The organism is Pseudomonas sp. C8002 (assembly GCF_013385765.1).
Classification (GTDB): Bacteria; Pseudomonadota; Gammaproteobacteria; order Pseudomonadales; family Pseudomonadaceae; genus Aquipseudomonas.
In genome coordinates this window covers 250,611-365,234 of sequence record NZ_JACAPJ010000005.1, presented here as the reverse complement: position 1 = coordinate 365,234, position 114,624 = coordinate 250,611, and the positions used below count along the sequence as shown (strand labels likewise).

Below are 114,624 nucleotides of genomic sequence, written 5' to 3'. Positions count from 1 at the left end.
CAAGCGTTAGATGGCCATCCGTCTACAGCTAATTTAGCAGGTTTTGCTACACGCTCGGAGCTTGATCACTACCTCCGCGAAGCCTTGCATTTGCCATACCCTAAACGACCGACGAAGGATATCGGCCCAACTGGCGGCATCGAAGTTATCATCGGCATAGACGCTTGTATAATTGCGATTCTCACGAGCATCGAACAAGCAATAGAGCTAGAACCGACACGCGCAAACCCAGAAGGCATATATTGGGCCGCCTTTTCTGGAGCTATACGTCGATGGATTTATTCATCTGAAAACCCCGATCCATATCTTCAAGAAGTATACGCAGAAGGTTTAAAAGATCGTGATATGGCATTGGTGAAGGATGCTGTATATGCGTAATGTTGTTCCAAGGACAATCGTGCTTGCTCCTTTACCAGAACATTTACGCGTCAAGACAAATGTACATGTTGACGGATTTGTTTCTCCTTGGTTTTCTTGTGAGCATGAAGGCGTCTTGTATTTCAAATTTGGAAAAAAGATTTTCGATATTGATTTGAACATCCCTGTTGGCAACGGCACACTTCTAACTGAAAAATCCAACCATGAGTTGCTTGAGCTAGTTAAACAATGGATACATGAACAACACTTCCCGCGCTCCATTCGAATAAGAAAAATGAAGTTGACCAATGCGAAAAAACGGCTTTGGAGCGTACTTCGGTTGATTGACAAGCTATTTTTGAACGCAAAAACTCTTCGTTTATATGAATACGGGTTCGGACTCGTAACTCCGGGGACTATCAATAGCTACATGAATGAGTTCCTCAAATGTAATAGCTCACACGAGTCTATTTACTCTTGGTCTCAAACCCTGAGCGTATTTATGCTCGATAAAATCAAGGAAGAACAACTCTATGACTTTGAAAATTTCGTCCAAAAAAATCCGATATTTCTAGAGCCCATTCCAGGCGCACAAATGCGTTACTTTCCATTAGATGACCAAGAGATTTTTCGTGCCCGGGTGTGGCTCTACCATAACAATTTTTATCAAATCAAAGAAGGAGAGAGTTGGCCAGGGCACATCAAGACCGCAGCCTTAGTGAAAGAGCTTTATCCACACTGCATTATGGCCGGCCACATGCGCCCACTTCCTTATGAGTTGGAAATACAATCGGTATACGGACATCGTCGTGAGCTGCCGTATATACCTGTTCGTCAGGATAACTCTAGCGCGACTGCATTAAGATATAATGAAGTCCGGAGAGGTTTTATGTCTCAGCGGTTTCTTTCTGAGAGCAAGCTCAAGATCCCCAACCTAAGTTTAGACACCCTCGCAAATAACGACCATACAACACTTCTTGCCCAAGTAGGAAGTTATGTCACTCTACCACACACGATGACCATTGATCTATTACGGAAAAGCATCTTATTTTATGAAGCGCATTCCGACTCCATATTAAATTACTTTTCCATGTTGATTTCAGGTGCTGCTACGGAGGGTCTCACTCCCAATGCATATTTCTTAAAAGAAACAGCCGCCAATATCAATGCGCCAATTTCTTTTACAGCCTGGGACTTATGCGCTTCAGCAAAAAAAACTTTCACCCCTGGCGCCGCAGCGCAATCATTAGAGCGTATGCGTAATCTCGAAGGCGCTTTGCAGACATACTATTTATTGTTAGGCTGCATTCAGTATGCAGTAGGGTTTTTTACCGCTCGCCGGCAGTCCGAGCTATTAAACATCAAGTTTAAGAATTTAAATGGTCAAGATAATTGCATTACGACTCTAGTAATGAAAACAGGCATTGGTGAAGCCAGGCTCACTCATGACATCCCTGTCATACCCCTAGTTACACGCATGCTTTCCAGGCTAGAGCGTTTTCATCAAGAATGCGGTTTATCTCCTGAACAAATTAAGAACTCCAATTGCTTTGGAAGATTCTCTTTAAAGCGTAAACCGGGAATCAACAAGCCAGATCCCAAAAAATACAATTGCCACCTGGATATTCTTTGTGATTATTTTCAGACTGACACCTACAATGAAAGACGTTACTACGTAAGGCAACATCAATTGAGAAGAGCGTTTGCAGTAAGTTTCTTTTACTTGAATACGCGCGGCAACCTTTCCGTGCTTAGCTACTACTTTGGACACATGGATTTCAAACAAATTTATCGGTATCTGACGACGGTAGTAGGTAATAAAGAAATGATTGACATCAAATCTGCGTATCTAGCCGAAGAAACTATTACCCAAGGCGCAGCCGTCCAAGACCTCTTGAATAAACTCGGCGTGTTCCCCCCCACTACTGTACTCAAGGTCATCGAGCGACAGCGCCTGGAGAGCTACTATAAATCGCTGATACGAAATGAAAAAATAAAAATTGATACCACTTTTCTCTCAATTGAAGATCGCGATGAGATGCTGATATCAATAACCGTAAGTGAGAGCCAGCATGGCAAATGATAGAAATCTCGATAGAAATATTGCTTCGGCTAGAAATCTGTTAAGGCTACTAATAGACATCCAGGCTGCTCCTTCTGAATACAACTCAGACAATCGACTTCTTGAAACATTGAATACTCAAATTAACTTGGGAAAGCTCAATATACCCGAACGCTCAATTTATTTAAGCTCAATGAGCACTCTAAAGCGGGTTTCAGACAAGCATCTGGAAGGAGGCTTTGCTGAGCTCGACAAGCAGAGAAAGCGTGCGTATGCCGATTTGAGACGATCTCTTCAATCCAGTAATGTTGGAAAAAACAGCAAAGAAGGCCGCAGAATAGACAACCGGGATCGAAAACTTGAGGTATTGATCCTGCGGCAAAATCTTTTTGTAAGGGACGCCGTGATTTTTAGACTCGCTCATCTTCTAGCAACCTGTGCAAAGCAACTTGAGTCATCTACAGGCACTGATTACTTCATGAAAGCAAGAGCCCAAGAACTATATAGACTCGGGTTTAAGGGGTCGAATATTGATGAAAGATAATCCACTCTCCCTCGGCTTGTTGGTTAGAGCTGGGGATGACTTCGGAGTCCCGATTGCAGCCGAAGCAGGATGTAATCCGGTGTTCAGAAAATGTGGTGGCCTAGCCTTGATTTCATGGCCGGACTATTCTGCGTGCTTCGAAGCTAACTGCTGGATTGACGAGTTAAGAGCTGAGGGTCTGGATCCCGTGACCAGTGTTCAGTATGGTTACCAGATTACGTGGGTTCTAAGATATGCGCATGACAACCTCCTGTCATTGCATAATTTCAACGAATATCATTTCGTTAAATTTATGAAAGAACTCAAACAAGAAAGTCGAGCGGCGAGCGACCGTTCACGTTCACCTAAACAGAATGGAGTTATAGGTAGAAAAACCTTAGACTTCCTCGAATTCATAGGGAAACTTTATAATATATTGGACTTAGTAGCCCCGCAGGGGAGGATCCAAGCAGTAAAGAAAATAGTCCAAATACAAACCCCATCCGGCAGACGATTTGTTGAGACATGGTTCCACAGTGAGGTACCTATTGTTAAAAGCACGGTATCTAGCAAGAACAAACTGCTTAGTAGTAACCAGGTTAAAACTATCAAGCATGCGATACGAACGAGCAATTCCGGGGAATATATACGCAGCCGTCAACGAACGGTGTTTTTGGTTCTTGAAGAGACAGGCGCAAGGCGTGAAGAGGCGGCCCCAATTCTAGTGAGTGCCGTTTGGGAAGCAAAAAATATGTTATCTCCGAGTATTCTGCTCAGAACTTCAAAGAGAGGAGGAATATCTACGCGCCTTGTTGAAATAAGCCCTGCTCTTCTCACATTACTAGAGGATTATATAAAATTTGACCTTATGCCTTTTCTAGATTCGAAGAACATGAAGGTCATCGGTAGCACCCCCCTTTTTGCCAGCGCCAAAACTGGAAAAGCAATCCAGCCAAACACCATTACCGCTGAGTTTTCACGATTTAAAAAACTTACTGGCCTTGAGGGAGCTGTCAGCCCGCACATGCTCCGCCATGGATCGGTTACTCAGGACAGGATTGACTACTTCGAAGAGCATCCTAACGAAAAAGCCATAGCTCGCATAATTGGGCTGAAAGGTGTGCCTGAATTTGCACTCCGTTCGATGGAAAAACATGGTCATTCTTCCATCCATTCACAAGTGCCCTATAACCATTTTGAAAAACTCATTAATCTCAAGACGAGCATAGGTGGACTAGATTCTAGGGCGACGTCCGCACTCCGCGCAAATCTGGAAACCATACGCGACATCGCGAATAAGGGGAGCGCAATAAAAAATGACGCTATGAGACTTAAAAAGCTGCTTGATGAAACTTTAGCAATTCTGACGCCGAGCGATGATTAATCGACCTGGGATTTAGGAGATATTCGCGCCAGTTCCCTTACCCAAGTTATCTAGTTTCAGCGTTCAGCTGGAGGTATTTGTGAGTTTTCTCAGAAAACTATTGTTGTTGCTTTTTCGAGACAAAAGAACCGCACGGGAAAAAGCGCAAGAGCAGGACTTTATCTTAGCAGTGAATAGTCTCAAGACTCTTAAGATGACCGACCGGGGCGGCATGTCTATCGATCCCGAAGAGCTTCGAGAGCAGATCATTTCCTCCCGTGAGCAGCTTAAACATCTTGTCCACAAACCAGTAGCGCCTAACACGTCTTTCAAAATGGCGGAGGACGTCCAGGTAGAACAGGAAACGAGTCCCGCCGTTGAGGATGCAATGAGTGCCATGGACTGTATCGAGGTGGTGGCGTGGCGTCGGTTTCAGACCGGCGCTGTTGTGCGCTATGTGTGCCTCCAGTCTACGCGTACCGGTTGTTACGCTGTGGCGACGGCTAGTCTCTTCTCCGGTGGTCAGGAGAGCCTCCCAGGTTGGGTTGACGGCAGTACCAACAGGCAAATTGCGAATGCCCTACAATTCGGTGAGTTCCAGTGGTACGCGATTGTGGGCGAGGCTATGGATGCATGGGACGCAGAGCTCTGATGGCTTCACCGAGATTTCACTGACACCAAGGCCCCCAAGTTGGCGGGTTATACGCGATATCGATGGACGTACTGAGCTCGTACTGCATGTGTTCGAAGACTCTGTCGAGACGTGGATGAGCTTTCGACTCTCGCAGGGCGTTCACTAGCTCCAATAGCTCCCGCCCTTGAGCCACCGGCATTTGGATATCGCAATACACGGTGTCATCGCCGTCTCGTTCCACGTCTCTTCTCCGTCTGCATCAATCCAGCTTGGGCTTACTGCAGGCAGCTCTGTGTGCCTCAAGGTGTTGCATCTCTCTTTCCCAGCAAGCCAGAAATTTATCCCAGTTCGTGGCGTAGGGCCCGTCAGGAACTCTGGTTGATCCGATGCTCGCTTGCAGAAAACGTTCTCGCCAGGGCTGCGGGATAGTCTGCTCCAAGATGATGTCGATGCCGGAGGGGTGATGCTGCACCGGGACACAATCCCGAACCTGGTTGAGCTCAAGCGCCTTGTCAGAATGAGGGGAGTCTTTTCTCTCTAGAAGTTCAAGGTCAGCAAGGATGGATAAGGCATCGAACGCCTTCGAATCGCCTGGAGATATGTTCGCAAGCATCCACAAAGCCTTTCGTCTCTTGGCTTCCAGCTCGCGGAGTTCATCGTCGGGCATGTGAGTTACCTCTTGTTGGCGTTGATGGCATGCCGCCTGCGGCGTCAGGCTGCCGTGAATCGAGCCCCGACAAGGCGTGTCTCGCCCCTGCGGGCTCGCATCCCTCACGCCTGCGCGCTCCGCTTGCTTGGTGTCTGAGGCTCTGGGAAGCATAGATCGCAACGCATCCTACCCTCATGATTCGGAGCTCGGCATCGCTATTCGAAGCGTTCTGTTATCGTTCTAAAAGTAATCTAGTCGCTCTTATTCATCAGCCTTCTGGGAAGCCGGGAATGGACACAACTCGACGCGTACCAGGCAGAGCCTACCAAACGGTTCGCGATCCTGAGCGTCTGCTCATTGAAGAGCGCGCCGAAGCTCTATCTGCTGCAGGCAACCCGCTGCCAGATGATGATCCGGCTAAGTACGCTGAGCGAAGGCTGAAAGAAGCCAGAGCGGCACGACGACTTTCGTGTTCAGATATTTGTCTTTCGTCCTGTGGGTCACAAGGTACTGACAACCAGGAAGTTAAGAGCTACCGCCCCTCATTTTGATCATCAAGGAAGAAAATGAAATACTCATTGCTTGAAGGCGCTCGTGTAGAGGCCACTCCAAAAGCACGTGGTGTTTGCAGTTTTTGTGGTTCCCAGACCGTCGCTAAATGCGGGAACCATGTCGTCTGGCATTGGGCTCATAAACGTCTGGACAATTGCGATCCGTGGTGGGAAACGGAAACGGCATGGCATCGCGATTGGAAGAATATGTTCCCAACCGAGTGGCAGGAAGTTGTGTTGCAAGCGTCCTCAGGGGAGCGACATATAGCAGATGTCCGAACGCCTTCAGGGATGGTCATTGAGTTTCAGAGATCGACGATACATCCTGAAGAGGTCATCGCGAGGCAAAACTACTATCAAAATATGATCTGGGTGATCGATGGCACGCGAACTGAGTTCGACAGGTACAACTTCAGAATGGGTTTGTCAAAAGTGTCGGAGAATGGACTGGCTTCATTTAGCTGGCATTCCCGCAGCAAGCTTTTTGCTCGCTGGTGGGTTTCCAAACCCGTGTTCATCGACTTCGGCCCCGAATTTGGTATATGGCGCGTCTTAAGATTCGATCCGACTCAAAAACGTGGAGTGGTGGCTTACACACCCAAGGAAAAGCTGGTCGAATGGATCACCAACGGCACCACCGATTTTAGCTTCAACGGAGGCCCGGCCTCTGATACATCCGGTACGACGGATCAATAAAAACCGACCAAGTGTCTAGCCGGCATCTCTGTCCTTCGGGCTCCTTGCTGTTCTAGCTCGCAGATCAAACACCTTGAGACTACTTAGGGGCGGGACGCTCATAAGGTGCTCTCAGGGTATGCCTATACCCGCAAGACACTTGCTGATTCATCACTGAGCTATGCTGGGTCGTAAAAAAGGAGTCCATGTAAATGCCCAGTGAATACTCACTGTCAGACGTTCTGGAAAGGATGTACCAGAATCAGCTCGCTCTCGAAGCTGCGCTCATGGAGCTGACGCTCCAGGTGGAAGCCCAGGGGCATGCGGAAGTAGGCGACAACGTCCGTGGTGCGCTTTACACAATTGGGGAGAACGCTGGCCACATAAAGCAGGGGCTGGCCCGTCTCAGAAAGCTTCCATGAGGCAGCCACTGGTCGATTTTGATCTCAAGCGAGTCAGGTGATCAGGACGTCACGGGTACGCCCAATGGCCTCTTTTGGGCCAGCTGGGGTCACCTACGATCTATGAAGCAGCCAAACCAAGTGAATACTTGTTCTACTTAAATGCCGAACTACCCAAATATGATCGGGTTATTTAGGTGAGCTCTTGATCCATTTAAATGCCAAGAATCGTGGAAATTCCCATTTCTTTGGGTATAAAGACTGAACCTTGTTATTAGGGATCGGTTCGGACATGCTAGCCAATTGAAATCCATATTTGGCGAACGTCACTATATATCGCTCAATTGGCCGATGGATGTGCGTGGTTTTAAACTCGGAATCAGATAAAGATATCTTGAAGGGAGCCTTAATCATCAGCTCTTTGCTATAAGAAAACCACGACTCTTTTTCATACCCCCAATATCTTGGCCAAAAGCACGGATGAGGAATGGTAGCTACAAATTCATCGCCTTTTTGTGCCACCCTTGAGAGGGTTTGAGCAAATTTGTCGAGCTGCGGATCTGCCGATAACATCATGGCTGCTAGAAAAACATTTTTCTCGGTTCGTGACTTTAGATGAGTTTCGCAGTCTTCAAAGTCAGAGTTGATGAATTCAATGTTTGAAAAAAATGACAGTATAGATTTCGCAATGTTAATGCTCTGCAACGATGGTTCGACACACACGACTTTTTTAAACCTTGCGGCTAAGCGGCCCGTAAGCTCACCAGTCCCAGAACCGATGTCGACCAAGGTTGCCTCATCATCCTGACCAACAAGTGACTCAACCAATGGAGCCATGACATGAGTAAATGTGATATCTAATCCGTTGAAGATTTGCTGATGCCGTTCTGAGGCAAGGCAGTCCCACTCATTGGCCAATTCTTGGGAGGATATGCTGTCAACGTACGAAAACCGTGAGCTCATAATTGGTTTTCACCTTTTTTTTGAGAAATATTTTTAGCTATTTGCACAAGCTCGTAGGCCAGTTGAAATGAGGGGTGTGCGCCAGAGCTGAACTCCTCAACTACCTGCTTATCTGCTTGCGCTCTTCCAATGGCAACTTTACTGCCGTCCCTACCATAGAATGCGATAGTAAAGCGGGCGCTTGGGTCACTGAGTAACTCCCGGCCATACACATAAATCTGAGCCCCTTTCGTTTCCAGCTCTCTCGAAAAATCAGTATGGTTTGGGAGACAAATTATCAGCTCACCGTTTTCCGCTTTTTCACGCAGCAAGTTCTGTGACTTATCACCTTTTGCCCAACTCATGTCACGAGTCCAAATTGCTACTCGTCCTCCATAGGCTATCCAATGAAGCATGTAGTTGCGAATAGAATCAGGGTCGGATTGTTTAAATACTCTTTTTCCTTCTGCTACATATATCTCATAAGACACTAAAAACATGTACAGAAAAACCAAAACCACCCCGACTATCGATATGACCGACGCTGAGGCCGGGGTTAATTTTTCCACATCCACAAGGGGGTAGACAGTTGCAAGTAACGCAACCATGCTCAGAAAAATAAGAACCAACTTAACAGTTAACGCTAGTACGTTGCGGGAGTGTTTCGGGCGAGGCCATTGCGCTTTTTTTCTAAACATCCTTGTCACCTCAAAGCAAATCCGCTGGAGAAAATTCTTCGTACGTAGCCATTTTGGGCAGTGCGCTGATTTTACAGCATTGATTTTCATAACATCCTGCCCTGTGTTGGTCGCAGCGAGTTTACCGCTTTTTTCTGCACCTGCGATGCTGCGTAGTGCGTCACTGGGGATGAGAGCGGAGGCCTATTCTTCAAGGTAAGAAGCTGGTCGCCCCTAAAAGGGATCAGATTTTCTGATTCTGCATAAAATGCATGACCAAACCAGAAATTAAGAAATCGAATCAGGCAATCCGACCGACGCTCAGCGCTAGAATGACGCCATCACGCAGGCTCGCTGGTTTCTCAGATGCTACGGCCATCTAGGCAATAGACATGCAAACTGAAAAACCTTAGCTTGCTGAAACAAGGGATCAATGGAGCGAAAACGGGATGAATGACTCTTTTTCCAAGCGCAACGGATTTCATCGCACCCAAGAGCGTGAAATCACCATCAGGGAGGATGCGCCTGAGGAGCTGCGTGGGTATTTGGTTCAACTGGCCTACGAGTGCGGATTCAAGCCCTCAGGTCTGCGGGCTATTCTTTGTAAAGCCCTAAAAAAACAGCCTGATTCGAACAACTGGAGCGAATTTCCCAACGTTGACTGGGAGGTGAACAATCTTCTCCAGGAATGTAAGTGGTACAAAGTTTATGACGTGATCGAGCGCATCCAAGCCGATTTGGGTCAGTACAACTACAACCCTGATACTTACGAACATTTTCACACTGAGTTAAATGACTATTTCGTAGAAAATGGCATTGGTTGGAAGCTTGTAGATGGCCTTGTCGAAATTCGCGGCCCGGAATCATTTGAAGTCATCGTAAAGAATGCTCGGGAGACCGAGCGCGCATTCGGCCACGTGACAGCTGGGAAGGAGTTGCACGAAGCAATTGGAGATCTCTCCCGTCGCCCCTCTCCTGATCCAACAGGTGCCATCCAACATGCTATGGCATCATTAGAGTGTGTTGCCCGAGAAATCACTGGTGATGTCAAAGCGAATCTGGGTGACATTCTCAAACGACACAACACCATCATTCCTCCCCCACTGGATCAGGCTGTAGCAAAAGCTTGGGGCTACGCATCTGAAAATGGTCGGCACATACGCGAAGGGCGAGAACCTTCATTCAATGAGGCTGAGTTGATAGTTGGCCTATGTGCCTCTCTCGGTAATTACCTTATTAAAAGTACGCAGGCGGACGAGCCAAATTGAGCACAGGATGGTGATTTCCATCCCTGCTAATGGGCGCGACCATCACTGCAACAATGGTGGAGTGAAATGGTGCTGCCCCTGTGAAATACGTAGAAAATCTCGCAGGCTCGCACGCCCATTACCGTGCTGAAACGTCGCGATCACGTAGCGTGAGTTCTCTGTGGTAAGTACCCAAAATCGACCCTCGCGCTCCGCCTTAATCACGTCAGAAGTCCGGATCAGATGACCATCACCAAACCGCCCATATTGGTCTTTACGGTTGTGACCAAACACGACGCCTAATCCGGCACGAGCCTTTATGGATACTCTGCAGAGATAGGCTGTTATCGGTTTGTCGAAGCCTTGCGCTTGTGCTTTTAGGATTCGTTCGAGATCGAAATCCGTATGTCGTTTTCCATGAAAATTCACATCCAGAGTGTTCAACATAATTGCGCTCCTTTCGCAGCCCGTATGGCGTTACTAGGAAATCCACACGGAAACATCTGCGCTGATATCGTGTGGGATTCTTGGTAAATCTCAGGCTGTACGAATCATGTTCGCGTGATAGATCGGACGAAGGTTGCTCAGTGCATCAGTGTTGAAGCCAGGTTGGTGAGAACTGTGATACTTGGAGCCGTTCTCCACATCTAGAAGGCACACAACACACTCGTTTTGGTCTTCGCCAAGCGTCACCTTGGTCAGTGCTTCCATGCGCCATCCTGCGGAGCCATTCATATATGCCGGCGTGACCACCTGAACGTCGGTGATGATCGTCTCCTCGTCTTGTGCAATCAGCACCTGCTGTAGTCGAGGTTCACTGTCGATCATTAGAACCACTTCTGTGGTTTGGCCCTTGTGCTGAGCCTGGACGGTGACGTGATACCAGTGATTTCGAAGAACTTTGGATACCTGATGCCATTGGTACTGGCCTTCACCAAACATCCCCGGCATGCCAAGCATATCGGCGTCGTGTGTTCTAAACATTGTATTTCCTGAGCCTCAAAGGGCTCCGTTACGAAGCGCATGTTAGAAGAAGGAAAATACTTCCTTCAGGCTGGCAGGCTGTTCATGGCCAGGGCCGATCAAGACATAGACAGTGTTCCTCGTTTCGAACACGACCCCGTCGTGGAAACCGGTGCACATGCTTGAACGAACCCAATCCCCCCTCTCGAAACGACCTTGGCTATCCTCGACCACGTTGTGAGCAAAAACGATCATTGGGAGCTGGCCCACTGCATGCAGTTTGGCGAGTTCGTCGGGAGTTACTTCGATTCGAAATATTGTCCAGTCTCTGACTAGGCAGTAGGGCTTTCTAGGAAATTGTTCGACTGATAAAGCTCGTGCCTCGGAAGTACCTAACAAGCCCTCAAGGGGCGTTCTCGGCCCTTTCATAAAGTCGGGCTCTTGGACGCTAGCCATAGGATTTACCTCAATTAATAACCCGGAAATTGACAATTCAACCCCGCTTGTTGGCGCTCGCCCCTCGCAAAGAGTCTCTCCGCACGGCAGCTGCGTTGGCTTGGAGGCGTCAATCGAATCGCGGGAAGCCAGCCTGAAAGCGCTGATCGCACCATAATACGGATGATAGTCCGTGTTATGGTTCTCCGCAATATGGCCTTATCCTCGATTTACTTGGGGAAATGTAATGGAGGCCGCAGAAGCCCTGGCTGTAGTAGTACGAGCATTGCGAAGAAGAAAGGGTTTTACGCAGGAAAACCTGATCACGATTGACCGTTCCTACTGGGGCCGGATAGAGCGTGGAGAGGTGAACATCACGATTGATGTGCTCATTCGTCTTGCAGCGCTGCTGGAGGTGGAGCCGGCCTCGCTGATTCTCATGGCGACGTGTCTACAGTCCGATGAGCCGTTTAGGGAGGGGCTAAAGCGTCTGAATAAGCAGCTAAATAGGATTTCGAAGGACAGGATTGATCAGGAGATGGAGTCATTAGCACAAGCAGGAAAGCTGCCGCCTGGTCGACCTGTCCGATCCGATGCGGCGCAAAAGGCGGCGGAGGCTAATCGCCTGAATAGTGAGGGCGTTCCGGTCGCTGAGATCGCGGAAGCGCTGGGACTGTCGAAGACCACTGTTCGCAGATATCTTAAAACAACCACATCCGAGCAAACTGATTCCGAATGATTTTTCAACGACAAGCTCCCGGCTAGAAATGTCACAGGAAGGACTGCTTTGGAGAATTGCATAGGAACACCTTGGCCCAACGGATCTTCATCAGGTTATAGGCGCGACATGGGCGGATGTCCGGTTGACCGTTAGTAAAACAGTATCTATTCCGTTCATGCTGAGCCTTTAGCGGATAGACGATTCGACAAAGGAGGTCGGTAATGCGAGAAAGCGGCGAATTGGAAAAGGGGCGGCTTGAGCTGTTACGTAATGATCTGGCCAAAAGATTAGTAGGATTTTCTAGCGACGCTCCTACCATTGATATCTACGAACTGAGCAGCTCGCGATTGCATCGTGAGGATTTTCCAGTGCCGGAAATGCTCTTGCTTATGCTGCGAAATTTTCTGGGTTGGAAATGGTATGGGCCTCGCGAGAAGGTTCGCTGGACAGTCTATGGCACATTCAGTGGAGAGCCAATCGCCATTGAGCTCGGCAAATTCGGCCTTAACTTGCTCAGCTCGCTAGCCCTGAATAAGAGTAGAAAGCGTATCGAGGGGCAGCTCAAAAGCGCTGTAAACATTGTCGAGAAATTCCTCAAACCGGTGCTCGAACGGCAGGTTTCTTCAGGCAATGTGACTATCGGCAATCACCTCAATGAATTCGTGTCACGTTATGAGTTTTTCCGAGGCCAAGCAGAAAAAGCGTTTCGACGTGCCAAGCGTAAAGCTAAGGAAAAGCTCAAGGAAGGGCACGAATTTCCTCAAGGCTTCATTTCTACGCTTATGAATAGCTACAACCGGAGCATAAAGGCGCAGCAGGAAGGCTTTTATCACTCGGTTGCCATGGTTGATGCATATTTCAGCGCCTTAGAGCATAGATTGAATTTGCTCCGTGCCTTTACCGGCGTTCCTTTGCCTGAGGATGGTTTCAAAGCCTTCATGTCTAAGACTTGGAATGAGAAGCTCGACGAGCTTTTAGGAGCAAATCCATCGCCTAAAGCACGGAAAACGCTTCAGGGAATGCGAGATATCAAGGAACGTATTCGTAATCCATTCGCCCACGGTGGTTACGAAAATGATAAAGGGGCGTTGCATGTGCATATACCGAGCATCGGAACCGTTCCTGGGAATATGACAAAATTTGGCAAAAGTGCCCGGTTCTCTTTGATCCCTATAGGGGCCAATGATCACGAGTTAAATTGCGCCATCTTCGATGATGTAGACAAGTTGCTATCCATGGGGCATCTCGCCGGCGCCTACCGGCTGATGGAGGCTGGCATTGACCCTTCGTTCGACGAAGAATCGTTGCAGTCTTACAAGGAGGCAACCTCGGGCGGGGAGGAAGCGTTGGAGAGGTTTATCGACCACTGGAGTCATCTGTGGGAGCTTCACACCAACATGGACTACTAGCGCCTGGAGGGACAGACACTCGTTACTATCAGACTCCCAATGGCTGCGTCGGTCTCTAAAAGGGCAGGTCTTCATCTCGTATCCCTTCAGGCTCCTCTGGAGTTTGTGGTGTCAGCGCTTGATAGATACTTTCAAGGCGAATCTGTAACTCATCAAAGGTGACCACAAGCACATCCTTGAGCCCATTTCGATATTGCTCAAAAGCTTCCTGCTTATCCTCTTCTTCCGGAGTGCGGCCAATTATGATGATGGCCGCAACTGCATGTGCGTGAACACGCTCTTTGAAGCCACGCGCTAGGCTATCTATCTCGCGCTGTACGTTGCTTCGCTGACTGACGATCTGGGCGACCGATCCACTCAGTTCGAAGGACGGGATATAGGTTTGCCGGTACTGTCTCCCCAATAGATCATGCTGGGGATGTTTGATCTCGATCAACGCAAGGTTGCCGGTAGCCTTGGCTGCCATTAGGAAGTCGGAATACTGCCCACCCCGACCACTAAAATTCTTACCGCCTACGTAGGGTTGGTCGGCAACTTTCTTAACGGGGTATCCAAAGGCCATGTCGAGAATAAATGGGTTTCCGCTGAGGAAGCTCTGCCATTTCGGCTCCGCAACGTTGCTTTCCATCATTTTTTTATAGACGTCAATGAGCTGGCCAAGGGTGACCAGTTCAATCTCCGCCTTCAGGTTGTAGAGAGTGTGTGGTGCGGATTTCGCCAGGGTAGGGACGCTCTGTTGCGCCAGCTTGACTGCCTGCTGCTGATCATTAGATGAAAGAGTAGGCGTCGCCGACCCCAATGAAACTAAGCTAGCAAGCAGATCCGGAGGTAGCTTTCGTGCCTTGGCTGGGTACAGCTCCGGCGCTGCCTGATACAGCAAGCTGGTGTAACAGACGAGTTTTTTGTCCGCTGCAGTCTCTCGCTGATGTCGCTGCGTCAATCGATCCAAGCTCTTCTTCAGACGGTCAAGAAGATCAACTCCAATGTAGAACTCGTTGCCCTTAACCTTTGCAGCGTTGCTACCAGTACCGCCGTGCAGGATGAGCGTGTCCACTCCCTCCAACGGACTCAGCGCGTTTACTAGGTATCGGTATTCGTAATGAAAACCTAGGCCGTATCGCCAATCCTTTGATAACCCAGCTGGTATACCGCTAAGCAGCTCATCGACTTCGTACTCATCGGTCGGATGTGTATAAGGTTGGTAAACGGGTCTGGTAATGATGATCGAAGTGATGGCTTCGTACTTGGGCTGAGCGTATTCAGGATGTTCAGACCGAGCATTGATGGGATAAAGAGTCAGATACTCCGGAGCCACCTCCAAAATCAGATGCCAACCAGGCGCATCATCTAACAGAGCGACATCGCTGTAGTAGACACGAGACGTCCCATAGATCTCGTCGCTAATCGACTCATACTCCTCTCCTAATTCGACGGCCTTAAGCTCCTCCTCGGTCAGCACCACTGCGTCACTAAGATCAATACGAAGGAAAGGCCCTCCGTCGGTGCGCTGCTGCATGGCGTATTGAGAGGGGCGCATAGAAGGCATTGGCGATCATCCTTGGTCGTAGGGCATCTTTATAGATCGATTTGGAACTAGGGATGTAATTCCACGATAGGCGACTAGCCATACCCATCTAAAAGGGGATTGGGTCGTCGAATAGTACAGATGCTTTTCTCGGCACTTGCGGAACGATCAAGGGCGACACCACGAAGAGATTGACGATGTCCTCTCTATCCATGAAGAGGATCTGACTCCGCTTGGATTGATCGAGCTTGCCACCGATCCAGTTTCTAGCAGCCTTGGTGATTTCTCCACCCGCGACGATGAAAGCGTGATCGACCAAGACGCGTTTGCTGAGCTCTGAATCAAAGATTTCGTGGCCCAACATCATCAGCACCTGGTTATGGATCTCGGCGACGTTGGCTTGTCCTCCCTTCGTCACTCCGGAGGAATCTAGTTTTCCCTTCTTCACTTGGATGCCAAAGTAGATGACGTGCTGGGTGGGAAGCGTGAACTTCATCCAGATGTCTTTCCCATACTCCAAGGCTTTGTCTTTGTGCCCTGCAGATGTGATCCGAGCGAATCCTAACTGCCTGAACAGAGGAAGCAGGACATGCTCAATCAGATCGTCCTCTGAGCACTGATCAAGGTACAAGATCAGCTGATTTTTCTTCTCAATTTCTGCGGCAGAAAGAGGACGGTGGGGGCTCGCGGATTCATTTCCTATTGCGCCGGTGCGGCAGTGACGCAGATAGCACTGGTCGTCATCTGCAAAGAATGCCTCAAAGCCCTCGCGCTTGATCGCTCCGTTTATTGCCATGAGCGCGTTCAAGCGGGGCGGCTTCTCGTTGAAGGCATCTTCATTATCCATGAGAAGGCGAATCACACGGAGCATTGCATCTGGTGGCATCAACGGATTTGAGCTTGGAAAATCCAGGATTTTTTGAAGGACATCCGCAACCCAGAATCGGCGCGTTGAGCCGTCATGGACGAAATCTGTGTCGGCGTCCCTGAAGAACCGAGTCAAGTTGGGGCCGGTGAGGTAGCGGAAATAGCCTTCTGTGTTGTCCCCGCAGATTAGCTCCGCGACTTGCTCTGTCGTGCGCGCTTTCCATTTCATGCTTCGCCCCACTCTTCAGCCCAATCCAAATGGTTGATCCGTGCTCTGATCAGGATAACCCGTTCCCTCGGTACATTGGCGCAAACATGCCGGCAATAATCCTGGCGTCGAGCAAGGCGTGGTGAGGCAGTTCCTTACCCTCGCTAGTCGGAGTAAGTGTCGTTGCGTCAGTAGGAAAGTTACGAACGATTCTGGGCCATCGCCCGCCGTCATAGACTAGATCGCAAAAAAGCTCCCAGTCGTACTGGGGAGCATCAGTGACGATCTCGACCTCCTTTTTGAACGACGTCAGAAACCTGAGCAGCGACATCCTGGCTTCAACAATGGGCAATGCGTAGCTCCCACCCCACAGCTGCGGAAGCACGATTTCCTTAACGAAATCACTGCAGTCTTCTTCTTGCCAAGCATCGAGCAATTCCACGTAGAATTCGCGCCCATCCTCAGCCACCAATGCGAGTGATATCAGCTTCGCAGCCGCCGAGAGCTGGGAAAACTCGCAATCAAGAAAGAGCCTCACTTGTTAGAACTCCGTAATGACTAGGGCTCGCCTGGATATGGCGCAGGAAGGTCAGCTATGGGAAATGGCCCTCGAGCATCTTGGCTCAGACGGACTCCTCCAAGCGGTCATAGAAATGTGGAGCCGCGCCGCCCCTCCACCCAGACCATTGGTTGAACACCTGTCCAACAATGAGGTGAGTCAGGACGTCTTGAGCATACTGAAAATTGCCCAGCAGCGGGTAGGTGCCATCGTGCCAGGTCGAACGCCTGATGCAGGCACAGTCACGCTGTACGCTCGTCACGCTAGCAACTTAGTTGATGGGCTCATTACACTGCTGCCAAAGGCGCAGCTTTCGCGAGCCTTGCGAGGCTCTTGTATTGAAATCGAATTGGGGATTTGACGTCTCCGCAGGCTCCCCGAACACCGGTCAGCAACAATCCTATTAGAACTTGCCCAGCGAAATGCGTCCCTTTGAGATGTTCTATGAGCTCTGATTTAACTGAAGAAGAAATGCGTCATGCCCTTTTCGGCACACCTCAGCCAGAGGAGCAAGTTTCTACGTCGCTAGTGCCGGAGCCCGTGGAAGAAGTTGTGCTCGCCAAACCGCTGGTCGCTCCAGCAGCGAAGAAGAAAGTGGCAAAAGCATTTACGCCTAGGCTGAAGGTCACGCTTCGGGTTGGAAACGAATTCGAGGGGAAGATGCATGAGTTTATCCACGAGGCCGACACGTTGAGCTCGTTGCTTGCTGAGCAGGAGGCTGTGAAGGCTGCTAGGAAAAAGTACAAGTATGTGGAAGTGGTATCGGTTAAATCGATGTAGACGCGCCAACTAATCTGGTTGGGCGAAGGGTCGACCCCTGCCTGGATCATTGATCAACCATCTTGCCTGGCCGAAGGGGCCTTCAGATCGCTCGCGTGTAACTGCTCTTGATGCCATTGGCGCTGATGCTATAGGATCAGAACAGGAGATGGCATTCCTCCTTTAACCGCCTTCGTGCTGATGATGCCTACGTGAACCCTGGACAGGGTGCGTAGGTGTGCCTCCCTGTCCTCCAATTTAGGACAGGATATGATCTTACCCTTCGAGTCTCGATTTCTTCTCTGCACCTGCCCTCCGCCTGTTATTCCATTCAGGTCTGATGAGGTGGGCTCGCCATGCTGAAGTCATTAATCGTCATCGCTGTTGGCGCTTCACTTGGAGCTTGGTTGCGTTGGCTCTTGGGGATGAAGCTGAATGCTCTGTTCCCAACGATTCCTCCAGGTACTGTGGTCGCGAACATGGTTGGGGGTTACATCATCGGCTTGGCCATCGCCTTCTTGGCCGCATCTCCGACCCTAAGCCCAGAGTGGCGTCTCCTGATCATCACGGGCTTCTGTGGTGGGCTTACCACCTTTTCCACATTTTCAGCCGAAACGGTTGCCTTGATTCAGGAAGGCAGACTGCTCTGGGCGCTCGGCTCAATTTCGTTGCACGTCGTAGGTTCGTTAGCGATGACTGCTGCCGGGCTTCTGTCCTACCAAATGATTGGTACTCGCTGAGGAGATCGAAATGAAAGGCTTTATGGTCGTTTTCTTTACTCAACAAAACCGTCGCTATCAGGGAAAGATGCTAGGCGAATGGATCGTCGACGTGGCTAAAGAAATGGGTTTGCGAGGCGCCACGCTCTGCACTGGAATCGAAGGGTTTGGGCACACCGGAAAACTGCATTCATCGCACTTTTTTGAGCTGGCGGATCAACCCACGGAGATTCGCTTGGCAATCACGGAAGATGAGGCAGAACGGTTGTTCACACGACTGGACTCCGAGGAGATATCGGTGTTTTTCACTAAGACGCCAATCGAGATGGGCACCCTTGGAAAAACGCCTTCCAGCGCAGCCCCCTCCACAACTTCGGAGCTATGAACATGAGCTACGCGGACATCCCAGCTGGCAAAGCCATCCCCGATGACTTTTTCACCGTTATCGAGATTCCTGCAAACCACACTCCGATCAAGTACGAAGTGGACAAGCCAAGTGGGCAGATCTTCGTTGACCGCTTCCTCAGCACACCGATGTTCTATCCGGCCAACTACGGGTTTATCCCGAACACGCTGAGCGACGATGGTGATCCGCTGGACGTCCTGGTGGTTTGCCCTTATCCCGTCTCACCTGGCGTTGTCATCCGCAGTCGCCCGGTGGGTGTGATGTACATGACGGACGAAGCTGGTGCGGATGCCAAGGTGATCGCAGTGCCTCATGAAAAACTCAGCTCAATGTACAGCGATGTAAAGGAGTGCTCAGACCTCCCTGCGTTACTCCTCGCACAGATCCAGCATTTTTTCGAAAACTACAAGGCACTGGAGCCGGGTAAGTGGGTGAAGATGGGGCGTTGGGGGAGCGCGGATGAAGCGCGGGAAGAAATTCGCAAGTCGGTAGCAGCGTATATCCCCAAATAGGCTTACTCCAGATTGAAATGCCACAGTCGGAGGATCGCGCTGAGGTGCGGGCATTTATGGTGGGTTTCAGTTGCTTCAATCATCAAATATCCGGGGAACCACACGCCTGTAAGGAATGATCAATGTTCGCTCGCCTATTGAGGATATGCGCTTGGAGCGTGCTCCTGAGTTTCGTGAGCGAGCCTCTGCCGGGGAACAGGCTGGAGGCTGATTAGGGCTTGGTGTAAATCGTTACAGGCTATGTGCCCTGCCGCGTTGGTAAACCTCGGATGTTAAAATAATCGCTTTGGATCAAAGCGTAAGGACACTGATGACTCACAGCAGAACTCCCGCAGAAACCCCTAGAGCAGCCGCGATCCTGGCTCGCTTCCTATCGTCGGAATCCGCTGGCGGTCTCGTACTGATGGGCGCAGCACTCGCGGCCTTAATTGTGGCTAACTCGCCTCTCTCGCAAGGTTATTTTGCCGCCTTGCACAGTGTCTGGCTGGGCATGTCTGTGGAGCATTGGGTCAATGATGGCCTGATGGCTATCTTCTTCCTGATGGTCGGCCTTGAGATCAAAAGGGAGGTTCTGGCAGGCGGGCTATCCACTTGGGGCCAGCGTGCCTTGCCGGGATTTGGTGCTATAGGCGGCATGGTGGTGCCTGCGCTGATCTACATCGCAATCAACTGGGGGAATTCTGAGACCTTGAAGGGGTGGGCTATCCCTGCCGCTACCGACATCGCGTTCGCCCTGGGCGTCTTGTCGCTCCTAGGTAAGCGAGTCCCTACGTCGCTGAAGGTCTTCCTCGCCGCCTTGGCGATCATTGACGACCTGGGTGCTGTAGTCATCATCGCCTTTTTCTACACCACCGGTCTTTCCATGCCGATGTTGCTGGCATCGCTCGTAACCCTGGTCATTCTGATCGCAATGAATCGATTGGGCGTCAGACGATTATTCCCTTATTTGCTGGTCGGCGGTGTGCTGTGGTTCTTCGTGCTGCAGTCGGGAGTGCATGCCACCCTTGCGGGTGTCGCTGTAGCTCTGTGCGTCCCAATGGGCAAGCCTGAAGAGGAAGCCCGGTCTCCACTGCTATTCCTGGAGGAAAAGCTGCACATGTGGGTTGCGTTCGCTGTGGTGCCGATTTTCGGCTTCGCCAATGCGGGCGTTTCACTGGCAGGTATTTCCATGGAGAACCTAGTCGATCCGGTTCCTCTGGGTGTTGCGCTGGGCTTGTTGGTGGGCAAGCAGATTGGCATCTTCCTATTGGCTGCTCTTGCCATTCGTATGGGCCTGGCCAAACTACCAGAAGGCAGCAATTGGGCACAGCTTTACGGCGTTGCGCTCCTGTGTGGCATCGGCTTCACCATGAGCCTGTTCATTGGCAACTTGGCGTTTGCTGGATCAGCTCACCTGATTGACGAGGTAAAAGTCGGCGTGTTGATCGGTTCGACCTTGGCTGCAATCGGTGGAGTCCTGATTTTGCGTCGCAGCGCTGCGCCTGCCGTTGCCACAGCCACTCTATCGAGGTGATTAGAAAATGAGCTGACAGCAGAATTTCTCTCCATCAGAATTTCTGCTGTAGGAGCACCGTCTAACGAAGTGCCATCATTTTGTCGTTAGGATCACGATACAGTGTGCGACGGCATATCGAAGCCGAGATATGCCGGTGAGGGAGGCCGTCGTATTTGGTGTTCTATAGCAGTCATGTGGGGAGTAACGAATCTTGTCAGCCGAGGGACGTTCAAAGGGTGTTACGACTGAGTCCCCATGGATGGTATTTCTGGTATTCCTGCGCCTAGGTCTCACTTCTTTCGGAGGCCCGATTGCACATCTAGCTTACTTTCGCGAAGAATTCGTTGCCCGACGCCAATGGCTGAGCGAGCGCAGTTATGGGGATTTGATTGCCCTGTGCCAATTCTTGCCGGGGCCCGCCAGTAGCCAGGTTGGCATAGGTATAGGACTTTCTCGTGCCGGATTTCCAGGAGCAGTCGCTGCGTGGGCAGGTTTCACATTGCCTTCGGCAATAATCTTGGTTTTATTCGCTCAGGGTATGTCCGCGTGGGGAGGCGCGTTTCCGAGCGGTCTTTTGCACGGTCTTAAAATTGTCGCGGTGGCTGTCGTTGCTCAAGCCGTCTGGGGAATGGGCCGTAGTCTTTGCACTGATGCCCCTCGAATAACCGTCGCCGTGTTTGCGGCTTATGCTGCAATGCTTTGGCCACATGCTTGGGGGCAGATCGGCGTGATTTTCTTCGGTGCCGTCATAGGACTAATGCTCTTCAAAACCGATCAAAGCCAGACTACTGAGTCTTTGCCGATACCGGTGAGCAGGAAAGTCGGTGTGGTGTCGTTGCTGCTGTTCTTCGGCCTGTTAGCTGGCCTGCCATTGCTGGTTCAGTTGTGGCCCTCACAAGCGTTAGCTGTGGTAAACGCCTTTTTCCGCGCCGGGTCATTAGTTTTCGGAGGTGGGCATGTTGTGCTGCCGTTGCTTCAGTCGGCGACCGTGCCGAACGGATGGGTAGCCAATGACACGTTTCTTGCCGGATATGGCTTAGCACAGGCCGTACCAGGCCCACTTTTTACCTTCGCAGCATTTCTTGGCGCGTCCATGAATGCCCAACCTTCTGGTTGGCTCGGGGCTACCGCGTGCGTCGTTGCAATTTTTGCTCCTTCGTTCTTGCTCGTAATCGGCGTGTTGCCATTTTGGGAGCAACTGCGGAAAAGCTTACGCACCCAAGCCGCACTTTCAGGCGTAAACGCAGCAGTTGTAGGCCTTCTCCTGGCAGCCTTGTATAACCCAGTCTGGACGAGCGCCATATTGATTCCTACAGATTTTGGCTTGGCGCTGATAGCGCTTGTGGCTTTGATGTTCTGGAAGGTTCCTACATGGTTGGTCGTCCTGGCGGGAGGTCTTATCGGATGGTTACTCAGCATTTTATTTTGAGGTCGGCTAAGCGATGCCGTCAGGACGGGTCGCTTAGCGCACGCTTACAGTGTTCTGCGTTGTTGATGCAGCCGATGAATTTGATGAGCCGAAGGTGCAGAACTGAGAACATGCATTGCGACCTGAATTTTAGATTTCACACAGCTCGTTTTTTTCAAATGGGCTAATGGCGAAACTGATCCGGGAAAGGTAATTTTCAAACTTTTATTCAGGGACGACTCACATGCCTGTCAGAATTCGAGCTGCAGTGGTTACAGATGCACAGGCAATCCAGCGCATTTATGCTCCCATAGTTTCGAACACGGCGATCTCATTCGAAGAGACCCCGCCAAGCGGTGAGGAGATTGCTCAGCGGATAGCGACGACACTTCAGACGTATCCCTACCTAGTGGCCGAAGAAGGTGGGGAGATCGAGGGCTACGCCTATGCCAGCCAGCACCGCGCACGTCCAGCCTACCGGTGGGCGGTGGACGTGACGGTGTACGTAGCTGAATCGGCTCGCCGTCAGGGCGTTGGCCGTGAGCTCTATGAGACTTTGCTTCCGATCCTTGAAAAACAGTGCTTTCGTGCAGCTTACGCCGGAATTGCTCAGCCCAATGAAGGCAGTGTGGGTCTGCACGAGTCGCTGGGATTCGTCCACATCGGTACATATCCGGAGGTTGGCTTCAAGCTTGGGAAATGGCACGACGTCGGCTACTGGCGGCTCGGACTGTGCCAGGCAACTCCGCCACTGGAGCCTATTCTCTTCCCCGATCTTGAAGTCGTATAAACAGTAGGCGCACTCGATTTGCTTCGCGAGCCATCAGGCTTCGCTTGTGAGATAGCTTTGGACTTGGTTGACTACATCTCGAGCGGAGCGGGTCACTCCGATCAATGTAGCGGAGGCTAGCCCCGTCCAATCGCCGTAGCCCACCAGCCACAGATTAGGTGAAGCAACACTCCGGTTTTCATTCACGGCGACTTTACCGTCATCGTCAACGATACCCAGGTTGCCCAGGTGGTCGAGCGCTGGAGAAAACCCAGTGCACCAGATGACGACATCCACCGCTGTTTCGTCTCCTGATGACCAAACAACGCCTGTTGAAGTGAAGTGCGTGAATGGCCGTACTGCGCTCAATACACCGCGTTCACGAGCGTCCTTCACCGATGGCACCATTACGATGTCGCCCAGCCCCCCAGCGGGTTGTTCAGGCTCCACACCTTCCTGTTGCGCCTTCAATCGAGCAGTAGCTCGTTCGAACAGGACGCGCCCATCAACCTCATCAGGTAGAAACTTTGGAGCCTTTTGAGTTACCCAGATTGCCTGAGCCACTTTAGAAACCTCGGCGTAAATCTGGGCTCCCGAGTTGCCACCACCCACGACAAGGACGGTTTTCCCCTCAAACTCATTCGGCCCAACGTAATGAGCGGAATGAAGCTGCTGCCGTACGAACAACTCCTGTCCGGCATAGCTAGGGGTAAATGGGCGGCTCCAGGTGCCTGTTGCACTGATAACCGCCTTGGCATCCCAGTTTCTATCCCCGGAGACAACCCGTAATCCTTCTTCGATTTTTTCGACACGGGTCACCCTGGTGGATCGGATGATGGGGAAGTCATATCGACGCTCGTACAGAGTCAGATAGTCGATAACATCATCACGGTGAGGCGTTTCTTCTGATACGGCAGGCATCGGCCAGCCCGCAATCGAGCTCCATGCCGATGGAGAGAAGAGTCGCAGCGAGTCCCAGCCATGCCGCCAGGCTCCTCCTGGTGCCGACTCCGCATCGAGCAGCACGTAAGACAAGCCTGACCGCTTCAAAAAATAGGCGACTGTCAGCGCTGATTGACCACCGCCAATGACCACAACATCAAGTTTCGAATTCTGACTCACCAGCATCCTCCAGGCTCAATCGCGGCACCTCACCGTTGTCGTATCAGACTCTGCGACCGTGCTCATCAATGACGACTTGTCCGTCTTCTTTGACGAAGCTGCCGCGCTGCTCCTGCGGTAGAAGGTCGAGGACTGCCTCTGACGGACGACACAAGCGTGTACCCAAGGGCGTCACGACGATGGGGCGATTGATGAGGATAGGGTGAGCCATCATGGCATCGATGAGCTGTTCGTTAGTCAGCGATGCATCGCCCAATCCCAGCTCTTCGTACGGAGTGCCTTTGATACGCAAAAGAGCCCGCACTCCGATACCCATATCCTCTATGAGTCTGACAAGTGTGGTGCGATCAGGCGGGTTCTTCAGGTACTCGATAACCGTCGGTTCTTCCCCGCTGTTACGGATCAACTCCAAGGTGTTGCGAGAGGTGCCGCATTCGGGGTTGTGGTAGATCGTGATCTGGCTCATATCGCTTCCTCGTACTGACGTTAGATGGAGCGCTGGTTGACGCGTTTGGAAAGCTCTTCGGCGGACTCTTTACGCTCGGAGTACCGATCAACCAAATAATCCTGGCGATCCCGCAACAGCAGGGTGAACTTCATCAGCTCTTCCATCACGTCCACGAGACGGTCGTAGTACGAGGACGGCTTCATACGACCTGCCTCGTCGAACTCGGTAAATGCCTTGGCAACCGAAGATTGGTTTGGGATGGTGAACATCCGCATCCATCGGCCCAGTACGCGCAGCTGATTAACCACGTTGAAAGATTGCGAGCCACCGCAGACCTGCATCACTGCAAGGGTCTTTCCTTGCGTAGGTCGTACAGCACCTATCGCCAGCGGAACCCAGTCAATTTGGGCTTTGAATACTGCACTCATGGAGCCGTGACGCTCAGGGGAGCACCACACCTGCCCCTCAGACCATTGCATCAGCTCGCGCAGCTCAGCGACCTTGGGATGTGTATCGGCAGCGTCATCCGGAAGCGGCAGACCCGATGGGTCAAAGATCTTGGTTTCAGCGCCAAACTCATTCAGCAGGCGTGCCGCCTCTTGCGTGACTAACCGGCTGAATGAGCGCTCTCGCGTTGATCCATACAGCAGAAGAATGCGAGGTTTATGGAGCGAAGGCGTGCGAGGCGACAGTTGCTCCAGCGACGGAATGTCGATCAGGTCGGCGTGTACGTTCGGCAATGTGTCTTGCATAAAAACTCCTACGGCGGCGCCAGGTTGGACACCGCCTCGGTTGATCTTTAAAGCGAACCGATGCGATCCAGTTCAGCTTTCAACTGTTCAGCGCTGATGATCTTCAGTGGCAGCGCAAGAAATGCGCTCACGCGCTCGTGAATTTTGGCCAGTGTGGCTTCAAACGCTGCGGTGATCTCGGCTTCCGACCCGCTAGCCTCAGACGGGTCGGCCAGCCCCCAATGCGCTTTCAAAGCGGGCCCGAAGAAGATTGGGCATGCCTCACCCGCAGCCCGGTCACAGACAGTGATCACGATGTCTGGAGGCGAGCCTTCAAAAGCATCCGAAGCCTTGCTGCTCAAGCCCGCCGTGGAGATACTCGCCGCCTCCAGCGTTTGCAATGCCCGTTGATTCACCCGGCCACTGGGAAAGCTTCCTGAGCTGACGGCTTCTACACCCTCGGGCGCCAAGTGGTTGAAAAGCGCCTCGGACAGAATGCTGCGGCAGCTGTTGTGGGTGCACATGAACAAGACTTTCATCAGAAGATTCCTTGATTCAGAAACTGAGGCGCAGTGCCAGGGCGGACAATGTGGCGACGAGGATGGGCACGGTCAGCACGATCCCGGTCTTGAAGTAATAACCCCAACTGATCGTTATGTTTTTCCGGGCGAGCACGTGCAGCCACAACAGAGTTGCCAAGCTCCCAATTGGGGTGATCTTCGGGCCCAAATCGCAGCCGATGATGTTGGCGTAAACCATCGCTTGCTGGACTACACCATCGACTTCAGCGGCATGAATGGATAAGGCGCCTACCAGAACGGTGGGCATGTTGTTCATGATCGAAGACAGCAACGCTGTTAGCAGCCCTGTACCAAGGGACGCGCCCCAAACGCCATAACCGGCGAACACGTTCAGGAACTGCGCGATGTGGTCGGTCAGGCCGGCGTTCTTCAGGCCATAAACAACCAGGTACATACCCAAAGAAAAAATCACCACCTGCCATGGCGCCTCTTTGAGCACCTTGCCTGTGTTGATGGCGTGGCCACGAGCCGCGATGACGTAAAGAATGAATGCACAGACCGCTGCAATGGCGCTGATTGGCACCCCTAATGGCTCAATGACAAAGAAGCCGATCAGCAGTAGTGCCAGCACCCACCAACCGGCTACAAAAGTGGCCCGGTCGTGGATCGCCTCGTCCGGATTGTCCAGTTGGTTGAGGTCATAGGTCTTTGGTAGATCTTTGCGGAAAAACCACAGCAGCATGGCTAATGTCGCCGCCACGCTGACGATGTTTACCGGCACCATGATCGAAGCATATTCGTTGAAGCCGATATCGAAGTAGTCGGCAGAAACGATGTTTACCAGGTTGGAAACCACCAGCGGTAAGCTCGCCGTATCAGCGATAAAACCGGCTGCCATGACGAATGCCAACGTAGCCGCAGGAGAAAAACGCAACGCCAGCAACATCGCGATCACAATGGGTGTGAGGATCAATGCTGCTCCGTCATTGGCGAACAGGGCCGACACCGCTGCGCCCAACAGGACGATAAATGCGAACAGCTTGCGCGTGCTCCCGCCTCCCCATCGGGCCACATGCAGCGCAGCCCACTTGAAAAAACCTGCCTCATCAAGCAGCAGACTAATGATGATGACCGCGATGAAAGTCCCAGTGGCATTCCAGACAATGCGCCAAACCTCTGGTATGTCGGCAAGGGTAACGACACCTGCCAGCAACGCCACGATGGCACCGAACATCGCACTCCAGCCAACCCCAAGCCCCTTGGGTTGCCAGATGACAAGGACGATGGTGGCGATAAAGATCAATACGGCAATCAGCATTTCATTAATCCGGTTAGGCGTGACTCAGCTACACACGGTTTGGTTGATCGGACGGTCGTTCATGCCGCAGAGGCGCTTAGCCTCGGTTTCCAGCCATTGCTGATTGGCGTCTACCACTTCCTTCAAAACTGCAGTCACCCACGCGGGTAAATCAGGATTCAGGCGGTAATACACCCACTGGCCTTGGCGACGATCCAAAAGCAAACCGGCAGAGCGCAGCAGGGCCAGATGACGAGAAATCTTAGGCTGACTCAGGTCGAGTGCTGCCGTTAGCTCGCATACACACAGCTCACCTTCACTCACGACAAGCAGCGAAATTTTTGCTCGGGTGTCATCCGCCAGGCACTTGAATAAGGTGGTGGGGTTCATGGGTTCTGTCATAGATCCTCCAGGTGTTTGGTCTTGACCAAAACGAAGAGCTTGATGCGCTCGTGGATGTCGTGGAGCGTATGGCGAAATGCGCCAGGATCATCGCTAGTTACTGGGTCAGGAAAATCCCAGGCAATGACTTCACCTGCACTGGGCATTGGTAGGCACTCGCTTGCGGATTTATCACAAAGAGTGATTACGTAATCGAATCGATCAGCTTGAAACTCGCTGAGGGACTTGCTGCGCAGGCCCGTTGCATCGACTCCAACTGCCTCCAATGCCTGAGTGGTGCGCGGATCAACCTCAGACGGTTCAGATCCTGCACTGAAGGCCTCGAAGCGCGGGTCGGTGTGCCGCAGCAAAGCCTCTGCAAGCAGGGAGCGGGCTGAGTTGGCAACGCACACGAAAAGCACTTTGATAGCAGGGCTCATGGTGGAACTCGATGCATACGGAAAATCGAATATACGCTTTGGCGAATATCCGGTAAAGCGAATATGATGGCTGCTGTTTCGGCATGTGCCCTAACGTTCCATGCGTGTCGGCATAACGGAGATGAGAGGATGGAGGTGGATATGATGATCCAGGCAACGGAAATAGCCGGAGGGCAGTCGCAGCGCTTTCGCGATGCGCTGAAATTTGCTGACCTTCCAGCAGACGATATTGATCTTCCAGGCCGAACCTTTTTTGAGTTCACACAGGATAGTGAGACGGTCGCATGGGGAGGTTTCGAAACGCATGGTACGGACGGGTTGCTGCGTTCCCTGGTCGTAGTCTCGACATACAGATCGAAAGGGGTCGGTGTCACGGTGCTTAAGATCATTGAAGCGAAAGCCGCCGAGCAGGGAATCGCTCGATTTCATTTGCTGACAACAACTGCTTCAGGCTTTTTTGAACAACAGGGCTATGCAGTAAATCAACGAGATTCTGCGCCGCCTCTGATTTCTCAGACGGAGCAGTTCAGGGGGCTTTGCCCTGGATCGGCTTGCTACATGTGCAAGGCCTTATCTGCGAATGCACGAAAGTAGCTGATCACCTTGATGATGGCTTTTAGCCTCGATGCCAGCTAGATTTGGAGCTTTCTACGATCAAGGAAGGATATGAAAAAGCTCATCGCAGTAATGGGGATCTGTGTCGCACTAGGCGGTTGCGCTACGTCCCACTACACCGCAGGACGAGACTTTCCGTCAGCCAGTGTAGCGAGCATCACCAAAGGCAAAACCACCACTTCAGAACTGAAGTCGCTATTTGGCGAGCCCTACGCCAAGAGCGCCGTCAGCGAGACTGACGAGAAGTGGATCTACACCTACACCAACGGCTCAGCCCATGCTCAAAGCTACGTGGTCACTATGAAGGTGACGACTACGGGCACTCAGAAAACGCTCGACGTCTTGATCCGAAATGACGTGGTCATCAACTACACGTTCAGCGAAGGCCCCGCTCCAGGCAGTACCACTGCGACGAACTAAGTTCGCCACCTTGCCATTGGGCGCCCCACCGCGCTCAGTACGTTGTTGATGGAGCAAGCTCATGGACAGAACATATGCCTTCGTGGATGAGTCCGGGAATTCCGACCTAGATACGTCGAAAGCTGGAAGCTCGGACTTCTTCATCGTGTGCTCCATTCTAGTGGCAGAGAAAGACCTGGAGGCTGCTTATGCCCAAGCTGAAGCGCTCCGCAAGCGGCATTTTCAAACAGGCGAGATCAAATCTAGCAATCTGAAGCCCAAGGATTCAGATCGCCGCGCCCGGATCCTAAACGAGCTAGCCGAGCTGCCATTCAAGCTCTATTTCACCGTCGTTGATAAGTCCCGAATTCACAAAGACGGCGGCCTCCGTATCAAGACCTCGTTCATAAAATACGTGAACGGGTTGCTCTATGAACGCTTGTTCCGCGCATACCCTGACCTCCAGATGATCGTTGACGAGCATGGTGGCCAGGAATTTCAGGAGAGCCTCAAAAGCTACGTTGCAGAACGATTCGTGGACGACCTATTTGGCGATAAGGATGCCTTCCAGACGATGGCCAGTAAGGACAACGTTTTGGTTCAGGTTGCAGATTTCTTCGCTGGCTCAGTCGCTCAGATCTACGAAGAGAAAGCTTCGGAAGAAGCTGTTCTTGCCTACAAGAAAATCCTCCGCAGCCTGACTCTTGGAATGCTTGAGTGGCCATCCAAGTACCAGTCTCTTCTGCCGCCGCCGACGGATGAATCTGGGTATGCAGACTACCAGGTACACCAAGAAGCTCTCCGCCAGGCCGACCGCTTTAGCGAGCGCGTTGGTAAGCACCCCGATGAAGATGAGCGACTGCAGCTAAGCATCTTGAGGTTCTTGAGATTCCAGAGCGAATTCGTCACCAAGGATTACGTGCTGACTACGGAGATCATGGCCCATCTAAAAGATAGCGGACTGGGAGAGGTCAACGGCCAGAGAGTCCGCTCCAGTGGCATTGCCAAACTCCGCGATGCGGACGTCATCATCACAAGTGCGGCGAAGGGTTACAAAATCCCCCAGACACGTGCGGACATCAACGACTTCCTAGAGCGGGCATCCGGCATCGTCGTCCCTCTTCTCGACCGCGTTAAAAAAGCGCGCGATGTGTATCGGCTGAGCAGTCGAGGAGAATATGACATCGTCACTGCCAACCTTGCTGAGCTAGCCAAGCTGCTCGCTGCGCTCGAGGCTTTTGCAGATGACTGAACTCAGTCATGGCAACGAACCTCAGCAGGCTGCACTGATCCAGGATGAAATCCTAGAGATCTGAAAGAAGCCAAGGTGCTCGCGCGTAGATTCTATCGCCTGACCGGCAAGCCGCTGGGCGTGACAGGCGAGGTCGCAGAGTACGAAGCTGCTACTAGACTCGGCATGTTACTACATCCTGCAAGGCAGGCAGGTTACGACGCTACAGAGACGCTGGAAGATGGCATCGCGAGAATCCAGATCAAGGGCCGCTGTATCCTGAACCCGCTAAAGATTACGGGCCGTATGGGCGCAATTGATCTCACCACGGCAGACGATCTCTTTGCCGATGCTGAAAGGCAGGGAATGGCCCCGACCAGAACCATGAGGTTCGACTTGATTCTGACCCCTGCTCAATTAAGCCAGTCTAGACACGCCGAAGCTTCGACATGATGACTATGGCCCGCGCATCACTATCTGAGATAAGGCTTTATTATCATATGACTGCTCGGGCTACACCCGGCCACACGGGAAACGGCAGCTCATTCACTTTCTTGTCCTCAACCAAAAATGCCAAGCTGTAGCGAGCACGGGTGATTGCAACGTAGAGCTTGTTCCGGGACTCTCCGGTCTTATCCTTATCAAACGCCTTGCCGTCTCCCGCCAAAAACTTAAGATGGTTTTCCGCAGGGATCACAAGCACACGGTCAAACCCTAGTCCTTTGCAAGAACCGAAATTATAACAAACGAGGTTTGGCGGCAGGTAACCGGCACCCGTTCGGGCGTTCCACCGAAGCACGCTCGGGTGAAATGCGGATATGTAGTCATCAACTTGAGATTGCCTGACAACGAAGCTGCCGAGGTGATCAGACATCTCGGCTGGAACGTCTTTCACTGCAGAGATTGTTTTCTCGTAAACCCCAGGATTGATCGTATCGGATAGATCGCAAATTTCTTGGATACATCGCTGATTGGTGGGCATGGTCTTTTCCACGAAACCCAGCTGACCAACGAAATAATCGATCTTTTCTTGAGACGTCAACGGTGCCTTGTGCCCAAATGTCGTGCTGTAGATCGTCTGCCGGAAATCGCCTACACACCAGATCCCATCAGGCATTATCTTATTGAGCGACTTGATAACCTCATAGTCCCAGCCGACCAGATCCTGCACCTCATCGAAATAAACCTTTTGATAAATACTAGATAGCCGAGTGGCGGGTGCATTTTTGGATCGTTTTCCTACGAGAGCGACCAGTTTAGCGAGGTAGCCTGAATAAGCCATAGTCTTACAAGGAGTCAAATAATGCAGGGGGTTGACCGCCCCTCCAGTGAGTTTTTCGGCTCTCCCTTTGATGTATACAGGCCTCCCCTTTACGAAAACACCTGGGAGGTGATGGGGGTTATTTTCAGTGAAGAAATGGGCAGCAATTCGACTTGGGAAAACCACGCTCTGGTAAGGCCGGATCATGTCTTCCAAGTAGAATGAAAACAGCCCTTTTACGACGAAATCCTCACTGTTTTTCCCGTCGTTGAGTTCAACAAAACGCGCTCGTAATTCTGCTTGATTATTGGTGGTGTAGGTGACGACGAGAACCCGCCCACCAGCCTTAACGATGTCCACGGCATCGCTGATAATCTTATGCGTCTTACCCGAACCTGCCCCCGCTATCCATAGCTCATTCGCCAAAATCGAGCACCTCATCCAAAAATACTGGATATTTGAAATCAAGGTCGCCATCAAACAATCGGATAGCTGAGTCTACCTTGCGTGTTCCCTTTCCATTGCCCTTCACACTTCTGAACCACTCGATCAAAAACTCTCTTCGGTCATCCAAGGAAGCCTCGGCCCCATAAAGTTTATATGTCTGAGCCGATAGAATTTCCTTCGCGAAAGCAGCTAGAGACGCCTGATCAACTGAATTTGCATATATCATCGCCGGTTCTAGTGAGAACTCCAGGTCGTTTTTTGACGAGAAGATTTTTACGTTTGCATAGTCCTTGTACTCCGCCTGAGCAGGCACGACGTTCTGGAAGTAGTCCTTGTCGTTGTCTCTAAGTACGTGAATGCGAGTACCAATCTCCTTTCCAACCTCGATAAAGGTTTTGAAGCCCACACCTCTTACAACAATAATGTCGATCCCATCTTTCTCCGGAAGATGGTGATATTTACGCAGGTAGATTTTTTTCAGCACAAGCTCGTCAGAAGGCCCCTCAACCAAGATGACTTTTCTAGACAGTGCTACCCGCAGCGTGTCGTATCCAGGTAGACGCTTCAGCGTCTTTACAACATCAGGATCTAGAGTATGTAGCCTCTTGTAGCCAGACTGCACAAGGCAGATTTTGTCGATACTTAACTTATTCAGCACGTAGGAGCTGTGCGTAGTGAGGAACAGCTGCTTGGAACGACGCTGAGTTTCAATATAGTGCACAAGTTTGTTCAGGTTGGTATGTGACAGATGATTTTCCGGTTCCTCCATCATCACCAAATCAATGTCATGGGCTTTGTTCTGGATAGCGAGTTTGATCTGCACATTGCTCTGCTCACCCTTTCCAATAAAGTGAAAGGGAACATCATTTACCTCAAGCTGCAGGCCGGTTTGGATGGATCCCACGGGTAAGGTACTGGCAGCTATAGACAGCTTGCTATCAGTTATCAGATGGCCTGCATCAAGATTTGCATTAACCGCCATCACCTCGCCTGAGGTGTTGAATACTTGAAGGTTCTCGCGATAATTGAGCGTCAGCTTAACAAGCTCCTCCTTTTCTAGAGCTGTATTGAGGATATTGGAAATGTACTGATTCTTGCCTAACGTGGGGTGAATTCGAGTCGGGTCGATGTAAAGCGCCTTGAATTTTTTAGCAATTGGCTTTATGGGATTCCATCCAAAATCTAGCCATTCGACCTTGTAAAATTCAACGGGAATGCTTGTGAAAGACGGCTTGGCTTGTCGGCGAAGTTCATAGACTTCGGCAAGTGCAGGATCGAAACAAGCCTGCACCAAAACACCCTGAGCATCGGCTTGGTGGCTGTTATTCGAACCTCGGTACTCTGGCACCCCCTCAATGTAGGCCTCAATGATTAGCTTGGGCAGATGCTGGGCGCTTAGATCGGTATCCAAAAACTGCGTGACTGCTTCTTGGTTAAATAGATCAGGAGAAAACTCGCCACTGAAGGGGCGACCACGGTGACTAAAGTTAAGCACGATCTCAAGCGCTTCGAGAATCGTACTTTTGCCGGCATTGTTGTCGCCAACAAAAATATTCACGTCATCGTTGAATTCGAGATGATCGTCCCGGAATTTTTTGAAATTGATGAGTTTGATCGACTTAACATGCACCCTAAATCCCTCAAGATAACTATCCATAATGGCGCTTCGCCCAAGCAAGCAGACGGTACATCGCGAGGTTGATACTGTCCATATCAAGTATTTGAAGGCAAAAGATGGCGAGACAGGAGCTTAGGGGCATCGAATAAAGGGATATGTCAGAGACAGAGGTGGCACAGATGGATTTGTCCAGGCGCACTCCCTATCGGATAGAGCCTTGTCTTTCTAAAGGTGAAAAAAAGCCAGCCGGCAAAGGCTATGTCCACTCGGTGAGATTTGGCGGGGGATCACCTAACACTTCAAATGAACGACTTGGCGGGAATTAAGCAAAATACCGGAGTTTGATCGCAAAGTCCTGGAGGTGCTGCGTGAGCCGCTGGAGTCCGGGCATATCGTGATTTCCCGCGCTCGCGACCGGGTGCGTTTCCCGGCGCGCTTTCAGTTGGTGGCGGCAATGAACCCCTGCCCTTGCGGCTATGTGGGCGAGCCCAGTGGGCGCTGTCGCTGCACGCCGGAGCAGATTCAGCGCTATCGCAACAAACTCTCGGGGCCGCTGCTGGACCGGATCGACCTGCACGTGACCGTCGCCCGGGAAAGCACCGCGCTGAACCCGGGCATACAGTCCGGTGATGACACCGCCAGCGCCTCCGTCCTCGTCGCCGATGCCCGGGACCGCCAACAACGGCGCCAGGGCTGCGCCAATGCGTTTCTCGACCTGCCGGGGCTACGCCAGCACTGCAAACTGGAAAAGGCTGATGAAGGCTGGCTGGAAAGCGCATGCGAACGGCTGACGCTGTCGTTGCGGGCGGCCCATCGCCTGCTCAAGGTCGCCCGCACCCTGGCCGACCTGGAACAGGTGGAAGCCATCGCCCGCCATCATCTGGCGGAGGCCTTGCAGTACCGCCCTGCTAGCGCGTCCTAGGCAACGCCAGGAGCAGCCCCGCCACTTCCATCACCTCATCCATCACCGCTTCAGCTGACTCAACGGAGGGTTTGAGCAACAAGTCATCGGCATAGCCCATCGCTACGGCAAAGAGTTGTCGCGCAGCGCGCTTGGGCGACTCACAGCGGAACACTTTGGCCGCCACACCTTGCTCGATGATCTCGGCGAGCATGGCTTGCCATTGGGCGTTGATCACCAGGTAGGCCTGGGCCAATGGCTCGTCATGCATGGCTTCGTCCCAGGCATCCAGCCATAGCGCCCAACCGGCGTCTGCCGTGGAGGGCAGGCAGTCACGCAGGAACCCTTCGAGGGCTTCCAATGGCGGCAGATCCACCAGCGGCGCCCTCACCTCGTCCAGTTGCTCGTTGGCGAACCGCACGAACGCTTCGCGGCGCAGTTCTTTCCAGTCGCTGAAGTAGTGATAGACGTGGCTGCGGGACAGCCCGGCATGCTCCGCCAGGTCGCGGGTGGAAACATCGGCAAACCCTTTGCTGCGAAACAGCTCCAGGGCGGCGGCGATGATCTGGTCTTTACGGTCGATACGCGACATGAGGCTTTTCCTTCAGGCACCGGCAGATCGACGGCGCTTGCTTTTTGAGCGGTCGCTCAAGGATACTTGAGCAGTCGCTCAATAATAGCGTTTATCTCACTCTCGGTGCACCCCATGTCATCCGTAACACCCCAGATCCTGATCGAAGAAAGCAAAAAGATCGGGCAACAATCCGCCAGCCAAACCCTCAAGGCGATCGCCAAGGCCTATCCCGGCAAGTTGTTCTGCACCTTGTCGCTGGTGGCCCTGGAGAACGCATTGCTGCTGGCCTACCCACTGTTTGCGGGGTTCGCGGTGGACTCGATCATCCGCGGCGATGCCGGCAGCGCGCTGTTCTACGCCGCCGTGGTGCTGGCGTTCTGGGTGGTCGGGGCGGCGCGACGGGCGCTGGATACGCGCACCTTCACCCGTATCTACGCGGACCTTGCGGTGCCGGTGATTCTCAACCAGCGCCTGCAAAACCACAGCACCTCACGGGCGGCTGCGCGGGTGGTGTTGGCGCGGGACTTTGTGGATTTCTTCGAAAAACACGTGCCGATCATCGCGACGGCGCTGGTTTCCATCGTCGGTGCGGCAGTGATGCTGTTGGTGATCGAGCCGTGGATCGGCCTGGCGTGCCTGACCGCGCTGGTGCTGTGCACAACCTTGTTGCCACGTTTCGCCCGGCGCAATCAGGAACTGCATGAGCGCTTGAATGACCGCCTGGAAAAGGAAATCGGCCTGGTGGAAAAGGTCGGCGCACAGACCTTGCAGCGCCACTACCAGGTGCTGTCACGCCTGCGCATCTGGCTGTCGGACCGCGAGGCCGCAGCGTTCCTGTTTATCGGCACGCTGGCGGCGCTGTTGTTTGTGGTCGCCATCAGCCAGTTGGCGCTGTCGCCGGCGGTCAAGGCCGGCCATGTGTATGCGGTGATGACTTACCTGTGGACCTTTGTCAGCAGCCTGGATGAAGCGCCAGGGATGGTTGATCAACTGGCGCGACTCAAGGACATTGGCAAGCGTGTGGACCCGGGGCTGGGCGACCGATCCGACGTTTGACGCGTCGGGTCGGCCGTCATCGCGGGCAAGCCCGGCTCCCACAGTGGACCGCGTACTCCAGAACAACACGGTCAACTGTGGGAGCGGGCTTGCCCGCGATGAGGCCCGAACAGTCAATCAACGAAACCGGTCAACCTCATGCCGCAAGCCCGCCGCCAGGGTCTCCAGTTCCTTGGCGGTGATCGCCAGGTTGGACACCACTTCACGCTGCTCGCTGTTGGCCAGGGCGATGCTCTGCAAGTTGCTGCTCAGCAGGGTCGCCGTGCTGCTCTGCTCCTGGGTCGCCGTGGTAATGGCCGCAAACTGCTGGCCCGCCGAGCGGCTTTGCTCGTCGATCCGCGCCAGCGCAGAGGCGACGTCAGCGTTGCGAGCCAGGCCTTCCTGCATCAGCACGTTACCTTGCTCCATGGTGCTGATGGCGTTGCCGGTTTCCTGCTGGATACTCTGGATCATCCCGGAAATCTCATCCGTGGCCTGACGGGTGCGCGATGCGAGGTTGCGCACTTCATCGGCCACCACCGCAAACCCGCGCCCCTGCTCACCGGCCCGCGCCGCTTCGATGGCTGCGTTGAGCGCCAGCAGGTTGGTCTGTTCGGCAATCGCGGTGATCACTCCGACGATCCCGCCGATTTCCTGGGAGCGCTGACCCAGGGTGTTGATCACCGTGGCCGTGCTGTTCAGCGCGGTGGCGATGTGTTCCAGGGACGACGACGCTTCCTGCATCGAGGTGCGGCCGATCCTGGTTTGCTGGGCGTTGTCCTGGGCCAGGCGCTCGGTGTTGCCCATGTTGTCGGCAATATTCAGCGAGGTGGCGCTGAACTCTTCCACCGCGCCGGCCATGCTGGTGATCTCGCCGGACTGTTGCTCCATGCCTTCGTACGCACCGCCGGACAAACCCGACAACGCCTGGGCGCGGCTGTTCACGTCTTCAGCCGCCTTGCGGATATGCGACACCATGGTCGACAGCGCTTCGCCCATCTGGTTGAAACTGCGGGCTAGTTGGCCGATTTCATCATGGCTGGAAACGTTCAGCCGTGCGCTCAAATCACCGGCGCCCAGGGCTTCGGCCTGACGCACCAGGTCGCCCAATGGCTGCAACTTGCTGCGCAGCAACCAGACCGCCGCGCCCACCGCCAGCAGCATCGCGAGCAAGCTGCCGATCGCCAGGCGAATCCCCACCGACCATGTCACCGCGCGAATTTCGGCTTTCGGCATGCTCGCCACCACCGACCACGGGCCGCCTTCAAACGGCACGGCAACGCTGTAGAAATCTTCGTTCTTGTCGCTCCAGAAACGGCCTTTTCCAGGTTTGGCGGCCAGGTCGAGCATCACCGGAATCGACTGATCCAGCGCCTGCACGCCAGCGGGCGGTACCAGCCAGTGCTTCTGTTCGTCCAGCAGCGCCAGGGAACCGGTCTGGCCGATGCGGAAACGCTTGAGGTTGTCGAACTGGGCGTTCTGCGCATCGGTGTAGTCGAAGCCGACAAACAGCACCGCAATCACTTTGCCGCTGGCGTCCCGCACCGGGCTGTACTGGGTCATGTAGGAGCGATCGAACAATACCGCACGGCCAACGTAGCCCTGCCCGCCCAGCAAGCGTTGATAGGCCGGATGCTGGTGATCCAGCGCCGTACCGATGGCGCGGCTGCCATCCTGCTTGGTCAGGGAGGTGCTGACGCGGATAAAGTCCTCGCCGCTGCGTACGAACAAGGTCGCCACGCCGCCGGACATCTGCTTGAACTCATCGACTTCAGCGAAGTTGTTGTTGAGCACTTCCTCGCCCAGGTACAGGCCCGGCGTCTGCACGCCCGCCACCGTCACCGGTTGCTCAGGGCGCGTACTCAAGCCGGCGCTGAAGCGCTTTTCAAACAGCCCGCTCAAACGCTGGGTACTTTCGCGCAAGGTGCTGTGGAAGGTATTGAGTTGGTCGGCCAGCAAGCGGGCCTCGCTGGCCAGGTGCTCCTCGCGGGTGTCGAGGTTGGCGGAGTCCAGCGAACGCAACGCGAATACCGTGCTGCCGCTGATGACGACAGCCAGTATCACGGCGAGGGCAAGCCCCAGTTGAGAGGCAATCCGGGCGCGAGGTTGAGACATGAAGGCTCCTGGCCGAGGCCAGGATCATCCTGATCTCATAGCGCTGCTCGGCAAAATTCTAATAGGGGAAACGTTGCAGAACGGTAGTTCCAACAACCCTACTTCGGCGGGTAGGCTCAATACTTGAGCGAATCACAGGGGTATCGCGCAAACGATTGCTGGCCGGTGCGCAATCCACTCAGTCGAGGCGCTCGACCTGGGGCAATTCCATGGCCTGCACTTCGCCCTGGAGAAAGTCACCCAGCCGTCGCAAACGCTCGCCACCCGGCCGGGTCTTCGGCCACACCAGATAGTAATTTTCCCCACTGGCCACAGCGGTGGGCCATGGCAGACTCAGGCGGCCCTGGGCCACGTCTTCGGCCACCATCAGCAAGTCGCCCATGGACACGCCGTACCCTCGGGCGGCGGCGATCATGCCCAACTCCAAGGTGTCGAACACCTGCCCGCCCTTGAGCGAAACCTGGGATGACAGCCCCATGCGCTCCAGCCAGTTGCGCCAGTCACGCCGGTCCGGCGTCGGGTGCAGCAGTTCGGCAGAGGCCAGGCGCGCAACGTCCCAGGGTCCGTCGCTCAACAGGTTCGGCGCGCCCACCGGAATCAGCAACTCCGGAAACAGGTAGCTGGCTTCCCAGTCCGGCGGGAAATGCCCGTTGCTCAACAACACCGCGCAATCGAATGGTTCCTGGTTGAAATCCACCTCATCAACGCTCATCCAGGCGCTGGTCAGTTGCACTTCATTGCCCGGCTGCAGGTGCCGGAAGCGACTGAGCCGCGCCAGCAGCCAGCGCATGGTCAGGGTGGACGGCGCCTTCATGCGCAGGATGTCGTCCTCGGCATTCAAGGTATGGCAGGCGCGCTCCAGGGCCGCAAAGCCTTCACGCACGCCCGGCAGCAACAGGCGCGCTGCCTCGGTGAGTTGCAAGGTGCGGCCGCTGCGCTGGAACAGGCGGCAGGCGAAATGCTCTTCCAGGGTACGAATGTGCCGGCTCACCGCACTTTGGGTGATCGACAACTCTTCCGCCGCCCGGGTGAACGAGTTGTAGCGGGACGCAGCTTCAAACGCGCGCAAGGCGTAAAGAGGAGGAAGACGACGAGACATGGCGAAAACTCCGACGGCGCAATATCGAAACCCTACCAGAATCATTCAGGCATGAGTTTTAATCATGCGAACCATCGGATTTATCCCTTTGTGCAATGCGCTGTGAGCGCCGAGAATCAACCCTTCCACCCTTCCCTGACTTTTTGAGCGTGATGATCATGCAGCATCCGGCACGTACCGAACTCTGGGCCATTCTGCGGCTGTCAGGGCCGCTGATTGCCTCACAGTTGGCCCACATGCTGATGGTGCTGACCGACACCCTGATGATGGCCCGCCTGAGCCCCGAGGCCCTGGCCGGCGGAGGCCTGGGTGCGGCGAGCTATTCGTTCGTGTCGATTTTCTGCATCGGCGTGATCGCTGCCGTGGGCACGCTGGTCGCGATCCGCCAGGGCGCCGGCGACATCGAGGGCGCCACCCGCCTGACCCAGGCCGGGCTGTGGCTGGCCTGGTTGATGGCGCTGGTGGCTGGTTTGCTGCTGTGGAACCTCAAGCCAGTGCTGCTGATGTTCGGCCAGACCGAAACCAACGTCGCGTCCGCCGGCCAGTTCCTGACCATCCTGCCGTTCGCCCTGCCCGGCTACCTGACGTTCATGGCCTTGCGCGGCTTCACCAGCGCTATCGGCAAGGCCACGCCGGTGATGGTGATCAGCCTGGGCGGCACGGTGATCAACTACCTGCTCAACCACGCGTTGATCGAAGGCATGTTCGGCCTGCCGAAACTCGGGCTGGTGGGCATTGGCCTGGTCACCGCCATCGTTGCCAACTGCATGGCCCTGGCGCTGATCTGGTACATCAAATACAACCGTGCCTACGACGCGTATCCGCTGCGCAAGGGTCTGCTGCGGCCCAACCTGCATTACCTGCGGGAACTGTGGCGCCTGGGCCTGCCGATTGGTGGCACCTATGCGGTGGAAGTCGGGCTGTTTGCGTTCGCCGCGCTGTGCATGGGCACCATGGGCAGCACGCAGCTGGCTGCGCACCAGATCGCCCTGCAGATCGTGTCGGTGGCGTTCATGGTGCCGGCGGGCATGTCGTACGCGATCACCATGCGTATCGGCCAGCATTACGGTGCCGGGCAGTTGCTGGAAGCGCGGCTGGCCGGGCGAGTTGGCATAGGCTTTGGCGCAGTGGTGATGCTGGGCTTTGCAGCGGTGCTGTGGTTGTTCTCGCACCAACTGATCAGCCTGTTCCTCGACCAGCATGACCCGGCGTTTCGCGACGTGATCAACCTCGCCGTCAGCCTGCTGGCGGTGGCCGCATGGTTTGAGCTGTTCGACGGCGTGCAGACCATCGCCATGGGCTGTATTCGCGGACTCAAGGATGCCAAGACCACCTTCCTGGTCGGACTGGGCTGCTACTGGCTGATCGGCGCACCGGCCGCATGGTTGATGGCGTTCAATCTCGGCTGGGGGCCGACGGGCGTTTGGTGGGGCCTGGCCCTGGGCCTGGCGTGCGCGGCAGTCAGCCTGACCTGGGCGTTTGAACGGAAGATGAAGCGGATGATTCGCCAGGAGCCTGAAACCCACCGCGAATTTCAAGCCGCGCAGCCGGAGTAACGGCTGTACTCGGTCAAATGTGGGAGCGGGCTTGCTCGCGAATGCGGTGGGTCAGCCATGAATGGGTTGGCTGAAATACCGCATTCGCGAGCAAGCCCGCTCCCACATTTTTGATCGGGTTCACACCATCAGATCACGCCGCCCACCAGTTCCTGGCTGTCACCAAACGTCAGGTAGTCCACCAGTTCCGCCAACGGCAACGGCTTGCTGATCAGGTAACCCTGGGCCTGATCGCAGCCGAACAACCGCAGCAACGCCAGTTGCTCGGCGGTTTCCACGCCCTCGGCGACCACTTCCAGGTTCAGGTTATGAGCCAGGTTGATCATGGCGTGCACCAGCTTGCGATTCTCTTCGCGCTCTTCCATGCCGCCGACAAAGCTCTTGTCGATCTTCAGCAAGGCAATCGGCAGGCTGTTGAGGTGCACGAACGACGAAAAGCCGGTGCCAAAGTCATCCAGGGAAAAGCGCACACCCAGGCGGCCCAGCGCATCCATGGTCTGCTTGACCAGGTCGCTGCGGCGCATCACGGCGGTTTCCGTCAGCTCAAATTCCAGCCACTGGGCTTCCACGCCGCGCTCGGCAATCAGCCGGCTGAGGGTGCTGAGCAGTTGGCTGTCCTGAAACTGGCGGAACGACAGGTTGACCGCCATGTGCAACGGCGCAATCCCGCGTTCGCGCAGGTCCTGCATGTCGCGCAGGGCCCGGGAAATCACCCAGTAGCCCAGCGGCACGATCAAGCCGCTCTGCTCGGCCAGCGGCACGAACTCGCTCGGCGGCAACAGGCCGCGCTCACCGTGGCGCCAGCGCACCAGTGCTTCCAGGCCGACGATATGCCCATCGTCGAGGTCCAGGCGGGGCTGGTAATGCAGCTCCAGTTCGTCACGACGCAACGCCCGGCGCAGCTCGCTTTCAAGGTCGGCGAGGCTGCGGGCATTGCGGTTGATGCGTTCGTTGAAGATATGAAAGGTGCAGCCCTGGGTGCTTTTGGCTTGCTGCATGGCGATGTGGGCGTGCCACATCAACGGGTCGGCGCCGGCCTTGGCGCGGGCATGGGCCACGCCGAGGCTACAACCGATCAGCAGGCTTTCGCCATCGACCCAATAGGGTTCGGCCATGGCTTCGACGATGCGCTCGGCCATCCATTCGGCGCGCTGGGGCGCACGGCGGGTGTCGATCAGCAGGGCAAATTCGTCGCTGCCCAGGCGCGCCAGTTGATCGCCGGCCTCCAGCTGGCTCTTGAGCCGCGAGACCACTTGCAGGATCAGCCGGTCGCCGGCCTGGTGGCCGAGGGCGTCGTTGGCGTGACGGAAGTTGTCCAGGTCGAGGTGGCCGAGGGCAACGCCACGGCCTTCGTTTTCCGCCAGGCGGGCGGTCAACAGGGTCTGGAAGCCCTGGCGGTTGGCGATACCGGTCAGCGGGTCCTGTTCGGCCAGGCGTTGCAGGGTGTTTTCCAGCACACCGCGCTCGCGCACATGCCGCAGGCAACGGCGCAATGTATCGACATCCAATGCATTCAGGATCAGCCAGTCGCTGACGCCGAGGGGTGAAACCAGGGGTTCCTCTTCCAACAGCAATACCGTTGGCAAGCTGCAGCGACCGGGGCCGGGCTGAAGGTTGGCCGTGGTCAACAGCACCGCGCTGTGATCGTCGTCGAACAGGTTGCTCACAGACTCCCAGTTTGGCGCGCTGATCAGCACAGCTCCGTCGCCCATCGGCGCCAGGCACTCGCGCAATAACGCTGCCCACGCTGGCTCATCGGCCAGTAGCAGCAAACGCAAGGGTTCGACAGGCGTAGACAAGCTAGCTCCCTAGACTCTGCAAAATTTCGTTGGCGGCGGGCATTATGACGTGCGCCCCGATAATGACCAATGATATGGGTTATCAAATGCGCACTGTGCAGCTCTAGACCGAACAATAGTCCTAAATACCCTGCACATCCTGCGGCAAAGTAACAAAACCGGCAAATTTAGATCGAGTGGTACGTCACACTGTCGTTCAGAGGCAGCAGAATCTTGCCAGCCTGTTAAAATGCCCGCCCTTTTGATCAATGACCTCCTGAATTTCGTATGTCCCGACTCAATCCCCGGCAGCAAGAAGCCGTGAACTACGTCGGCGGCCCTCTATTGGTGCTCGCCGGTGCCGGTTCCGGCAAGACCAGCGTGATCACCCGCAAGATCGCGCACCTGATCCAGAGCTGTGGCATCCGTGCCCAGTACATCGTCGCCATGACCTTTACCAACAAGGCGGCGCGGGAAATGAAAGAGCGCGTCGGCACCCTGCTCAAGGGTGGCGAAGGCCGTGGCCTCACCGTGTGTACCTTCCACAACCTGGGGCTGAACATCATCCGCAAGGAGCACGTGCGGTTGGGCTACAAGCCGGGCTTCTCGATCTTTGACGAGACAGACGTCAAGGCGCTGATGACCGACATCATGCAGAAGGAATACGCGGGCGACGACGGCGTCGACGAGATCAAGAACATGATCGGCTCGTGGAAAAACGACCTGATCCTGCCCGCCGAAGCCCTGGAAGCTGCGCGCAACCCCAAGGAGCAGACTGCCGCCATTGTCTACACCCACTACCAGCGCACGCTCAAGGCGTTCAACGCAGTGGACTTCGACGACCTGATCCTGCTGCCGGTGAAGCTGTTCCAGGAACATGCCGACATCCTCGAAAAGTGGCAGAACAAAGTCCGCTACCTGCTGGTGGACGAATACCAGGACACCAACGCCAGCCAATACCTGCTGGTGAAGCTGCTGATCGGCAAGCGCAACCAGTTCACCGTGGTGGGCGATGACGACCAGTCGATCTACGCCTGGCGCGGCGCCCGCCCGGAAAACCTGATGCTGCTCAAGGACGACTACCCGTCCCTGAAAGTGGTGATGCTGGAGCAGAACTACCGCTCCACCAGCCGCATCCTGCGTTGCGCCAACGTGCTGATCTCCAACAACCCCCACGAGTTTGAAAAGCAACTGTGGAGCGAGATGGGCCACGGCGACGAGATCCGCGTGATCCGCTGCCGCAACGAAGACGCCGAAGCCGAGCGCGTGGCCGTCGAACTGCTCACCCTGCACCTGCGTACCGACCGGCCCTACAGCGATTTCGCGATCCTGTACCGCGGCAACTACCAGGCCAAGCTGATCGAGCTGAAGCTGCAGCACCACCAGATTCCGTATCGCCTGTCGGGCGGCAACAGCTTTTTCGGACGCCAGGAAGTGAAAGACCTGATGGCCTACTTCCGGCTGATCGTGAACCCGGACGACGACAACGCCTTCCTGCGGGTGATCAACGTCCCACGCCGGGAAATCGGTTCGACTACCCTGGAAAAGCTCGGCAACTACGCCACCGAACGCAAGATCTCGATGTACGCCGCCACCGACGAAATCGGCCTGGGCGAGCACCTCGACACTCGTTTCACCGACCGCCTGGCGCGCTTCAAGCGCTTCATGGACAAGGTGCGCGAGCAGTGCGCCGGCGAAGACCCGATCAGCGCCCTGCGCAGCATGGTCATGGACATCGACTACGAGAACTGGCTGCGCACCAACAGCTCCAGCGACAAGGCTGCCGATTACCGCATGGGCAACGTGTGGTTCCTGATCGAGGCGTTGAAAAATACCCTGGAGAAGGACGAAGAAGGCGAGATGACCGTCGAGGACGCCATCGGCAAGCTTGTGCTGCGGGACATGCTTGAACGCCAGCAGGAAGAGGAAGACGGCGCCGAAGGCGTGCAGATGATGACCTTGCATGCGTCCAAGGGCCTGGAATTCCCCTACGTGTTCATCATGGGCATGGAAGAGGAAATCCTCCCGCACCGCTCCAGCATCGAAGCCGACACCATCGAGGAAGAACGGCGCCTGGCCTACGTGGGCATTACCCGCGCGCGTCAGACATTGGCCTTCACCTTTGCCGCCAAGCGCAAGCAGTACGGCGAGATCATCGATTGTGCCCCGAGCCGGTTCCTCGACGAACTGCCGCCGGACGACCTGGCCTGGGAAGGCAACGACGACACACCGACCGAAGTCAAAGCCGTTCGCGGCAACACCGCACTGGCGGATATACGCGCGATGTTAAAGCGCTAGAATCGACTACCTTTTAATCTACTTTCGGCGCGTGTTGCGCCAACAGAGGAAGCTTTCGTGGAAGCACTGCACAAGAAAATTCGCGAAGAAGGCATCGTGCTTTCCGATCAGGTACTCAAGGTCGACGCCTTTCTGAACCACCAGATCGACCCGGCGCTGATGAAACTGATCGGTGACGAGTTCGCTGCGTTGTTCAAGGATTCGGGGATCACCAAGATCGTCACCATCGAAGCCTCGGGCATTGCACCGGCGATCATGACCGGCCTGAACCTCGGCGTGCCGGTGATTTTCGCCCGCAAGCAACAGTCCCTGACCCTGACCGAAAACCTGCTGTCGGCGACGGTGTATTCCTTCACCAAGAAAACCGAAAGCACCGTGGCGATTTCCCCGCGCCACCTGACCAGCAGCGACCGCGTGCTGATCATCGATGACTTCCTGGCCAACGGTAAGGCGTCCCAGGCGCTGATCTCGATCATCAAACAGGCCGGCGCGACCGTTGCAGGTTTGGGGATTGTGATCGAGAAGTCGTTCCAGGGCGGCCGTGCGGAGCTGGATGCCCAGGGTTACCGGGTTGAGTCGCTGGCGCGGGTGCAGTCGTTGGCGGGTGGGGTTGTGACCTTTATCGAGTAATCGGTGCGGGCACGGTTAAACATGTGGGAGCGGGCTTGCTCGCGAAAGCGGTGTGTCAGTCACCGGATAGGTCGACTGATCCACCGCTTTCGCGAGCAAGCCCGCTCCCACATTTGATCTCCTGTGTTTGTTAGTGCGCGGTAGCTTGTAGGCCCGCTAGCAACAGGCGCTGATACAAGTCCTCCTTCAACCCCTCCGGCTTATCCAGTCGCATCCGTACCAAATGCTCGGGAAACGCTTCCGGCTCCGGTGCATCCAGCGCCGCCTTGCCCAGTTCCAGAATTTCCGTCAGCTTGAATTTGCTCTTGAGCCAGTTCAACGCCCGCAACAAATCCCGCTCTTCATCCGTGAAGTCACTGCCCAGCGGATACTCCGGGAACAGCCGTGGATGCCGCGCCTGAATCCCCTGCAAACGCTCCGGCGTGTTGTCGGCAAACCGCGGATCCAGCTGGAAATCCTTCGGCAACTTCCCGGCCTTTTGCGCCTGCTCGATCAAGTCTTCCTGGAACCGTGAGTCGGTGATATTCAGCAGCGCCTCGATCACCTTGGCATCGGTCTGCCCGCGTAAATCCGCGATGCCGTATTCGGTGATGACGATGTCTCGCAGGTGCCGCGGAATCGTGCAGTGCCCGTATTCCCAGACGATATTGGAACTGACCTCGCCGCCCGATTCGCGCCAGCTGCGCAGGATCAGGATCGAGCGCGCGCCTTCCAGCGCATGGCCCTGGGCGACAAAGTTGTATTGCCCGCCAACACCGCTGAGCACGCGGCCATCTTCCAACTGGTCGGCCACGCCCGCGCCCAACAGGGTCACGGTAAACGCGCTGTTGATGAAGCGCGCATCCAGGCGCTGCAAACGCTTGAGTTCTTCCTGGCCGTACAGCTCGTTGATGTAGCTGATGCGGGTCATGTTGAATTCCAGGCGCTTGCTCTGTGGCAAGTCCCGCAAACGCTCGTAAAAGCTACGAGGCCCGAGGAAGAAGCCGCCATGCACAGAGATGCCGTCGGTCTGTGCCGCTTCGTCCAGGGTGCCGGCGTTGGCCCGCTCCTGGGTCGCGACGTCCGGGTATACCTTGCGCCGCACAATCCCGGCATCGGCCAGCACCAGCAGGCCATTGACGAACATTTCGCTGCAACCGTACAGCCCACGGGCAAACGGCGCGACTCCGCCTTCGTGACTGATCAGCGGTGCCCATTGGTACACATCCAGGTCGGTGAGCAACAGGCGATACGCCTCGTTATCGGCCTGGCGCGCCAGCAAGGCCGCAGTCAGTGCATCGCCCATGGAGCCGATGCCGATCTGCAAGGTACCGCCGTCGCGCACCAGGGTGCTGGCGTGCAAACCGATAAAGTGATCCTGGAAACCCACCGGCATGTTCGGGGTGGAGAACAGCGTGGTGCTGTCCTTCTCGTCGATCAGGAAGTCGAACTCATCCATGCCCAGCTCGGCGTCGCCGGGCATGTAGGGCAAATCACTGTGAACCTGGCCCACCACCAGGATGGTTTCACCGGCCTCGCGGCGCTTGGCGATCATCGGCAACAGGTCGAGGGTGATGTCGGGGTTGCAGCTCAGGCTCAGGCGATCCGGATGTTCGGCACTGCTGGCCACCAATTGCGCGACGAGGTTCAGGCCGGCGGCATTGATATCACGGGCAGCGTGGCTGTAGTTGCTGCTGACGTAATCCTGCTGCGCCGAGAGGCTGTGGAGCAAACTGCCGGGCTGCATGAAGAACTGCTGCACGTGAATGTTCGACGGCAGGCTGTCCTTGCGCAGTGCGGCGAGGAAGTCCAGCTCGGGATAGTCACCGAAGACCCGTTCGATAAAGGGCTCGAGAAAGCGCTTCTGCAAACCATCGCCCAAGGTAGGGCGACCCAGGGCCAGGGCTGTGTAGATGGTCAGCGCCCGGTCCGGCAACTTGGCGATACGCCGGTACAGCGCGTTGACGAACAGGTTGGGTTTGCCCAGACCCAGGGGCATGCCCATGTGAATATGCGCCGGCAGCCGTGCCAGTACGTCGTCGACTGCTTGCTCGATTGAACACAACTGCACCATCCGACTTCTCCCGAACATTCCATGAATTGGGGTTGGACCGAGCTTGCCGGGTCTTTGCTGCAAAGAACAGCCTCAAAAGGCAAATCGCGGGCACAAAAAAGCCGCTGGTCAGCGGCTTTTTTGGCGAAGATCGGTTTATTTAAGACCCGACATCTTCTCGATCGCGCCTTTAAGCTCGGCATCCGAGCAATCGGCGCAGGTGCCTTTTGGCGGCATGGCGTTCAAGCCGGTAATGGCCTTGGCCAGCAGGCCATCGAGGCCACCCTGATGGTCCGCGCGGTCTTTCCAGGCGGCGGTGTCACCGATTTTCGGTGCGCCCAACAGGCCGGTACCGTGGCAAGCGTTGCAGTGCTTGGCGATTACGTCATCCGGCGATTTCGCACCGCCGCCGCCGCCCGCAGCCACTGCCACTTCCATCCCCTTGCACTCTTGCCCCTGGACGCACACCTGGCCTACAGGCTCCAGGCGCTTGGCAATTTCATCATTGGTCGCAGCTTGAGCGCTGACAGCCCATAGGGCCAGTACGGTTGCTGGTGCAGCCAGCATTTTCATAATTAGGTTCACGCGTTCACCCTCAATGGTGGCTATTCACGCCTGCGGCCACGGTTTCGCAGGCGGCGAAAGTATAACGGTTAGCCCGCCCCGCCGAAACAACCCTATTAACCAAGGGGAGATTCAGCAAGGCAGAATGCTGCTACGGGCGTCTCTGCGACATAGGCAGGACGCCTCTTTTCTTAAAAGTTCGCGGGTGTGGCTGCGCTGATTAGTCGCGCCGGCACTTCGAACGGATTGCGAAAACGGTGCGGCTTGGTGCTTTCAAAGTAGTAGCTATCGCCGGCTTCGAGCACAAAAGTTTCAAGGCCGACCACCAGTTCCAGGCGACCTTCCACCAGGATCCCGGTTTCCTCGCCCTCATGGGTGAGCATCTCTTCGCCGGTATCAGCACCTGGCGGGTAGATCTCGTTGAGGAACGCAATCGCCCGGCTCGGATGCGCGCGGCCCACCAGTTTCATGGTGACGGCGCCGTCGGAGATATCGATCAGCTCATTGGCTTTATAGACGATCTGGGTCGGTTTTTCCTGGAGGATCTCCTCGGAAAAGAACTCCACCATCGACATGGGAATGCCGCCCAGCACCTTGCGCAAGGAGCTGATGGAGGGGCTGACACTGTTTTTTTCGATCATCGAAATGGTGCTGTTGGTGACGCCCGCGCGCTTGGCTAGCTCACGCTGGGAAAGACCTTTCAGTTTACGGATGGATTGCAGTCGTTCGCCGACGTCCAATGCAGGAGCCTCCTAGGATTCAGGCGTTGTTGTAATTGAGCGTTATCATGGCGACAGCGTTCAGTATTTACAACACTTTGGCCTAAATCCCGGGATCTGCCATTCGTGGGTGCCGCTCAAGCGCCGGAATAGAGCCGTGGCACTCGGCGCAGGTTGCAGAAGATCTGGTACGGAATGGTGTCGGCGGCGGTGGCAACGTCACTGGCGAGGATGTTTTTGCCCCACAATTCGACGGTGGAACCGAGCCCGGCCTGGGGCACGTCGGTCAGGTCGACACACAGCATGTCCATCGACACACGGCCCAGCAACTGGCTGCGCTGGCCGGCCACCAGCACCGGGGTGCCGGTGGGTGCGTGGCGCGGGTAGCCGTCGGCGTAGCCCATGGCAACTACCCCGATGCGCATCGGTTTCGGGGTGATGAACCTGGCGCCGTAGCCCACAGGTTCGCCGGCCGGCAGTTCACGTACGCAGATGACTTTCGATTCGAGGGTCATCACCGGCTGCAAACGCGCGGCGATGGCCTGGCCTTCGCCAAACGGCGTGGCGCCGTAGAGCATGATGCCCGGGCGTACCCAGTCACTGGAAACGTTCGGCCAGCCCAGCACCGACGGCGAGTTGCGCAGGCTGACCTGGGCCGACAAGCCCTGGCGCGCCGCTTCAAACACCGCTACTTGCTCTTCGCTGCTGGTGCTGTCCAGCTCATCGGCGCGGGCGAAGTGGCTCATCAGCACGATCTTCGCGACTTTGCCGCTGGCCAGCAGGCGCTGGTAAGCGTCGTGATAATCCTTGGGGTGCAAGCCAACGCGGTGCATGCCCGAATCAAGCTTGAGCCAGACGGTCAGCGGCTTGCTGAGTTGCGCCTGTTCAATCGCGTCCAGCTGCCACAGCGAATGCACCACGCACCAGAAATCATGCTCGATGATCAGCGGCAGCTCGTCGGCTTCGAAAAAACCTTCGAGCAACAGCACCGGCCCGCGAATCCCGGCGGCCCGCAGCTCCAGCGCTTCCTCGATGCAGGCCACGGCAAACCCGTCCGCCTCGGCTTCCAGCGCCTGGGCAACACGCACGGCACCGTGGCCGTAGGCATCGGCCTTGATCACGGCGAGGGCCTTGGCCCCACCCGTGACTTCACGGGCCAGTTGGTAGTTATGGCGCAGGGCTTGGAGGTCGATCAGGGCACGGGCAGGACGCATGGCGGCAGGCTTCTAGGCGGCGGTGGGAAGAAAAAACCGGTACCCGCTGACAACGCAGGCACCGGGAGAGGATTTTTTGCTTACGGCAGAGCGGCCACAACCGACAGCTCCACCAGGATTTCCGGTTCGCAGAGTTTCGCTTCAACCGTGGCACGGGCCGGCGCGACGCCTTTTGGCAGCCACTTGTCCCATACCGCGTTCATCCCGGCGAAATCGGCGTCAATGTCTTTCAGGTAGATGGTCACCGACAGCAACTTGGTCTTGTCGGTACCGGCCAGGTCCAGCAAACGCTCGATGTTGACGAGGGTTTCGCGGGTCTGCTGTTCAATCCCGGCACTCATGTCGTCGCCGACCTGCCCTGCCAGATACACGGTACCGCTGTGAACAACGATCTGGCTCATGCGCTCATTGGTGAGCTGGCGCTGGATTGACATGTTTTGCGGACTCCTGGTGGTTGCCATAACGGGAAATATCGAGGCCTTCGGCACTGATTTGCGGGGTTTTCTTCGCCATCAGGTCGGCCAGCAAACGACCAGAGCCACAGGCCATGGTCCAACCGAGGGTGCCGTGGCCGGTGTTCAGGAACAGGTTTTTGAACGGGGTAGCACCGACAATCGGCGTGCCGTCTGGCGTGGTCGGGCGCAGGCCGGTCCAGAAACTGGCCTGGCTCAAATCACCGCCCTGAGGATAAAGGTCGTTGACGATCATCTCCAGGGTTTCCCGCCGACGCGGGTTCAGCGACAGGTCAAAACCGGCTATCTCGGCCATGCCACCGACGCGGATACGGTTGTCGAAACGGGTGATCGCGACCTTGTAGGTCTCATCGAGAATGGTCGAGGTCGGGGCCATCGCCGGGTTGGTGATCGGCACGGTCATCGAGTAACCCTTGAGCGGGTACACCGGCGCCTTGATTCCCAGCGGCTTGAGCAATTTCGGCGAGTAGCTGCCGAGGGCCAGCACGTAGCGGTCGGCAGTTTCCAGCTTGCCGTCGATCCACACGCCGTTGATCCGGTCACCGGCGTAGTCCAGGCGCTGGATATCTTGCTCGAAGCGGAATTCGACACCCAGTTGCTTGCACATGCCGGCAAGGCGGGTGGTAAACATCTGACAGTCGCCGGTTTGGTCGTTCGGCAGGCGCAGGGCACCGGCAAGAATATCGGTGACGCTCGCCAGGGCCGGCTCGACGCGGGCAATCCCGGCGCGGTCCAGCAGCTCGTAAGGCACACCGGACTCTTTCAATACCGCGATGTCCTTGGCAGCACCGTCCAGCTGAGCCTGCGTACGGAACAGTTGGGTAGTCCCCAAAGTGCGCCCTTCGTAGGCGATGCCGGTCTCGGCACGCAGCTCGTCGATGCAATCGCGGCTGTATTCGGACAGGCGCACCATACGCTCCTTGTTCACCGCATAACGGCTGGCGGTGCAGTTGCGCAGCATCTGCGCCATCCACAGGTACTGGTCGATATCGGCGGTGGCCTTGATCGCCAGGGGCGCGTGGCGCTCCAGCAGCCACTTGATGGCCTTGAGCGGCACACCCGGCGCAGCCCATGGCGAGGCGTAGCCTGGCGAGATCTGCCCGGCGTTGGCGAAACTGGTCTCCATGGCCACAGCCGGCTGACGGTCGACCACGACCACTTCAAAACCAGCTCGTGCCAAATAGTAGGCACTGGCCACGCCAATGACACCGCTACCCAAGACCAGAACGCGCATTTTTATTCCCTCATCACGGCTTGACCGCTGACGTTTGTTGTTCAGCACAAAGATGTGGGCAGTATAAAAAGCAATCACCAGTGCATTTCACTATATAACTGCCTATATTTGGCGACAATTCTCGGCAAAAACCCTTTTCACGGAGGAGCATCCCCTATGCGGACCAACACTCAGACCAAGCGGGAGCTGGACAAGATCGACCGCAACATCCTGCGCATCCTGCAGGCCGACGGGCGAATTTCGTTTACTGAACTGGGGGAAAAGGTCGGGCTATCGACCACGCCGTGCACCGAGCGGGTCCGGCGCCTGGAGCGCGAAGGGATCATCATGGGCTACAACGCCCGGCTCAACCCGCAGCATTTGAAGGGTAGCCTGCTGGTGTTTGTCGAGATCAGCCTCGACTACAAGTCCGGCGACACCTTTGAAGAATTCCGACGCGCCGTGCTGAAACTGCCCCACGTGCTGGAGTGCCACCTGGTGTCGGGGGATTTCGACTATCTGGTGAAGGCGCGCATTTCGGAGATGGCGTCGTACCGCAAATTGCTCGGCGATATCCTGCTCAAGCTGCCCCACGTACGGGAGTCCAAGAGCTATATCGTGATGGAAGAGGTGAAAGAGAGCCTGAACCTGCCGATCCCGGATTAAGACAGCACCACAGGCCAATGTGGGAGCGGGCTTGCTCGCCAATGCGGAGTGTCAGTCACCTGATGTATTGACTGATCCACCGCATTCGCGAGCAAGCCCGCTCCCACACTAGTTGATCGGGGACATCCGCTAGACCAATACCTGACGCGTCGACGCCATGTACGCATGAATCTGCTTTTCCACCCGTGGGTGGATCAACTCCACCGGGCGGCGGTCGTTGGGGCATGGCAAGGTCGGCGTGGTGCCGAACAAGCGGCAAATCAGCGGGCGCTCGTCGTACACGGTGCAGCCATTGGGACCGAGGTGCACGCAGTTGAGCTCGTCCATCGCCGCTTCCTGCTCGGCAGCGGTCTTGCGCGGCAGGCGCGACATTTCCTCGGGGGACGTGGTCACCGGCCCACAGCAGTCGTGGCAACCCGGGACACACTCGAACGAGGGAATCTGCCGGCGCAGCGCGTTGACTTTCTGACTGTTGCAACTCATCGACACAGGGACCGAACGGCGAATAGGCGTGGATTCTGCCCTAAAAGCCCCCGGTGAGACAGCTTCGCCCGACCGCTGTATCCTGCGTCAAATTTTCCAAACAGGGATGCTCCCCATGACCGCCAGCGCCCGGCACGCCAATTCCTACTACGCCGCCAGCAGTTTCCCGCAGCCTGATTATCCGGTGCTGACAGGTGAAATCGTGGCCGATGTGTGCGTGGTCGGCGGCGGCTTTTCGGGGCTCAACACCGCTCTGGAACTGGCCGAACGGGGTTTCAGCGTGGTCCTGCTGGAAGCCCGCAAGATTGCCTGGGGCGCCAGCGGGCGCAATGGCGGGCAACTGATTCGTGGCGTCGGTCATGGCCTGGATCAGTTCACCAACGTCATCGGCGCCGAGGGCGTGCGCCAGATGAAACTGATGGGCCTGGAAGCCGTGGAAATCGTACGCCAGCGGGTCGAACGTTCGCATATCGCCTGCGACCTGACCTGGGGCTACTGCGACCTGGCCAACAAACCCCGCGACCTGGAACACCTGGCCGCCGACGCCGAAGAGCTGCGAAGCCTCGGTTATCGCCACGAAGTGCGCCTGCTGCAAGCGGGCGAAATGCGCAGCGTGATCGGTTCCAACCGCTATGTTGGTGGCATGATCGACATGGGCTCCGGCCACATGCACCCGCTGAACCTGGCCCTCGGCGAGGCAGCCGCTGCACAGCAGTTGGGCGTCCAGTTGTTCGAGCATTCCGAGGCGGTGCGGATCGATTACGGCCCGGAGGTTAACGTTCACACCGCTCAGGGCAACGTGCGCGCCAAGACCCTGGTGCTGGGCTGCAATGCTTATTTGAACGGCCTCAACCCGCACCTGAGCGGCAAGGTGCTGCCCGCCGGCAGCTACATCATCGCCACCGAGCCGTTGAGCGAAGCCCAGGCAGCCGAGTTGCTGCCACAGAACATGGCGGTGTGCGACCAGCGGGTGACGGTGGACTACTTCCGGCTGTCAGCCGACCGACGCTTGCTGTTCGGCGGTGCCTGCCATTACTCCGGACGGGATCCGAAGGACATCGGTGCCTATATGCGTCCGAAAATGCTGCAGGTGTTCCCACAACTGGCCAACGTGAAAATCGACTACCAGTGGGGCGGGATGATCGGCATTGGCGCCAACCGCCTGCCGCAGATTGGCCGACTGGCCGACCAGCCCAATGTGTATTTCGCCCAGGCCTATGCCGGCCATGGCCTCAACGCCACCCACCTGGCAGGCAAACTGTTGGGCGAAGCCATCAGCGGCCAGCAAAGCGGGCGCTTTGATCTGTTTGCCAAGGTGCCGCACATCACTTTCCCGGGCGGCAAGCATTTGCGCTCGCCGCTGCTGGCGCTGGGAATGCTCTGGCACCGATTGAAAGAACTGGTCTGAATCAGCCGCGCCAGAAGGGCTTCAAGCCTTCCCGGCGCGCCTGCTCGGCACTCAGGCCCACGTCTCGCAGTTGCTCGGGGGTCAGCTCCAGCAAGGTTTTGCGCGTATGCATGCGGTGCCAGAACAACGCCCATGAACTGAGTGTGGGGGCCTTGGTACGCGCCGCCATGCGCCGCTCCTGCCCGGCTTCCAGTTCCTGACTGTGTAACGCCAACCGCACATCGCTCATACCGCTCATTTTCCTGCCCCTCATTAACGTGTTGCCATGAGTACGTAGGATGAGCCGGCGCGTAAAACCATGACAGATTCAACCACCCTGTATTAAATCCATACAGATACTGCCTATCGGCCGCTGAATCCTGTATTTTCAGCCTATCTGTACTGGTAACCGGGAAGCACCGCCATGACCCTATACGTCAACCTCGCCGAACTGTTGGGCACGCGCATCGAGCAGGGCTTCTATCGCCCGGGCGACAGATTGCCGTCAGTTCGGGCCTTGAGTGTGGAGCATGGGGTCAGCCTGAGCACCGTGCAGCAGGCCTACCGCGTACTGGAAGACAACGGCCTGGCGATGCCCAAACCCAAATCCGGCTACTTCGTACCGGTGGGCCGCGACTTGCCGGCATTGCCCGCCGTAGGCCGCCCGGCCCAGCGCCCGGTGGAAATTTCCCAGTGGGACCAAGTGCTGGAGCTGATCCGCACGGTGCCACGCAAAGACGCCATACAGTTGGGCCGGGGCATGCCGGATGTATTGTCGCCGACCATGAAACCCCTGCTACGCAGCCTCGCTCGGATCAGTCGGCGCCAGGACATGCCGGGGCTGTATTACGACACTATCCACGGCAACCTGGACCTGCGTGAACAGATTGCCCGCCTGATGCTCGATTCAGGCTGCCAACTGACGCCCCAGGACCTGGTGATCACCACCGGCTGCCACGAGGCCCTGTCTGCCAGCATCCACGCCATTTGCGAGCCCGGCGACATCGTTGCCGTCGACTCGCCAAGCTTCCACGGCGCCATGCAAACACTGAAGGGCCTGGGCATGAAAGCCCTGGAAATCCCCACCGACCCACTCACCGGTATCAGCCTGGAAGCGCTGGAACTGGCACTGGAACAATGGCCGATCAAAGTCATACAGTTGACCCCCAACTGCAACAACCCACTGGGCTACATCATGCCGGAGTCGCGCAAACGCGCACTGCTGACCCTGGCCCAGCGCTTTGACGTGGCGATCATCGAAGACGACGTGTATGGCGAACTGGCCTACAGCTACCCGCGGCCACGCACCATCAAGTCCTTCGACGAAGATGGCCGCGTCGTACTGTGCAGCTCTTTCTCGAAGACCCTCGCACCCGGCCTGCGGATTGGCTGGGTCGCACCCGGTCGCTATCTGGAGCGTGTGCTGCACATGAAATACATCAGCACCGGCTCCACCGCGACCCAGCCGCAGATCGCAATTGCCGAGTTTCTGAAAGGTGGACATTTCGAGCCACATTTGCGGCGGATGCGCACGCAATACCAGCGCAATCGCGACCTGATGCTCGATTGGGTCAGCCGCTATTTCCCGGCGGGCACCCGCGCCAGCCGCCCCCAGGGCAGTTTCATGCTGTGGGTGGAACTGCCGGAAGGCTTCGATACCCTGAAACTCAACCGGCTGCTGGTGGATGAAGGTGTACAGATTGCCGTGGGAAGTATCTTTTCCGCCTCCGGCAAGTACAGGAACTGCCTGCGCATGAACTACGCTGCCAAACCAACGCCGCAGATTGAAGAGGCTGTACGCAAGGTCGGCGCGACCGCCATCCGGTTGCTGGCCGAAGCGATGGACTGACCTTTTACGGGAAATAGCCGTCATATGCCGACAATCGCCCTGATTCGGAACCCATGTCATTGATGACCCACCGGCTATTACCGTTTTTCCTGCTGGGCATCCTGGCCCTGGGCGGCTGCGCCACCATCGACGCGCCACGCACACCCAGCGAGGCGCTGCCGGCCAGCGAATCTTCCTTCGGCCGCTCGATCCAGGCCCAGGCCGCTCCCTACAAAGGCCGCTCCGGGTTCCGCCTGCTGCCCAACAGCAGCGAAGCCTTCATGGCCCGCGCCGAACTGATCCGCAACGCCCAGACCAGCCTCGACTTGCAGTACTACATCGTCCACGACGGCATCAGCACCCGCATGCTCGTGGATGAACTGCTCAAGGCCGCCGACCGTGGCGTGCGCGTGCGCATCCTGCTGGACGACACCACCAGCGACGGCCTGGACCAGATCATCGCCACCCTCGCCGCCCACCCGCAGATCCAGATTCGCCTGTTCAACCCGCTGCACCTGGGCCGCAGCACCGGCGTGACGCGGGCCATGGCACGGCTGTTCGACCTGTCGCTGCAACACCGGCGCATGCACAACAAGCTGTGGCTGGCAGACAACAGCGTGGCCATCGTCGGCGGGCGCAACCTGGGGGATGAGTATTTCGACGCCGAGCCCAACCTCAACTTCACCGATATCGACATGCTCAGCGTGGGCCCGGTGGCCGAGCAACTGGGCCACAGTTTCGATCAGTACTGGAACAGTGCCCTGAGCAAACCCATTGGTGACTTCGTCAGCAGCGCTTCCAAAGGCGACCTGGCCAGTGCCCGCGTACGCCTGGAAGATTCCCTTGCCGAGTCTCGCCAACAAAACCATGCCCTGTACAACCGCCTGCGCACCTACAAGACCCAGCCGCGCATGGACATCTGGCGCCGTGAGCTGATCTGGGCCTGGAACCAGGCACTGTGGGATGCGCCGAGCAAGGTGCTGGCCAAGGCCGATCCGGATCCACGGCTGCTGCTGACCACCCAACTGGCGCCCGAGCTGGAAGGTGTCAGCCATGAGCTGATGATGATTTCGGCTTACTTCGTTCCAGGCCAGCCTGGCCTGGTGTACCTGACCGGTCGCGCGGACGCCGGCGTATCGGTAAGCCTGCTGACCAATTCCCTGGAAGCCACCGACGTACCGGCCGTGCACGGCGGTTATGCGCCCTATCGCAAGGCGCTGCTGGAACACGGGGTGAAGCTATACGAGTTGCGTCGCCAGCCCGGAGACGGTGGCGGCAGCGGCCCTCATCTGTTCCGCAAAGGTACATTCCACGGTTCGGATTCCAGCCTGCACAGCAAGGCGATCATCTTTGATCGGGAGAAATCCTTCATCGGCTCATTCAACTTCGACCCGCGCTCGGTGCTGTGGAACACCGAAGTCGGGGTGCTGGTGGACAGTCCCGAACTGGCGGAACACGTGCGCAACCTGGCACTGGAGGGCATGGCGCCCCCGTTGAGCTACCAGGCGAAGCTGCAGGATGGCCAGGTGGTATGGGTGACCGAAGACAACGGCCAACTGCACACCCTGACCCGCGAACCCGGCAGTTGGTGGCGCCGGTTCAATGCCTGGTTTGCCACATCCGTCGGGCTGGAACGCATGCTTTAAGAACAGCGACGGGACCTGTGGGAGCTGGCTTGCCTGCGATGGCGGAGTGTCAGTTTACGTATCCGGTGCTGACACTCCGCCATCGCGGGCAAGCCCGGCTCCCACAGGTGATCGCATTTCAAGTTCAGGCGGTTTGTGCGGCGCCGAACGCACCTTGGCGCAGCAACAGGATCACCAACCCCAACGCCCCCGCCGCCATCAACAACGGCAACGCATGCCCGCTGATCCACTGGCTGCCGGCACCGGCCACCAGCGGGCCGATCAGGCAGCCAATGCCCCACAGCTGCGCGATATGCGCATTGGCGCGCACCAGTGCGTCGTCGCGGTAGCGCTCGCCAATCAGGATCAGCGACAGGGTGAATAACCCGCCGGCGCTGGCCCCGAACAGCACCCACACCGGCCAGATCATCAGCGTATCGAGCAACAGCGGAATCGCCAGGCTCGTCACCAGCAGCATCAGCGCGCAGCCGAGAAACAGCGTGCGCCGAGGCAGGTAGTCCGCCAGCGCGCCAATCGGCAGTTGCAGCAACGCATCACCGACCACCACCGTGCTGACCATCGCCAGAGCAATCTCGGCGGTGAAACCCTGTTGCAGGCAATACACCGGCAACAACGTAAGAATCATCGCCTCGAATGCGGCGAACAACGCCACCGCCCAGGCAATCGCCGGCAAGCCCTGGCAGAAGCGCAGCAGGTCGCCAAAGGTCACGCTGAAAGACTCGGCAGTCGGCGCACCGGAACGGCCCAGCAGCAGGATCGGCGAGCACGTCAGCAGACCGACACCCACCCAGAAGCCAATATCGTTGTCCGTACCCAGCGCGCCCAGCAGCAACGGGCCCGACAGCTGGCTCAAGGCATAGCTGCAGCCATACAGCGCCACCAGACGGCCGCGCCAGCGTTCGATCACCAGTTGGTTGATCCAGCTTTCGCCGAGGATAAACACGATGGTCAGGATCACCCCGATCATCAGCCGCAACACCAGCCATACCGGGTAGCTGGGCAATACCGCCAGCAAGCCGATGGAAATCGCCCCCGCCCACAGGCACAGGCGCATCAGGTTCGCCGTGCCCAGGCGCGAGGCCAGGCCGCTGGAGACCTTGGCACCCAGTAGCACACCGAAGGCCGGCATCGCCGCCATGACTCCGATGGCGAAGCTGCCATAGCCCCAGCTTTCCAGGCGCAGGGACACCAGCGGCATGCTCACGCCCAAGGCAAGGCCCACGCTCAAGACCGACGCCAACACGGCGAAATAGGTCGCCCAACGCATTTCCACGCTCCTGTGGATTACTTGGAGATCATACAAAACAGTGTGGGAGCGGGCTTGCTCGCGAATGCGGTGTACCAGTCAATACATCAGCGACTGTGATACCTCATTCGCGAGCAAGCCCGCTCCCACATTTTTTACAGCGGTGTTCCTGGAGGCTTACAACTTGATCCAGGTCGCCTTAAGCTCGGTGTACTTGTCGAACGCGTGCAGCGACTTGTCGCGGCCGTTACCCGACTGCTTGAAACCACCGAACGGTGCGGTCATGTCGCCGCCATCGTACTGGTTGACCCATACGCTGCCGGCACGCAGGGCCTTGGCAGTCAGGTGCGCCTTGGAGATGTTCGACGTCCACACCGCAGCGGCCAGGCCGTATTGGGTGTCGTTGGCGATCGCAATGGCTTCTTCCACGCTGTCGAAGGCAATCACCGACAGCACCGGGCCGAAGATTTCTTCCTGGGCGATCTTCATGGCGTTGGTCACGCCGTCGAAAATCGTCGGCTCGACATAGGTGCCACCGCTTTCCTGCAGCGTGCGCTTGCCGCCGGCCACCAGCTTGGCGCCATCGGCATGCCCGGCTTCGATGTACGACAGCACGGTGTTCATCTGCTGGGTATCCACCAGCGCACCGACCGTGGTGGCCGGGTCGAGCGGGTTGCCCGGCTTCCAGGCCTTGAGGGCCTCGATCACCAGCGGCAGGAATTTATCCTTGATCGAACGCTCCACCAGCAGGCGCGAACCGGCGGTGCACACTTCGCCCTGGTTGAAGGCGATGGCGCCGGCCGCGGACTCGGCGGCGGCTTGCAGGTCCGGGGCATCGGCAAACACGATGTTCGGGCTCTTGCCGCCAGCTTCCAGCCAGACGCGCTTCATGTTCGACTCGCCGGAGCGAATCAGCAGTTGCTTGGCGATCTTGGTGGAACCGGTGAACACCAGGGTGTCGACGTCCATGTGCAGCGCCAGGGCGTTACCCACGGTGTGGCCATAACCCGGCAGCACGTTGAACACGCCTTTCGGGATGCCGGCTTCAACCGCGAGGGCAGCGATGCGGATGGCAGTCAGCGGTGATTTTTCAGATGGCTTGAGGATCACCGAGTTACCGGTGGACAACGCCGGCCCGAGTTTCCAGCAGGCCATCATCAGCGGGAAGTTCCACGGCACGATGGCCGCGACAACGCCGACGGGCTCACGGGTCACAAGGCCCAGCTGGTCGTGAGGGGTGGCTGCGACTTCATCGTAGATCTTGTCGATGGCCTCGCCGCTCCAGCTCAGCGCTTGCGCCGCGCCTGGGACGTCGATGTTCAGGGAGTCGCTGATCGGCTTGCCCATGTCCAGGGTTTCAAGCAGTGCCAGCTCTTCGGCGTTGGCCTTGAGCAGGCCGGCGAAACGGATCATGGTGGCTTTGCGCTTGGCTGGCGCCAGGCGCGACCAGGCACCGGAATTGAACGTGGCACGGGCGTTTTCTACGGCACGCTGGGCGTCGGCGACGTCACAGCTGGCAACGGTTGCCAGCAGGCGGCCATCGACTGGGCTCAGGCATTCGAACGTGTCGCCGGAAACGGCGGCGGTGTATTCGCCATTGATGTAGGCGCGGCCTTCGATCTTCAGATCCTTGGCGCGTTGTTCCCAGTCGGCACGGGTCAGGGTGGTCATGCGAGTGTCCTCCTCTTATTGAATACAAGGGCCGGGCGATGTACCCAGGCACCTTCGAAGAATTCTTGCCCGGCCAGCCAGCTGTTCGGCTCAAGGCAGCTGCCACCCTAAACCAGCGGCGATGGATGTTTCAATATATTTGACATAACGGCAGCAAACGCCCTTGCGATGTTCATTTTAATAAACATAGACTTTGAGCTCTCCAACCGCAGGCCAGACGGGACACGCCCATGAACATCCAGAATATCGTCGACTTCAGCCAGGCCAGGACCGAGCCTGATCGCTACCGTCCGGCTGCGGAGAAAATCCTCAAGGGCGACCCGGAGCAAACCGTCTACAACCACTACAACAGTCCGTGCGGCCAGATGAGCGCCGGGGTCTGGGAAGGTGAAGTCGGACAGTGGAAGGTCAACTACACCGAGCATGAGTATTGCGAGATCGTGCAGGGTGTTTCGGTGTTGCGCGATGCCGACGGCAACGCCAAGACCTTGCGGGCCGGTGATCGCTTCGTCATTCCGGCCGGCTTCAGCGGCACCTGGGAAGTGCTGGAACCCTGCCGCAAGATCTACGTGGTGTTCGAAGAAAAGGCCTGATCATTTAACAGGCACAAAAAAAAGCCCGCATCGTGAGATACGGGCTTTTTTTCACAAGAAAGAAAACCAATTACTTGATTTTGCCTTCTTTGTAGATCACGTGCTTGCGAACGCGCGGGTCGAACATTTTCTTTTCGAGCTTGTCCGGGGTAGTACGCTTGTTCTTGTCGGTAGTGTAGAAGTGACCAGTACCGGCGCTAGAGATCATTCGAATCAATTCACGCATGATTTAGCTCCTTAGATTTTGCCGTCGCGGCGCAGTTCGGCCAGCACGACAGTGATGCCGCGCTTGTCGATAACACGCATGCCTTTGGCAGATACGCGCAGACGAACAAAACGTTTCTCTTCTTCAACCCAAAAGCGGTGATGCTGCAGGTTTGGCAGGAAACGACGACGGGTTTTGTTGTTTGCGTGGGAAATGTTATTCCCAGTCACCGGACCCTTACCGGTAACTTGACAGACTCTCGACATGCCTCAGCCCTCTAAAACCACATGCCCAACCCGGCATGGGTTGGCCGCTTAATCTCTCAGTCATTTGGCGCCAGGCGCCGCGTTTCTTTAGGGTCTTACCGGCTACACCTACTAGCGAAGGAACCGGGCCCCTAGAAAAGAGCGCTGCTTTATACCAGAAAGACCCCAGTGCAACAACAGGCCGTGTACTTTTATACGCGTAAATCCAGGCCATGGACGCCTGAACCGTTGCCAGGGTGGGCCGCTATAGAAGCTAACCGCTCGTCGCACAGAATGATTTACAGCGCCCGCGCGCACTGCAAAGTGCTCGGCAAAACGACCTGAGGCGCCATCAAAACAGTATTTGCGGCAAAAGCACAGGCAAAAATGGGCTAGTCATTTGTCAATCAGCCCACTACGGTAGGACTTTTCCAGACTGCACTCGCAGATGGGCCTTCGATCTGCAAAGGAAACCGAATATGCGCCTCGCTGCCCTACCGCTATTGCTAGCCCCTCTTTTTATTGCTGCACACGCCCAGGCGGCCACTACCCTGAGCGTCTGCACCGAAGCCAGCCCCGAAGGCTTCGACGTGGTGCAATACAACTCGCTGACTACCACCAACGCTTCGGCAGACGTATTGATGAACCGCCTGGTGGACTTCGACGCCACCAGCGGCAAGCTGGTCCCGAGCCTCGCGGACAGCTGGGAAGTGTCGCCGGATGGCCTCACCTACACCTTCAAGCTGCACCCGGACGTTAAATTCCACCGTACTGACTACTTCACGCCAAGCCGCAGCCTGACCGCCGAAGACGTGCGCTTCAGCTTCGAGCGCATGCTCGACCCGGCCAACCCCTGGCACAAGATCGCCCAGAGCGGCTTCCCCCACGCCCAGTCGCTGCAGTTGCCCACGCTGATCAAGAAGATCGACGCCCTCGACCCGCTGACCGTGCGCTTCACCCTGGACCACGCCGATTCGACCTTCCTCGCCGCCTTGAGCATGGGCTTTGCCTCGATCTACCCGGCGGAATATGCCGACAAACTGCTCAAGGCCGGCACCCCGGAGAAGCTCAACAGCCAGCCTATCGGCACCGGGCCGTTCATTTTCGGGCGCTTCCAGAAGGACGCGACGATTCGCTACAAGGCCAACCCGGATTACTTCGCCGGCAAGCCTGCGGTGGATAACCTGATCTTTGCGATCACCCCGGACGCCAACGTGCGCCTGCAGAGACTGCGTCGCGACGAGTGCCAGATCGCCTTGTCGCCCAAGCCCCTGGATATTGATGCCGCCCAGAAAGACGCCGACCTGAAGATCGAGAAAACCGCGGCCTTCATGACCGCGTTTGTCGCCATCAACAGCCAGCATCCGCCACTGGACAAGCCGGAAGTTCGCCAGGCGATCAACCTGGCCTTCGACAAGGCCAGCTATCTGAAGGCCGTATTCGAAGGCACCGCCGAAGCCGCCAACGGCCCTTACCCACCCAATACCTGGAGCTATGCCAAGGACCTGCCGGGCTATCCGCAGGACATTGCCAAGGCCAAGCAACTGCTGGATCGCGCCGGGCTCAAGGATGGCTTCAAGACCACGATCTGGACCCGGCCGTCGGGCAGCCTGCTGAACCCCAACCCCAGCCTGGGCGCACAACTGCTGCAGGCGGACCTGGCCAAGGTCGGCATCCAGGCTGAAATCCGTGTGATCGAGTGGGGCGAACTGATCCGCCGCGCCAAGGCCGGCGAGCACGACTTGCTGTTCATGGGCTGGGCCGGTGACAACGGCGACCCGGATAACTTCCTGACGCCGCAGTTCTCCTGCGCGGCCGTGAAGTCCGGCACCAACTTTGCCCGCTACTGCGACCCGGCGCTGGACAAGCTGATCAGCGCCGGCAAGACCACCAGCGAACAAGGCGTGCGCAGCAAGCTGTACCAGCAGGCCCAGGCGCAGATCCAGCAACAGGCGCTCTGGCTGCCACTGGCGCACCCGACCGCGTTTGCGCTGACCCGCAAGAATGTCGAGGGGTATCAGGTGAGCCCGTTCGGGCGCCAGGATTACTCCAAGGTCAGCGTCAAGCCCTGACCCCTGCCAGGGGCTGGCATGCCAGCCCCTACATCCACCCAAATTCCGCCATCGACAGCGGGTCACCCTCCCCCACAATGATGTGGTCCAGCACACGCACGTCCACCATCTCCAGCGCCTTTTGCAGCACCTTGGTCAATTTTCGATCAGCGATGCTGGGCTCGGGGCTGCCGGAAGGATGGTTGTGGCACAGGATCAGCGCCGCGGCGTTGTAGTCCAGCGCGCGCTTCACCACTTGTCGCGGGTAGACGATGGCGTTGTCGATGGTGCCTTGAAACAGCTTTTCGAAACCCAGCACTCGATGCTTGGCGTCGAGAAACAGGCAGCCGAATATCTCGTGAGGCTCGTGGCGCAGCAGTGCCTTGAGGTAGTCGCGCACGGCCTCCGGGCTTTCCAGCACCGAATCGTTGCGCAGGCGTTCAGCCAAATGACGGCGCGCCATCTCCAGTACGGCTTGAAGCTGGGCGAACTTCGCCGGCCCCAACCCCAAATGCTGGCTGAACACCGGCTGCCTCGCCTCCATCAGCGCCCGAAGGCTGCCAAATTGCGCCAGCAGATGGCGCGCCAGGTCCACGGCACTTTTGCCTGACACCCCGGTGCGCAGGAAAATCGCCAGCAATTCCGCGTCGGAAAGGTTCTCCGCTCCCAGCTCCAACAACTTCTCCCGCGGACGCTCTGCCGCAGGCCAATCGCGAATACTCATGGCACCTCCGTGTGCATGTGCGCCGCTGTTGCATGGCGGACGCTGTGGTATCTTAGGCCATCTTTTTGCGTGCGATTTCACCTGGGGAGGGGGCATCGCAACGCCATCACTGAACTGGAAAGGCAAGCCAATGCAGCGTCTGTATCGGAAACGCATCGTTCTCGGCGTCGGCGGCGGCATTGCCGCCTACAAGAGCGCAGAGCTGGTTCGCAGGCTTCTCGACCAAGGCGCCGAAGTGCGCGTGGTCATGACCCGTGGCGGCAGTGAATTCATCACCCCGTTGACCATGCAGGCCTTGTCCGGCCACCCGGTTCACCTCGACCTGCTGGACCCTGCGGCCGAAGCCGCCATGGGCCACATCGAGCTGGCCAAGTGGGCCGACCTGGTGCTGATCGCCCCGGCCACCGCCGACCTGATCGCCCGCCTGGCCCAAGGCATTGCCGACGACCTGCTGACCACCCTGGTGCTGGCCACCGACGCCACCGTCGCCATCGCACCGGCCATGAACCAGGCCATGTGGCGCGACCCGGCCACCCAGGCCAACACCCAACTCCTGCAAAGCCGCGGCCTCAAGGTTTTCGGCCCGGCCTCCGGCAGCCAGGCCTGCGGCGACGTGGGCATGGGCCGCATGCTCGAAGCCACCGACCTGGCCCACTGCGCCGCCGACTGCTTCCAGCAGCTGGCCCTGACCGGCAAGCACGTGCTGATCACCGCCGGCCCGACCCAGGAAAATATCGACCCGGTGCGCTACATCACCAACCATAGCTCAGGAAAAATGGGCTTTGCCCTGGCGGAAGCGGCGGTCGAGGCAGGCGCCCGTGTGACGTTGATCACCGGCCCGGTGCATCTGCCGACCCCGGATCGCGTCACCCGAATCGACGTAGTCAGCGCCCGCGACATGCTGGCGGCCTGTGAAGCGGCGATTCCCTGCGACCTGTTCATCGCTTCGGCTGCGGTAGCGGACTACCGCCCCGAGGTGGTTGCACCGCAGAAACTCAAGAAAGACCCTACAAGCGGCGACGGCCTGCTCCTGCAAATGGTCCGTAACCCGGACATCCTGGCGACCATCGCCACCCGTGAGGACCGCCCGTTCAGCGTCGGTTTTGCCGCCGAAACCGAGCATTTGCTGGACTATGCCGCACGCAAATTGAAAGACAAAAACCTCGACCTGATTGTCGCCAACGATGTCGCCAACCCGAGCATCGGCTTCAACAGCGAGGAAAATGCCATCAGCGTGATCGACCGCGAGTTGCACGCTACCGTTTTCGCCCAGACCAGCAAGGGCAAGATTGCCCGCCAACTGATCTCTTTTATCGCCCAACGGCTGAACCAGGTTTAATTTCCATGCACGCTTTGCAAGCCAAGATCCTCGACCCCCGCATCGGCAACGAATTCCCGCTGCCGGCCTACGCCACACCAGGCTCCGCCGGCCTCGACCTGCGTGCCATGCTCAAGCAGGACACCGTGCTTGAACCAGGCCAGACCATTCTGATTCCGACCGGCCTGTCGATCTACGTGGGCGACCCGGGCCTGGCGGCGCTGATCCTGCCGCGCTCCGGCCTGGGCCACAAACACGGCATCGTCCTCGGCAACCTGGTGGGGCTGATCGACTCGGACTACCAGGGCGAGTTGATGGTGTCCTGCTGGAACCGTGGCCAGACCGCGTTCAATATCGCCGTCGGCGAGCGCATTGCCCAACTCGTGCTGGTACCGGTGGTGCAGGCGCACTTCGAGCTGGTCGAAGAGTTCGACGAAACACAACGCGGCGCAGGTGGCTTCGGGCATTCCGGCAGCCACTGACTAAGCTGAATTGACTTAGCCGAACAAGCCGGGTGCCTCACCCGGCCTGATGCCAACGCATGGCCTTTCAGGATGAAGAATGCGCGGAACTTACCAGCAAGGTTTCCCCAGTGAAATCAGGGCATTAAGGGGGCAAAAGGGCGGAGCTTCGGCGCCGATGGCACTTTTGCACCACGAACTCTATGCCAAAAACGCCGTCTTACCCTTCAGTTTGAGCCTGCCGGTCAGCACCCTTGAGGCCAGCCCAGCCCCTTATCGATGGAGTTCCCCCCCGCAATGAGCAACCCAGCCCGAGTCGCCCCGACATTTCCCGACAGCATTTTCCGCGCCTATGACATTCGTGGCGTGGTCCCCAAGACCCTGACCGCCGAGACCGCCTACTGGATCGGCCGCGCCATTGGCTCCCAGAGCCTGGCACAGGGCGAGCCCAACGTTTCCGTAGGCCGTGATGGCCGCCTGTCCGGTCCCGAGCTGGTCGAGCAACTGATCCAGGGCCTGGCCGACAGCGGTTGCCACGTCAGCGACGTGGGCCTGGTGCCGACGCCTGCGCTGTACTACGCAGCCAACGTACTGGCCGGCAAGTCGGGCGTGATGCTCACCGGCAGCCATAACCCGTCGGACTACAACGGCTTCAAGATCGTCATCGCTGGCGATACCCTCGCCAACGAACAGATCCAGGCCCTGCACACCCGCCTGAAGACCAACGACCTGACCAGCGGCGAAGGCAGCGTCACCAAAGTCGACATCCTGCAGCGCTACTCTGACCAAATCACCGGCGACGTCAAACTCGCGCGCCGCCTCAAAGTGGTGGTGGACTGCGGCAATGGCGCGGCCGGCGTGATCGCCCCGCAACTGCTCGAAGCCCTGAACTGCGAAGTGATCCCGCTGTTCTGTGACGTCGACGGCAACTTCCCGAACCATCACCCGGATCCAGGCAAGCCCGAGAACCTGGTAGACCTGATCGCCAAGGTCAAGGAGACCGGGGCTGACGTCGGCCTGGCCTTCGACGGTGACGGCGACCGCGTTGGCGTGGTGACGGACACCGGCGAAAACGTGTTTGCGGACCGCCTGCTGATGCTGTTTGCCCGCGACGTGGTTGCGCGCAACCCAGGTGCCGAAATTATCTTCGACGTGAAGTGCACCCGCCGCCTCACACCGCTGATCAAGGAATACGGCGGTCGCCCGCTAATGTGGAAGACTGGCCACTCGTTGATCAAAAAGAAAATGAAAGAAACCGGCGCGCTGTTGGCCGGCGAAATGAGCGGCCATGTGTTCTTCAAGGAGCGCTGGTTCGGCTTTGACGACGGCATTTACAGCGCCGCTCGTCTGCTGGAGATCCTCAGCAAGGAAAAATCGACCGCGCAGGAGCTGTTCCAGACCTTCCCGAATGATATTTCTACGCCAGAGATCAATATCCATGTGACCGAGGAGAGCAAATTCAGCATCATTGACGCACTGCACGATGCGCAATGGGGCGAAGGCGCCGACCTGACCAGCATTGATGGTGTGCGAGTCGATTACGCCAAAGGCTGGGGCCTGGTTCGCGCATCCAACACCACACCGGTGCTGGTGCTGCGTTTCGAGGCGGATACCGAGGCTGAGTTGCAGCGCATCAAGGACGTGTTCCACGCCCAGTTGAAACGTGTTGCCCCTGATCTCCAATTACCGTTCTGATTTTTTACCGGAGCCCTGAATGACCCTCGAACGCGAAGCCGCCGCCAATACCGCCAAGGTCCTTTCCGAAGCGTTGCCTTACATTCGACGCTACGTCGGCAAGACGCTGGTGATCAAGTACGGCGGCAATGCCATGGAAAGCGACGAGCTGAAAACCGGCTTTGCCCGCGACATCGTGTTGATGAAAGCCGTCGGGATCAACCCGGTGGTGGTACACGGTGGCGGCCCGCAAATCGGTGACCTGCTCAAGCGCCTGTCCATCGAGAGTCACTTCATCGACGGCATGCGTGTGACCGACGCCCAGACCATGGACGTGGTGGAGATGGTCCTGGGCGGCCAGGTGAACAAAGACATCGTCAACCTGATCAACCGCCATGGCGGCAGCGCCATCGGCCTGACCGGCAAGGACGCCGAACTGATCCGGGCGAAGAAGCTCACCGTGACCCGCAAGACCCCGGAGATGACCCAGCCGGAAATCATCGACATCGGCCAGGTGGGCGAAGTGATCGGCATCAACACCGACCTGCTGAACCTGCTGGTGAAAGGCGATTTCATTCCGGTGATCGCGCCGATCGGTGTCGGTGCCAACGGTGAGTCCTACAACATCAACGCCGACCTCGTGGCCGGCAAGGTGGCCGAGGCGCTGAAGGCCGAGAAGCTGATGCTGCTCACCAACATCGCCGGCTTGATGGACAAGGAAGGCAAGGTCTTGACCGGCCTGACGACCCAGCAAGTGGACGACCTGATCGCCGACGGCACCATCTACGGCGGCATGCTGCCGAAGATCCGCTGCGCGCTGGAAGCGGTGCAAGGCGGCGTTGGCAGCTCGTTGATCCTGGATGGCCGGGTGCCGAATGCGATCCTGCTGGAAATCTTCACCGATACCGGTGTGGGTACCCTGATCAGCAACCGCAAGCGCCCCTAAGCGCTGGTAAACAAAAAGGCCCCGTTCAGTTCGATTGAACGGGGCCTTTTCTATGTACTCGGTCTAAAAATGTGGGAGCGGGCTTGCTCGCGAAAGCGGCGGGTCAGTCGACACATATATCAACTGACAAGCCGTATTCGCGAGCAAGCCCGCTCCCACATGGATCTTCTAAACGCCGAACTGCTCGCGATAAGCCTTGACCGCCGGCAAATGCTGCTTGAGCTGCGGGTCATCTTCCAGGAACTGCAACACCTGGTTCAGGGACACGATGCTCACCACTGGAATCGCGAAATCACGTTCCACTTCCTGGATCGCCGACAATTCACCGTTGCCGCGCTCCTGGCGGTTCAGCGCGATCAACACGCCGGCCGCCTTGGCGCCGTCCTGGGAAGCGATGATCTGCATCACTTCGCGAATCGCCGTACCGGCAGTGATCACGTCGTCGATGATCAGCACGTCGCCCTTGAGCGGCGCCCCCACCAGGCTACCGCCTTCGCCGTGGGCCTTGGCTTCTTTGCGGTTGAAGCACCAAGGCAGATCCAGCTCGTGATGTTCAGCCAACGCCACGGCGGTCGCGGCCGCCAGGGGGATGCCTTTGTAGGCAGGGCCGAACAGCACGTCGAAGGAAATGCCGCTTTCAACGATGGCGGCCGCATAGAAACGACCCAGCTGCGCCAGGGCAGAACCCGAGTTGAAAAGGCCGGCATTGAAGAAGTAAGGGCTGGTGCGCCCGGACTTCAAAGTGAACTCACCGAAGCGCAATACGCCGCGATCGATGGCAAAACGAATAAAATCGCGTTGATACGCCTGCATGAAAAAAGCCTCAGATACCACGGATTTAGCTAATTAGGTAGACGGCGTGTATCATACACGCACGCGATTTTTGGGGCCATTTATGCGGATCATCAGTGTGAACGTCAATGGTATTCAGGCTGCAGTCGAGCGTGGTTTGCTCAGTTGGCTGCAAGCCCAGAATGCCGACGTCATCTGCCTGCAGGACACCCGCGCCTCCGCCTTTGAACTGGACGACCCAGCCTTCCAACTGGATGGCTACTTCCTTTATGCCTGTGATGCCGAAGTTCCCGCCCAAGGCGGCGTGGCTTTGTATTCGCGGTTGCAACCCAAGGCGGTCATCAGCGGCCTCGGCTTCGAGACAGCCGACCGCTACGGGCGCTACCTGCAAGCCGATTTCGATAAGGTCAGCATTGCGACCTTGCTGCTTCCATCAGGGCAGAATGGCGATGAAGACTTGAACCAGAAGTTCAAGCTAATGGACGACTTCGCCCGTTATCTGGATAAACAGCGGCGCAAACGTCGCGAGTACATTTACTGTGGCTCGCTGTACGTGGCGCAACAGAAGCTGGATATCAAGAACTGGCGCGACAGCCAGCAATCCCCGGGCTTCCTGGCGCCGGAACGGGCCTGGATGGACGAGATTGTCGGCAACATGGGCTATGTCGATGCCCTGCGGGAAGTCAGCCGCGAAGGCGACCAGTACAGCTGGTGGCCGGATAACGAACAGGCCGAGATGCTCAACCTCGGCTGGCGTTTTGACTACCAGCTGCTGACGCCAGGCTTGCGTCGCTTCGTGCGCAGCGCACGTCTGCCACGCCAGCCGCGCTTCTCGCAGCACGCGCCGCTGATCGTGGACTACGACTGGACCTTGACCATCTAAGGTCTTTTTCCAGGCACAAAAAAACCGACATCACTGTCGGTTTTTTTGTGGGCGGTCGTTATTTGATCAACCGCAATGTCCACGGATAACGATAAGCCACGCCCTTGTTGGCCTTGATGCCCGCAATGATCGTCATCACCACCGCGCCGATCACCAGCACGGTCATCAACACGAAGCCGATCACGATAAAACCCAGCAGGAAGCAGACCGCCCAGGCAATGCCCACGGTGATCTGGAAATTCAGCGCTTCCTTGCCCTGGTCATCAATGAACGGGTCTGCATCCTTCTTCACCTGCCAAAGAATCAAGGGCCCCAGCAGGCTGCCGAACGGGAACATCAGCCCGAAGAACGCCGCAAAATGACAGAGCATCGCCCACTGGCGAACTTCCTTGGACGGTGTCGGCAGTGGAAGTTGGCTGTCACTCATGGCGTCGCTCCTTGGGATTGAATCAGTCGGCCAATGCGGCGTTCTGCAGTTCGAAGATTTCGGTCATGCCCTTCTGGGCCAGGGCCAGCATGGCATTCAGGTCCGCCGGCTGGAATGGCGCGCCTTCGGCGGTGCCCTGCACTTCGATGAAACCACCGGTGCTGGTCATCACCACGTTCAGGTCGGTCTCGGCAGCCGAATCTTCAAGATAGTCCAGATCCAGCACCGGCTCGCCCTGATACATGCCGACCGATACAGCCGCGATCATCTGCTTGAGCGGATCGCCGCCTTTCAGGCCGCCACGTTTCTTGATGACCTTGAGCGCGTCGACCAGGGCAACCATGGCGCCGGTGATGGAGGCGGTACGGGTACCACCGTCGGCCTGGATCACGTCGCAGTCGACGTACAGGGTCACGTCGCCCAGCTTGGACATGTCCAGGGCAGCACGCAGGGAACGACCGATCAGGCGCTGGATTTCCAGGGTGCGGCCGCCTTGCTTGCCACGGCTGGCTTCACGCTGGTTACGCTCGCCGGTGGCGCGCGGCAGCATGCCGTATTCGGCAGTCAACCAACCCTGGCCCTGGCCCTTGAGGAAACGCGGCACGCCGTTTTCGACGCTGACGGTGCAGATAACCTTGGTATCGCCAAACTCGACCAGTACAGATCCCTCGGCGTGTTTGGTGTAGTTGCGGGTGATGCGGATCGAGCGGAGCTGATCGGCAGCGCGACCACTTGGACGTTTCATAGGGGATACCTGTACGGAGGACGAAAAACTGCCGAGCATTATAGAGCCGCCAGCCCTGATCGGCACGGCTAAAAAATCCTGTTACAAACCCGGGCACCGAAGCCACTGTTTGGGGCCACCCGTCCCCTTGAGCTACAATCCTGCGCCTTCGCAGCCTGTCGGCTTCAATCTACCCATCAGCCCGCCTGTTTGCGGGACTGCATCGCGAGGTACCTCCATGGTGCACAGCATGACCGCCTTCGCCCGCGTCGAAAAAGCCGGCGTCCAAGGCACCCTGAGCTGGGAATTGCGCTCGGTCAACAGCCGCTACCTGGAGCCGCACCTGCGCCTGCCGGAATCGTTTCGCGACCTCGAAGGCGCGGTTCGTGAGGCACTGCGCCAGGGCATCTCCCGCGGCAAGCTGGAATGCACCCTGCGCTTTACCGAGGAAACCACCGGCAAGCCGTTGCAGGTGGATCGCGAGCGCGCCGCGCAATTGATCGCCGCCGCCGAAACCATCGCCGGCCTGATCAAGCAGCCTGCCGCCATCAACCCGCTGGAAGTCCTGGCCTGGCCCGGCGTGCTGGTGGCCGATGCCACTGACCCACAGGCGTTGAACGCCGAGGCGCTGGCCCTGTTCAACCAGGGCTTGAAAGAACTCAAGGCCGGCCGCGAGCGTGAAGGGGCCGAACTGGCCCGCCTGATCAGCGACCGCCTGACCTCCATTGAAGAAGACGTGGTGACCCTGCGCGAACTGGTGCCGCAGATGCTTGCCACCCAGCGCCAGAAGGTCCTGGACCGCTTCGCCGACATGCAGGCCGAACTGGATCCGGTGCGCCTGGAGCAAGAGATGGTCCTGCTGGCGCAAAAAAGCGACGTGGCCGAAGAACTCGACCGCCTGAGCACCCACATCCTGGAAGTGCGCCGCGTGCTCAAGTCTGCCGGTGCCGCCGGTCGGCGCCTGGACTTCCTGATGCAGGAACTCAACCGCGAAGCCAATACACTGGGCTCCAAAGCCTTTGATCCGCGCAGTACCCAGGCGGCGGTCAACCTCAAAGTGTTGATCGAGCAAATGCGCGAACAAGTACAGAATATCGAGTAAGGCACCCTGACATGACCCACAGCACCGGCACCCTGTACATCATTTCCGCCCCATCGGGCGCGGGCAAAAGCAGCCTGGTCAAGGCCCTGACCGACGCTGACGAGCAGATCCGCATCTCGGTATCCCACACCACCCGCGCCATGCGCCCGGGTGAAGTGAACGGCGTGCACTACCACTTCGTCGAGCGCACCGAGTTCGTCAAGATGATCGAGCACGGTGATTTCCTGGAGCGCGCCGAGGTCTTCGGCAACCTCTACGGCACCTCGCAAAGCCACCTGCAGCAGACCCTGGACGAAGGCCACGACCTGATCCTGGAAATCGACTGGCAGGGCGCCGAGCAAGTGCGCCAGCTGATGCCCAAAGCTCGCTCGATCTTCATCCTGCCGCCTTCGCTGGAAGCGTTGCACCAGCGCCTGACCAATCGTGGCCAGGACAGCGACGAGATCATCGAAGGTCGCATGCGTGAAGCCGTCAGTGAAATGAGCCACTACGTCGACTACGACTACCTGATCATCAACGACGATTTCGCCCACGCGCTGGACGATCTGAAAGCGATTTTCCGCGCCAATCAGCTCCAGCAAAAGCGTCAGCAGCAGCGTTTCGGCAAATTATTGGCCGAACTGCTCGGCTGATTGGCTCTTCCCAAAACCGCTGCAGGGGCTTTACATTGGCACTTGTAGCGCGTTTGCGATGGCCTGCGAAAAATCAGCGCTTCCCTAAACGCTGGTGATTTTTTAAACTGTTCAGTCCGCTCGCCCAACCGGGCAGCGCGCATATTGCATTCGCTCCGAGGAATACCATGGCCCGCGTAACCGTTGAAGACTGCCTAGAACACGTGGATAACCGCTTTGAGCTGGTCATGCTCTCTACCAAGCGTGCCCGTCAACTGGCCACTGGCGGCAAAGAGCCCCTGGTCCAGTGGGAAAACGACAAGCCTACCGTTGTAGCCCTGCGTGAAATCGCTGAAGGCCTGATGAGCTACGAGTTCATCGCCAACGCCGAAATCGTTGAAGACGAACCGCTGTTTGCAGCGTTCGAGGACGAGTCCAACGAGGCCGTCTAAGCCTATGCCTGGTCGACGTAGCACGGCGCGGGGTCACAGCCAACGGCAGGAGTTAATACTTTGCCGAGCATAGACGCCCTCGCCGATCGCTTATCGACCTACCTCGGCCCAGACCAGGTCAACCTGGTCCGCCGAGCGTATTTCTACGCCGAACAAGCCCACGACGGCCAACGCCGCCGCAGTGGCGAGGCGTATGTCACGCATCCTCTTGCCGTGGCCAATATTCTTGCCGACATGCACATGGACCATCAGAGCCTGATGGCCGCGATGCTGCATGACGTGATCGAAGACACCGGCATTGCCAAGGAAGCGCTCAGTGCGCAATTTGGCGAAACCGTGGCCGAACTGGTCGACGGGGTCAGCAAACTGACCCAAATGAACTTCGAGACCAAGGCCGAAGCCCAGGCGGAAAACTTCCAGAAGATGGCCATGGCCATGGCCCGGGACATCCGGGTGATCCTGGTCAAGCTGGCCGACCGGCTGCACAACATGCGCACGCTGGAAGTGCTGTCCGGTGAAAAACGCCGGCGCATCGCCAAGGAAACCCTGGAAATCTACGCGCCCATCGCCAACCGGCTGGGCATGCACGCCATTCGTATCGAGTTCGAAGACCTCGGCTTCAAGGCCATGCACCCGATGCGTTCCGCGCGCATCTACCAGGCAGTGAAACGCGCCCGGGGCAATCGCAAGGAAATCGTCAACAAGATCGAAGAATCCCTGAGCCATTGCCTGGCGATCGATGAGATCGAGGGCGAAGTCAGCGGCCGGCAGAAACACATCTACGGCATCTACAAGAAGATGCGCGGCAAGCGCCGGGCCTTCAACGAGATCATGGACGTGTACGCGTTCCGGATCATCGTCGACAAGGTCGATACCTGCTACCGCGTGCTGGGTGCTGTACATAATTTGTACAAGCCCCTGCCGGGACGCTTCAAGGATTACATCGCGATTCCCAAGGCCAACGGCTATCAGTCGCTGCATACCACGCTGTTCGGTATGCACGGGGTGCCGATCGAGATCCAGATCCGCACCCGCGAAATGGAAGAGATGGCCAACAACGGCATCGCCGCCCATTGGCTGTACAAATCCACCGGCGACGAGCAGCCAAAAGGCACCCATGCCCGCGCCCGCCAGTGGGTCAAGGGCGTGCTGGAAATGCAGCAACGTGCCGGCAACTCCCTGGAATTTATCGAAAGCGTGAAGATCGACCTGTTCCCGGACGAGGTCTACGTGTTCACGCCCAAAGGCCGGATCATGGAGCTGCCCAAAGGCTCCACGGCGGTCGACTTTGCCTACGCGGTGCACACCGACGTGGGTAACAGCTGCATAGCCTGTCGGATCAATCGTCGACTGGCCCCGCTGTCGGAACCGCTGCAAAGCGGTTCCACGGTGGAGATCGTCAGCGCACCGGGCGCGCGCCCGAACCCGGCCTGGCTCAACTTTGTGGTCACCGGCAAGGCTCGCACCCACATCCGTCACGCCCTGAAACTGCAACGCCGTTCCGAGTCCATCAGCCTGGGCGAACGCCTGCTGAACAAGGTGCTCAACGGCTTCGACAGCTCACTGGACAAGATCCCGGCCGAACGCGTGCAGGCGATGTTGCACGAGTACCGCCAGGAACTGATCGAAGACTTGCTGGAAGACATCGGCCTGGGCAACCGCATGGCCTATGTGGTCGCGCGCCGCCTGCTGGGCGAAGGCGAACAGTTGCCAAGCCCCGAAGGCCCGCTGGCGATTCGCGGCACCGAAGGCCTGGTGCTCAGCTACGCCAAGTGCTGCACGCCGATCCCTGGCGACCCGATTGTCGGCCACCTGTCCGCCGGCAAAGGCATGGTGGTGCACCTGGACAACTGCCGCAACATCAGTGAAATCCGCCACAACCCCGAGAAATGCATCCAGCTTTCGTGGGCAAAGGATGTCACTGGCGAATTCAACGTCGAGCTGCGGGTCGAGCTGGAACACCAGCGCGGCCTGATTGCCCTGCTGGCCAGCAGCGTGAACGCGGCCGACGGCAATATCGAGAAAATCAGCATGGACGAACGCGATGGCCGCATCAGCGTGGTCCAACTGGTGGTCAGCGTGCACGACCGCGTGCACCTGGCCCGCGTGATCAAGAAACTGCGCGCCCTGACCGGGGTCATCCGCATCACCCGCATGCGCGCCTAGCCCATCCATTACAAGGAGTCATTCATGACCAAGACTGTTATCACCAGCGACAAGGCACCAGCAGCAATCGGTACTTATTCCCAGGCGATCAAGGCGGGCAATACCGTCTACATGTCCGGCCAGATTCCACTGGACCCAAAAACCATGGAGCTGGTTGAAGGCTTTGAAGCCCAGACCATCCAGGTCTTCGAAAACCTGAAGTCGGTTGCCGAAGCTGCGGGCGGTTCGTTCAAGGACATCGTCAAACTGAACATCTTCCTCACCGACCTGAGCCACTTCGCCAAGGTCAACGAGATCATGGGCAAATACTTCGAACAGCCGTACCCTGCCCGCGCCGCCATCGGCGTTGCCGCCCTGCCAAAGGGCGCGCAGGTTGAGATGGACGCCATTCTGGTCATCGAGTAAAACATCCGGCGCAGCGCTTCCACGGGAAGGCTGCGCCGAATTGGTTCTTGGAAGGATTTCGTAATGCGCAAAGCGCTCGTTGCCTCTTCGTTGCTCGCCCTGTTGCTCGGCGGCTGCGCCAGCAATCCCGCCGACCTGGATGTGAGCGGCACCTGGATCAACCAGGCCGCCATCGACGCGGCAGCCAAGGGCGGCCCTTTGCGTGAAGCCCTGCAGAGCTATGGTCCGAACCTCGAATGGGAGGTGAACACCAAAGCGTCCCAGGCCCGCTACTACAACGGTTTTGAAGTAGCTGAAGGCAAATTGCTGGGTGAAAAATCCGGCGCCTGGAGTGTCGATTTCTACGGCAGCTCCGCCACTGAACTCAAGCGTAAAGGCAAGCTGCTGCTGCAAGGGGCCAATGATAACGAGCCCGAGCAACTGTTCGCCCGTGCCAAGGATCCAGCCCCCGAAGGCGCGCCACTGGGTGCCAACTTCGAACGCACCCTGTACGCCGCCTACATGGGCGGCACCTGGAAAATCAGCAGCGGCACTGGCGAAGGCGCCACCGTACAGTTCCAGGCCAATGGCCAGGTGACCGGCTTGCCCGGCGCCGATCAGTACTCGCTGTGCCTGGCGGGCGATTGCGCCTCCATGAGCGGCGGCTACGACAGTATCTGGCTACAGTTGAACGGCCAGGGCAACCCGTGGATCTTTGCGCGCAAGGGCAAGCAACTGGAGATCTTCCAGGCGATCAACACCGCCCAGGCCGACGAGGTACCCTCGTTTACCCCCGGGCCACGACAGTGGTTGCTGGAAAAACAGTGACGCAAAAAAGGAGCCCTCAGGCTCCTTTTTCTTCACGCCGCGATCAACCCTCCAGGATCGCCGCATACCCTTCGCGATAACTCGGATAACGCGGCACCCAGCCCAACGCCTTGGCCCGGGCGTTGCTGCACTGCTTGCTACCGGCGCGTCGCACGCTGGCGTTCTCGGCCCATTCGGTCACGCCAAGGTACTCGCGCAACCAGGCAACCACCTCGGCCAGCGGGGCCGGAGCATCGTCAACGCCGATGTAGCACTTATCCAGCACACCGCCCTGCTCCACGTGCTGCAGCAAAAACGCCAGCAAACCCGCCGCGTCATCCGCGTGAATCCGGTTGCCATATAAAGGCGGATCAATCGCCACGCGATAGCCCTGGCGCACTTGGCTCAGCAGCCATTCCCGGCCCGGGCCATAAATCCCGGTAAGGCGCACCACACTGGCGGGAATGCCGCTATCCAACGCCACTTGCTCGGCTTCCAGCATGACTTGGCCGGAATAACCGCCTGCCTTGGTCTCGGAGCTTTCGTCGACCCACTCACCGTTCTGCTGCCCATACACACTGCTGCTGGACACAAACAGCAGGTGCCTGGGCTCCTGGCCGTAGTCGTTCAGCCACTCCAGCACATGCCGCAACCCTTGCACGTATGCCGCACGATAACCCGCCTCGTCGTGATCGGTGGCGGCCGCGCAATACACCAGGTAATCCACCCCGCCCACCGGCCAGGTATCGGGGCAGTCTTCATTGAACAGGTCGCCGGCAATCCCGATAACGCCCTTGGGAAGGCGCGAAATATCCCGCCGCAGGCCATGAACCTCCCAGCCCTGGGCCAGCAATTGGGTGGCCAGACGGCTACCGACATCGCCGCAACCGGCAATCACCACAGAAGGCGCAGACATCACAAAACTCCGTTCTTAAAGGTCAAGGTTAGCCCCCACAGATGACCAGCGGCCAGCAAAACGACAAATAAAGTAACTGTATTACTTCTGTTAACAAGAATTACTTGCAATAATAACCGCCCATTTGTCCTCGACCCGTTACGGTCTGGAAGGACGCTCACTCATTTTTTCTCTCAGGTCCGGCCAGCATGACACGCAATACATCCCCCGCTTCGCCAACCAAGCCTCACAGCCCATCCCGCGCCTGGCGTGCGATTGCTGCAGTGCTGTTCAGCGTCCTGCTGGCACCGACCGCCGCGTTCGCCGACAACACCGCGCCGGCCGCCCCGCCTGCAGCGAGCGCGCCAGCTACAGAGCAAAACGCTCCTGCGCCAGCCGCCGCACCGGCCGCGACCGACCCGGCCCTGGCCGCCGAAGGTGCTCCGGCTGACGATTCCGGCGTCGTGCTGGAAGAAGACAACAGCCTGGGCATGGCCCACGACCTGTCGCCGTGGGGCATGTACCAGAACGCTGACATCATCGTGAAGATCGTGATGATCGGCCTGGCCATCGCTTCGATCATCACCTGGACCATCTGGATCGCCAAGGGCTTCGAACTGCTGGGCGCCAAGCGTCGCTTGCGCACTGAAATCGTCCACCTGAAAAAAGCCACCACCCTGAAAGAAGCCAGCGAAAGCGCGGCGAAGAAGGGCACCCTGGCGCACCTGCTGGTTCACGACGCACTCGAAGAGATGCGCCTGTCGGCCAACACCCGTGAAAAGGAAGGCATCAAGGAACGCGTCAGTTTCCGTCTTGAGCGCCTGGTTGCCGCCTGCGGTCGCAACATGAGCAACGGCACCGGCGTGCTGGCCACCATCGGTTCCACCGCGCCCTTCGTCGGCCTGTTCGGTACCGTGTGGGGCATCATGAACAGCTTCATCGGCATCGCCAAAACCCAGACCACCAACCTCGCCGTCGTGGCTCCCGGCATCGCCGAAGCCCTGCTGGCAACCGCACTGGGCCTGGTTGCCGCGATTCCTGCGGTGGTGATCTACAACGTCTTCGCCCGTTCGATCGCCGGCTACAAGGCTCAGGTATCGGACGCTTCGGCAGAAGTCCTGTTGCTGGTCAGCCGTGACCTCGATCACCTGCCTTCCGAGCGCAGCTCGCAACCGCACATGGTGAAAGTGGGGTAATCGGCCATGGGCCTGCATTTGAATCAAGGCGACGACGAGCTCGTCGAGAACCACGAAATCAACGTCACGCCGTTTATCGACGTGATGCTGGTGCTGCTGATCATCTTCATGGTGGCAGCACCGTTGGCCACCGTGGATATCAAGGTCGACCTGCCCGCTTCCAGCGCGAAACCTGCGCCGCGGCCGGAGAAACCGATATTCCTCAGCGTGAAGGCGGACCAGCGTCTGTTCCTGGGCGAAGAAGAAGTCAAATCCGACACCCTGGGCGCGGTGCTCGACGCCAAGACCCAGGGCAAGAAAGACACGACCATCTTCTTCCAGGCCGACAAGGGCGTGGACTACGGCGACCTGATGAGCGTGATGGATGCCCTGCGGGCGGCCGGCTACCTCAAGGTAGGCCTGGTCGGACTTGAGACGGCAGCCAAGAAATGATCACGACGCGCCACAAACTGACGCGTTATGGCACCAGCCTCGCCGTCGTGCTGGGCGTCCACGCCGTCGCGATCATCATCGCGCTCCAGTGGTCGGCGCCACATATGGTCCAGTTGCCTCCGGCCGCCATGGTCATCGACCTGGCACCGATGCCGGCGCCACCACCTCCGGCCCCGCCGAAGGTGATCACGCCGCCACAGCCGCCTGCGCCAGTGGAAGAGCTGCCATTGCCGAAACTGGCCGAGGCACCTAAGCCCACGATCCAGGTGCCAAAGCCGGTCAAGCCCAAGCCAAAACCACAGCCGCCCAAGCCTGTGGAGAAGAAGCCCGATCCGCCCAAGGAAAAACCTTCCGAAGAGCCGCCGAGCGAAACTCCGCAGAACAACGCGCCTACGGAAAAATCCGCCCAGCCACAACCGGGCCCTTCACCGCAGCAGATCGCGGCCAAGGCCACCTGGGAAAGTACCCTGCTGGGCCACCTGCAGAAGTACAAGAAGTACCCGCCGGGCGCCCAGGCGCGTGGCAAGGAAGGCCTGAACCGCCTGCGTTTCGTGGTTGATGCCGATGGCAACGTGCTGTCCTACGAACTGGTGGGCCGCTCCGGCAACGCCGACCTGGACCGCGCCACCCTCGACATGATCCGTCGTGCCCAGCCGCTGCCCAAGCCGCCGGCCGACATGTTGAAAGGCGGGAGCATCGAGATCGTTGCACCATTCGTTTACAACATCGAAAAACGTCGCCGCTAAACCCTACCGTGGGCACTTTCGGGTGCCCACGGCTGCTGTTCCCTCCCCCGCGCATCACCGCAACCTGAACCAGGCTTGAACGAATCGACACCTAACTCGATCTTCACTTGTAACAATTAAAGACAACGCTAATTATCCGCGAATCGTTCTCATTAGCGGACATTCGGCATGCCCAACCTTGCCCGGCTGGCTCTCCTCCTACTGGCTTTACCCGCCGCTGCACAGGCGGATCAGCTGGTCACCCTGGTCATTCAGAACCACACCTTCAGCCCCTCGACGTTCGAGGTGCCGGCCGGTGAGCGCTTTCGCATTCAACTCACCAGCCACGATGAAAGCGTCGACGAGTTCGAAAGCTACGACATGAAATTCGAAAAAATCATCGTCCCCGGCAACACCATCACGGTGTTTGCCGGCCCGCTGCATCCCGGCACCTACACCTTCTTCGATGACTACCACCCCGACCAGGCCAAAGGCACGGTCACCGCCGTCGCAGCCAAGGAGTAAGCCATGCTGGCCTGTCTGTTGATCGTGTTTCGTGAAGTGCTGGAAGCCGGGATTGTGGTGGGAATCGTGATGGCCGCCACCCAGGGCCTGGCAAGACGTGGGCTGTTCATTGGCGGCGGAATCGCAGCCGGCGTGCTCGGTGCCAGCATCCTCGCACTATTTACCGGCGCAATTACCCAGGCGCTGCAGGGCTTTGGCCAGGAGATTTTCAACGCAGCCATCCTGGTGGTCGCCGTAGTCATGCTGGGCTGGCACAACCTGTGGATGGCCAGTCATGGTCGCGAGCTGGCGACCCAACTGCGCAGCGCAGGCAATTCAGTACTCAAGGGTGAAAAATCACTCTGGGCCCTGGCCGTGGTCATCACCGTGGCCGTGCTGCGCGAAGGCTCGGAAATCGTGCTGTTCCTCTATGGCATCGCCGCCTCCAGCCAGACAGACCCACTGTCGATGCTGGCCGGCGGCGTGCTCGGTATCGTCGCCGGCGCCGCGCTGTCCTGGCTGATGTACCGCGGCCTGGTCGCCATCAGCCTCAAGCGCCTGTTCTCGATTACCGGCTGGATGATCGCCTTGCTTGCCGCCGGCATGGCTGGCCGGGCCGCCGCGATCCTCGCCGGTATCGACCTGATTCCCGCCTGGGGCTACCAGCTCTGGGACACCTCCTGGCTGGTCTCCGATGGCAGCCTCACCGGCCGCGCATTGACCGCGCTGGTGGGCTACACCGACCGACCTCTGGGCGTTCAATTGGTGGCGTGGCTCGTCACCCTCTCGCTCCTGGTGCTGGGTAACCGTTTACTGCATTCACGCCCGACACAATCACATTAACCGCCCCAGGAGCCCCACCATGAAACACCTGCGCAACCCCTTCGCCGCCGCACTGCTGCTCGTCAGCGCCGTGGCCGCTTCCTCCCTCGCCCAAGCCCGCGAATACCCGATTGGCGGACCGGTGCAGATCAATGACATGGAGATCGCCTCCTCGTACCTGGTGGGCATCGAAATGGCGCCCATGCCGCCAGGCATGGTGATGAGCAAGGACTCGGTACACCTTGAGACCGATGTGCACGCCACCGCCGACAACAAATACGGCCTGTCCAACGGTGAGTGGGTGCCCTACCTGACCATCAGCTACTCACTGGTCAAGGAGGGCTCGCCCGACTACAAGGAAATCGGCACGCTGTTGCCGATGGTGGCCAAAGACGGCGCCCACTACGCCAACAACGTGAAAATGGACGGCCCCGGCACCTACACCGTGGTGTTGCGCTATGAAAGCCCACAGATCAAGGGCTTCTTCCACCATGTAGACAAGGAAACCGGCGTGCCTGAATGGTGGGCTCCCTTCACCGAAACCTTCACCTTCAAGTACCCGCAAAAGTGAAATACGGGGCGGCGATACCCGATTAACCGGTGTCGCGGCCCCTACGCTGTCTGATAACGTGCGTCTATCGATTGCAGCCGGTATGCTTGGCCCGCAACCTCATGGACGCCCGCTATGACTCTTACAGAATTACGCTACATCGTTACCCTCGCCCAAGAGCAGCACTTCGGCCACGCGGCCGAGCGTTGCCACGTCAGCCAGCCGACGCTGTCGGTGGGTGTGAAGAAGCTTGAAGACGAACTCGGTGTGCTGATTTTCGAGCGCAGCAAAAGCGCTGTGCGCCTGACGCCCGTCGGCGAAGGCATCGTCGCCCAGGCCCAGAAGGTTCTGGAACAGGCCCAAAGCATTCGCGAGCTGGCCCAGGCCGGCAAGAACCAGCTGACCGCCCCGCTGAAAGTCGGCGCCATCTACACCGTCGGCCCGTACCTGTTCCCGCACTTGATTCCGCAACTGCACCGCGTCGCGCCGCAGATGCCGCTGTATATCGAAGAAAACTTCACCCACGTGCTGCGCGACAAACTGCGCAACGGCGAGCTGGACGCGATCATCATCGCCCTGCCGTTCAACGAGGCGGATGTGCTGACCCTGCCGCTCTACGATGAACCGTTCTACGTGCTGATGCCGGCGTCCCACCCATGGACGCAGAAAGACACCATCGACGCGGGCCTGCTCAACGACAAGAGCCTGCTGTTGCTGGGCGAAGGCCATTGCTTCCGCGACCAGGTGCTGGAAGCCTGCCCGACCCTGACCAAGGGCAACGACGGCGCCAAGCACACCACCGTGGAATCCAGCTCCCTGGAAACCATTCGCCATATGGTCGCCTCCGGCCTGGGTATCTCGATCCTGCCGCTGTCGGCGGTCGACAGCCATCACTACGCCCCCGGCGTGATCGCCGTGCGCCCACTGACGCCGCCGGTACCGTTCCGCACCGTGGCGATTGCCTGGCGTGCGAGCTTCCCGCGTCCGAAAGCGATTGAAATCCTCGCCGACTCGATCCGCCTGTGTTCGGTGGCCAAGCCGCCTGCTGCGAGCTAAGTAACGGTATGACTGAGCTGTCGCAGGTATCGGTGACGGCACTCAAGGGTGTCGGGGAGGCCATGGCCGAGAAGTTGGCCAAGGTCGGGCTGGAAAATCTCCAGGACGTGCTGTTCCACCTGCCCCTGCGTTACCAGGACCGCACCCGCGTGGTGCCCATCGGCCACTTGCGCCCTGGGCAGGACGCCGTGGTTGAAGGCACCGTCAGCGGCGCCGATGTGGTGATGGGCAAGCGCCGTAGCTTGGTGGTGCGCCTGCAAGACGGCACCGGCGGCCTGAGCCTGCGCTTCTACCACTTCAGCAACGCCCAGAAGGAAGGCCTCAAGCGTGGTACCCGCGTGCGCTGCTACGGCGAAGCCAGGCCCGGCGCTTCGGGGCTGGAAATCTATCACCCGGAATACCGCGCGATTACCGGCGACGAACCGCCGCCGGTAGACACCACCCTCACGCCAATTTACCCGCTCACCGAAGGCCTGACCCAGCAGCGCTTGCGCCAACTGTGCATGCAGACTCTGACGATGCTCGGGCCAAAAAGCCTGCCCGACTGGCTGCCCCAGGAACTGGCGCGCGACTATCAACTGGCGCCGCTGGATGATGCGATCCGCTACCTGCATCACCCACCCGCCGATGCCGACGTCGACGAGTTGGCTCTCGGGCATCATTGGGCCCAGCATCGCCTGGCGTTCGAAGAACTGCTGACCCATCAACTGTCCCAGCAACGCCTGCGCGAGAGCATGCGTTCGCTGCGCGCGCCGGCCATGCCCAAGGCCAAGCGCCTGCCTGCGCAATACCTGGCCAACCTGGGGTTTGCACCGACGGGCGCCCAGCAACGGGTCGGCAATGAAATCGCCTACGACCTGAGCCAGAAAGAACCGATGCTGCGGCTGATCCAGGGTGACGTGGGCGCGGGTAAAACCGTGGTCGCCGCCCTCGCCGCGTTGCAGGCCCTCGAAGCCGGCTATCAGGTGGCGCTGATGGCGCCCACCGAGATTCTCGCCGAGCAGCACTTCATCACTTTCAAGCGCTGGCTCGAACCGCTGGGCCTGGAAGTCGCATGGCTGGCCGGCAAGCTCAAGGGCAAGAACCGCGTAGCCGCCCTGGAGCAGATCGCCGCCGGCGCCCCGATGGTGGTGGGCACCCACGCGTTGTTCCAGGACGAAGTGAAGTTCAAGAATCTGGCGCTGGTGATCATCGACGAACAGCACCGCTTCGGTGTGCAGCAGCGCCTGGCCCTGCGCCAGAAAGGCGTGGGCGGCCGCATGAGCCCGCACCAGTTGATCATGACCGCCACACCGATCCCGCGCACCCTGGCCATGAGCGCCTACGCCGACCTCGACACTTCGATCCTCGACGAACTGCCGCCGGGCCGAACGCCGGTCAACACCGTGCTGGTCACCGACACCCGCCGCGTCGAAGTCATCGAACGGGTACGCGGCGCCTGCGCCGAAGGCCGTCAGGCGTATTGGGTGTGCACGCTGATCGAAGAATCCGAAGAGCTGACCTGCCAGGCCGCCGAAACCACCTATGAAGACCTCACCAGCGCCTTGGGTGAACTCAAGGTCGGGCTGATTCACGGTCGCATGAAGCCGGTGGAAAAGGCCGCGGTAATGGCCGAGTTCAAGGCCGGCAACCTGCAATTGCTGGTGGCGACCACGGTGATTGAAGTCGGCGTCGACGTCCCCAACGCCAGCCTGATGATCATCGAGAACCCCGAGCGCCTGGGCCTGGCGCAACTGCACCAATTGCGCGGCCGCGTCGGCCGGGGCAGCGCCGCCAGCCACTGTGTGCTGCTGTACCACCCGCCGCTGTCGCAGATCGGTCGCCAGCGCCTGGGGATCATGCGCGAAACCAACGACGGCTTCGTGATCGCCGAAAAAGACCTCGAACTGCGCGGCCCCGGCGAGATGCTCGGCACCCGCCAGACCGGCCTGCTGCAATTCAAGGTCGCCGACCTGATGCGCGATGCCGACTTGCTGCCCGCCGTGCGCGACGCGGCCCAGGCGTTACTGGAGCGTTGGCCGGAACACGTCAGCCCGCTGCTGGATCGCTGGCTGAGACATGGGCAGCAATACGGCCAAGTGTGACGGCTGACTCACTTAGACAACCCTCACTTGTATCAAGCTGGTTATACTCCAATGACTGTAGGAAATTGGATTCAGGCCATGTCAGAAGTTGCCCTCGCCACAGCCCCACCGACTGCACCCTCGGTGATTCGGACGCTGCTTGCAAAGCTCGCCATCAGCTACACGGAAGTTGCCGAACGCCCCGGCCTGAACCCGGCGCAGAAGGTTCAAGCCGTACTGCTCGATGATGCCGTGGGTGCACTCATGGTGCTGTTTCCACAGAACCAGTTGCTGGACCTTAATCGCCTCGCCGAGCTCACCGGTCGGCGCCTCACGGCCGTGTCGCCGGAGCGCCTGGAGCGCATGCTCGGCAAGCACAGCCTGAGCCTGCTGCCCGGCCTGCCGCCGCTGACCAGTTCTCCCTGCCTGTACGAAGAAAGCCTGTTGCGTGAGCCGACCGTGCTGGTGCACTCGGGCGAAGCCGGGCTGCTGCTGGAGATTTCCAGCGACGCGTTCAAGAGCATGCTGACCAAGGCCAGCGCCGCGCATTTCGGCGAGCCGCTGAGCAACATCCGGCCAAACCTGGATCGCCCCAACGACGACCGCGAGGAAATCACCCAGGCGATGCAGGCGTTCACCGCCCGCCGTATCCAGCAGCGCCTGGAAGCCACCATCGAAATTCCACCGCTGGCCGATACCGCGCAAAAGATCATCAAGCTGCGGGTCGACCCCAACGCCACCATCGACGACATCACCGGCGTGGTCGAAACCGACCCGGCCCTGGCCGCCCAGGTGGTGAGTTGGGCCGCGTCGCCCTACTACGCCTCGCCGGGCAAGATCCGCTCGGTGGAAGACGCCATCGTGCGCGTGCTGGGCTTTGACCTGGTGATCAACCTCGCACTCGGCCTGGCCCTGGGCAAGACCTTGAGCCTGCCCAAGGACCACCCGCAACAGGCCACGCCGTACTGGCACCAGTCGATCTACACCGCTGCCGTCATCGAAGGCCTGACCCGCGCCATGCCCCGCGCCCAGCGCCCGGAAGCCGGGCTGACGTACCTCGCCGGCCTGCTGCACAATTTCGGCTACCTGTTGCTGGCCCACGTCTTCCCGCCGCACTTCTCACTGATCTGCCGGCACCTGGAGGTCAACCCGCACCTGTGCCACAGCTACATCGAGCAGCATCTGCTGGGCATCAGCCGCGAGCAGATTGGTGCGTGGTTGATGCGCTATTGGGACATGCCGGACGAACTGTCCACCGCCCTGCGCTTCCAGCACGACCCGACCTACGACGGCCAATATGCGGAATACCCGAACCTGGTGTGCCTGGCGGTGCGCTTGTTGCGCAGCCGCGGCATCGGCTCGGGGCCGGATGAATCCATCCCGGACGAACTGCTTGAGCGCCTGGGGCTGACCCGGGACAAGGCAGAGGATGTGGTGAGCAAGGTGCTGGACGCGGAAACGTTGTTGCGCGAGTTGGCTTCGCAGTTCAGCCAGGGATAAATCGGGCGCCTGTTACACCGTATTCGCGAGCAAGCCCGCTCCCACATTCGACCGAGTTCCAACTTTGGAATGGGATTGAATGTGGGAGCGGGCTTGCTCGCGAATGCAGGCGACTCGGTATTGCTGAAGAAGCCCCTAGCCTTTGGGCTTTTTCTTCGGCTTCAAATACTTGGTCAACCCCTGGAACCAGATCACCAGCGCCGGGTTGCCCTTGATCTGGATCGACTTGTCCTGAATCCCCGTCATGAACGCCAGTTGCTTGTTCTTCGCCTGCATCGTGGCGAAGCCGTAGGCGGCGTCTTTGAAGGCGATGGCAAACGCAGGCGCGGGATGAACACCCGAGCGGCTGGTAATGCGCTGGTCTTTGACGATGAAGTGACGGGCAACCTTGCCGTCGAGGGTCTGCAGCTGGAACGCCAGGTCCTTGTCACCCAACTGCTGCTGGAACGCAGGGTTGGTGCGGCTGGCTTTGCCCATCAACAGGCCAAGCATCCAGAGAAGAAAACGAAATTTCATGCACACGGCCTCAGTGTAATTATTGGGTGGCCGCAGCAGTTTAACGATTTGTGCAAATAACGCTACCGATCTCCCGTTTTAGCAGGAGATCGGCTGGCGTTTAACGCTTATAGCAACAACTTTCCTCAGACGTTAGGGCAAGGAACCGGTGCCCAATCCGCCAGGTTCGGATCACGGCAAGTGCCTTCGATCTGCGCTTTACCGGCGCTGGCAACCTGCTTGCTTTCAGCTTGTTTGGTCTGGGCGGTCTGGATGGTTTTCTCGGTGGCTACGGCTTCTTTCGGCACGGTTGGCAGTACCGGCTTTTTCGCGACTTTTACCGGCTTCTTGCCTTTGGCTGGCGTCACCACCGGCGTGGTATCGGCAGTCGCAACAGTGACCACGTCGGCGCGTTGTACGCCCACTTGTTGCAGATCCTGCTCGTACGCCTGGGTGTAGTTGTTCAGGTCTTCGCTGGCCTTGCCGTTCACCGCGACGATCAGGTCGTTGGACTCTTTCAGGCCCGAGACGATTTCTGCCAGGCGCTTGCGGCCTTCAACGTCGTTGACGGTCTTGGCCTTGCGGTCGGCCACCAGCTTGGTGAACGCGCTCTGGTAGCACTGCTGGGACGCCTTGGCGTACGCGGTGCTGCGGTCGATGTCGGAGGCACGCTTGTTGACGTCGGTGGCGTAGGAGGCGATGCGCTGGTTGTCATCGGTGATCTGCTTCTGGCGCTCGGTGTAGTAACCCGCAGCACCACCGGCCAGGGCGCCGCCCGCTGCACCGATGGCAGCGTTGCGGCCGCGCTTGTCGGAGTCGCCGGTCAAGGCGCCCAGCAATGCACCACCGGCCGCACCCAGGGCGGCACCGGTGACCACCGACTTGGTCAGGTCCGAATCGGTAGCACGCAAGTGCTGCACCGGCTCGTAGCAGTTCGGGTAGTACTCGACCTTGGTGGTCGAGGCGACCTGGTTGGTCGGTGACGTTGCGCAACCGGTCAGCACCGTGCTGAAGCCTGCGGCAATCAGCAGCAGATGACGCTTGGAAACCGCCTTACGGGAAAAAATCATCGTTGTGTTCTCTTTTAAGTTTGACTTGCCCAGCGCGGCCCACCGCCGCCTGAGTCCCTTCCAAGCTCGCTGTACAACCAGCGGTCAAGACCGCTGACCGCTCGCTGCGAGCAATTCCTTCAAAATCGTCGCCGGGTCGGCCCGCTGTTGCTTGCGGTAGTTGCCCACATGGCGAACGAATAACGTCGCACGCGTCACCAGGCTCTTGCCCAGTACCGGCTTGCGATCCAACTCTTCCTTGATCCGTTGAAACTGCGCCTGGATCACCGCATCGGTGTAGCGCGTGCCGGTGGCCAGGTTGTCGATGTAGATCGCCACCGCGCCGTCCAGCGCACTGCGCCCATTGGTGATCGCCGTGGCGAACAGCTGCGCGCTGGCCTCGTCCTTGGCGTCGATGGCCTGCTGGCGGCTCTTCTGCAAATTGATCAGGCGGATGTTGTAGTTGTTGATGGTCTCGGCCACCAGGGCCGCGGACTGAATCAGGTTGCCGGCCGCTTCTTCGCGCTGCTGGGCGATCAGCGAGACGTTGCGCTTGAGCTCTTCGTTGACCAGGCCGAGTTCGGCTTGCAGGCGCGGGTCGACGCTGGCGGCGATGATGCTGTCCAGGCGCTTGGTCGGGTCCTGGGCGTCGTCGATGGCATCGGTCAGCGAGGCCAGGCGACCTTCCTTCTGCCACTGGGCGAACAGCTCCTTGTAGCGCGAACGCGGTGCCGACAAGGCGCCAATCGCCACGCGAAAGCCGGTGGTCTCGTTGCTTTGTTCGGTACCGTCAGCGGCGAACAACGGGTACTCGCGGCGCATGCCGGTGAACAGCGTGCCCTCGCCTTCCAGGTAGTTGCCGCCCTTGACCACGAACCCACCATAGGTGCCCTGGCGACGCCCGGCGTGCACCAGTTGAAAGGACTCCTGGACCATTTCCGCTGCGTTGCCGATCACATCGAACATGCCGATCGGGTTGGGCAGCTTGGTGCCGATGGGCATCAGCCGTGCGGCCTGGCCGGTGCCACCCGCGACCTGATTGAACACCGCGTAATCGGCAAGGGGACCATCGCTTTCGCTGCCCTCGGTACGCCGTGGAAACAGCCGGCCTTCCAGGTCCTGACGGCTGACCGCCTGGCCACCGCGCGCGGCAAACTCCCACTCCACTTCGGTAGGCAGGCGCACAAAGCCCAGGCCGCCGTCGTCCGCCGAAGCACCGCGACCACTCACCGGCAGCAGCTCGCGGTGATATTTCATCAACCAGGCGCTGTACACCGCCGAGAAGCGTTCGGCTTCAAAGCGCGACAGCTTGACCTTGGGCAAGCGCGCCGCCATCCCGGTAGGTACATCGCACGCCGGGGCGGGTTCGCCACTGGCCAGGGATTGCGCCTGGGACATGACCTGCGCATATTGCCGCGCAGTGACTTCGTACTTGCCGATGAAGTACAGCATCGGCTTGAGCGGGGTCTTGGCGTCGGTCTTCGGCATCAGCGGCGCAATGACCTTGTTCCAGTCCTTGGGCAGGTCCTTGAGGGTGAACTGGCCGTTGATGAAGTCGCGGCGATAACCGGAAATGAACGACTGCTGATAGCCCGCTTCACCTTCGCTGAACGGGTAGCCGAGGCTGATCTCGCGGTCATCCAGAGTGCCCTGGGCCAGCACGTAGGCATAGCGGAACACCATGTTGCCTTCGCAGGGCAGCGGCAGGCTGACGTCATCCGGCAACGGCTTGGGGTTGTCCAGCTTGTCGCTCGCCTCATCGGCCCAGGCCACACAGGACAGGGTCAGCGCCATGGCGGCGCCCAGTAACTTATACATCTCTGATTCCTTCAGAAGCCTGGATACGCGCCACACGCCAACCACCACACGCCGCCGCCACGGCGCTGACGCCGAGGACAGCTGCCAGGGCCAGGCCGTAGTGACGCGCCAGCAGGTGGCTGGCGTATTCGCCCGGCACCTGCACGAATAATTGGTTCAGGCCGGACTCTGCCAAGCCATATAAAAGCCCACTCAATGCAGCGGCAAACCCCGCGCTGTAGAGCGCCTGCAACACCACAAACAGCAACAACCCGGCGGTGGAAAACCCCAACAACCGCAATACCGACAGCTCCCGGCGCTTGCGTGCAACCGACGCCAGCGCCGCGGCAAAGATCGCGGCAAACGCGCCCGCCAACGCCAGCCCGGCGATGATCCAGAACACGATCGACAGGTTGCGGCTCAACGACTGCACCTGGGCGATGGTCTGGGCCTGGGTCGACACCAACAGATTCTGCCCGGCGAAATACACCCGCAGCGGCTCCACATCCACCAGGCGCCGCGCATACAAACGGAACGCCGGGTATACCCGTTGCTCGCTGACGCCCACCGCATCGCCGTCCCAGCCAAACGCCGGCACCGCGCGGCCATCGCGATAATCTTCCGCTGCTTCCAGCAAGCCCAAGGGCGCAAACAATCCATCCCGGGCGAAGGCTTCCAGCGGCGCTACCTGCAGCACTTGAACCCGCAGGCGTTGCGACTCGACGCGCCCCGCCACCTGGCGCCCAAAACTCGCCTCCAGCCAATCCCCGGCCTTTGCCCCGAGCTTTTCGGCAGCGGTGTGGCTCAGCACGATCTGATCCAGGCCCTTGGGCATCAGCAGGCCGGCCAGCAATGGGTCGTTGGCGGCGGTCGGCAGCATCTCCACCGTCACCGCCCCCAACTGCGCCGTCGCCGCAATCTGCCGGGTGCGCGGCAAGGCGAACGCCACGTCGCTGCGCTGGCGGAGCTGCTCGACAAATTCACTGCTGAATCGACCACCGCCCAACGGAATAATTTCCCGGGTGGCCGGGTCGTTCTCCAAACGTTCGGTCAAACTGCTAACCAGTCCAAATTTCAGGCCGAACAACACCAGCAACGGCGCGATCACCGCCACCAGCGCCAGCACCGAACACACCGACAGCCACGCATCGTTGCGGTAATCCTGCCAGGCCAGGGAAGCCACCAGGGCGATACGCATCAGCACGCCTCCCCAAGGGTGGCGGTGACGCCGCCGTCGGCGTCGCGACGGCAACTGATGCGCCGCACCTGCAAGCCGCTGGCCCGGGCCAGGGGTTCATCATGGGTGGCGATCACGCAGCACGCGCCGTTATGCCGGGCCTGGGCCAACAGCGCCTGCATCACCCGCTCGGCGTTCAACGGGTCGAGCGCAGCGGTGGGCTCATCCGCCAGCAACAGCTGCGGACCGTGGGCCAGGGCTCTTGCGCAACTGACCCGCTGACGCTGGCCGACGGACAACGCCGCCGGCTTCTTGTCCAACTGATCAGTGATTTCCAACTGCTCGGCCAACCGCGCCACGCTGCCGTCGTCTTTCAAACCCAGGAGTTGCCGCGACAACGCAATGTTGCCGCGCACATCGAGAAAGCCCAGCAGGCCGCCGGTTTGCAGCACGTAACCCAGGTGCCGACTGCGTAGCTCCGCCAGCGCGCTTTGCTGGTTACCACGCCAAAGCCCGGCAATGTCGACGCGGTTGAAATCGAACTGCCCGACCTGATCCGGCGCCAACACCAGCGCGAGCAAATCCAGCAAGGTGCTCTTGCCACAGCCACTCGGCCCGACCACCGCCAACTGTTCACCCGCACGCAGTTGCAAGCCCGGTATCACCAGGCTGTAGCGCTGGGCACCAACGCCCCGGCTCTTGTGCACTGCGCTCAAGTTCAGCATTACGGCAGCGTCGACAGCGGCACGCGGTACAACGCATCACCCGGCTCGGCATCGCCGAAACGGACCCAGTTGGCCACATCGTTATGGAAGGTTTCGTAGAGGCGGATCTTCGAATCCAGCTCGTCGATAAAGTCTTCCTGCTCGGCCACGCTCAACGACAGCCACAAATCCTGGGTCATGTTCAGCGACTTGCTGCGGTACGGCAGGCCTTCCAGGTATTCGCCAAGGATGCCGCCGTCCGCCAGGTTGCCGCCCTTTTTCAAGGCCTGTGGATCACGGCTCATATAGGCCGAGGCGCTGGCGATTTCCTGGAAGAAATCCTTCGGTGAGGTCTGGGTTTTGCGCGCGGCGTCGACGATCAGTTTCAAGGACTGCTGCAAATCGTTGAGCTGCAATTTGGTCAGCATCACGCACACCTGAAAGGCCGGCAGCGCGGTGTTGGTCAGGTCGCGATCGGCGGTCCAGGCACTCACCAGTTGCGGCGCCTGGCTCGCGGTTTTGCGGCCAAGGAAATCCATGTGCATCGCGTAACCGACGGCGGCGGATTTGTCCGCCAGGGTCGGCGCGGCACTGAGCAGCGGCACCGGCTGCGGTGTGTTGCTGCGCACCTGATGCACCAGGTTGGCGAACACCGTGCCGATCTCGTCGACACGCTCGCCGAACTTGCGCACATCGCCACCGGGCACCGGCGTGTACAGGTCGCCGATCTGCGGGTTGGCGTCGGCGGTCAGGGTGCGGTACTGGGTTTCGGCGCCGCTGTGGGTTTTCTTGCCGGCATCGGTGCGCAGGTGCAAAGCGTAGATCTTGATCTGCTTGCCCAATGCAGCCTGGCGTACTTCGGCTTCGTTCATCTGGGTAGTAGCGAACGGGTCGTTCTTGCGCAACGCACCGGCGTCGGTCACCAGCAGGATCAGGCGCCCACCGTAGCCGGACCAGTCCATGCCTTCCACCGCCTGCATGACACCGGCGAACGCGTCTTCATTGAACGAGTGGCTGGACACCGTCGACGCTTTGACCTGCCGCGCCATGTCGAGGAAGCGCTGCGGGTCGCGCCCTTGGTCGAGGGTGATCAGGGTCTTGGCCACATACTCCAGGCCCGGGGTTTTCTTGATGCTGTTGCGAAAACCCACCAGCCCAAAGCTCACGCTGTCCAGCTCGCCACGCTCGGCGATACGGGTTTGCAGCTCGTGGACCACGTCGCGAACCTGGTCGATGTAGGGCTGCATCGACACCGTGGTGTCGACCACCAGCACCACGGCGGTGCGGAAGGCGTCGGCGCTGGCATCGATCGCCGGCGTTCGGCCGACAGCCTTGGCGATGACATTAGGCGTGTTGCCCGGGTCGATGGAGGCGACGTTGAGCAACTGCACCGGCTGGCCGTTTTCGTCGAAGCTCTCTTTGGAGTCGAAGATCGGCAGCAGGTAAAACTGGTTCTGCGGCACAGCACTGGCGGCCGGTTCCAAGGCCAGCACTTGCTGGTTGTCCTCGCTGTTTTTCTGCACCTTGAGCAGCAGGTTTTTCGCTGCGGCAGGATCGGCCAGCAGCTTTTCCACTTCCGCAGATTGGCGCAGGAACATCACCGGCGCCCGGCCCGAACGCTCGGTGAACTTGAGCACCAGGCTCTGCTTCCAGTCGCTGGCTTGCGCCGCCGGCAGCCAGCCGTCGCTGCGCCCGTCGGTGGCGGCGCCAACCCGTAGCCAGGGGCTGCCGTCGACGTCCTTGCGTTGGTAGACATAGAGCACGGAAAACGCCGGCAAACCTTCGCCAGGCGCCCCGCCCGCTTCGTGGGAAAGCTTGGCGCCGGGCTTGCTCAGTACCCGCTGGAACAAGGTTTTCTTGCCGGCCATCAGCAACGGGCGTTGACCGCCGTCAACCTGCGCCGCTACCGGTTGCGCGGCAGGCGGCGCGATGGTCTTGGCCGCCTCGGCAACCGGCTGCGCGGCGGCTGGCGCGTCATCTTTCAACCACCAGTAACTTGCGCCCGCAATTGCCAGCGCGACCGCCACGGCAACTGCCGCCAACGCCAGCACCGGCCCACGGTTTTGTCCGGACACGGCCGAGTGTTGCGTCGGCGTCGCCACCGGTTGCCGCACGGGTTGTGGCTGCGGCTTTTCGGTCGGGATTTCGATGGAAACCGGCGTGAGTCCGGCCAGGTCATTGGAGACCGCCACCGGAATCGGCAGAGGCCGAATCAACGTCGCCTCGACCTGCTCTTCCTTCGGCAACTGATCCAACGCCCGCAACAACGCCGCCGCATCCGGGAAGCGTTCCGCCGGGTCTTTGGCCAGCAGCTTGCGCAGCACCTCCTGATAACGCCCATGGTGCACCGGCAACTCAGGCAGCGGTTCAGTCAGGTGCGCCAGCGCTGTGGAAAGCGCATCGGTGCCGTTGTAAGGCAACTTGCCCACGAGGATTTCATAGAGCACCACGCCCAGCGCATACAGGTCGGCGCGCCCGTCAATTTCCTGGCCCCGGGCCTGCTCCGGGCTCATGTAGCTCGGCGTGCCAACGGCAAATCCGGCCTGGGTGAACTGCGTGCGGTCATCCAGGGACTTGGCGATGCCAAAGTCCGACAACACCGCCGTGCCATCCGCGCGGAACAGAATGTTCGCCGGCTTCACATCGCGATGCACCAGACCCTGAGCGTGGGCGTAGCCCAGCGCCGACGCGATCTGGCGGATATACGTCAGCCCCTGCTCCGGCGTCAGTCCCGCGGCGATCCGCTCCTTGAGCGTGCCATTGGGCAAGTATTCCATGGCCATGTAGTACAGCTCACCGACATTGCCGATGTCATGGATGGTCACGGTATGCGGGTGGGACAGGCGCGCCAAAGTCTTGCCTTCGCGCAGGAAGCGTTCGCAGAAGCTCGGGTCGGCCGCCAGCGCTGCCGCCATGATCTTCAGCGCCACCTTGCGCTCCAGGGACCGCTGGGTCGCCAGGTACACGCTGGCCATGGCGCCAACGCCAATTTCGCCTTCGATGTCGTAGCCGGGAATGACGATGTTCATGTCGACACCTTCACAACGATGGCGGTGATGTTGTCCGGCGCGCCGCGATTGAGCCCCAGGTGCACCAGGCTGCGGACGATTTCGTCCGGCTCGGCATGGCTCAGTACTTCGCGGATCTCGTGGTCTTCGACGGTCTTGTTCAGGCCATCGCTGCACAGCAGGTAACTGTCGCCGGGGGCGATCAACAGGTCGACCGACGACAACGCCAACTGTGCTTCCACGCCAATCGCGCGGGTGACGATATTCGCCCGTGGATGCACCCGCGCATCGGCTTCGCTGAGCAGGCCGCTGTCCTGCAAGTCCTGCACGTAGCTGTGGTCGCGGGAAATGCTTTCCAGCAGGCCGTCGCGCAGGCGATACAGGCGGCTGTCGCCGGCCCACAGGCACACGCCGCGCAAGCCTCGGGTGGCGAGCAACACCACGGTGCTGCCCATCATGGTCACGCCACGGTGGGCGGTTTCTTCGCGCACCGCGCCGTTGACTCGCAGCAGGTCGCTGCGCAACGCCGCCGTGTATTCCTCAAGGGAACGGCCCACGGGAATGCTGCGCAGGCTGTCGACAATCAGGCTGCTGACGTAATCCCCCGCCGCGTGCCCGCCCATGCCGTCGGCCACCACCCACAGGCCGTTTTCCGGCAGGTCGAGGCAAGCGTCTTCATTGACTTGGCGAACCATGCCGACGTGGCTTTTGCTGGCGGATTTGAACGTGGACCGCATCTACACAACACCTTCTTGGCCGAGCAAAAATTGCGCAAAATCGTCGGCAGCAGGCAAGCCCTGACACCGCATTAAACCGGGAGAAATCTGTTGCGAACCACGGCCCCACCACAGGCTCGCGCCTTCGCAGGCCTGTTCGGCAAGCGCAGTCATCCGCGCCTGCGGGTCTGTGGCGTTGACACGCTGCAAGCCCGCAAAGCGACTACCCAAGGTGCGAGGTTGGCAGGCTGGAGCGCCGAGGGATTCGATCCCGCCGCTGAAACCTTCGAAGCTGGCGCCGGCGTCCAGCGTGCTCAGCAACAACTCTTCCACCTGTTCAAACCAGGCGTCCGGGCCGCCAACGACGGAGGCCGGGTCGGTGTCGTGATCCAACAGCGCAGCCACCGTCAGCGGGAAATAGCGCCCCACCCGGTCGATGCTCGGCATCACCACGCCCACCGCCGCGTCCGGCCCGCACACGCCCGGCGCCAACACGAAGCGCCACAATGGGCTGACCAGGTAAGCATTCAGCCAGTCAGCCCCGAGGCGGGTCTGGCTGGCGAGCAATCCGGACGCCAGCCAACTGTCCCAAGGGCCGATAAAACTCTGGGGCAGCGCGCGGCTGACAAAGTCGCCGCGGCACGCCAACTTGCCGTAGAAACCCAGCGTGGTCATAGCCGCTCCGGCAGGCTGAAGCCGTTAAGCACGCGGCTCTTGAACGGGTTGAAGGCACTGTTGGCCCGCAACTCGTAGGAGATGCTCGCGCCGTCGACCCGCAGACGCAGGTTGAAGCGGTCCGGCGAATTGCCGGCGGTCAGGTCCGATTGCTCCAGCAGACGAAACCAGGCCCACGGGCCGTCCAGCGTCACGCCGGAGCGCCCGCTGGCTGACGGCGGCATGATGGAAATGCGCACCACGCCAATGCTGCCGGGATTCGGCCACTGCATCGCGACCGGCCGGCTCGGGCCGTGGTCATAGCTCAGTTGCTGGCCGTCCAGGTCCAGCAGGAACTGGGTGATGGTCGCGTCCATCGCCACCGGTTTGAGTTCAAAGCGCACGATCGGCTGGGTGCCACCGGCACGGAAAAACGCATCCCGAATGGTCGCCGCACGCTGGAAGGTTTGCAGCACGCCCGGCGCGATGCCGAGTTTCTGCGCCGCGCCCGGCTGCCAGCGCCAGGTTTGCGTGGAGGTGTCGACGTAAGGTTGCAGGTACTTGCGGAAGTAATTGTCCATCACCCCGCCCACCCCGAAGAACTGGCCGAAGTCATCCAGGGTCGCGTCCCGCGCACTGCCGGGCGACATCGGATAACGCCCGGCCAGGGACTGGCGATACACGTTCACCACTTCGCTGACCCACGCCGCATTCAGCTGGTTGCGCACCCCGCCCATCATGCTGTTGGTGGTGGAGTTGACCACTGACTTGACCATGCCCTGCACCAGCGGCGGCTGGCGTTCGGCATTCAGGCTGACCCGCGTGGCCGCAGCCGCCGCCTGGTTTTTCGCTTCGCCGAGCAACGCATCGCCACTGGCGCCGACCATGGCGCTGACCTGCACATACAGCGCATTCATGTCCGCCAGCAGGCCATCGATGGCCGCCGGTTCGCCTTCGTTCTTGCTGACGATGCTGTTGAGTTCGGCGAAGTGCGCCGTCACCGGGTCTTCACTGGCCGCCGGTGCATCCGCTGTTGGTTGGTCCTGGCCAAGCAGGCTGCCGAGGCGTTCCTTGAGCTTGTCCACACCACCTTCCACCGGCGCGCCCTTGGCAGCCAGCAGGCGTTCTTCCGCCTGCAGGTCGGTCTCCTTGGAGACCGCCACCAGCAGCTTCTTCAGCGGCGAGGTCGGCCCGGAAATCACCCGCAAGACGTCGGCCGCCTGGGCCACGCTGGTGATCGGCACAAAGTCGATATCCGCCAGCAACGCATCCCACTGGCGTTGATAGTCCTGGAAGTACAGGCGGCGCACATCGGCGGCGAGGCTGACGACGTTTTGTTGGTCGGCCTGCTCGCGGCCCAGTACCCATTGCTCTTCAGCGAGGGTGCCGGTCTGGTTCAGGCTGGCCAGCAGGAAGCCCTGGCGATAGCCCTTGGCGGTGAAGAAGCCGCTCAACGGCTCACCCAACGGCTTGCCACTTTTGCGACTGAACACCAGCGCGGCATCACGGCCCGCCGCTTCGTTGATGCGAAAGTCCGGCACGCCTTCCGGCAGTTTCTGGCGCTTGATGCGGTCGTAGACGCGCTGGGCCACCGGCAGTTGCTGCAGTTGCCGGCGCAGGTCGTCGATCAAGCGCGGGTCGAGACGGGCGCTGGGCGGATGCCGCTCGAACAAGGCCTGCAAGTGCCCGATCAGGGCCTGCCGTTGGTCCGCCGGCAGGTCGCGCGGCAGGTTGCGGTCCCAGTCGAGGGCGATCCAGGCCTTGATGAAGTCCGGGTCGTAATGCTCGCTGTCGGCGAGCATCAGGTAGGCCTTCAAGCCTTCATAGAGGAAGTCGGAATTGCCGCCGCCGTGCAGTTGCTCTTCGATGCGCGTCACCAAACGGGGCGCGAACACGGCGATCAACAGCTTGCGGTAGACGCTGGCGGATTCGGCTTCGAGCATGTCGCCCTGATACAGGCCCAAGCCTTCGGACCAGCTCGGCGAGTCGCCCGCCAGGTTCTTCACCGCATTGAGCAACGGCAATACCGCGAGTACTTCGCGCTGCGCCGGGCTGAGGTTCTGCACGGTCTGGCCCAACGGCGCGACCTTCTGGTCAACCTGGGCGATGTAGGCCTGGTTGGCGCGATAACTCACCCACCACAACGTGCTGACGACCAGTACCAGCGCCACGGTTGCGGCCAGCACACCCCGGGCAATCCACTTGCGACGGCGCTCGACCTTCGGGTTGACGCCCACCAGGCCACGCTCGGCAAACGCCACGGCGGTGAACAGTTTTTCGATGAAGTAACTGCGCCCGGTGCCGGTCTGGCGCGCCAGGTGCTGGCGGTCCAGGTTCATGCTCTGGGCCATGGCGCCGATCAAGCGGTCAATCGGGCTGCCTTCCTGGGTGCCGCTGGTGAAGTACACACCGCGCAGCAAGACGCGCTCTTCAAAGGCGTTGGGTTTGAACACGCCTTCGAGGAAGCCTTGCAGGCAATCCTTCAACGCGCCGAACTGCTGCGGGAAACCGTAGATCAGGTCGCGCCGCGCCGGGTCGCGTTCCTGTTGCAGGCGCTCCACCAGGCGCTCGTTGAGGCGCTGTTCCAGGCCGGCGAACTCGCTTTGCAGATGGGCCAGCGGGCTGTCGCTGTTCTTGCCGTCGTCCAGGGCGAAGGTCATGCCCCACACCTGGGCGCGCTCTTCCTTGCTCAGGTTGTCGAAGAACTCCATGAAGCCCGGCACCAGGTCGAGCTTGGTGAGCATCAGGTAGATCGGGAAGCGCACGCCCAGTTGGGTGTACAGCTCCTGGATACGCAGGCGGATCGCGGCGGCATGGGCGGCACGCTCGGCGTCGCTGCCCAGCAGCAGGTCCGAGAGGCTGATGGCGATAAACGCACCGTCAATCGGGCGCCGGGATCGCTGCTTTTTCAGCAGGTCGAGAAAGCCCAGCCAGGCGGCTTTATCCACCGTGGAGTTGCTGTCCTGGGTGGTGTAGCGGCCAGCGGTGTCGAGCAATACGGCCTGGTCGGTAAACCACCAATCGCAATTGCGCGTACCGCCCACGCCCCGTACCGCACCGGCACCCAACTGCGCCGCCAAGGGAAAGTGCAGCCCGGAATTGACCAGCGCGGTGGTCTTGCCCGAGCCCGGCGGGCCGATGATCACGTACCACGGCAGCTCATACAGGTTGCGGCGCTCGTCACCGCCCAGCTTGGCCTTTTTCAACAGGGCCAGGGCTTCGTCCATGCGCTGGCGCAGGGTCGCCAGCTCTTCGGCGGTGGCGACGCTGGCAGGGTCTGGCGGGGTTTCCGCCGCGAGGCTGCGCATCACTTCGGCGGCCTGGCGCCGGGCCTGGATAATCCGGAATACGCGGTAGGCAATCCACACCGCGAACACCAGGATGATCAGCGCCCAGCGGCGCCCTTCCGGCACCAGCACATCGAGCAACGGGCCCACAAACCAGATGATCAGGCTCAAGGCGATCAGGCCCAGCAGCGGGATCACCCAGCGAATCACAAAACTGAAAAACGCCTTCACTCGACGCCCTCCGCCAATACGGTGATTTCTACCCGGCGATTGCGCGCACGGCCTTCGGCTGTGGCGTTGGTCGCCACCGGCTCGGTGTCGCTGCGGCCTTCGGCGCTGAAGCGTTCCGGCTGGCCGGTCTTGGCCGCGAGAATCTCCAGCACCGACTTGGCCCGCGCCTCGGACAGCGCCCAGTTGGACGGAAAGCGCAGGGTCGCAATCGGACGGTTATCGCTGTGGCCGGTGACCCGCACCTGGCCCTTGACCTTGCGGATGGCGTCGGCAATACGCAGCATCAGCGGCTGGAAGTCATCGACGATGCTGGAGCTGGCCGAGGCGAACAGTTCATCACCACGGATGGTCACCACGGAGCGGTCGACGGCATCTTCCACGGCTACGCGACCGGCCTTGATGTCTTCCACCAGGAAGCCTGCCAGACGCGGTCGCTCAATGATTTTCGGCTGGGCCACCGGACGGTCGATGGCCTGCACCGGGATCTCCCCCAGGGCATGAATATTCTTGAACACCGGCTCGGCATCCGACGCCAGTTTCATCCGCAACCCGAACAGCAATGCCAACAGCAGTGCCAGGCCGATGGCCACGGCGATCCATGGCGGCATGAACTGCGCCAGGCGATCACGGGCCACGGTCACGCCGCGCCAATGGGGTGACAGCTCGCGCTCATGCTCGCCACGGGCACTGCGAATCGCCGCAGCGGTACGCTCGCGCAAGGCTTCCAGCTGGCTGCGGCCATCGTTCATCACGCGGTAGCGACCTTCGAAACCCAGGCACAGGCACAGGTACAGCAGTTCCAGCAGGTACAGGCGTTCCCGCGGGCTTTGCAGGCAGTGATCCAGCAATTGGAAGACCTTTTCGCCGCCCCAGGCTTCGTTGTGCACGGTGATCAGCAGGCTCTGCTTGCCCCAGTCACTGGCACTGCCCCACGGCGTACTCAGCACGGCTTCATCGAGGGCGGTGCACAGCGCGTAACGCGCCAGCAGCACATCGTTGCGGGCCACGCCGGCCGCCTCGGCACGTTCTTCGAACTGGCGCAGGTAAGCCAGCAACTGCGCACGCAGGCTCGCTGGCGCAGGGTGCGAGATCGTGTTGCGCAGGCGCGTCAGCAGCGACAACAACGGGCCGGCAGCGCTTTCCAGCGGGTTCAGGCCCTGGGCCTTGCCGGTCAGGATCGGCGCAGCGGGCATCGACAGCGGCGCCGGCTCTGCGCGAACAGGCTCCGGCGCGCGGCCACCGGGACGCGGCATGAACTGGGTGCGGTCATCGTCATTCGGATGCATCGCGGATTACCCTCGGATGGCCCAGAAAGCCAGGTTCAACCCCGGGAACTGGCCGGCGATGTGGAACGCAAAGCCACCGGAATTACCCAGTTGCTGCCAGTGCTCGCTGCCCCGGTCCAGCTCGTAGTAGGTGGAGCCTGCGTGGTACGGAATCTGCCGTGGCGCCACCGGCAGCGGCAGCAGGCCGATGCCCGGCAGTTGCAGGTTGACCAGGTCGCGGATGTGTTCCACCGAGCCGACTTTGCTTTGCTGGCCGAAGCGTGCGCGCAGGGTTTCGCCCGGCACATCGGCGCGCACCACCAGAATGAAACTGGCGCTGTCGATCAGGGTTTTGTCGGCCAGCATCGCCACGTGCACGCCGTAGGCTTTCTCGACAATCGGGATCGGCGTGGCCTTGCTGTCGATCAGCATCGACAGCGCCTCGCGCAGGGCCTGCATCACCGGGGTGAAGCTCAAGGCCAGGTCGTCATGCTGGTATTGCGGGTATTCGTGGGGGCGGCGGCCCGTGGTGGAGAAGGTCGAGAACTCGCCGGCCAGGCTCACCAGCTCACTGAAGAAACGCTCCGGGTGCAGCGGGCTCAACTGACTCAGGTGCTGGATCAGCGGCTGGGCGCGGTTGACCAGTTGCAGCAGCATGAAGTCGGCAATCTCCGAAGCACCACCGGCGCCCGAAGCCACCACGCGCCCGGCCAACGCTTCGCCGCGCTGGTGCAGCAGGCCCAGTAGTTCGCTGCGAAACGCGGTCAGCGGTTTGCTGGCCGTCACGTCGAGGACCGGCGGGATGTAGCTCTCGTCCAGCACCAGGGCGCGGTCGGCGCGCTTTTCCTTGATGCGCACCAGGCCGATGGCCGCGTAATCGCTGATCCCATCCTGGGCGGTCAACAGGCGCAAGGCGCGGGAGCCGACCGCCACCGGCGCACGGTTTTCGAAGGGCGCGTTGTCGTCGCGCACTTCACGCACCTGGCTGACATAGCGCGCCGCTTCCAGGGCCTCGCCTTCGTCGACGGTGTCGCGGGCGCCGGCACGCTTGAGGGGCAACGCCAGGTACACCAGGCCATCGCGCAAGTTGTCGTCGATATTCAGCGGGCTCGGCGCCAGGTCGTCCTGGGGGATATTGAACGGCGTGCCATCCGGTAACAGGCCACGTGCCGAGACGATCGCCAGCTTGCCCTGGGCCAGCAGGCCCTGGTCGATCAACAGTTCGGAAAAGCCCCAGGCCCCCGCCGACAACGGGCGGCTGCGCGCATCGATCAGGTTTTCCAGGTAACGGTCATGCTGCTGGAAGTGCTGCGTTCCGATGAACATGCCTTCCGACCAGACCACGCGATTGTTCCAGGACATGGGGGCTCCGATTCTTATTGGGCAGGGCTGGATGGGGGAACCACGACGTCGGCACGCACGGCATGCACATCGAGGCTGATCTGGTATTCGGTGTATTGGCGTGCCGGCACGTTGAGCACCGTGCGCCACTCGGCGCGGTCCAGTTCGCGATAGCCCACCAGCAGGCCGATCTGGCGGGTGGACGGGTCGAGGTCGCGCTGGATGCTCAATTGCTGGCCGGGCAGGATCACCACTTCGTCCTGGTCGAGCAGGTCGAGGCCGAGGGTCGACTGTGCGCGATCGGCCAGGGCGAAGTAGTCGGAACGGCTGAAGGTGGCGGCGTTTTTCAGTTCGAAAATCCGCACCCGTACCGGGGCTGCCTGGCCATTGGCGCCGGGGTTGAGCCCGGCGATGGCATGGAAATGCAGCTCGACGGCGGCGGTGTCTGCCTCAGCTTCGGCGGCCTCGGGCTTGGCCGCATCCTTGGCACACGCCGTCAGCAGAAGCGCGGTGGCGACTGCGAGTAAAAACCTGGGAATCATCCTGCGTCCTCAATGACGTACTTAGCTATCCGTTGTTCCATGTACTGCGTTGTTAGTGACGCTGTCGGCTGCTGTGCGCTTCGTAGGCACGGCTGAATTCACGCCCGAACAGGTCCTGGAAATCTTCCTGGGCCTCGCGGGAAATATTGCTGTAGAGCTCGGTGAACTGCTGCCAGTACTGGGCCTGGCGCGAGCCGTTGAAAATGCTCGACAGCCCGCCGGGCTTGCCCATGCGCTCTTCGAGCTGCGCCGGTTCAAAGCGCGTCAGCAGGTGCTTGATGGCGGCTTCGACCCCGGCCATGACGGCCAGTTGGTGGGCGCGCAGATCGTCGAAACTGTCGCGCACGGCCAAGTCCGGTGCCATAAACGCCTGATTGCTGTGGCGTAGGAGCAGCAGTAGCGCTTCATCGGCATTCGGGGCGAATTTCAACGGATTGTTTTCCACCGGTTGAATCACCGTCTGCTGCATGCGGAACTCGCCCTTGAGGCTGCTGCGGGCACGCAACACGTCGATCAGGCCTTCGACCATCAGCCGGTAACTGCGGCCGATGCTTTCCATCTGGGCTTCGGCCTGGGCCTTGTCCAGGCGCAACTGATCGAGGCCCGCACCGCGCAGGAAGGCTTGCAACAGGTCGGGCTGGCTGGCATCAGCCACCGGGAGCGGGCGCTCGACCTTGGGCGGCTCGATGACCGGCGGCTGTGGCGGTGTTGGCGGCGGCGGTGCGACAGGCTTGGGTGCCGGAGCATCGCCGAACAAATCCCAGTCTTCGGGGATTACTGAGCCCGAGACCACCGGCGCAGGCGGCTCAGCCACGGGCAGCGGTGTCGGCGGGCGGAAGTCGTGCTGCTCGGCCGGCACGTGATCGTGCACGGTGGCCGGCGGTACGCTGGTGGGCGCGAGGAAGTCGAAAAGGTCCGGCAGGGTGTCCATCGACGAGGCGCCCTGGAACTGCGGCGCGATCACCGGAGGTGGCGTCGGGGCCTTCACGGCGGCGCCCATCAGGGCTTCGAAACTGTTGGAAGCGTCACCGGTGAAAGACGGGGTATCTGTCACTTTCAGGTTGAAATCGATACGCGCCTGGATCTCGTAATCGCCGATGCGGATCAGTTCGCCGTCCTGCAATGGCTCGCTGCTTCCCCGCCGCAAACGAATACCGGCATGCACTAACTCAACTCCATTAGTGCTGTTATCAGTTAAGTAGTAACGACCATCTTTGTACTGAATAACGCAATGTTGCGTGGAAACAAGACGTTCTGGATCAGGCAGTACCCAGTCATTTTCGGAACCGCGGCCAATAGCCATCACTCCTTGGTCCAGGGACTTTTCAGAACACTGGCCAGGGGTAATCTTGTGATAACTAGTGATAGTCAAGCACAGCGACATCTTGCCTCCTTGCTGATACTTCGCGCGCGGCCGTTCCCTGGGAGAAATGCTCCGAGAGATCCACGACAGATCCTTCCAAAACCTTGAAAGCCTGCTTCAACCCGCGTAATTGCTGATCTTAACCGGCCTGTATGACAAAAATCCTGCCTCGGCACCTGCTTCGACTGATCAGTCGCACAAGATGTTAAGCACCGCACATCTGTCATAGAGGGCGAATAGCTTACCTTGACAAGGCATAAGTACTACACCAAAAATGCACAACTTCTTGAACACCAATGATGGCACTTTGAAATCGGCATGATGTCAAAGCGCTAAATAAGACCAAGAAAACATGCAAAGTTCCTCGCGCAACTAATGCATGAGTTGCCCGTCATCTAACGGGCTGATAGGGAGATCGAATTTAGTGGATGTGCCTCTGCTGCTCGCCGCCGTTTCCGCGACTTCGCCTTGTGGCGAAGACTTGGAATATGACGCCGATTACTTGCATCTTGAGCGTGCCGCACAGGGTCAACCCGAGCGCAGCATGGGCGACTCGATCCTGCCTGCCGAACCTCCGGAATGGCGCAGCATCCAGCAGCAAAGTCTCGACCTCCTGCAACGCAGCAAAGACCTGCGCATCACCCATTTCCTGTTGCAAGCCGCCCTCGCCCTCCAGGGCATTGCAGGGCTTGCCGACGCACTCGCGCTGATCAACGCGCTGCTGCGCGAATACTGGGCCGACCTGCATCCGCGCCTGGATGCCGATGACGACAACGACCCCACCGTGCGCATCAACGCCCTCAGCGGCGTGGCCAGCGACGCGAACATCCGCCTGCTGCGTGAGGCCATTCTCACCCGTTCGCGCACCTTCGGGCCCGTCAGCCTGCGCGCCGCGCTGAATGCCAGCGGGCTGCAGAGTTTCCCCGGCGAAAACCTCGGTGCCGAACAGCTTAACGGCGCATTCCTCGACAGCGATGCCGAGCAATTGCAAGCCACCCGCGACGCGCTGAACGCCGCCCGCGACGCCTGTGAGGCCATCGAACAATACGTCAGCGACCAGGTCGGTTCCGCCCAGGGCGTGGACCTCGGCCCCTTGAAGCAACTGCTCAAGCAGGCCGTGCAGATACTTAACCAATACGCCCCGCACAGCGGCGCCGCCAGCGAGCCCGAGGTTGTCAGTGACGACAATGCCCCCTCGGTTGAATACGCCGCCGCGCCCGTTGCAGCACGCCCGACCGGCGACATCGCAAGCCGCGATGAAGTGCTGCGCAGCCTCGACAAGATCCTTGCGTACTACACCCGGCACGAGCCTTCGAGCCCGCTGCCGGTGCTGTTGAACCGGGCGAAGAATCTGGTGCACGCCGACTTTGCGGCCATCGTGCGCAACCTGATTCCCGACGGCATGTCCCAATTTGAAAATCTGCGCGGGCCGGACAGCGAATAAGCGTACGGATCGCGCAGTTACAACACCGTCGCTCAAGCGACCAGGAGCAGCAACGTGGCGAAGCAAAGTTCTCAGAAATTCATCGCGCGCAACCGTGCGCCTCGGGTGCAGATCGAGTACGACGTCGAGCTCTACGGCGCCGAGAAAAAGGTCCAGCTGCCCTTCGTCATGGGCGTGATGGCCGATCTCGCCGGCAAGCCCGCCGAACCTCTGGCGCCTGTGGCCGACCGCAAGTTCCTTGAAGTGGACGTCGACAACTTCGACTCGCGCCTCAAGGCCATGCAGCCACGCGTCGCGTTCCACGTGCCCAACGAGCTGACCGGCGAAGGCAACCTGAGCCTGGACATCACCTTCGAAAGCATGGACGACTTCAGCCCCGCCGCTGTGGCGCGCAAGGTCGATTCGCTCAAGCAACTGCTCGAAGCCCGCACCCAGCTGGCCAACCTGCTGACCTACATGGACGGCAAGACCGGCGCTGAAGAAATCATCATGAAGGCGATCAAGGACCCGGCACTGCTTCAGGCACTTGCCAGCGCGCCCAAGCCTGCAGGGGAGCAGTAATCATGACTGACAATACCGCCCGCGAAGGCACCCAGATCCTGGGTACCACCGAAGAAGCCAGCGAGTTCGCGAACCTGCTGCTGCAAGAATTCAAACCCAAGACCGAGCGTGCCCGCGAAGCCGTGGAAACCGCTGTGCGCACCCTGGCCGAGCAGGCTCTGGCCCAGACCGACCTGGTGTCCAACGACGCGATCAAGTCGATCGAATCGATCATCGCCGCCATCGACGCCAAGCTCACCGCCCAGGTCAACCAGATCATCCATCACCAGGATTTCCAGCAGCTGGAAAGCGCCTGGCGTGGCCTGCACTACCTGGTGAACAACACCGAGAGCGATGAGCAGCTGAAGATTCGCGTGCTCAACATCTCCAAGCCGGACCTGCACAAGACCCTGAAGAAATTCAAGGGCACCGCGTGGGACCAGAGCCCGATCTTCAAGAAGATGTACGAAGAAGAATACGGCCAGTTCGGCGGCGAACCCTACGGTTGCCTGGTGGGCGACTACTACTTCGACCAGTCGCCTCCCGACGTGGAGCTGCTGGGGGAGCTGTCGAAAGTCTGCGCCGCCATGCACGCACCGTTCATTGCCGCCGCTTCGCCAACCGTGATGGGCATGGGCTCGTGGCAGGAACTGTCGAACCCGCGCGACCTGACCAAGATCTTCACCACCCCGGAATACGCCGGCTGGCGCTCGCTGCGTGAATCGGAAGACTCGCGCTACATCGGCCTGACCATGCCGCGCTTCCTGGCGCGCCTGCCGTACGGTGCCAAGACCGATCCGGTGGAAGCCTTCGCCTTCGAAGAAAACACCGACGGTGCCGACAGCTCCAAGTACACCTGGGCCAACGCCGCTTACGCGATGGCGGTGAACATCAACCGTTCGTTCAAACACTTCGGCTGGTGCTCGCGCATCCGTGGCGTGGAGTCGGGCGGTGAAGTCGAGAACCTGCCGGCCCACACCTTCCCGACGGATGACGGCGGTGTGGACATGAAGTGCCCGACCGAAATCGCTATCAGCGACCGCCGCGAAGCGGAACTGGCGAAGAACGGTTTCATGCCGCTGCTGCACAAGAAAAACACCGACTTTGCCGCCTTCATCGGCGCCCAGTCGCTGCAGAAACCGGCCGAATACGATGACCCGGATGCCACCGCCAACGCCAACCTGGCCGCGCGCCTGCCGTACCTGTTCGCCACCTGCCGTTTCGCCCACTACTTGAAATGCATCGTGCGCGACAAGATCGGTTCCTTCAAAGAGAAGGACGAGATGCAACGCTGGTTGCAGGACTGGATCCTCAACTACGTCGACGGTGACCCGGCGCACTCCACCGAAACCACCAAGGCCCAGCATCCATTGGCTGCCGCCGAAGTGATCGTGGAAGACGTCGAAGGCAACCCGGGGTACTACAACTCCAGGTTCTACCTGCGCCCGCACTACCAGCTCGAAGGGCTGACCGTGTCGCTGCGCCTGGTATCGAAGCTGCCTTCGGCGAAAGGCGCGTAACACCGTCGCTCGTTCCCACGCTCCGCGTGGGAACGATCAGCGTTAACAAATTCTGTGGCTGAGACCACACAGGGAGAAAACATGGCTGTTGATATTTTCATCAAGATCGGCGACATCAAGGGCGAGTCCATGGACAAGGCCCACAAGGACGAAATCGACGTGTTGAACTGGAGCTGGGGCATGGCCCAGTCCGGCAACATGCACGTGGGCGGTGGCGGCGGTGCGGGCAAGGTGAACATCCAGGACCTGTCGCTGACCAAGTACGTCGACAAGGCCTCGCCCAACCTGATGATGCACTGCGCGAGCGGCAAGCACATCGACAAGGTCACGCTGACCGTGCGCAAGGCCGGCGGTGAAAGCCAGGTCGAGTACATGATCATCAACCTGGAAGAAGTGCTGGTCACCTCCCTGAGCACCGGTGGTTCGGGCAGCGATGACCGCCTGACCGAAAACGTGACCCTGAACTTTGCCCAGGTGATGGTGGACTACCAGCCACAGAAAGCCGACGGCACCAAAGACGGCGGCGCGATCAAGTTTGGCTGGAACATTCGCTCCAACACCAAACGCTGATTGCCCCTGTAGCCGCCACCCCAAGTGGCGGCTGCAAGCCCCCTGTTCCTCTCGCAACCCGTCCGTGGAGCTGCTTTGGTGGTAACTGAAATTGCTTCCCGCGATCGCCTGCAACCGTCCCTGCTGGACCGGTTGACCGACGATGACCCGACCAATCCCAAGGAAAGCGCCGACAAACGCGTGCTGTCCCTGAGCCAATTGAAAGCCTCGGTGCTGCGTGACCTGACGTGGCTGCTCAACACCACTTCACTGCTCAACGCCGATGCCACGCTGCACACGCCGGCCGGTACGTCGGTGGTCAATTACGGGCTGCCGGCGCTGGCGGGCAACAGTGTCTCCAGTGTCGACATCAGCGCCCTGGAAGCCTTGATTCGACAAGCCATCGCCACCTTCGAGCCGCGCATCCTGCGCCACACCTTGCGGGTCAAGGCACGCGTCGGCCACGGTGAGATGAACCACAACGCCCTGAGTTTCGAGATCGAAGGCGACCTGTGGGCGCAGCCGGTGCCGTTGCGCCTGTTGCTGCAAACCGACCTGGACCTGGAGTCCGGCCATGTACGTGTGGTCAACGCCGACCAGCGGAGACGCCCATGAACCCGCGCTTGCTGGAGCTGTATAACCAGGAACTGCACCACGTGCGCGAAAGCGCCGCCGAGTTCGCCAAGGAATACCCGAAGATCGCCAGTCGGCTGACCCTGTCCGGCATGGACTGCGCCGACCCGTACGTCGAGCGTTTGCTCGAAGGCTTTGCGTATCTCACGGCCCGGGTCCAGCTCAAGCTCGACGCCGAGTACCCGACCTTCACCAACAACCTGCTGGAGATCGCCTACCCGCACTACCTGGCGCCGACCCCGTCGATGACCGTGGTGCAGTTGCAGGCCGATCCCGATGAAGGCTCCCTGGCCAGTGGTTTTCCACTGCCCCGCGACACCGTCCTGCGCGCCGCCTTGGGCCGCGAAACCCAGACCTGCTGCGAGTACCGCACCGCGCACCCGGTGACGCTGTGGCCGTTGCAGGTCGCCCAGGCCGAGTACTTCGGCAACCCGTCCGCCGTGCTCGGGCGTTTGGCTGCCAGCGAACCCAAGGCCAAGGCTGGCCTGCGCCTGACCTTGCGTACCGGCGCCGAGCTGCCGTTCAACAGCCTCGCCCTGGATAACTTGCCGCTGTACCTCAGCGGTGCCGACGAACAACCGTTCCGCCTCTACGAACAACTGCTGGGCAATGCCTGCGCGGTGTTCGCGCGCAAGCCCGGCGGTGACTGGGTTGAGCGCCTGCCGCCGGAGGCCTTGCGCTCCCGGGGTTTCGATGACGCCGATGCGGCGATGCCGGTGGTGCCGAGAGCGTTCCAGGGATATCGCTTGCTCCAGGAATACTTCGCCCTGCCCCACCGTTTTCTGTTCGTCGAATTCGCTGAACTGAGCCGTGCAGTCAAACGCTGTGACGGCCAGGAACTGGAACTGATCGTGCTGTTCGACCGTCACGATCCAAGCCTGGAAGGCAGCGTCGGCAAGGCGCAATTCGTGCCGTTCTGCACCCCGGCAATCAACCTGTTTCCCAAGCGCGTGGACCGGATTCACTTGTCCGAGCGGGTCAACGAACACCATGTGATCGCCGACCGCACGCGGCCGATGGATTTCGAGATTCACTCCTTGAGCGGCATCACGGGCCACGGCACCGGACCGGAGCAGCCGTTCCTGCCGTTCTATGCAGTACGCGATCCGTCGCGCTATGGCCGTGACCAGGCTTACTACACGGTGCGTCGCGAACCCCGCGTGTTGTCCAGCGACCAGCGCCGCAACGGGCCGCGCTCCACCTATGTGGGCAGCGAAACCTTCGTCAGCCTGGTGGACACCCAGCAAGCCCCGTACCGCCATGACCTGCGCCAACTGGGCGTGACCGCACTGTGCACTAACCGCGACTTGCCGCTGTTCATGAGCGTGGGCAACGGCAAGACCGACTTCACCCTGGCCGACAGTGCGCCGGTCTTGGCCGTGCGCTGCGTCGCCGGGCCAAGCCGCCCGCGCGCCAGCCATGCCCATGACGCCAAGGCCTGGCGTCTGATCAGCCAGTTGTCGTTGAACTACCTGTCGCTGAGCGAGCAAGGCCAGGGCGCCGCCGCCCTGCGTGAACTGCTGCGCCTGTATGGCGACAGCAACGACGCCGCCCTGCAATTGCAGATCGAAGGCCTGCGGGAAGTCAGCAGCAAGGCGGTGACCCGGCGCCTGCCGATGCCCGGCCCGATCGTGTTTGGCCGCGGCCTTGAGATCACTCTGGAATTTGATGAAAACGCGTTCCGCGGCACCGGCGTGTTCCTGCTCGGTGCGGTGTTTGAACGGTTCCTGGCACGCTACGTGTCGATCAACAGTTTTACCGAGACGGTGATCCGTACCACCGAACGCGGCGAGATCATGCGATGGAAAGCCAAGCCCGGACGCCGTCCGACCCTGTGAGTACCCTGGATGCGATGCATCAGGAGCCCTGGGAATATGACTTCTTCCAGGCGCTGCGGCGCATCGAGTGCGAATCGCCGGACCTGCCACGCCTGGGGCACTCCCTGCGCCTGGCGGATGACCCGCTGCGTCTCGGGCAGCAGGCCGATTGCACCTTTGCGCCGGCCACACTGGCCTCGGTCGAACCTGGGGCCGAAGGCCAGCCGGCACGGCTGGAGCAGTTCTTCTTCGGCCTCGGCGGCCCCAACGGCCCGCTGCCGCTGCACATCACCGAGTACGTGCGTGAGCGCCAACGCAACAACGCCGACAGCACCAGCAAGCGCTTCCTGGATGTGTTCCACCATCGCCTGCTGACCCTGTTTTATCGTGCCTGGGCCGAGGCACGGCCGACCGTCAGCCATGACCGCCCGGACGATGACTACTGGTCGGCGCGCCTCGCCGCATTGAGCGGTCGCGGCACCCCGAGCCTGCTCAACCAGGGCCTGATCCCCGACACCGCGAAGCTGCATTACAGCGGCCACCTGTCGGCACAAACCCGCTATCCGGACGGCCTGAAGGCGATTCTCGGCGAGTACTTCGGCCTGCCGGTGGAGATCGAAGAATACGTCGGCCAATGGCTGGAGCTGCCCGAGCGCAGCCGCGTGAGTGTCAGCGCCAACCAGCTGGGCGTGGACTTTTGCCTGGGCAGCCACGTGTGGGACCGCCAGCATAAATTCCGCATTCGCCTGGGCCCGCTGAAGCTCGATGACTACATGGGCATGCTGCCCGGCAGCCAGCCGTTCAACGAGCTGGTGGCGTGGGTCGCCGAGTACCTGGGCCACGAACTGGACTGGGACCTGAACCTGATCCTGCAACAACCGGAAGTGCCGGCCCTGCAACTCAACGGCCAGTTCCGCCTGGGCTTCAACACCTGGCTCGGCCAACCCGAGCATGACGCCAACGACCTAATCCTGGCCCGGCATTACGCCGAACACGCCAACACCTCAAGGAATCCAGAGCATGGGTGAAATCAGTCGCGCCGCACTGTTCGGCAAACTCAACAGCGTGGCCTACAAGGCCATCGAAGCCGCCACCGTGTTCTGCAAGCTGCGGGGCAACCCGTACGTGGAACTGGCCCACTGGTTTCACCAGTTGCTGCAACTGCAGGACTCTGACCTGCACCGCATCATTCGACAGTTCAATGTCGAGCCGGCGCGTCTGGCCCGCGACCTGACCGAAGCCCTGGACCGCCTGCCCCGTGGCTCGACGTCGATCACTGACTTGTCGTCCCATGTGGAAGAAGCGGTCGAGCGTGGCTGGGTCTACGGCAGCCTGATGTTTGGCGAAAGCCAGGTGCGCACCGGTTACCTGGTGCTGGGAATTCTCAAGACGCCGAGCCTGCGCCATGCGCTGTTGGGCTTGTCCGGTGAGTTCGACAAGATCAAGGCCGAAGCCCTGAGCGAACGCTTTGACGAATACGTCGGCGACTCGCCGGAGAATGCACTGAGTGCCAGCGACGGCTTCAATGCCGGTGCTGTACCGGGCGAGGCCAGCGGCGCCATGGCCCCGAGCGCGATGGGCAAGCAGGAAGCCCTCAAGCGCTTCACCGTCGACCTGACCGAACAGGCCCGCAGCGGCAAGCTCGACCCGATCGTCGGGCGTGACGAAGAGATCCGCCAACTGGTGGACATCCTCATGCGTCGCCGCCAGAACAACCCGATCCTTACCGGTGAAGCCGGCGTCGGCAAGACCGCCGTGGTCGAAGGCTTCGCCCTGCGCATCGTCGCCGGCGACGTACCACCCGCGCTGAAAGATGTGGAACTGCGCAGCCTCGATGTCGGCCTGCTGCAAGCCGGCGCCAGTATGAAAGGCGAGTTCGAACAGCGCCTGCGCCAGGTCATCGAAGACGTCCAGGCCTCGCCGAAACCAATCATCCTGTTTATCGACGAAGCCCACACCCTGGTAGGTGCCGGTGGCGCCGCCGGGACCGGTGACGCGGCCAACCTGCTTAAACCCGCCCTCGCCCGCGGCACCTTGCGTACCGTGGCCGCCACCACCTGGGCCGAGTACAAGAAGCACATCGAAAAAGACCCGGCCCTGACCCGCCGTTTCCAGGTGGTGCAAGTGGCCGAGCCGTCGGAAGACAAGGCGTTGCTGATGATGCGCGGCGTGGCTTCGACCATGGAAAAACACCATCAGGTGCAGATCCTCGACGAAGCGCTGGAAGCGTCAGTGAAGCTGTCCCACCGCTACATTCCGGCGCGTCAATTGCCGGACAAATCCGTGAGCCTGCTGGACACCGCCTGCGCCCGCGTCGCCATCAGCCTGCACGCGGTGCCGGCAGAAGTCGACGACAGCCGCCGCCGTATCGAGGCACTGGAAACCGAGCTGCAAATCATCGCCCGCGAGCACGCGATCGGCATCGCCATCGGTGCGCGCCAGACCAACAGCGAAGCGCTGCTGAGCGCCGAACGCGAGCGCCTGGCCACCCTGGAAAGCCGTTGGGCCGAAGAGAAAACCCTGGTGGATGAGTTGCTCGCCACCCGTGCGACGTTGCGTGAAAAATCCGGTGTCGTGGACAGCGGCGATGATCAATTGCGTGCCCAATTGGTAGACCTGCAACAACGCCTTAGCACCCTGCAAGGTGAAACTCCGCTGATCCTGCCGACCGTGGATTACCAAGCGGTGGCCTCGGTGGTCGCCGACTGGACCGGCATCCCGGTGGGCCGCATGGCCCGCAACGAACTGGAGACGGTGCTCAACCTCGACCAGCACCTGAAGAAACGCATCATCGGCCAGGACCACGCCTTGCAGATGATCGCCAAGCGCATCCAGACCTCCCGCGCCGGCCTCGACAACCCGAGCAAGCCGATTGGCGTGTTCATGCTCGCCGGCACCTCCGGCGTGGGCAAGACCGAAACCGCCCTGGCCCTGGCCGAAGCCATGTACGGCGGTGAGCAGAACGTGATCACCATCAACATGAGCGAGTTCCAGGAAGCCCACACCGTGTCCACCCTCAAGGGTGCGCCACCGGGCTACATCGGCTATGGCGAAGGTGGCGTGCTGACCGAAGCCGTGCGGCGCAAACCCTACAGCGTGGTGCTGCTGGACGAGGTGGAAAAAGCCCACCCGGACGTGCATGAAATCTTCTTCCAGGTGTTCGACAAAGGCGTGATGGAAGACGGCGAAGGCCGGGTGATCGACTTCAAGAACACCTTGATCCTGCTGACCACCAACGCCGGTACCGAGTTGATTTCCCGGGTCTGCAAAGACCCGGCGAACATCCCCGAGCCCGAGGAAATCGCCAAGGCCCTGCGCCAGCCGCTGCTGGAGATTTTCCCGCCGGCGCTGCTCGGCCGCCTGGTGACCATTCCGTACTACCCGCTCAGCGACGAGATGCTCAAGGCAATCACCCGCCTGCAACTCAACCGCATCAAGAAGCGTGTGGAGAACACCCACAAAGTCGCCTTCGATTACGACGACGACGTGGTCGACCTGATCGTGTCCCGCTGCACCGAAACCGAAAGCGGCGGGCGGATGATCGACACCATCCTCACCAACAGCCTGCTGCCGGACATGAGCCGCGAATTCCTCACCCGCATGCTCGAAGGCAAGGCGCTGGCGGGGGTGCGGATCAGCACGCGGGATAACGAATTGCACTACGACTTCAACGATTGACCTGACGGAATGCGATCAAAACTGTGGGAGC

111 protein-coding genes, 2 pseudogenes and 1 riboswitch (1 of these 114 cut by a window edge) are annotated in these 114,624 nt (G+C 59.1%); of the genes and pseudogenes, 60 read left to right on the top strand and 53 right to left on the bottom strand.

The genetic code is table 11. The annotated features are described in order from the left end of the window. The 5 genes from HX814_RS08290 to HX814_RS08270 form a co-directional block, all read left to right on the top strand. A protein-coding gene (locus HX814_RS08290) for a hypothetical protein (protein ID WP_177015407.1) crosses the window boundary here: on the top strand, positions 1-378 show its 3' portion. The gene continues 1,950 nt to the left of window position 1, outside the view; 378 of the gene's 2,328 nt are visible here — the last part of the coding sequence; its start codon lies beyond the left edge, outside the window; its stop codon occupies positions 376-378. Continuing rightward, positions 371-2,440 carry a hypothetical protein gene (locus HX814_RS08285; protein WP_177015406.1) on the top strand — a complete coding sequence of 690 codons (2,070 nt, stop codon included), beginning with the start codon at positions 371-373 and terminating at the stop codon, positions 2,438-2,440. The genes HX814_RS08290 and HX814_RS08285 overlap by 8 nt, the downstream gene beginning before the upstream one ends. After that, positions 2,430-2,963 carry a hypothetical protein gene (locus HX814_RS08280; protein ID WP_152980086.1) on the top strand — a complete coding sequence of 178 codons (534 nt, stop codon included), beginning with the start codon at positions 2,430-2,432 and terminating at the stop codon, positions 2,961-2,963. The genes HX814_RS08285 and HX814_RS08280 overlap by 11 nt, the downstream gene beginning before the upstream one ends. Next, positions 2,953-4,326 carry a tyrosine-type recombinase/integrase gene (locus HX814_RS08275; protein WP_169904816.1) on the top strand — a complete coding sequence of 458 codons (1,374 nt, stop codon included), beginning with the start codon at positions 2,953-2,955 and terminating at the stop codon, positions 4,324-4,326. The genes HX814_RS08280 and HX814_RS08275 overlap by 11 nt, the downstream gene beginning before the upstream one ends. A gap of 79 nt (positions 4,327-4,405) precedes the next feature. Beyond that, positions 4,406-4,957 (top strand): hypothetical protein, encoded by a 552-nt coding sequence (locus tag HX814_RS08270; protein WP_177015405.1) that lies wholly within the window; start codon positions 4,406-4,408, stop codon positions 4,955-4,957. 16 nt (positions 4,958-4,973) lie between these two features. Here the strand turns inward: HX814_RS08270 and HX814_RS31675 are convergent, their stop codons facing one another. Together HX814_RS31675 and HX814_RS08265 are read right to left on the bottom strand one after the other, a co-directional pair. Continuing rightward, positions 4,974-5,180, bottom strand: coding sequence for a hypothetical protein (locus tag HX814_RS31675; protein WP_226298243.1), 207 nt, complete (start codon positions 5,178-5,180; stop codon positions 4,974-4,976). Between the two features lie 18 nt (positions 5,181-5,198). Then, positions 5,199-5,606, bottom strand: a complete 408-nt coding sequence (locus HX814_RS08265; protein ID WP_177015404.1) for a hypothetical protein — start codon at positions 5,604-5,606, stop codon at positions 5,199-5,201. 548 nt (positions 5,607-6,154) lie between these two features. On the opposite strand from HX814_RS08265, the gene HX814_RS08260 reads away from it, so the two are divergent. Together HX814_RS08260 and HX814_RS08255 are read left to right on the top strand one after the other, a co-directional pair. Then, positions 6,155-6,835, top strand: a complete 681-nt coding sequence (locus tag HX814_RS08260; protein WP_177015403.1) for a competence protein CoiA — start codon at positions 6,155-6,157, stop codon at positions 6,833-6,835. Positions 6,836-7,026: 191 nt separating this feature from the next. Next, positions 7,027-7,236, top strand: coding sequence for a hypothetical protein (locus tag HX814_RS08255; RefSeq protein ID WP_177015402.1), 210 nt, complete (start codon positions 7,027-7,029; stop codon positions 7,234-7,236). Between the two features lie 168 nt (positions 7,237-7,404). On the opposite strand, the gene HX814_RS08250 is transcribed toward HX814_RS08255, so the two are convergent. Both HX814_RS08250 and HX814_RS08245 read right to left on the bottom strand, forming a co-directional pair. Then, complete coding sequence (locus HX814_RS08250) at positions 7,405-8,178, bottom strand: bifunctional 2-polyprenyl-6-hydroxyphenol methylase/3-demethylubiquinol 3-O-methyltransferase UbiG (protein WP_177015401.1); 774 nt, start codon at positions 8,176-8,178, stop codon at positions 7,405-7,407. Beyond that, a complete protein-coding gene (locus HX814_RS08245; protein ID WP_177015400.1) occupies positions 8,175-8,945 on the bottom strand; it encodes a hypothetical protein in 771 nt (256 codons plus the stop codon). Before HX814_RS08245 ends, HX814_RS08250 begins: the two co-directional genes overlap by 4 nt. 338 nt (positions 8,946-9,283) lie before the next feature. On the opposite strand from HX814_RS08245, the gene HX814_RS08240 reads away from it, so the two are divergent. After that, positions 9,284-10,102 carry an AbiJ-NTD4 domain-containing protein gene (locus HX814_RS08240; RefSeq protein WP_177015399.1) on the top strand — a complete coding sequence of 273 codons (819 nt, stop codon included), beginning with the start codon at positions 9,284-9,286 and terminating at the stop codon, positions 10,100-10,102. Between the two features lie 42 nt (positions 10,103-10,144). Here the strand turns inward: HX814_RS08240 and HX814_RS08235 are convergent, their stop codons facing one another. The 3 genes from HX814_RS08235 to HX814_RS31670 form a co-directional block, all read right to left on the bottom strand. Beyond that, positions 10,145-10,528 (bottom strand): hypothetical protein, encoded by a 384-nt coding sequence (locus HX814_RS08235; protein WP_169907392.1) that lies wholly within the window; start codon positions 10,526-10,528, stop codon positions 10,145-10,147. 90 nt (positions 10,529-10,618) lie between these two features. Continuing rightward, on the bottom strand, positions 10,619-11,065 hold the full coding sequence (locus tag HX814_RS08230; protein ID WP_177015398.1) for a hypothetical protein: 447 nt from the start codon (positions 11,063-11,065) through the stop codon (positions 10,619-10,621). A 42-nt stretch (positions 11,066-11,107) separates the two neighbouring features. Then, positions 11,108-11,473 carry a hypothetical protein gene (locus tag HX814_RS31670; protein ID WP_371318517.1) on the bottom strand — a complete coding sequence of 122 codons (366 nt, stop codon included), beginning with the start codon at positions 11,471-11,473 and terminating at the stop codon, positions 11,108-11,110. Between the two features lie 253 nt (positions 11,474-11,726). On the opposite strand from HX814_RS31670, the gene HX814_RS08225 reads away from it, so the two are divergent. Beyond that, entirely contained in the window at positions 11,727-12,218 is a 492-nt protein-coding gene (locus HX814_RS08225) for a helix-turn-helix domain-containing protein (protein WP_169907394.1), read from the top strand. 203 nt (positions 12,219-12,421) lie between these two features. Next, positions 12,422-13,609, top strand: coding sequence for a hypothetical protein (locus HX814_RS08220; protein ID WP_177015397.1), 1,188 nt, complete (start codon positions 12,422-12,424; stop codon positions 13,607-13,609). A gap of 55 nt (positions 13,610-13,664) precedes the next feature. Here the strand turns inward: HX814_RS08220 and HX814_RS08215 are convergent, their stop codons facing one another. From HX814_RS08215 to HX814_RS08205, 3 genes are all read right to left on the bottom strand, one after another. Next, complete coding sequence (locus HX814_RS08215) at positions 13,665-15,155, bottom strand: Shedu immune nuclease family protein (protein WP_177015396.1); 1,491 nt, start codon at positions 15,153-15,155, stop codon at positions 13,665-13,667. 88 nt (positions 15,156-15,243) lie between these two features. Next, positions 15,244-16,230 carry a hypothetical protein gene (locus HX814_RS08210; protein WP_177015395.1) on the bottom strand — a complete coding sequence of 329 codons (987 nt, stop codon included), beginning with the start codon at positions 16,228-16,230 and terminating at the stop codon, positions 15,244-15,246. A gap of 49 nt (positions 16,231-16,279) precedes the next feature. Continuing rightward, a complete protein-coding gene (locus tag HX814_RS08205) occupies positions 16,280-16,747 on the bottom strand; it encodes a 3'-5' exoribonuclease (protein WP_177015394.1) in 468 nt (155 codons plus the stop codon). A gap of 465 nt (positions 16,748-17,212) precedes the next feature. Between HX814_RS08205 and HX814_RS08200 the strand changes: the two genes are divergently transcribed. The 7 genes from HX814_RS08200 (at position 17,213) to HX814_RS08170 (ending at position 22,857) form a co-directional block, all read left to right on the top strand. Further along, positions 17,213-17,548 carry a hypothetical protein gene (locus tag HX814_RS08200; RefSeq protein ID WP_055135308.1) on the top strand — a complete coding sequence of 112 codons (336 nt, stop codon included), beginning with the start codon at positions 17,213-17,215 and terminating at the stop codon, positions 17,546-17,548. A 135-nt stretch (positions 17,549-17,683) separates the two neighbouring features. Next, positions 17,684-17,745, top strand: a riboswitch (Fluoride riboswitch). 138 nt (positions 17,746-17,883) lie between these two features. Beyond that, positions 17,884-18,267, top strand: coding sequence for a fluoride efflux transporter CrcB (crcB, locus tag HX814_RS08195; RefSeq protein ID WP_055135309.1), 384 nt, complete (start codon positions 17,884-17,886; stop codon positions 18,265-18,267). Between the two features lie 10 nt (positions 18,268-18,277). Continuing rightward, the gene (locus tag HX814_RS08190; RefSeq protein WP_008438039.1) at positions 18,278-18,631 is read left to right on the top strand and encodes a DUF190 domain-containing protein; all 354 of its coding nucleotides are present in this window, start codon (positions 18,278-18,280) and stop codon (positions 18,629-18,631) included. A 2-nt stretch (positions 18,632-18,633) separates the two neighbouring features. Continuing rightward, positions 18,634-19,164 (top strand): inorganic diphosphatase, encoded by a 531-nt coding sequence (ppa, locus tag HX814_RS08185; protein ID WP_055135310.1) that lies wholly within the window; start codon positions 18,634-18,636, stop codon positions 19,162-19,164. Positions 19,165-19,474: 310 nt separating this feature from the next. Next, a complete protein-coding gene (nhaA, locus tag HX814_RS08180; protein ID WP_055135311.1) occupies positions 19,475-20,677 on the top strand; it encodes a Na+/H+ antiporter NhaA in 1,203 nt (400 codons plus the stop codon). A 241-nt stretch (positions 20,678-20,918) separates the two neighbouring features. Continuing rightward, on the top strand, positions 20,919-22,088 hold the full coding sequence (gene chrA, locus HX814_RS08175) for a chromate efflux transporter (protein WP_159936671.1): 1,170 nt from the start codon (positions 20,919-20,921) through the stop codon (positions 22,086-22,088). 223 nt (positions 22,089-22,311) lie between these two features. Beyond that, positions 22,312-22,857 carry an arsinothricin resistance N-acetyltransferase ArsN1 family B gene (locus tag HX814_RS08170; protein WP_055135313.1) on the top strand — a complete coding sequence of 182 codons (546 nt, stop codon included), beginning with the start codon at positions 22,312-22,314 and terminating at the stop codon, positions 22,855-22,857. Positions 22,858-22,890: 33 nt separating this feature from the next. On the opposite strand, the gene HX814_RS08165 is transcribed toward HX814_RS08170, so the two are convergent. From HX814_RS08165 to HX814_RS08135, 7 genes are read right to left on the bottom strand one after another with little or no spacing between them, the layout of a single operon-like run. After that, positions 22,891-23,964, bottom strand: coding sequence for an ArsO family NAD(P)H-dependent flavin-containing monooxygenase (locus tag HX814_RS08165; RefSeq protein ID WP_177015393.1), 1,074 nt, complete (start codon positions 23,962-23,964; stop codon positions 22,891-22,893). Positions 23,965-24,001: 37 nt separating this feature from the next. Continuing rightward, entirely contained in the window at positions 24,002-24,424 is a 423-nt protein-coding gene (gene arsC / locus HX814_RS08160) for an arsenate reductase (glutaredoxin) (protein ID WP_007247287.1), read from the bottom strand. Between the two features lie 20 nt (positions 24,425-24,444). Then, positions 24,445-25,158 (bottom strand): arsenical resistance protein ArsH, encoded by a 714-nt coding sequence (gene arsH / locus HX814_RS08155; protein WP_038443860.1) that lies wholly within the window; start codon positions 25,156-25,158, stop codon positions 24,445-24,447. Between the two features lie 47 nt (positions 25,159-25,205). After that, positions 25,206-25,676 carry an arsenate reductase ArsC gene (locus HX814_RS08150; RefSeq protein ID WP_177015392.1) on the bottom strand — a complete coding sequence of 157 codons (471 nt, stop codon included), beginning with the start codon at positions 25,674-25,676 and terminating at the stop codon, positions 25,206-25,208. A 16-nt stretch (positions 25,677-25,692) separates the two neighbouring features. After that, positions 25,693-26,976: an arsenic transporter gene (locus HX814_RS08145; protein ID WP_177015391.1), complete on the bottom strand. Its 1,284-nt coding sequence runs from the start codon at positions 26,974-26,976 to the stop codon at positions 25,693-25,695. A gap of 24 nt (positions 26,977-27,000) precedes the next feature. After that, entirely contained in the window at positions 27,001-27,357 is a 357-nt protein-coding gene (locus tag HX814_RS08140) for a metalloregulator ArsR/SmtB family transcription factor (protein ID WP_175385216.1), read from the bottom strand. Then, positions 27,354-27,776, bottom strand: a complete 423-nt coding sequence (locus HX814_RS08135; protein WP_177015390.1) for an arsenate reductase ArsC — start codon at positions 27,774-27,776, stop codon at positions 27,354-27,356. The genes HX814_RS08140 and HX814_RS08135 overlap by 4 nt, the downstream gene beginning before the upstream one ends. Positions 27,777-27,917: 141 nt before the next feature. On the opposite strand from HX814_RS08135, the gene arsN2 reads away from it, so the two are divergent. From arsN2 to HX814_RS31470, 4 genes are all read left to right on the top strand, one after another. Beyond that, positions 27,918-28,370, top strand: coding sequence for an arsenic resistance N-acetyltransferase ArsN2 (arsN2, locus tag HX814_RS08130; RefSeq protein WP_226298246.1), 453 nt, complete (start codon positions 27,918-27,920; stop codon positions 28,368-28,370). Positions 28,371-28,442: 72 nt separating this feature from the next. Further along, the gene (locus tag HX814_RS08125; RefSeq protein ID WP_177015388.1) at positions 28,443-28,811 is read left to right on the top strand and encodes a hypothetical protein; all 369 of its coding nucleotides are present in this window, start codon (positions 28,443-28,445) and stop codon (positions 28,809-28,811) included. A gap of 61 nt (positions 28,812-28,872) precedes the next feature. Then, on the top strand, positions 28,873-30,042 hold the full coding sequence (locus HX814_RS08120; protein ID WP_177015387.1) for a DUF3800 domain-containing protein: 1,170 nt from the start codon (positions 28,873-28,875) through the stop codon (positions 30,040-30,042). Positions 30,043-30,117: 75 nt separating this feature from the next. Continuing rightward, the gene (locus HX814_RS31470) at positions 30,118-30,474 is read left to right on the top strand and encodes a hypothetical protein (RefSeq protein ID WP_226298247.1); all 357 of its coding nucleotides are present in this window, start codon (positions 30,118-30,120) and stop codon (positions 30,472-30,474) included. Between the two features lie 43 nt (positions 30,475-30,517). Here the strand turns inward: HX814_RS31470 and HX814_RS08110 are convergent, their stop codons facing one another. After that, on the bottom strand, positions 30,518-31,759 hold the full coding sequence (locus HX814_RS08110) for a UvrD-helicase domain-containing protein (protein ID WP_317451555.1): 1,242 nt from the start codon (positions 31,757-31,759) through the stop codon (positions 30,518-30,520). After that, positions 31,698-33,359 carry an ATP-dependent endonuclease gene (locus HX814_RS08105; protein WP_177015413.1) on the bottom strand — a complete coding sequence of 554 codons (1,662 nt, stop codon included), beginning with the start codon at positions 33,357-33,359 and terminating at the stop codon, positions 31,698-31,700. The genes HX814_RS08110 and HX814_RS08105 overlap by 62 nt, the downstream gene beginning before the upstream one ends. A gap of 310 nt (positions 33,360-33,669) precedes the next feature. Here HX814_RS08105 and HX814_RS08100 point away from each other — a divergent pair. Beyond that, positions 33,670-34,269, top strand: a pseudogene (locus tag HX814_RS08100) (ATP-binding protein); the annotation flags it as partial. Here HX814_RS08100 and HX814_RS08095 read toward each other — a convergent pair. Further along, positions 34,256-34,840 carry a TetR/AcrR family transcriptional regulator gene (locus HX814_RS08095; protein WP_003208775.1) on the bottom strand — a complete coding sequence of 195 codons (585 nt, stop codon included), beginning with the start codon at positions 34,838-34,840 and terminating at the stop codon, positions 34,256-34,258. The pseudogene HX814_RS08100 and the gene HX814_RS08095 sit on opposite strands and share 14 nt — an antisense overlap. Positions 34,841-34,954: 114 nt before the next feature. Here HX814_RS08095 and HX814_RS08090 point away from each other — a divergent pair, with 114 nt between their 5' ends. Further along, positions 34,955-35,878 (top strand): ABC transporter six-transmembrane domain-containing protein, encoded by a 924-nt coding sequence (locus HX814_RS08090; protein WP_008439408.1) that lies wholly within the window; start codon positions 34,955-34,957, stop codon positions 35,876-35,878. A gap of 117 nt (positions 35,879-35,995) precedes the next feature. On the opposite strand, the gene HX814_RS08085 is transcribed toward HX814_RS08090, so the two are convergent. Both HX814_RS08085 and HX814_RS08080 read right to left on the bottom strand, forming a co-directional pair. After that, positions 35,996-37,972, bottom strand: a complete 1,977-nt coding sequence (locus HX814_RS08085; RefSeq protein ID WP_008439409.1) for a methyl-accepting chemotaxis protein — start codon at positions 37,970-37,972, stop codon at positions 35,996-35,998. 178 nt (positions 37,973-38,150) lie between these two features. Further along, the gene (locus HX814_RS08080; protein WP_003208769.1) at positions 38,151-39,071 is read right to left on the bottom strand and encodes a LysR substrate-binding domain-containing protein; all 921 of its coding nucleotides are present in this window, start codon (positions 39,069-39,071) and stop codon (positions 38,151-38,153) included. Positions 39,072-39,223: 152 nt separating this feature from the next. Between HX814_RS08080 and HX814_RS08075 the strand changes: the two genes are divergently transcribed. After that, positions 39,224-40,627 (top strand): NorM family multidrug efflux MATE transporter, encoded by a 1,404-nt coding sequence (locus HX814_RS08075; protein ID WP_177009062.1) that lies wholly within the window; start codon positions 39,224-39,226, stop codon positions 40,625-40,627. Positions 40,628-40,755: 128 nt separating this feature from the next. Here HX814_RS08075 and HX814_RS08070 read toward each other — a convergent pair whose 3' ends face one another. Next, positions 40,756-42,426 carry a bifunctional diguanylate cyclase/phosphodiesterase gene (locus HX814_RS08070; protein ID WP_008439412.1) on the bottom strand — a complete coding sequence of 557 codons (1,671 nt, stop codon included), beginning with the start codon at positions 42,424-42,426 and terminating at the stop codon, positions 40,756-40,758. A 267-nt stretch (positions 42,427-42,693) separates the two neighbouring features. Between HX814_RS08070 and rep the strand changes: the two genes are divergently transcribed. Both rep and HX814_RS08060 read left to right on the top strand, forming a co-directional pair. Further along, positions 42,694-44,703, top strand: coding sequence for a DNA helicase Rep (gene rep, locus HX814_RS08065; protein WP_008439414.1), 2,010 nt, complete (start codon positions 42,694-42,696; stop codon positions 44,701-44,703). A gap of 57 nt (positions 44,704-44,760) precedes the next feature. Beyond that, positions 44,761-45,333: a xanthine phosphoribosyltransferase gene (locus tag HX814_RS08060; RefSeq protein WP_008439415.1), complete on the top strand. Its 573-nt coding sequence runs from the start codon at positions 44,761-44,763 to the stop codon at positions 45,331-45,333. Between the two features lie 130 nt (positions 45,334-45,463). Here the strand turns inward: HX814_RS08060 and HX814_RS08055 are convergent, their stop codons facing one another. From HX814_RS08055 to dadA, 6 genes are all read right to left on the bottom strand, one after another. Then, a complete protein-coding gene (locus tag HX814_RS08055; protein ID WP_177009061.1) occupies positions 45,464-47,386 on the bottom strand; it encodes an acetyl-CoA hydrolase/transferase family protein in 1,923 nt (640 codons plus the stop codon). Between the two features lie 135 nt (positions 47,387-47,521). Continuing rightward, positions 47,522-47,938: a cytochrome c5 family protein gene (locus HX814_RS08050; protein WP_003208757.1), complete on the bottom strand. Its 417-nt coding sequence runs from the start codon at positions 47,936-47,938 to the stop codon at positions 47,522-47,524. A 182-nt stretch (positions 47,939-48,120) separates the two neighbouring features. After that, a complete protein-coding gene (locus HX814_RS08045) occupies positions 48,121-48,669 on the bottom strand; it encodes a cupin domain-containing protein (RefSeq protein ID WP_003208755.1) in 549 nt (182 codons plus the stop codon). A gap of 116 nt (positions 48,670-48,785) precedes the next feature. Further along, the gene (gene alr / locus HX814_RS08040) at positions 48,786-49,862 is read right to left on the bottom strand and encodes an alanine racemase (RefSeq protein WP_003208753.1); all 1,077 of its coding nucleotides are present in this window, start codon (positions 49,860-49,862) and stop codon (positions 48,786-48,788) included. Between the two features lie 80 nt (positions 49,863-49,942). Next, positions 49,943-50,296, bottom strand: a complete 354-nt coding sequence (locus tag HX814_RS08035; protein WP_003208752.1) for a RidA family protein — start codon at positions 50,294-50,296, stop codon at positions 49,943-49,945. Beyond that, on the bottom strand, positions 50,268-51,569 hold the full coding sequence (dadA, locus tag HX814_RS08030; protein ID WP_177009060.1) for a D-amino acid dehydrogenase: 1,302 nt from the start codon (positions 51,567-51,569) through the stop codon (positions 50,268-50,270). Before dadA ends, HX814_RS08035 begins: the two co-directional genes overlap by 29 nt. 156 nt (positions 51,570-51,725) lie before the next feature. Between dadA and HX814_RS08025 the strand changes: the two genes are divergently transcribed. Continuing rightward, positions 51,726-52,214 (top strand): Lrp/AsnC ligand binding domain-containing protein, encoded by a 489-nt coding sequence (locus HX814_RS08025; RefSeq protein WP_003206849.1) that lies wholly within the window; start codon positions 51,726-51,728, stop codon positions 52,212-52,214. A gap of 129 nt (positions 52,215-52,343) precedes the next feature. On the opposite strand, the gene HX814_RS08020 is transcribed toward HX814_RS08025, so the two are convergent. Beyond that, the gene (locus HX814_RS08020; RefSeq protein WP_003208747.1) at positions 52,344-52,697 is read right to left on the bottom strand and encodes a YkgJ family cysteine cluster protein; all 354 of its coding nucleotides are present in this window, start codon (positions 52,695-52,697) and stop codon (positions 52,344-52,346) included. Positions 52,698-52,812: 115 nt separating this feature from the next. On the opposite strand from HX814_RS08020, the gene HX814_RS08015 reads away from it, so the two are divergent. Then, positions 52,813-54,105, top strand: coding sequence for an FAD-binding oxidoreductase (locus tag HX814_RS08015; RefSeq protein WP_177009059.1), 1,293 nt, complete (start codon positions 52,813-52,815; stop codon positions 54,103-54,105). 1 nt (position 54,106) lies between these two features. Here HX814_RS08015 and HX814_RS08010 read toward each other — a convergent pair whose 3' ends face one another. Continuing rightward, the gene (locus HX814_RS08010) at positions 54,107-54,343 is read right to left on the bottom strand and encodes a DUF1127 domain-containing protein (RefSeq protein ID WP_023659297.1); all 237 of its coding nucleotides are present in this window, start codon (positions 54,341-54,343) and stop codon (positions 54,107-54,109) included. Between the two features lie 165 nt (positions 54,344-54,508). On the opposite strand from HX814_RS08010, the gene HX814_RS08005 reads away from it, so the two are divergent. Further along, complete coding sequence (locus HX814_RS08005; protein WP_177009058.1) at positions 54,509-55,933, top strand: PLP-dependent aminotransferase family protein; 1,425 nt, start codon at positions 54,509-54,511, stop codon at positions 55,931-55,933. A gap of 62 nt (positions 55,934-55,995) precedes the next feature. Next, entirely contained in the window at positions 55,996-57,558 is a 1,563-nt protein-coding gene (locus tag HX814_RS08000) for a phospholipase D family protein (RefSeq protein WP_003208738.1), read from the top strand. Positions 57,559-57,682: 124 nt separating this feature from the next. Here the strand turns inward: HX814_RS08000 and HX814_RS07995 are convergent, their stop codons facing one another. Beyond that, positions 57,683-58,825, bottom strand: coding sequence for an MFS transporter (locus HX814_RS07995; RefSeq protein ID WP_177009057.1), 1,143 nt, complete (start codon positions 58,823-58,825; stop codon positions 57,683-57,685). Between the two features lie 156 nt (positions 58,826-58,981). Then, on the bottom strand, positions 58,982-60,475 hold the full coding sequence (locus HX814_RS07990) for an aldehyde dehydrogenase (RefSeq protein ID WP_003213259.1): 1,494 nt from the start codon (positions 60,473-60,475) through the stop codon (positions 58,982-58,984). 230 nt (positions 60,476-60,705) lie between these two features. Here HX814_RS07990 and HX814_RS07985 point away from each other — a divergent pair, with 230 nt between their 5' ends. After that, positions 60,706-61,068, top strand: coding sequence for a cupin domain-containing protein (locus HX814_RS07985; protein ID WP_003213261.1), 363 nt, complete (start codon positions 60,706-60,708; stop codon positions 61,066-61,068). A gap of 70 nt (positions 61,069-61,138) precedes the next feature. Here HX814_RS07985 and rpmG read toward each other — a convergent pair whose 3' ends face one another. After that, complete coding sequence (gene rpmG / locus HX814_RS07980) at positions 61,139-61,294, bottom strand: 50S ribosomal protein L33 (protein ID WP_003176906.1); 156 nt, start codon at positions 61,292-61,294, stop codon at positions 61,139-61,141. Positions 61,295-61,305: 11 nt separating this feature from the next. Further along, entirely contained in the window at positions 61,306-61,539 is a 234-nt protein-coding gene (rpmB, locus tag HX814_RS07975; RefSeq protein WP_003213263.1) for a 50S ribosomal protein L28, read from the bottom strand. A 458-nt stretch (positions 61,540-61,997) separates the two neighbouring features. Here rpmB and HX814_RS07970 point away from each other — a divergent pair, with 458 nt between their 5' ends. Then, entirely contained in the window at positions 61,998-63,590 is a 1,593-nt protein-coding gene (locus HX814_RS07970; RefSeq protein WP_008439424.1) for an ABC transporter substrate-binding protein, read from the top strand. Positions 63,591-63,618: 28 nt separating this feature from the next. Here the strand turns inward: HX814_RS07970 and radC are convergent, their stop codons facing one another. After that, entirely contained in the window at positions 63,619-64,293 is a 675-nt protein-coding gene (gene radC / locus HX814_RS07965; protein ID WP_087693709.1) for a DNA repair protein RadC, read from the bottom strand. Positions 64,294-64,423: 130 nt separating this feature from the next. Here radC and coaBC point away from each other — a divergent pair, with 130 nt between their 5' ends. From coaBC to argB, 4 genes and pseudogenes are all read left to right on the top strand, one after another. Continuing rightward, entirely contained in the window at positions 64,424-65,632 is a 1,209-nt protein-coding gene (gene coaBC, locus HX814_RS07960) for a bifunctional phosphopantothenoylcysteine decarboxylase/phosphopantothenate--cysteine ligase CoaBC (protein ID WP_177009056.1), read from the top strand. A 5-nt stretch (positions 65,633-65,637) separates the two neighbouring features. Further along, the gene (dut, locus tag HX814_RS07955; protein WP_003213270.1) at positions 65,638-66,093 is read left to right on the top strand and encodes a dUTP diphosphatase; all 456 of its coding nucleotides are present in this window, start codon (positions 65,638-65,640) and stop codon (positions 66,091-66,093) included. A 252-nt stretch (positions 66,094-66,345) separates the two neighbouring features. Then, positions 66,346-67,767 (top strand): annotated as a pseudogene (locus HX814_RS07950) (phosphomannomutase/phosphoglucomutase); the annotation flags it as partial. Between the two features lie 19 nt (positions 67,768-67,786). Continuing rightward, complete coding sequence (argB, locus tag HX814_RS07945; protein WP_003213275.1) at positions 67,787-68,692, top strand: acetylglutamate kinase; 906 nt, start codon at positions 67,787-67,789, stop codon at positions 68,690-68,692. 168 nt (positions 68,693-68,860) lie between these two features. Here the strand turns inward: argB and pyrE are convergent, their stop codons facing one another. Then, positions 68,861-69,505, bottom strand: coding sequence for an orotate phosphoribosyltransferase (gene pyrE, locus HX814_RS07940; RefSeq protein ID WP_003213276.1), 645 nt, complete (start codon positions 69,503-69,505; stop codon positions 68,861-68,863). Between the two features lie 82 nt (positions 69,506-69,587). On the opposite strand from pyrE, the gene HX814_RS07935 reads away from it, so the two are divergent. Next, complete coding sequence (locus HX814_RS07935) at positions 69,588-70,367, top strand: exodeoxyribonuclease III (protein WP_003176915.1); 780 nt, start codon at positions 69,588-69,590, stop codon at positions 70,365-70,367. A gap of 58 nt (positions 70,368-70,425) precedes the next feature. On the opposite strand, the gene HX814_RS07930 is transcribed toward HX814_RS07935, so the two are convergent. Next, complete coding sequence (locus HX814_RS07930) at positions 70,426-70,794, bottom strand: DUF4870 domain-containing protein (RefSeq protein ID WP_003213278.1); 369 nt, start codon at positions 70,792-70,794, stop codon at positions 70,426-70,428. A 22-nt stretch (positions 70,795-70,816) separates the two neighbouring features. Then, positions 70,817-71,539, bottom strand: coding sequence for a ribonuclease PH (gene rph / locus HX814_RS07925; RefSeq protein ID WP_003213280.1), 723 nt, complete (start codon positions 71,537-71,539; stop codon positions 70,817-70,819). Positions 71,540-71,756: 217 nt separating this feature from the next. On the opposite strand from rph, the gene HX814_RS07920 reads away from it, so the two are divergent. The 6 genes from HX814_RS07920 to HX814_RS07895 all read left to right on the top strand — a co-directional run bounded on the left by HX814_RS07920 (position 71,757) and on the right by HX814_RS07895 (position 77,061). Further along, entirely contained in the window at positions 71,757-72,620 is an 864-nt protein-coding gene (locus HX814_RS07920; RefSeq protein ID WP_087693711.1) for a YicC/YloC family endoribonuclease, read from the top strand. Positions 72,621-72,631: 11 nt separating this feature from the next. Continuing rightward, the gene (gene gmk, locus HX814_RS07915) at positions 72,632-73,252 is read left to right on the top strand and encodes a guanylate kinase (RefSeq protein ID WP_003213284.1); all 621 of its coding nucleotides are present in this window, start codon (positions 72,632-72,634) and stop codon (positions 73,250-73,252) included. Positions 73,253-73,419: 167 nt separating this feature from the next. Continuing rightward, entirely contained in the window at positions 73,420-73,683 is a 264-nt protein-coding gene (gene rpoZ / locus HX814_RS07910; protein WP_003176920.1) for a DNA-directed RNA polymerase subunit omega, read from the top strand. A gap of 60 nt (positions 73,684-73,743) precedes the next feature. Then, entirely contained in the window at positions 73,744-75,849 is a 2,106-nt protein-coding gene (gene spoT / locus HX814_RS07905; protein ID WP_008439435.1) for a bifunctional GTP diphosphokinase/guanosine-3',5'-bis pyrophosphate 3'-pyrophosphohydrolase, read from the top strand. A gap of 24 nt (positions 75,850-75,873) precedes the next feature. Next, positions 75,874-76,254 carry a RidA family protein gene (locus HX814_RS07900; RefSeq protein ID WP_003213288.1) on the top strand — a complete coding sequence of 127 codons (381 nt, stop codon included), beginning with the start codon at positions 75,874-75,876 and terminating at the stop codon, positions 76,252-76,254. Positions 76,255-76,317: 63 nt separating this feature from the next. Then, positions 76,318-77,061 carry a hypothetical protein gene (locus HX814_RS07895; protein ID WP_003213290.1) on the top strand — a complete coding sequence of 248 codons (744 nt, stop codon included), beginning with the start codon at positions 76,318-76,320 and terminating at the stop codon, positions 77,059-77,061. A 43-nt stretch (positions 77,062-77,104) separates the two neighbouring features. Here HX814_RS07895 and HX814_RS07890 read toward each other — a convergent pair whose 3' ends face one another. Beyond that, positions 77,105-77,956, bottom strand: coding sequence for an SDR family oxidoreductase (locus HX814_RS07890; protein WP_003213292.1), 852 nt, complete (start codon positions 77,954-77,956; stop codon positions 77,105-77,107). A gap of 188 nt (positions 77,957-78,144) precedes the next feature. Here HX814_RS07890 and exbB point away from each other — a divergent pair, with 188 nt between their 5' ends. The 9 genes from exbB to HX814_RS07845 all read left to right on the top strand — a co-directional run bounded on the left by exbB (position 78,145) and on the right by HX814_RS07845 (position 86,783). Beyond that, entirely contained in the window at positions 78,145-79,131 is a 987-nt protein-coding gene (gene exbB / locus HX814_RS07885) for a tonB-system energizer ExbB (protein ID WP_177009055.1), read from the top strand. Positions 79,132-79,137: 6 nt separating this feature from the next. Beyond that, on the top strand, positions 79,138-79,563 hold the full coding sequence (gene exbD / locus HX814_RS07880) for a TonB system transport protein ExbD (protein WP_003213296.1): 426 nt from the start codon (positions 79,138-79,140) through the stop codon (positions 79,561-79,563). Continuing rightward, positions 79,560-80,309, top strand: coding sequence for an energy transducer TonB (locus HX814_RS07875; RefSeq protein WP_003213297.1), 750 nt, complete (start codon positions 79,560-79,562; stop codon positions 80,307-80,309). The genes exbD and HX814_RS07875 overlap by 4 nt, the downstream gene beginning before the upstream one ends. A 168-nt stretch (positions 80,310-80,477) precedes the next feature. Beyond that, positions 80,478-80,813, top strand: coding sequence for a cupredoxin domain-containing protein (locus tag HX814_RS07870; protein ID WP_177009054.1), 336 nt, complete (start codon positions 80,478-80,480; stop codon positions 80,811-80,813). Positions 80,814-80,816: 3 nt separating this feature from the next. After that, on the top strand, positions 80,817-81,635 hold the full coding sequence (locus tag HX814_RS07865; protein ID WP_177009053.1) for an FTR1 family protein: 819 nt from the start codon (positions 80,817-80,819) through the stop codon (positions 81,633-81,635). Positions 81,636-81,654: 19 nt separating this feature from the next. Further along, on the top strand, positions 81,655-82,185 hold the full coding sequence (locus HX814_RS07860; RefSeq protein ID WP_087693714.1) for an iron transporter: 531 nt from the start codon (positions 81,655-81,657) through the stop codon (positions 82,183-82,185). A 114-nt stretch (positions 82,186-82,299) separates the two neighbouring features. Then, positions 82,300-83,220 (top strand): hydrogen peroxide-inducible genes activator, encoded by a 921-nt coding sequence (locus HX814_RS07855; protein WP_003213305.1) that lies wholly within the window; start codon positions 82,300-82,302, stop codon positions 83,218-83,220. 8 nt (positions 83,221-83,228) lie between these two features. Continuing rightward, the gene (recG, locus tag HX814_RS07850) at positions 83,229-85,304 is read left to right on the top strand and encodes an ATP-dependent DNA helicase RecG (RefSeq protein WP_003213306.1); all 2,076 of its coding nucleotides are present in this window, start codon (positions 83,229-83,231) and stop codon (positions 85,302-85,304) included. A gap of 78 nt (positions 85,305-85,382) precedes the next feature. After that, the gene (locus HX814_RS07845) at positions 85,383-86,783 is read left to right on the top strand and encodes an aminoacyl-tRNA deacylase and HDOD domain-containing protein (RefSeq protein WP_087693715.1); all 1,401 of its coding nucleotides are present in this window, start codon (positions 85,383-85,385) and stop codon (positions 86,781-86,783) included. A 135-nt stretch (positions 86,784-86,918) separates the two neighbouring features. On the opposite strand, the gene HX814_RS07840 is transcribed toward HX814_RS07845, so the two are convergent. The 13 genes from HX814_RS07840 to tagH all read right to left on the bottom strand — a co-directional run bounded on the left by HX814_RS07840 (position 86,919) and on the right by tagH (position 104,433). Further along, positions 86,919-87,299 carry a hypothetical protein gene (locus HX814_RS07840; RefSeq protein ID WP_008439448.1) on the bottom strand — a complete coding sequence of 127 codons (381 nt, stop codon included), beginning with the start codon at positions 87,297-87,299 and terminating at the stop codon, positions 86,919-86,921. Between the two features lie 125 nt (positions 87,300-87,424). Next, on the bottom strand, positions 87,425-88,348 hold the full coding sequence (gene tagQ / locus HX814_RS07835) for a type VI secretion system-associated lipoprotein TagQ (RefSeq protein ID WP_177009052.1): 924 nt from the start codon (positions 88,346-88,348) through the stop codon (positions 87,425-87,427). Positions 88,349-88,432: 84 nt separating this feature from the next. Beyond that, the gene (locus tag HX814_RS07830) at positions 88,433-90,145 is read right to left on the bottom strand and encodes an SUMF1/EgtB/PvdO family nonheme iron enzyme (protein WP_003213313.1); all 1,713 of its coding nucleotides are present in this window, start codon (positions 90,143-90,145) and stop codon (positions 88,433-88,435) included. Then, positions 90,138-91,322 (bottom strand): ABC transporter permease, encoded by a 1,185-nt coding sequence (locus tag HX814_RS07825; RefSeq protein ID WP_177009051.1) that lies wholly within the window; start codon positions 91,320-91,322, stop codon positions 90,138-90,140. Before HX814_RS07825 ends, HX814_RS07830 begins: the two co-directional genes overlap by 8 nt. Further along, the gene (locus HX814_RS07820; RefSeq protein ID WP_177009050.1) at positions 91,322-92,026 is read right to left on the bottom strand and encodes an ABC transporter ATP-binding protein; all 705 of its coding nucleotides are present in this window, start codon (positions 92,024-92,026) and stop codon (positions 91,322-91,324) included. Before HX814_RS07820 ends, HX814_RS07825 begins: the two co-directional genes overlap by 1 nt. Continuing rightward, entirely contained in the window at positions 92,026-95,034 is a 3,009-nt protein-coding gene (locus HX814_RS07815) for a serine/threonine-protein kinase (RefSeq protein ID WP_177009049.1), read from the bottom strand. Before HX814_RS07815 ends, HX814_RS07820 begins: the two co-directional genes overlap by 1 nt. Next, a complete protein-coding gene (locus HX814_RS07810; protein WP_003213320.1) occupies positions 95,031-95,750 on the bottom strand; it encodes a PP2C family serine/threonine-protein phosphatase in 720 nt (239 codons plus the stop codon). Before HX814_RS07810 ends, HX814_RS07815 begins: the two co-directional genes overlap by 4 nt. Next, a complete protein-coding gene (gene tagF, locus HX814_RS07805; protein ID WP_102370167.1) occupies positions 95,751-96,404 on the bottom strand; it encodes a type VI secretion system-associated protein TagF in 654 nt (217 codons plus the stop codon). Further along, a complete protein-coding gene (gene tssM, locus HX814_RS07800; RefSeq protein ID WP_177009048.1) occupies positions 96,401-99,901 on the bottom strand; it encodes a type VI secretion system membrane subunit TssM in 3,501 nt (1,166 codons plus the stop codon). The genes tagF and tssM overlap by 4 nt, the downstream gene beginning before the upstream one ends. Then, positions 99,898-101,187 (bottom strand): DotU family type VI secretion system protein, encoded by a 1,290-nt coding sequence (locus tag HX814_RS07795; protein ID WP_008439459.1) that lies wholly within the window; start codon positions 101,185-101,187, stop codon positions 99,898-99,900. The genes tssM and HX814_RS07795 overlap by 4 nt, the downstream gene beginning before the upstream one ends. Before the next feature lie 6 nt (positions 101,188-101,193). After that, a complete protein-coding gene (gene tssK, locus HX814_RS07790; RefSeq protein WP_003213330.1) occupies positions 101,194-102,528 on the bottom strand; it encodes a type VI secretion system baseplate subunit TssK in 1,335 nt (444 codons plus the stop codon). A gap of 14 nt (positions 102,529-102,542) precedes the next feature. Continuing rightward, the gene (gene tssJ / locus HX814_RS07785; RefSeq protein ID WP_003213332.1) at positions 102,543-103,049 is read right to left on the bottom strand and encodes a type VI secretion system lipoprotein TssJ; all 507 of its coding nucleotides are present in this window, start codon (positions 103,047-103,049) and stop codon (positions 102,543-102,545) included. A gap of 52 nt (positions 103,050-103,101) precedes the next feature. Further along, positions 103,102-104,433, bottom strand: a complete 1,332-nt coding sequence (gene tagH / locus HX814_RS07780) for a type VI secretion system-associated FHA domain protein TagH (protein ID WP_102370170.1) — start codon at positions 104,431-104,433, stop codon at positions 103,102-103,104. 403 nt (positions 104,434-104,836) lie between these two features. On the opposite strand from tagH, the gene tssA reads away from it, so the two are divergent. The 8 genes from tssA to tssH all read left to right on the top strand — a co-directional run bounded on the left by tssA (position 104,837) and on the right by tssH (position 114,593). Then, a complete protein-coding gene (gene tssA / locus HX814_RS07775; RefSeq protein WP_087693721.1) occupies positions 104,837-105,856 on the top strand; it encodes a type VI secretion system protein TssA in 1,020 nt (339 codons plus the stop codon). 54 nt (positions 105,857-105,910) lie between these two features. Beyond that, entirely contained in the window at positions 105,911-106,417 is a 507-nt protein-coding gene (gene tssB / locus HX814_RS07770) for a type VI secretion system contractile sheath small subunit (protein ID WP_003213340.1), read from the top strand. A 2-nt stretch (positions 106,418-106,419) separates the two neighbouring features. Further along, on the top strand, positions 106,420-107,916 hold the full coding sequence (gene tssC / locus HX814_RS07765; protein WP_003213343.1) for a type VI secretion system contractile sheath large subunit: 1,497 nt from the start codon (positions 106,420-106,422) through the stop codon (positions 107,914-107,916). Positions 107,917-107,997: 81 nt separating this feature from the next. Then, positions 107,998-108,486, top strand: coding sequence for a type VI secretion system tube protein Hcp (locus tag HX814_RS07760; RefSeq protein WP_003213345.1), 489 nt, complete (start codon positions 107,998-108,000; stop codon positions 108,484-108,486). A 78-nt stretch (positions 108,487-108,564) separates the two neighbouring features. Next, complete coding sequence (gene tssE / locus HX814_RS07755) at positions 108,565-109,080, top strand: type VI secretion system baseplate subunit TssE (RefSeq protein WP_003213348.1); 516 nt, start codon at positions 108,565-108,567, stop codon at positions 109,078-109,080. Beyond that, a complete protein-coding gene (gene tssF, locus HX814_RS07750; protein ID WP_003213350.1) occupies positions 109,077-110,936 on the top strand; it encodes a type VI secretion system baseplate subunit TssF in 1,860 nt (619 codons plus the stop codon). The genes tssE and tssF overlap by 4 nt, the downstream gene beginning before the upstream one ends. Then, positions 110,900-111,943, top strand: a complete 1,044-nt coding sequence (gene tssG, locus HX814_RS07745) for a type VI secretion system baseplate subunit TssG (protein ID WP_008439466.1) — start codon at positions 110,900-110,902, stop codon at positions 111,941-111,943. The genes tssF and tssG overlap by 37 nt, the downstream gene beginning before the upstream one ends. Then, positions 111,936-114,593 carry a type VI secretion system ATPase TssH gene (gene tssH / locus HX814_RS07740; protein ID WP_102370174.1) on the top strand — a complete coding sequence of 886 codons (2,658 nt, stop codon included), beginning with the start codon at positions 111,936-111,938 and terminating at the stop codon, positions 114,591-114,593. The genes tssG and tssH overlap by 8 nt, the downstream gene beginning before the upstream one ends. Positions 114,594-114,624 lie beyond the last annotated feature (31 nt).

Coding starts and splice junctions, on each gene's coding strand:
- HX814_RS08225 (WP_169907394.1), top strand. CDS start 11,727: ATGGAGGCCGCAGAAGCCCTGGCTGTAGTAGTACGAGCATTGCGAAGA.
- HX814_RS08000 (WP_003208738.1), top strand. CDS start 55,996: ATGACCCACCGGCTATTACCGTTTTTCCTGCTGGGCATCCTGGCCCTG.
- arsN2 (WP_226298246.1), top strand. CDS start 27,918: ATGATGATCCAGGCAACGGAAATAGCCGGAGGGCAGTCGCAGCGCTTT.
- ppa (WP_055135310.1), top strand. CDS start 18,634: ATGAGCTACGCGGACATCCCAGCTGGCAAAGCCATCCCCGATGACTTT.
- HX814_RS08285 (WP_177015406.1), top strand. CDS start 371: ATGCGTAATGTTGTTCCAAGGACAATCGTGCTTGCTCCTTTACCAGAA.
- HX814_RS07815 (WP_177009049.1), bottom strand. CDS start 95,034: ATGAACATCGTCATTCCCGGCTACGACATCGAAGGCGAAATTGGCGTT.
- HX814_RS07825 (WP_177009051.1), bottom strand. CDS start 91,322: ATGCGTATCGCCCTGGTGGCTTCCCTGGCCTGGCAGGATTACCGCAAC.
- coaBC (WP_177009056.1), top strand. CDS start 64,424: ATGCAGCGTCTGTATCGGAAACGCATCGTTCTCGGCGTCGGCGGCGGC.
- HX814_RS08190 (WP_008438039.1), top strand. CDS start 18,278: ATGAAAGGCTTTATGGTCGTTTTCTTTACTCAACAAAACCGTCGCTAT.
- HX814_RS07855 (WP_003213305.1), top strand. CDS start 82,300: ATGACTCTTACAGAATTACGCTACATCGTTACCCTCGCCCAAGAGCAG.
- tagH (WP_102370170.1), bottom strand. CDS start 104,433: ATGTCGCTGTGCTTGACTATCACTAGTTATCACAAGATTACCCCTGGC.
- HX814_RS08120 (WP_177015387.1), top strand. CDS start 28,873: ATGGACAGAACATATGCCTTCGTGGATGAGTCCGGGAATTCCGACCTA.
- HX814_RS08145 (WP_177015391.1), bottom strand. CDS start 26,976: ATGCTGATTGCCGTATTGATCTTTATCGCCACCATCGTCCTTGTCATC.
- tssC (WP_003213343.1), top strand. CDS start 106,420: ATGACTGACAATACCGCCCGCGAAGGCACCCAGATCCTGGGTACCACC.
- exbB (WP_177009055.1), top strand. CDS start 78,145: ATGACACGCAATACATCCCCCGCTTCGCCAACCAAGCCTCACAGCCCA.
- HX814_RS08255 (WP_177015402.1), top strand. CDS start 7,027: ATGCCCAGTGAATACTCACTGTCAGACGTTCTGGAAAGGATGTACCAG.
- radC (WP_087693709.1), bottom strand. CDS start 64,293: ATGAGTATTCGCGATTGGCCTGCGGCAGAGCGTCCGCGGGAGAAGTTG.
- HX814_RS08055 (WP_177009061.1), bottom strand. CDS start 47,386: ATGGTGCAGTTGTGTTCAATCGAGCAAGCAGTCGACGACGTACTGGCA.
- nhaA (WP_055135311.1), top strand. CDS start 19,475: ATGACTCACAGCAGAACTCCCGCAGAAACCCCTAGAGCAGCCGCGATC.
- HX814_RS08200 (WP_055135308.1), top strand. CDS start 17,213: ATGAGCTCTGATTTAACTGAAGAAGAAATGCGTCATGCCCTTTTCGGC.
- HX814_RS08235 (WP_169907392.1), bottom strand. CDS start 10,528: ATGTTGAACACTCTGGATGTGAATTTTCATGGAAAACGACATACGGAT.
- HX814_RS08125 (WP_177015388.1), top strand. CDS start 28,443: ATGAAAAAGCTCATCGCAGTAATGGGGATCTGTGTCGCACTAGGCGGT.
- HX814_RS07995 (WP_177009057.1), bottom strand. CDS start 58,825: ATGCGTTGGGCGACCTATTTCGCCGTGTTGGCGTCGGTCTTGAGCGTG.
- arsC (WP_007247287.1), bottom strand. CDS start 24,424: ATGAGCCAGATCACGATCTACCACAACCCCGAATGCGGCACCTCTCGC.
- HX814_RS08050 (WP_003208757.1), bottom strand. CDS start 47,938: ATGAAAATGCTGGCTGCACCAGCAACCGTACTGGCCCTATGGGCTGTC.
- rpmB (WP_003213263.1), bottom strand. CDS start 61,539: ATGTCGAGAGTCTGTCAAGTTACCGGTAAGGGTCCGGTGACTGGGAAT.
- HX814_RS08035 (WP_003208752.1), bottom strand. CDS start 50,296: ATGTCAATCCAGCGCCAGCTCACCAATGAGCGCATGAGCCAGATCGTT.
- HX814_RS07840 (WP_008439448.1), bottom strand. CDS start 87,299: ATGAAATTTCGTTTTCTTCTCTGGATGCTTGGCCTGTTGATGGGCAAA.
- HX814_RS07760 (WP_003213345.1), top strand. CDS start 107,998: ATGGCTGTTGATATTTTCATCAAGATCGGCGACATCAAGGGCGAGTCC.
- HX814_RS07890 (WP_003213292.1), bottom strand. CDS start 77,956: ATGTCTGCGCCTTCTGTGGTGATTGCCGGTTGCGGCGATGTCGGTAGC.
- crcB (WP_055135309.1), top strand. CDS start 17,884: ATGCTGAAGTCATTAATCGTCATCGCTGTTGGCGCTTCACTTGGAGCT.
- HX814_RS08075 (WP_177009062.1), top strand. CDS start 39,224: ATGATCATGCAGCATCCGGCACGTACCGAACTCTGGGCCATTCTGCGG.
- tagF (WP_102370167.1), bottom strand. CDS start 96,404: ATGACCACGCTGGGTTTCTACGGCAAGTTGGCGTGCCGCGGCGACTTT.
- HX814_RS07810 (WP_003213320.1), bottom strand. CDS start 95,750: ATGCGGTCCACGTTCAAATCCGCCAGCAAAAGCCACGTCGGCATGGTT.
- HX814_RS08230 (WP_177015398.1), bottom strand. CDS start 11,065: ATGTTTAGAACACACGACGCCGATATGCTTGGCATGCCGGGGATGTTT.
- HX814_RS07845 (WP_087693715.1), top strand. CDS start 85,383: ATGTCAGAAGTTGCCCTCGCCACAGCCCCACCGACTGCACCCTCGGTG.
- HX814_RS07830 (WP_003213313.1), bottom strand. CDS start 90,145: ATGTATAAGTTACTGGGCGCCGCCATGGCGCTGACCCTGTCCTGTGTG.
- HX814_RS08005 (WP_177009058.1), top strand. CDS start 54,509: ATGACCCTATACGTCAACCTCGCCGAACTGTTGGGCACGCGCATCGAG.
- HX814_RS08220 (WP_177015397.1), top strand. CDS start 12,422: ATGCGAGAAAGCGGCGAATTGGAAAAGGGGCGGCTTGAGCTGTTACGT.
- HX814_RS08025 (WP_003206849.1), top strand. CDS start 51,726: ATGCGGACCAACACTCAGACCAAGCGGGAGCTGGACAAGATCGACCGC.
- gmk (WP_003213284.1), top strand. CDS start 72,632: ATGACCCACAGCACCGGCACCCTGTACATCATTTCCGCCCCATCGGGC.
- HX814_RS08240 (WP_177015399.1), top strand. CDS start 9,284: ATGAATGACTCTTTTTCCAAGCGCAACGGATTTCATCGCACCCAAGAG.
- rpmG (WP_003176906.1), bottom strand. CDS start 61,294: ATGCGTGAATTGATTCGAATGATCTCTAGCGCCGGTACTGGTCACTTC.
- HX814_RS08015 (WP_177009059.1), top strand. CDS start 52,813: ATGACCGCCAGCGCCCGGCACGCCAATTCCTACTACGCCGCCAGCAGT.
- HX814_RS08275 (WP_169904816.1), top strand. CDS start 2,953: ATGAAAGATAATCCACTCTCCCTCGGCTTGTTGGTTAGAGCTGGGGAT.
- HX814_RS07795 (WP_008439459.1), bottom strand. CDS start 101,187: ATGCATCCGAATGACGATGACCGCACCCAGTTCATGCCGCGTCCCGGT.
- argB (WP_003213275.1), top strand. CDS start 67,787: ATGACCCTCGAACGCGAAGCCGCCGCCAATACCGCCAAGGTCCTTTCC.
- chrA (WP_159936671.1), top strand. CDS start 20,919: ATGGTATTTCTGGTATTCCTGCGCCTAGGTCTCACTTCTTTCGGAGGC.
- HX814_RS07985 (WP_003213261.1), top strand. CDS start 60,706: ATGAACATCCAGAATATCGTCGACTTCAGCCAGGCCAGGACCGAGCCT.
- HX814_RS08250 (WP_177015401.1), bottom strand. CDS start 8,178: ATGAGCTCACGGTTTTCGTACGTTGACAGCATATCCTCCCAAGAATTG.
- HX814_RS08085 (WP_008439409.1), bottom strand. CDS start 37,972: ATGTCTCAACCTCGCGCCCGGATTGCCTCTCAACTGGGGCTTGCCCTC.
- alr (WP_003208753.1), bottom strand. CDS start 49,862: ATGCGTCCTGCCCGTGCCCTGATCGACCTCCAAGCCCTGCGCCATAAC.
- HX814_RS08210 (WP_177015395.1), bottom strand. CDS start 16,230: ATGAAATGGAAAGCGCGCACGACAGAGCAAGTCGCGGAGCTAATCTGC.
- HX814_RS08245 (WP_177015400.1), bottom strand. CDS start 8,945: ATGAAAATCAATGCTGTAAAATCAGCGCACTGCCCAAAATGGCTACGT.
- HX814_RS07820 (WP_177009050.1), bottom strand. CDS start 92,026: ATGCTGAACTTGAGCGCAGTGCACAAGAGCCGGGGCGTTGGTGCCCAG.
- arsH (WP_038443860.1), bottom strand. CDS start 25,158: ATGCAAGACACATTGCCGAACGTACACGCCGACCTGATCGACATTCCG.
- HX814_RS08140 (WP_175385216.1), bottom strand. CDS start 27,357: ATGACAGAACCCATGAACCCCACCACCTTATTCAAGTGCCTGGCGGAT.
- HX814_RS07860 (WP_087693714.1), top strand. CDS start 81,655: ATGAAACACCTGCGCAACCCCTTCGCCGCCGCACTGCTGCTCGTCAGC.
- HX814_RS08080 (WP_003208769.1), bottom strand. CDS start 39,071: ATGTCTCGTCGTCTTCCTCCTCTTTACGCCTTGCGCGCGTTTGAAGCT.
- HX814_RS31670 (WP_371318517.1), bottom strand. CDS start 11,473: ATGAAAGGGCCGAGAACGCCCCTTGAGGGCTTGTTAGGTACTTCCGAG.
- rpoZ (WP_003176920.1), top strand. CDS start 73,420: ATGGCCCGCGTAACCGTTGAAGACTGCCTAGAACACGTGGATAACCGC.
- HX814_RS07990 (WP_003213259.1), bottom strand. CDS start 60,475: ATGACCACCCTGACCCGTGCCGACTGGGAACAACGCGCCAAGGATCTG.
- HX814_RS07900 (WP_003213288.1), top strand. CDS start 75,874: ATGACCAAGACTGTTATCACCAGCGACAAGGCACCAGCAGCAATCGGT.
- recG (WP_003213306.1), top strand. CDS start 83,229: ATGACTGAGCTGTCGCAGGTATCGGTGACGGCACTCAAGGGTGTCGGG.
- HX814_RS07895 (WP_003213290.1), top strand. CDS start 76,318: ATGCGCAAAGCGCTCGTTGCCTCTTCGTTGCTCGCCCTGTTGCTCGGC.
- tssF (WP_003213350.1), top strand. CDS start 109,077: ATGAACCCGCGCTTGCTGGAGCTGTATAACCAGGAACTGCACCACGTG.
- HX814_RS08280 (WP_152980086.1), top strand. CDS start 2,430: ATGGCAAATGATAGAAATCTCGATAGAAATATTGCTTCGGCTAGAAAT.
- HX814_RS08095 (WP_003208775.1), bottom strand. CDS start 34,840: ATGTCGCGTATCGACCGTAAAGACCAGATCATCGCCGCCGCCCTGGAG.
- HX814_RS08020 (WP_003208747.1), bottom strand. CDS start 52,697: ATGAGTTGCAACAGTCAGAAAGTCAACGCGCTGCGCCGGCAGATTCCC.
- HX814_RS08260 (WP_177015403.1), top strand. CDS start 6,155: ATGAAATACTCATTGCTTGAAGGCGCTCGTGTAGAGGCCACTCCAAAA.
- rep (WP_008439414.1), top strand. CDS start 42,694: ATGTCCCGACTCAATCCCCGGCAGCAAGAAGCCGTGAACTACGTCGGC.
- HX814_RS08150 (WP_177015392.1), bottom strand. CDS start 25,676: ATGAAAGTCTTGTTCATGTGCACCCACAACAGCTGCCGCAGCATTCTG.
- HX814_RS08265 (WP_177015404.1), bottom strand. CDS start 5,606: ATGCCCGACGATGAACTCCGCGAGCTGGAAGCCAAGAGACGAAAGGCT.
- tagQ (WP_177009052.1), bottom strand. CDS start 88,348: ATGATTTTTTCCCGTAAGGCGGTTTCCAAGCGTCATCTGCTGCTGATT.
- rph (WP_003213280.1), bottom strand. CDS start 71,539: ATGAAACGTCCAAGTGGTCGCGCTGCCGATCAGCTCCGCTCGATCCGC.
- HX814_RS07935 (WP_003176915.1), top strand. CDS start 69,588: ATGCGGATCATCAGTGTGAACGTCAATGGTATTCAGGCTGCAGTCGAG.
- HX814_RS07870 (WP_177009054.1), top strand. CDS start 80,478: ATGCCCAACCTTGCCCGGCTGGCTCTCCTCCTACTGGCTTTACCCGCC.
- pyrE (WP_003213276.1), bottom strand. CDS start 69,505: ATGCAGGCGTATCAACGCGATTTTATTCGTTTTGCCATCGATCGCGGC.
- HX814_RS08170 (WP_055135313.1), top strand. CDS start 22,312: ATGCCTGTCAGAATTCGAGCTGCAGTGGTTACAGATGCACAGGCAATC.
- HX814_RS07865 (WP_177009053.1), top strand. CDS start 80,817: ATGCTGGCCTGTCTGTTGATCGTGTTTCGTGAAGTGCTGGAAGCCGGG.
- HX814_RS07970 (WP_008439424.1), top strand. CDS start 61,998: ATGCGCCTCGCTGCCCTACCGCTATTGCTAGCCCCTCTTTTTATTGCT.
- HX814_RS07930 (WP_003213278.1), bottom strand. CDS start 70,794: ATGAGTGACAGCCAACTTCCACTGCCGACACCGTCCAAGGAAGTTCGC.
- HX814_RS08110 (WP_317451555.1), bottom strand. CDS start 31,759: ATGGCGACCTTGATTTCAAATATCCAGTATTTTTGGATGAGGTGCTCG.
- tssH (WP_102370174.1), top strand. CDS start 111,936: ATGGGTGAAATCAGTCGCGCCGCACTGTTCGGCAAACTCAACAGCGTG.
- HX814_RS08165 (WP_177015393.1), bottom strand. CDS start 23,964: ATGCTGGTGAGTCAGAATTCGAAACTTGATGTTGTGGTCATTGGCGGT.
- exbD (WP_003213296.1), top strand. CDS start 79,138: ATGGGCCTGCATTTGAATCAAGGCGACGACGAGCTCGTCGAGAACCAC.
- tssG (WP_008439466.1), top strand. CDS start 110,900: ATGGAAAGCCAAGCCCGGACGCCGTCCGACCCTGTGAGTACCCTGGAT.
- dut (WP_003213270.1), top strand. CDS start 65,638: ATGCACGCTTTGCAAGCCAAGATCCTCGACCCCCGCATCGGCAACGAA.
- HX814_RS07920 (WP_087693711.1), top strand. CDS start 71,757: ATGGTGCACAGCATGACCGCCTTCGCCCGCGTCGAAAAAGCCGGCGTC.
- HX814_RS08010 (WP_023659297.1), bottom strand. CDS start 54,343: ATGAGCGGTATGAGCGATGTGCGGTTGGCGTTACACAGTCAGGAACTG.
- dadA (WP_177009060.1), bottom strand. CDS start 51,569: ATGCGCGTTCTGGTCTTGGGTAGCGGTGTCATTGGCGTGGCCAGTGCC.
- HX814_RS07875 (WP_003213297.1), top strand. CDS start 79,560: ATGATCACGACGCGCCACAAACTGACGCGTTATGGCACCAGCCTCGCC.
- HX814_RS08090 (WP_008439408.1), top strand. CDS start 34,955: ATGTCATCCGTAACACCCCAGATCCTGATCGAAGAAAGCAAAAAGATC.
- tssK (WP_003213330.1), bottom strand. CDS start 102,528: ATGTCCTGGAACAATCGCGTGGTCTGGTCGGAAGGCATGTTCATCGGA.
- HX814_RS08215 (WP_177015396.1), bottom strand. CDS start 15,155: ATGCCTTCTATGCGCCCCTCTCAATACGCCATGCAGCAGCGCACCGAC.
- tssJ (WP_003213332.1), bottom strand. CDS start 103,049: ATGATTCCCAGGTTTTTACTCGCAGTCGCCACCGCGCTTCTGCTGACG.
- HX814_RS08135 (WP_177015390.1), bottom strand. CDS start 27,776: ATGAGCCCTGCTATCAAAGTGCTTTTCGTGTGCGTTGCCAACTCAGCC.